We start from the raw sequence: 93,220 nt of genomic DNA, 5'->3' as shown, positions 1-93,220 counted from the left end.
TGTGGTGGGTGGGTTTTTGTTTATCTTTGAGGGGTTTTTGGGGGGGGGGGGGGGGGGGTTGCTCGCGCAGTTCCCCGCGCCCCTTTCAGGGGCGCGGGGAACTGCGCAATCTTTTAGCGGGGGTTCGGGGGCGCAGCCCCTGAGTAAGGGACGGGAATGGGTAGGGGCGGCGGGGGCGAAAAAACCCCGCGCCTCAGCCGGCCGTACCGCTGAGCGACACGCCCCCCTTGCCCCCCACCCCCGTGGCCCCGAGGCTGAACCGGCGAACCCAGGTCCCCGTCCCCACGAGGAGCCAACGATGGGCCCCCGCCCCGCCCCCGCCCTGCTCGACATCCTGCGCGGCGAGGGCGTGGACCGCGTCTTCGGCAACCCCGGCACCACCGAACTGCCCTTCCTGGCAGCCCTGGTGGACACCGAGGAGGCACCCGAGTACATCCTGGGCGTCCACGAGGGCGCGGTCGTCTCCATGGCCGACGGATACGCCCGAGCCACCGGCAGGCCCGCCTTCGTCAGCCTCCACATCGCCGCGGGCCTCGCCAACGGACTCCTCGGCCTGCTCAACGCCCGCCGCTCGCGCACCCCGCTGGTGGTCATGGCGGGCCAGCAGGACCGCCGCCACCTCCAACAGGACCCCATGCTCTCCGCGGACCTCGTCGCCCTCGCCGCGCCCGCCGTGAAGGCGACGTACGACATCCAGCACGCCCGCGACCTCCCGCTCGCGCTGCGCCGCGCCTTCGCACTCGCCGTACGGCCGCCCGCCGGGCCCGTGTTCCTGTCCGTACCCATGGACCTGCTGGCCGAGGACACGGAGGTCGACGTCCCCGCCCGCACGCCGCCGCCCAGGCCCACCCCCGCCGGGGGTCTCGACCGGGCCGCAGTCCTGCTCGGCGCCGCCGCCCGGCCCGTGATCGTCGCCGGGGACGGGGTGGGCCGCGAGGACGCGATGGCCGCGCTCGTCCGGACCGCCGAGACCTGCGGCGCGCCCGTGCACCACCAACCCATGGCGGACCACCTCGACTTCCCGACCACCCACCCCCTCTACGCCGGGATGCTGCCACCGCGCCACGACGCCATCCGCACCGCACTCGCCCCCTACGACACCGTGCTGATCGCCGGAGCACACGCGTTCACGCCCCACCACTACAGCCCAGGTCCCGCGCTGCCGCCCGGCATCACGGTCGTACAGCTCGACTCCGACCCGGACGAGATCGGCCGCAACTTCCCGGCCGACCACGGGGTCGTGGGCGCGCTCCGTCCCTCCCTGGACCGGCTCGCCGACCTGCTGCGCGAGCGGGTTCCCGAACGCACGGCGAAGATCCGGGTGTTGCGTGCCTACGACCGGCACACGGTCGAGCGGGAGCGTGCCGAGGCCGCCGCCCGGGCCGCCTACTCGCCGGCGCCCCTCGCCCCCTGGGCCGCCGCCCACGCCGTCGCCCGCGGGCTGCCACCGGGCGCCGCGGTCGTCGAAGAGGCCATCACCGTGGGCCTGTTGCTGCGCCGGCTCGTACACCTCGACCGGCCCGGCAGCTACACGCACACCGTCGGCGGCGGGCTCGGCTGGGGCGTCGGCGCCGCCGTCGGCCGGGTCCTCGCCGAGCCGGGGCGGCCCGTCGTCGCGGTGCTGGGCGACGGCTGCGCGCTGTTCGGCCTGCAGGGCCTGTGGAGCGCGGCCCGGTACGCGGCTCCGGTGCTGTTCGTGGTGATGAGCAACGGCGCGTACCGCACGCTCCAGAACACCTACGAGGCGATGGGCGGCAACGGGCCCTGCCCCGGTACCGAGTTGGGACGACTGGACTTCACCCAGGCGGCCCGCTTCTTCGGAATCGACGCGGTGCGCGCGGAGAGCGCGGATCACCTACGTGAACTGGTGGGCGGATCCGGTGAGTTGGCGCGGCCAATGCTGGTCGACGTGCCGCTTCGGTAGGGGAGGGCTCGGTGGGGTGACGCTTCGGGAGGGAAGAGCCCGGTGGGGTGTCGCTTCGACAGGGGTGGGCGGGTTGATCTGGCGGCCGTGTGACGACGTACGAATTCCCTCGCCCCGCGTACGAGTTCTCGGGCGGCCGGTGACTCACAGGGACCCGCACCTTGTCTCCTGCCTGCCTGGGCCGGACCATCGGTCCATGACGGACGGTCAGGTGCCTCAGGTTCCCCAGGTGCCGAAGTCGGTGCTCGCGCGCGGGGCGGCGCTGCTGCGTGCCTGCGGCGAGTCCGAGGGCGCGCAGAGCCTGGCCGAACTCGCGCTGCGCACGGGGCTGCCCAAGCCGACCGCGCACCGGCTGCTGGGCGAGCTGGTCCGGCTGGGGCTCGTGGAGCGGGGACCCGACGGCCGCTACGGCATCGGGCTCGCCCTCTTCGTGCTCGGTCAGTCGGCGCCCTCGGCTCGCGAACTGCGGGACATCGCCCTGCCGTTCCTCGGCGACCTGTACGCGGCGACCGGCGAGAACGTGCACCTGGCCGTGCCCGACGGCCCCGACACCCTCTTCCTGGCGAAGCTCACCGGCCGCCGCGCCACACCGATCGTCTCGCGCACGGGCGGCCGCCTGCCTGCCCACTGCACCGCCACGGGGAAGGTCTTCCTGGCCCACGACCCCCGGCCGCCGTACGTCTCCCTGCCCAGACTCACCCCGCGCACGCTCGTCCTGCCCGGCCAGCTCGCCCGCGACCTCGCCCGGACCCGTGCCCGCGGCTTCGGCGTCAACCTGGAGGAGGCCGAGATCGGCATTTCGGCCGTCGCGGCCCCGGTCTACGCCCACGAACGCCGTCCGGTCGCCGCCATCTCCGTGACGGGCGGGACCCGCCGCCTCGACATGGAACGCGTCGGCGCGCGGGTGTGCGCGGCGGCACGTGCGCTGACGCGGGCGCTGTCGGCGTGAGCGGTACGCGGGGCGGGGCGCCTTCGGGACCGGTCACTGCCCTGTCCCGGCCCTGCCCCCCGCCTGCATCGCCACCGCCAGCTCGTGCTCGGTCAGTCGGGTGCCACTCAACTCCTCCACGGTCCGGCCCCGTACGAAGACCATCACCCGGTCGCAGACCTCGGTGAGTTCGGCCAGGTCGGTCGAGGCGATGAGCACGGCGGCGCCGCCTGCCGCCAACTCGCCCACGATGCGGTGCATCTCGGACCGTACGCCGACGTCGACGCCACGCGTGGGGTCGTCCAGGACGACGATGCGGGGCTCGGTGGCCAGCCACTTCGCGAAGACGACCTTCTGCTGGTTGCCGCCGGAGAGGCGGGCCACGACGTCGTGCGGGTCGCCGCGCAACCGCAGACGCTCCGTCAAGTCACCTGTACGGCGGACCAGTTCGGCGCGTGAGGGCATGAAACCGCCGCGCCCCAGCGCCAGCCAGCTCACCGCCGTGGTGTTCTCCCACACCGTGCGGTCGGTCATCAGCCCGTACCGTTTGCGGTCGCTCGGCACGAAGGCCACGCCCGCCCGGACCGCGTCCCGCAGGGACCGTGGCAGCCCCCGGCCACCGATGTCGACCCGGCCGACGGAAACGGCCGTACGCCCGCACACCACTGCCAACGCGTCGAGATGGCCCGCCCCTTGGAGCCCGGCGACGCCCACCACCTCGCCCGCGCGCACGGTGAACGTCACGTCCGCGAGGCGGCCCGGGACGCACACCCCGGAGAGCACCACCGGAGGCGGCCCGTCGGCCACGGCACGCGTCCGCCGTACCGGCTGCTGCGGTGTCCCGCCGAGCATCGCCGTCACGAGATCCGGCACGCCGACGTCCTCCCGCCGTACGCCGGCCAGCGTGACCCGCCCGTCGCGCAGTACCGTCACGCGCTGCGCGAGGCGCATCACCTCCTCCAGGAAGTGGGTGACGTACAGGATGGCGATGCCCCGCCCGGTGAGCGTCCGCAGGACCCGTTCGAGACGGTCCACGGCGGCGGCAGGCAGCGCGGACGTCGGCTCGTCGAGCACCAGCAGACGCGGCCTGCACAGCAGTGCCCGCGCGATCTCCGTCAACTGCTGGTCGGCCAGGGGGAGTTCACCGACAAGAGTCCCGGGCTCGACGTCGAGTCCCAACTCGGCCAGTACGGGGCGCGCGGCGCGGTCCATCGCGCTCCGGTCGAGCAGCCCGAAGCGACGTGGTGGACGGTAGGGGAAGAGGTTCTCCCGTACCGACAGATCGGGGAAGAGGCTCAACTCCTGGGAGACGACGGCGATCCCGCCCGACCGCGCCTCCGGAGCAAGTTGCAGAGTCCCGTCGTCCGGCCGCAGCGTGCCCGACAGGATCCGCACGAGCGTCGACTTGCCCGCCCCGTTCTCACCGACCAGCGCATGGACCTCCCCGCCCCGAAGCCGGATGCCCGCTCCGTCCAGGGCCCTGACCCCGCCGTACGACTTGACCAGGCCCTGCGCGGCCAGCATGTCGCCGTACGTCATCTCAGCGCGCGTCCTTCAACGGCTTGAGCTGTGCCTTCTGGTCACCGAGGAGCTTGTCGATCACGGGCTTGTACCAGTCGTAGGCCGCCTTCGCGGACTTCTGCCGCGTGATGATCTCGTCGATGTTGGAGGAGTCGACGACTCCGCCGGGGGAGAGGAACCAGCCGTCGGGCAGCTTGCCGTCGTTGTCCCGCACCGACTCGATGAGCATCGCTGTCGAGAGGTAGCCCTTGAGGAAGTGCTGCGGGTCGATGGTGACGAAGTTGGAGCCGTCCTCGACCGCGTCCAGGGTCTTCGGGTCGACGTCGAAGCCCGCCGTCAGCCACTTGCCGTTCTTCTCCTTCTTGATCTTCGCGAGGTTGTAGCTGTCGGCGTCGCCGACTCCCAGGAAGGCGAGGGCCTTCGGGTGCGCGCCCACCTGCGACGACCAGGAGCTGTGGTTCTGCCCGGGATCGCTGTACGTCTGGAAGGGGCCGAGCACCTTCACACCCGGAGCCTCCTTCTCGAATGTGTCGGCGATGCCCTTGGCCCGGTTGTCCAGCACGGGCGTCCCGGGGTTGGGCACCCCGACGACGATCTCCCCCTTCGGGTCGTCGCCGAGCCGCTTCAGCGCCTCCTTCGCCATCAACTCGCCCAGCGCGTAGTTGTCGTTGCCCACATAGAAGGTCACCTTGCTGCCGTCGGTGGGGGAGGTGTCCAGGGCCACGATCGGGATGCCCTGGTCGACGGCTCGCGCGGCGGGCCGGGTGAAGATCGGCGGATCGAGGTTCTCCAGGACGATGCCGTCCTTGGCGCGGGCGGTGAGGTTCTGGAAGAGCTGCACCTCGGCGGGCCCGTCCGTGTTGGGCGGCCCGACGGCCTTGAAGTTCACGTCCCCCGCGTGGTCGGCGGCGCTCTCGGCTCCCAGCACCATCTCGTGGGCGAAGTTCAGGCTGATGTTGGCCACCGCGATGCCCATGTCGAGCTTTCCGCCGCCCGAGCCGCCGGGGCCGTCGTCATCGCCGCAGCCGGTGGCGGAGAGGAGGACCAGCGCGCCGAGCGCGGCGGACAGCGTACGCAATCGGGAGTGCATGACGGCCTCCAAAAAGGCTCTGAACAAACTCCGAACAAGGTTCCGTACAAGGCTCAGAACGGGACTCCGGGCGATCCCAACAGGGCTCAGGACAAGGGGACTTCAATGTCGGCGGCGTCCGCCGCGCCGCAGCGCGCTGTCCGCCGCGACCGCGACGAGGATCACCCCGCCGGTCGCGAACGACGTCCAGTTGATGGGTACTTCGAAGAACACGAGCCCGGAGGCGACGACGGACAGGATCATCGCGCCGGCCACCGCCCCGACCACCGAGCCACGGCCGCCCGCGAGCGGAGTGCCGCCGATGATGCACGCGGCGATGGCCTGCAACTCGTAGCCCTGGCCGAGTGTGGGATCACCGGCGCCGTAGTACGCGAGCGCGAGGACCGCCGCGCAGGCCGTGGTGAGACCGGACAGCGCGAGGGCCTGAACGCGCGTACGGACGACGGGGATTCCGCTGAACGCGGCGGCATCGGGATTGGACCCGATCGCCCGCACCCGAGCCCCGAACCGGGTGCGGGCGAGCAGCACCGCGAGAGCGACCACGACCGCGAGCAACACCCAGAGTGCGAAGGGCACTCCGGCCGCGTCACCGCCCGCGAGCGTGAAGAACGAGTCGCCCAGCGGCAGATCGGTGATCTGCTTCCCGTCGGCGAGGGCCAGCCCGACACCCCGGAACAGCATCAGCGTGCCGAGCGTCACGATGAACGACGGCAGCGCGAGCAGCGTCGTGACCAGCGCGTTGAACACCCCGAGCGCGATCCCGGTGAGCAGCACCGCCGGGACCGCCAGCCAGGGCGCGACGCCCTCCCGTACGAGCAGGGCGCCGACGACCAGGCACATCGCGTAGCTGCCGCCCACCGACAGGTCGACCTCGCGCATGGCGAGCGCGAAGACCATGCCGCACGCCATCAGTGAGATGTAGACGGAGTTGTGCGCCGTGGAGAGCAGGTTGTCGCTGTCGAGGAAGTCCGGGTAGGGGATGCCGATGCCGGCGACGAGCAGTGCGAGGACGACCAGGACGCCGAGTTCGTCGGGCAGCAGCCGCCGCCCGTTCCCGAGGCGGCCCGCCGACAGCCGACCTGGCGACAGCCTGAACCACCGTCCGCCGCCGCCCTGTTCGCGGGCGCGCTCGGCGTCGTCCACGGCACGGTCGGTCTCGGTCATCGGGCACGGCTCCCGAACGCTGGCGGCTGGGGGTCGCCCCGCAGCGTCGGGCCGCCGGGCGCGCGCGGCAACATGGCCGTTCCAGCGAATGGAACAGGGCCCGGTGGTGATCGGGCCGAGTCGGGCAACCGCCGGTCGAAGGAGCCGCCGCCTGAGACGACCACCGCGTTCCGAAGACCGGAAACGCCCCCTTGCCCACTGCCTGACGGGTCATCACACTCACCGCATGGAGACGCGGACCGCGCTGGTGACCGGAGCGGCACAGGGCCTCGGGCAGGAGTTCGCCGTCGCGCTCGCCGGACGAGGCTACCGAGTCGCCGGGATCGACCTCGTTCCGCAGACCCGGACGGCCGAACGCGTTCTGGACTATGTGGAGTTGATTGCCGACGTCACCGACGAGGCGCAGGTCGACGCGGCTCTTGAGCGGGTGCTGGAACAGTTCGGCACGCTGCACGTCCTGGTCAACAACGCGGGCGTGTACCCGGAGTCGCCCTTCGAGGACACCACGCCCGAGGAGTGGCGGCGTGTCATGCGCGTCAACCTGGAAGCGCCGTTCCTGATGACCCGGGCCGTCCTGCCGTACCTGAAGGCGGCGGGCTGGGGGCGCATCGTGAACATCGCCTCCGCCGCCGTCCTCACCGCACCGCCCACGATGGTGGCGTACACCGCCTCCAAGGCAGGCCTGATCGGCTTCACCCGGGCACTCGCCTCGGCGCTCGGACCGTACGACATCACGGTCAACGCGATCGCGCCGAGCATGGTCCGCACCGCGACCGCCGAGCGCACGGTCGGCGCCGGCGGCGGCTTCGAGCACGTCCGCGCCCAACAGGCAGTCCCCAGAACCCAGGAGCCGTCCGACCTCGTCTCCACACTGCTGTACGTCGTCGACGAGGGCAGCGGCTTCCTCACGGGCCAGACGCTCAACGTGGCAGGGGGATCGGCGTACTTGTGAGGGCCGTAGGCGTATGTATGAGTGTCAGCAGCGGGCGGTGGCTCAGGACCCCTCGGTGAGCCACTCCCGCAGCTCCTCCTTCAAGGACCGCTGAAAGGTCGTCAGCAGCGCCTGCACCACGAGCGGTTGCATGTGTGCGGACAGGTCCTTGACCGCCTCGACGGACTCGCGCTCGGACACCTCGTCGCGGAACAGCAGGGACAGTTCGTGGGCCGCGGCGCGGGTGTGCTTCAGCAGGACCGTGCGCGCGGCGAGGATCGTCTCGTGGGCGATCGGTACGTCGAGCAGCTGGACACCGAGCCGCAGCAGCCCCAGGTCCACGCGGTACGTGTCCGGGGCCGCCGCCTCCCGGACGACGCTCATCGCGACGAGCCGGTCCAGGTCCTCCGCGCTCAGCGTCCGCCCCGCCCGGCGCTCCAGCTCCGCGCGGCTCACCTCCTCCGCCGAGTCCGGCGCCCAGGAGGCCACCACGGCCCGGTGGATGGCCAGGTCATGGGCGCTGAGCCCCTCCGGCAGCTGCTGCAGATAGCGCTCGATCGCGGCCAGCGTCATCCCCTGGTGCTGCAACTCCTCGATGAGCGCGAGCCGGGACAGATGCTCCTGGCCGTAGTGCCCCACCCGGCGCGGCCCGATCACGGGCGGCGGCAGCAGCCCCTTCGTGCCGTAGAACCGCACGGTCCGCACGGTGACCCCGGCCCGCGCGGCCAGCTCATCGACCGTGAGCGTCGGCTCCTCGACGTCCGTCGCCATGACCGCTCCTTCGACTACCACATCTGCCACACGGGTGCGGTGCAACAGTATTGCTGTCTCACCCACGTTGTGAAAGCTCCCACAGCCGGCCGGCGCTCCTGCATACCGAGGCCGATTGTCAGTGCCGGTCCGTACGGTTGGCGACATGTCGGAGATCACGTACGTCAGGGGCGACGCCACCACCCCACTGGGCAAGGGCGCCAAGCTGATCGCCCATGTCTGCAACGACACCGGGGGCTGGGGCAAGGGCTTCGTCCTCGCCCTGTCGAACCGCTGGCCGACAAGGCCCTAGAACTCGGCGCATCCGTCCACATGCCCCGCGGTGTACGACCACGGAGACTGAGCGAGCCCTCCTGAGCGGGGCCGGGCCCCGTAAGGGGCGCGGGGCTCTGACATTTGCGGCTCCGCCGCGGGGCGCGACCAGCCCAATGCAACCCGCACCAGGCCACCCACATCAACGCACCCGCACCCCTACCCGCCCCCCACGGAGTGCTACCGCTCGTGAACGGAGTTCGTCGCCGCGATCTTCTTCCACGACTTCGGCCGCACCAGCTCCCCCTGAGCCCCAGGAGCGATGGAAACAGCCCGCGCCGCCGGCGCCCCCGGCTTCGACGCCTGGTACAGCCACGTGTCGAACAGCGAGGCGAGTGGCCGCCCCGACACCTCCTCCGCGTACTTCACGAAGTCACCGACCGTCGCGTTCCCGTACGAGTACTTCTTCGGCCACCCCTTCAGAATGGCGAAGAACGCCTCGTCCCCGATCTCGTTGCGCAGCGCCTGCAACGCCAGCGCCCCGCGGTCGTACACGGCGATGTGGAACTGGTTCTCCGGCCCCGGATCCCCGGGCTTGACGGTCCAGAACGGATCGTCGGCAGCCCGCGACGCGTACACGTAGTCCGCGATCTCCTGCGCCGTCCCCTCGCCCTCGTGCTCCGACCAGAGCCACTGCGCATACCGGGCGAAGCCCTCGTTGATCCAGATGTCCTTCCACCCGGTGACGGACACGGAGTCGCCGTACCACTGGTGGGCCAGTTCGTGCACGACCACGGACACGTTCGTCCCGCTCGCGAACTGCCGCGGGCTGTAGAACGGCCGGGTCTGCGTCTCCAGCGCGTACCCGGTGTTGGTGTTGGGGACATAGCCACCCAGAGCGTTGAACGGGTAACGCCCGAAGTACTCGGACAGCCAGTCCGCGACCTCCCCGGTCCGCTCGATACTCGCCCGTGCTGCCCCGTAGTTGTCGCCCAGATCCTTGCTGTAGGCGTTGACGATCGGGATGCCGCTCTCCGACGTGCCGGTCGTGAGGTCGAACTTCCCGACGGCCAGCGTGGCGAGATACGTGGCCTGCGGCTTGTTCGAGCGCCAGCTGTAGCGCGTCCAGCCGGCCCGTGAACTCACCGACTGGAGCGTGCCGTTGGAGATCGCCTGCGAACCGTCGGGAACGGCGACCGACACGTCGTACGTGGCCTTGTCCAGCGGATGGTCGTTGCTGGGGAACCACCACCAGGCCGCCTCGGGCTCGTTCGCCCCGACCCCGCCGTCCGGAGTGCGGTGCCAACTGGTGAACCCGTACGCCTTCTTCGAGGACGGCACCCCGCTGTAGCGCACCACGACCGTGACGGCCGTGCCCTTGGGCAGCGGGTTCTTCGGCGTGATCTCCAGCTCGTGCTCGCCCGAGGTGGTGAACGAGGCCTTCGTGCCGTTGATCCGCACCTCGCTCACATCGAGCAGGAAGTCCAGATTGAAGCGCGAGAGATCCTGCGTCGTCCTCGCCAGGAGGGTCGCGGTTCCCTCCAACTTGTCCGTCTCCGGCTGGTATTGGAGCCGGAGGTCGTAGTGGGAGACGTCGTATCCGCCGTTGCCGTAGGCCGGGTAGTAGGGGTCGCCGATGCCCGGAGCTCCAGGTGAGTAACCGGCCGCCGATGCCGGGATCGCCAGCAGCAGGGAGGCCGCGAGTGCGCCCGGGGCGATGAGTCTGCGGTGCACGTCAAGCTCCAAGTCGTAGGGGCACGAAGTCTGTTCGGAGCCTATTCAGTCCCTGTGGGCCCAACCCTGTCCATGGCCGCTCCTGTCACACGATCGCCATTCGGCCGACATGAGCGACTCCGCCCCACGCACCTTTCAAGCCACACCACCGGCCGAACCTCCGCACACCCCAATCGGCCCTCTTTTGCACAGGAGTTGACCGGAGTACCTTCCGCGCATGCGGACACCTGCGCGCTACAAGCGCTTCACCAACTGGAGATCGCTCGCGACGGCGGCCACAGCCGCCCTGATGGCCACGCTCCTCACCCCGGTCGCCGCCCACAGCGCCCCGCGGGAGAGCGCCCCCGTCCACTCGTACGAGAACGCGATCCGCGAATCCGTCTGGGTGGACACGAAACTGGACGGCGACGGTGACGGGAAGACCGACCGCGTCGCCGTCGACATAGTCCGCCCGCGCGAACCCGCCCAACAGGGCCGCAAGGTACCCGTGATCATGGATGCCAGCCCGTACTACTCCTGCTGCGGGCGCGGCAACGAGAGCCAGAAGAAGACGTACGACGCCAATGGCAACGTCGTGCAGATGCCCCTCTACTACGACAACTACTTCGTGCCGCGCGGCTACGCCTTCGTCGCCGTCGACCTGGCCGGGACCAACCGCTCCGACGGCTGCGTCGACGTCGGCGGACGCTCCGACGTCCAGTCCGCGAAGGCCGTCGTCGACTGGCTGAACGGCCGGGCCAAGGGCTACACCTCCCGCACCGGGACCACGAAGGCCAAGGCCGGCTGGACCAACGGCAAGACGGGCATGATCGGCAAGAGTTACGACGGCACCATCGCCAACGGCGTGGCCGCCACTGGAGTCGAGGGCCTGGAGACGATCGTCCCCATCGCCGCCATCTCCTCCTGGTACGACTACTACTTCGCCAAGGGCGCCCCCCTCTACGACTCCGGCCCCGAGTGGCTGTCCAACTACGTCGAGAGCCCCGACGCCCGCGCCAGGTGCGCCGCCGTCCAGCAGAAACTCGTCGACGGCGCCCCGCGCACCGGCGACTGGACGAAGCTGTGGACCGAGCGCGACTACGTGAAGGACGTCCGCAAGGTCGACGCCAGCGTCTTCGTCATCCACGGCATGCAGGACCTCAACGTCCGCCCCAAGCACTTCGGCCAGTGGTGGGACGGCCTCGCCGAGAACGGCGTCGACCGCAAGATCTGGCTGTCCCAGACCGGTCACGTCGACCCCTTCGACTTCCGCCGCGCCGCATGGGCCGACACCCTGCACCGCTGGTTCGACCACGAACTCCTCGGCTACGACAACGGCATCGACGACGAACCGATGGCCGACATCGAGCGCGCCCCCGACCAGTGGGTCACCTCGAACGTCTGGTCCCCGCGCGCCACCGACACCGTGAGCCTGCGCCCGGACAAGGGCGCGCAGGCCGGCGTCGGCACCCTCGGACTGCGTACCGGATCGGGCACCGAGACCTTCACCGACGACCCGCAGCTGGACGAGACGGACTGGGCCGCACAGATCGACCGGTCGACGTCCGCCAAGGCCGGCTTCACCACCAAGCCGCTGACGCGTGACGTCCGCCTGTCCGGCTCCGCCAAGGTGACCGTCACCGCCACCCCGACCACGTCGAGCGCCCATCTCTCCGCGGTCCTGGTCGACCTCGGCCCGGACACGATCCGCGACTACTCCACCTCGGGCGAGGGCATTACCACGCTCACCGACCGCACCTGCTGGGGCCCGAGCACCACCGGCGACAGCTCCTGCTTCAAGGAGACGCAGGCCAAGACCGCGGACGTCGACTACACGGTGTTCAGCCGCGGTTGGGCCGACCTCGGCAACCACCGCTCGGACGCCAAGGGAGAACCGCTCACCCCGGGCAAGCGCTACACCATCACCCTCGACCTGCACGCGAGCGACCACGTCGTCCCGGCCGGACACCGCCTCGCGCTGATCGTCGCCGGCACCGACGAGGGCCTCATCGACCCGCCGTCCAGCACGCCGACCCTCGCCCTCGACCTCGCGCGCACGAAGGCCAGTGTGCCGCTCGTCGGAGGCACCGCCGCCTTCGCGCGCGCCACCTCGGGATCCTCGTACGTCACCCCCGACGCCACGCTCGACGGCATCGGCGAGCCGCGCGCCACGCACCGCGTACCCGGAGGCACCCACTGATGACACCCCGCCGCACAGGAATACTCGCCCTGACGGTGGCGGTGCTCACCGCACCCCTCCTGACGGTGCCCGCCCACGCCGCCCCGGCCCCGCCCCGTACCGGATTCGAGCAGACCGACGGCGCACGCTGGACCACCCAGCCCGAGGAGCAGGACTTCCTCGCCGCCGTCGACAGGTCGAGCAACCGGGTGTCCATCAGCCGGATCGGCACGACGAAACAGGACCGCCCGCTCCGGCTCGTACGCATCGGCAACAGCCACGCGGCCAACACCGTCCTGCTGGTGTGCAGCCAGCACGGCGACGAACCGTCCGGGCGCGAGGCCTGTCTCACGACGGTCCGTGACCTCGCGTACGCGAAGGACTCCGCCACACGGAAGTTCCTCGACCGCACCACGCTGCTCGTCGTGCCCACCGCCAACCCGGACGGCCGGGCCGCCGACACCCGCGGCAACAGCGACGGCGTCGACATCAACCGCGACCACCTCGCGCTCCAGACGGCCGAGGGCCGCGCCATGGCCGCCCTCGTCCGCGACCGCAAGCCCGACGTGATCTACGACCTGCACGAGTACGGGGCCACACCCCCGTACTACGACAAGGACCTCTTCGACCTCTGGCCGCGCAACCTCAACACCGACGCGGCCGTGCACGACGAGGGGCAGACCCTGTCAGCGGCGTACGTACGCCCCGCCGCCCAGGCGGAGGGCTACTCGACCGGCACGTACGGAATCTGGACCGACCCCGTGACCGGCGACCCGATCCGGCAGGTCGCGGGCGACGGACAGGAGCGGATCCTGCGGAACATGTCCGGCGTCAAACACGGCGTCGGGCTGCTCATCGAGAGCCGTGTCGACCCCCTCACGGACGCCGAGAAGGCCGACGAGGCACTCAACAACCGGCGCCGCGTTCACTCCCAACTGGCAGCTCTGGAAGGGCTGTTCGAGTTCACCGGCGAACGGCGTACCCGCATCGAGGCGGCCACGACGGCGGCCCGGCTGGCCGGCTACCGGGACACCGGGCCGGTCTATGTCGGCGGCGCCGACAACGACCCGGCCGAGCCGTCCGAGATCATCGCGGACCCGCCCTGCGCCTACCGGCTGACGCCCGACCAGTACACGGACGTCAAGGACGAACTCGCCCTGCACGGGGTCAGCACACGGCAGGACGCCGAAGGCACCTACGTCCCGCTGCGCCAGTCCCTGCGCGCTCTCGTCCCGCTGCTCCTCGACGAGCGCGCCCCTTACCGCCTCACGGTCGGGGAGCCCGACACCGACTGCTGAGGCGGGTGAGATCTGTAGCACCTGTGGTAGGTCGTAGGGCATAGCGAGGAAATGGCTTACCCACGGTTTCCAGGGGAAGGTGCCGCAGATGACTGAAGACCTGTACAAGAGGGGAGGCCGGGAAGGTCCCTCGGACATTCCCGGCGGCCCCGGTCAGCACACCGACTGGGTTGTGTTCGGTGTCACCGCCGCCATCACCCTGGCCTTCGTGATCTGGGGATCGGCCGGCACCGACTCCCTGAAGAGCGCCTCCGACAAGATGCTCAGGGGCCTGATCCACAACGGCGGCTGGGCTTTCATGCTGGCCGCCTCTGGCTTCGTGGTCTTCGCACTGTGGCTCGCGATCAGCCGGTACGGCAGGATCCACCTCGGCGCGGAGGGCGAGGAGCCCGAGTTCAAGACCGTGTCCTGGGTCGCGATGATGTTCAGCGCCGGTATGGGCATCGGCCTGATGTTCTACGGCGTGAGCGAGCCGCTCTCCCATTACACGACCCCGCCGCCGGGAACCGATCCCGCGGACTCCGCGGAACGCATGCAGACGGCGATGGCCACCACCCTCTTCCACTGGACGCTGCACCCCTGGGCGATCTACGCGGTGGTCGGCCTCGCCATCGCCTACAGCACCTTCCGCAAGCGCCGCCGCCAGACGATCAGCGCGGTCTTCACCCCGCTCATCGGGGAGAAGCACGCCAACGGCGGCGTCGGCCGGGCCATCGACGTCCTCGCGATCATCGCCACGGTCTTCGGCTCCGCTGCCTCGCTGGGCCTCGGCGCCCTCCAGATCGGCTCCGGATTCACCGAGCTGGACTGGATGGACAAGGTGAGCGACGGCCTGCTCGTCGCGATCATCGCCGTCCTGACGGTGGCGTTCGTCGCCTCGGCCATCTCCGGCATCGAGAAGGGCATCCAGTGGCTGTCCAACACCAACATGGTGCTCGCCCTGGTACTCGCCGTCTTCGTGTTCATCGCGGGCCCGACGGTCATCGTCCTCGACCTGCTGCCCACCTCGATCTTCTCCTACCTCGGTGACCTGCCACAGCTGGCCGGCCGCACCGAGGCCAGCACCGGCGAGGGCGTCGCGGACTGGCTCGGCAGCTGGACCGTCTTCTACTGGGCGTGGTGGATCTCCTGGACGCCCTTCGTCGGCATGTTCATCGCGCGCATCAGCCGCGGCCGCACCATCCGGCAGTTCGTCGGCGGCGTCATCCTCGTGCCCAGCACCGTCAGCCTCGTCTGGTTCGCGATCTTCGGCGGTACGGCGATGAAGCTGAAGGAGGGCGGCGCGCTCGGCGGCGAGTCGACCCCCGAGGGCCAACTCTTCGGCGTCCTGCAGGAGTTCCCCATCGCGACCGCGACCAGCCTGCTCGTGATGATCCTCGTCGGCATCTTCTTCGTCTCCGGCGCCGACGCCGCGTCCATCGTGATGGGCACGCTCTCCCAGAAGGGCGCCCTCGAACCCGGCCGCTTCGTCGTGGTGTTCTGGGGCGTGGTCACCGGAGCCGTCGCCGCCATCATGCTGCTCGTCGGCACCGAGGGCAACGCGCTCCAAGGCCTGCAGAACCTCACGATCCTGGCCGCCGCACCCTTCGTCCTCGTGATGATCGGCATGTGCATCTCCCTCATGCGCGACCTGCGCAGGGACCCCGTCATCGTCCGCCACGAAATGGGCTCCGAGGCCGTCTCGCTCGCCGTGATCGAGGGCCACAAGAAGTACGACGGCGAATTCGAGATCAGGGTAGGCCCGGGCGCAGGCACAGAAACGGAGGGCGACCCCCTGGGCCACGACCACGGCTGACCAACCGAAACTCCGACCACGGCCGAGCGGCCGGAATTCCGACCATGGCCGAGCGCCGGGTTGGGCCAGTCTTGGCTGAGGGCTGAGGGCTGAGGGCTGAGGGCTGAGGGCTGAGGGCTGAGGGCTGAGGGCCGAGTCGGGCTCAGCCTCAGGTTCGGCTCAGGGTTCAGGGCTCAGGGCGGGGCTGAGGGCTGGGGCTTGGGTCTTCGGGCTGAGGCTCGGCGAGGTTGACCGGGAGGCGAGGGCGAGGCCTTCGTCTTTCAGGGGCGCGGGGAACTGCGCGACCAGCCACGTCCGGCCCGCAGCCAAAATGCGACCGTTCCTGTGGGGTGCCCCGCAAAGGGCACCCCACACGGCGCTCAGCCAAAGGCAAGCCCGGCAGCCACCCGCGCACACCCCCAAGCCACAGTCACCCCCGCCCCACCATGCCCATAGTTGTGCACCAACACCCCACCCCCACCCCCACCCCGAACTTCCCGCTCCAACCGCACCGCCGACCGCACCGGCCGCAACCCGACCCGATGCTCCAACACCCGCGCCCGCGCCACCGCGGGCCAAAACCCCGCACACCGCTCAACAATCCGCGCAGCCACCGCCGGATCAGGCGTCAGCGACCACTCGCCCTCCTCGGTCGTCCCACCCAGCACCAACCGGTCGGGCTGAGGAAAGAGATAGGTGGTCGTCCCGGCGACGGCATCCGTCGAGACGAGCCAACTGCGCACACCGGGGTTCTCCACGATCACAAGCTGCCCCCGCACGGGCCGAACCGCGGCATCCGGTACGAGCTCCCGGGCGCCAAGCCCCGTGCAGTTGACGACCACCGGCGCTTCCGCCTCCGCCTCGGCGAGATCGGTCACGGCCCGCACCTCGACCGCCCCGCCCGCCCGCAGGAACCGCTCACGCAGCCACCCCAACTGCACCGGCATGTCGATCAACGGCAGCCGGGCCCACAGCCCGGTCCCCGCGTACTCCTCGGGCGTGGACGCCCGAAGCCCCGGCAGCCGAGCGGCCGCCCACGGCCCCTGCTCGTCCAGCCGCGACCCACCCAGTACGCCCTCGACCATGCGTACGCCCGTCTCGTCGGGCCGCGCCGCCAACTCCTCGTACACGGAAAGTGACTCCAGGGCCCACGCGCGGGCGAGTTCAAGCGGTTCGACGCTGTACGGCCACCACAGTGCGCCCGCAACCGCCGAGGTGGTTCCCTCGGCGGGCTCCCGAGTCCAGACCCGCACCCGCCTGCCGCTCTCGGCCAGAACGACGGCCGTCGTGAGCCCTATGACCCCGCTGCCGACCACGATTACGTCACCGCTTCGATCCCTCGTCACGCGGGGACGGTAGCGGAATGTGTCATGCCGTGCTCAGACAGCGCTCACTCTGGGGATACTCACACCATGTCTGCCGAGTACGCGACCTTCGGCCTGGCACCGGCGATGCGTGCCGGTGGAGTCCTTGCCAACGGTGACTACCAAGCGCACCGGGATTTCGTCGACTTCATCGTCGACGGACGCCCGCTGCTTTACCAGCTCTCCGACCTCGACGCCGTGTCCCCCCTCGCCTCCGACGTACCACCCGCGATCTTCACCGCACAGGTACGCAGTCTCCTCCTGGAAGCCGACGCCCCGCTGGAGGGCGGCCGGTACGTCATCTACGGCTGCCCCGAGTGCGAGGACCTCGGGTGCGGCGCCGTGACCGCCGCGATCGAACGGCACGGCGACGACTACGTATGGCGCGACTTCGCCTGGCAGACCGACGAACACGCGGATCTGGAGCGGAACGGCTATCACGGCATCGGCCCGTTCCTCTTCCACGGCGAGGAGTACCGCGCCGCCCTGGGCTCGCTGCTCACCGGCACCGCCGGCGAGCGCCGCAGGGTCCTGCTCATCGGCGCCAGGGCCGCCGTCCTGGCCAAGCTCGCCGCCGCCCTGCGCATCATCGGCATCGGAGCCGAGACCGCCCAGGACGCCACCGACATCTCCGCCGACGAACTGCGCACGTACGGTGCCGTCGCCTTCGGCCGCGCGGTCACCGAGCAGGAACGTGCCGCCGTACGGCAGTCCTTCGAGCACGCGGGCGCCGAGGTCGCGTACGTCGAGGGCCTGGCCCCGATCGTCCCGCTCCTGGTCGCCCAGATAGAGAACGCCCTGGACCGCAGCCCCCGGGAACAGCGCCGTCTGACCCGGCTGGTCGCCGCCGACGGCGAGGCGGGCGTCGAGGTCACCTCCACCTGCCGGGTCCAGCTGACCGCGTACCGCCTGGACCGCCTCTACCGCACGCACATGTACGAGGTCTTCGACGGCGTCCTGGAAGCGGGCCGCCACCGGCTCGCCCTGGACGCGAAGGCCACGAAGGGAGACTCGTTCATCGTGGCGCGCACATCGGGAGGCGTGCTGGTGGAGGCGATGGTGCGCTGACCTCCCGGGGCGCGCAGGGAGCCCCCCCCGATATTGGTGTGCGCGAAAGGCGTGCGCCAAAACCGTTGGCGGACGCGCGTGGCCGGGCGATTAGGATCGCCCTCTGATGACTGCCACCCTCGTCGCCAAGAACCTCGCCGCCGGCCACGGCGACCGCTCGCTCTTCTCCGGGCTCGACCTCGTCGTCGCGCCCGGTGACGTGATCGGTCTCGTCGGTGCCAACGGCGCGGGCAAGTCCACCCTCCTGCGGATGCTCGCCGGGCTGCTCACACCCGAGGAGGGCGAGCTGCGGCTCTCCCCGCCGGCCGCGACCGTCGGCCATCTTCCGCAGGAGCCGGAGCGCAGGCCCGGCGAGACCGTCCGGGACTTCCTGGCGCGCCGCACGGGCGTCACCGAGGCCCAGCGGCTGATGGACGAGGCCACACAGGCACTCGTCGACGGGGCACCGGGTTCGGACGACGCGTACTCGACGAGCCTGGAGCGCTGGCTCGACCTCGGCGGTGCCGACCTCGACGAGCGGGCCGAGGAGGTCGCCGACTCGCTGGGCCTCGCCGTCGGCCTGGACCACCCGATGACCGCCCTCTCCGGCGGCCAGGCCGCCCGCGCCGGACTCGCCTCCCTCCTCCTCTCCCGCTACGACGTGTTCCTGCTCGACGAGCCGACCAACGACCTCGACCTGGACGGCCTGGAGCGCCTCGAACGCTTCGTCTCCGGCCTGCGCGCCGGCACGGTCGTCGTCAGCCACGACCGCGAGTTCCTCACCCGCACGGTCACCAAGGTCCTCGAACTCGACCTCGTCCAGCAGCAGATCAAGCTGTACGGCGGCGGCTACGAGGCCTATCTGGAGGAGCGGGACGTCGCCCGTCGGCACGCCCGTGACGACTTCGAGGAGTACGCCGACAAGCGGACCGCGCTCGAAGGGCGGGCCCAGATGCAGCGCTCCTGGATGGACAAGGGCGTCAAGAACGCCCGGCGCAAGGCGAACAACGACAACGACAAGATCGGCCGCAAGTTCCGCAGCGAGGCCAGCGAGAAGCAGGCCGCGAAGGCCCGGCAGACCCAGCGCATGATCGAGCGGCTCGACGTGGTGGAGGAGCCGCGCAAGGAGTGGGAACTGCGGATGGAGATCGCGGCCGCCCCGCGGTCCGGCGCAGTGGTCGCCACCCTGCGGGACGCCGAGGTCAGGCGGGGCGACTTCAGCTTCGGCCCGGCCACGCTCCAGATCGACTGGGCGGACCGGGTCGCCGTCACCGGCGCGAACGGCGCGGGCAAGTCGACCCTGCTCGGGGCGCTGCTCGGCCGGGTGCCCCTGGACTCCGGCCACGCCACCCTCGGCTCCGGCGTGATCGTCGGCGAGGTCGACCAGGCCCGCAAGCTGTTCCATGGCCCGGAGGCGCTGATCGACGCGTTCGCCGCGGCCGTGCCCGACACCGAGCCCGCCGAACTCCGCACCCTGCTGGCCAAGTTCGGCCTCAAGGCGGAGCACGTCCTGCGCCCGGCCGCCACGCTCTCCCCGGGCGAACGCACCCGCTCGGCCCTGGCCCTCCTCCAGGGCCGGGGCGTCAACCTCCTCGTCCTCGACGAGCCGACCAACCACCTCGACCTGCCGGCCATCGAACAACTGGAGTCGGCCCTCGACTCGTACGAGGGCACGCTGCTCCTGGTCACCCACGACCGCCGCATGCTGGACGCGGTCCACACGACCCGCCGCCTGGAGGTGGCGTCGGGCAAGGTGACGGAGCGCTAGTGGGGGCCGCGCAGGCGCGCCCCGAAAGGGGCGCGGGGAACTGCGCGACCAGCCCCCACTCACCCGCAGCCAGAACTCAACGCTTCCCCTTCTTGGAATCACCAAGCCCCGCCCGCCGCAAGGCATCCGCCATCGCACTGTTGGCGGGCGGAGGCGCCTGACGGGACCCCCCGCCACCGCCACCACCGGCACGGCCGCCCTGCCGCTGAGGCGCCCGCTGAGGCGGCCGCCCACCCCGCTGAGCCCGGTCCTGCCGCCCCTCGCCGGAGGCCACCGCCTCGTCGTCCAGCCGCAGCGTCAGCGAGATCCGCTTGCGCGGGATGTCGACCTCAAGGACCTTCACCTTGACGATGTCACCGGACTTCACCACGTCCCGCGGGTCCTTGACGAACGTCTTGGACATCGCGGAGACGTGCACCAGACCGTCCTGGTGGACGCCGACGTCGACGAAGGCACCGAAGGCGGCCACGTTCGTCACGACGCCTTCGAGGACCATCCCGGGGGCCAGGTCGGAGATCTTCTCCACGCCGTCCTTGAAGGTGGCCGTCTTGAAGGCGGGCCTCGGGTCGCGCCCCGGCTTCTCCAGCTCCTTCAGGATGTCGGTCACGGTCGGCAGACCGAACGTCTCGTCCACGAAGTCGTCCGGCCTCAGGGACCGCAGCACACCCGTGTTCCCGACCAGCGAGGCGACCTCGCTGCCCGCCGTCTTCACCATCCGCCGCACCACGGGATACGCCTCGGGGTGCACGCTGGACGCGTCCAGCGGGTCGTCACCGCCACGGATCCGCAGGAAGCCCGCGCACTGCTCGTACGCCTTGGGGCCGAGCCGTGCCACGTTCTTCAGCGCCGTACGCGAGGTGAAGGGGCCGTTCGTGTCGCGGTGCGCCACGATGTTCTCGGCGAGTCCGGAGGTGATGCCGGAGACCCGGGAGAGCAGCGGGGCCGAGGCGGTGTTCACGTCCACGCCCACGCCGTTCACACAGTCCTCCACGACCGCGTCCAGGGAGCGGGAGAGCTTCACCTCGGACAGGTCGTGCTGGTACTGGCCGACGCCGATCGACTTCGGGTCGATCTTGACCAGCTCGGCGAGCGGGTCCTGGAGGCGGCGGGCGATGGAGACGGCGCCGCGCAGCGACACATCCATGCCGGGCAGCTCCGCCGAGGCGAACGCCGACGCCGAGTACACGGACGCGCCCGCCTCGGACACCATCACCTTCGTGAGGTTCAACTCCGGGTGCTTGGCGATGAGTTCACCGGCGAGCTTGTCGGTCTCGCGGGACGCCGTGCCGTTGCCGATGGAGATCAGCTCGACCGCGTGCTCCTTGGAGAGGCGGGCGAGCTTGGCGACGGCCTCGTCCCACTTGTTCGCCGGGACGTGCGGGTAGATGACGTCCGTGGCGACGACCTTGCCGGTGGCGTCGACCACGGCCACCTTCACACCCGTACGGAAACCCGGGTCGAGGCCCAGGGTGGAGCGTGTGCCCGCCGGGGCGGCGAGCAGCAGGTCGCGGAGGTTCGCCGCGAAGACGTTGACCGCCTCGTCCTCGGCGGCCGTCCGCAGCCGCATCCGCATGTCGATGCCGAGGTGCACGAGCAGCCGGGTGCGCCAGGCCCAACGGACCGTGTCCGTCAGCCACTTGTCGGCGGGACGGCCGCGCTCGGCGATCCCGAAACGGTGGGCGACGATCCCCTCGTACGACGACGGGCCGGGCTGTTCGGAAGGCTCCTCGGGCTCCAGGACGAGGTCCAGAACCTCCTCCTTCTCGCCGCGCAGCATGGCGAGGATCCGGTGCGAGGGCAGATCGGTGAAGGGCTCGGCGAAGTCGAAGTAGTCGGCGAACTTGGCGCCCGCCTCCTCCTTGCCGTCCTTCACCTTGGCGGCCAGCCGGCCCCGCACCCACATGCGCTCGCGCAGCTCGCCGATCAGGTCGGCGTCCTCCGAGAACCGCTCGGTGAGGATCGCGCGGGCGCCGTCCAGGGCGGCCTGCGGGTCGGCGACGCCCTTGTCGGCGTCCACGAAGGCCGTGGCCGCGGCGACCGGGTCGACGGACGGGTCGCCGAGCAGCCCCTCGGCCAGCGGCTCCAGGCCCGCCTCACGGGCGATCTGCGCCTTCGTGCGCCGCTTCGGCTTGAACGGCAGGTAGATGTCCTCCAGCCGCGCCTTGGTCTCGGCGCCACGGATCTGCGCCTCCAGCTCGTCGGTGAGCTTGCCCTGCTCGCGCACCGAGTCGAGGATCGCCGTGCGCCGCTCCTCCAGCTCCCGCAGATAGCGCAGCCGTTCCTCGAGCGTGCGCAGCTGCGCGTCGTCGAGCATCTCGGTCGCTTCCTTGCGGTAGCGGGCGATGAAGGGCACCGTCGATCCGCCGTCGAGCAAGTCGACGGCGGCCTTGACCTGCCGCTCCCGTACGCCGAGTTCCTCGGCGATCCTGCCTTCGATGGACCCTACGAGGGGTGTCGTCACGATCCCGTACCGCCTTCTTGACTGAGGTTGCGCGGCAATTGTGGCAGGTGGCACCGACAACGGGGGATCAGGGCGGCGAACAGGGTCTCGACGCGGCGGCGGACATGCCGGGAGCCGGACACGCCCGTGGCGTCTCCGGCTCCGGTGGCAGTCGGTTGTCAGGCCCTGCGACCCCGCCCGCCGCGCGTCGACTGGGAGGCGCCGCCGAACAGCCGGGCCAGGGCCCGGAACGGCAGCGTCACCACCGTGGCGATGGCTCCACCGATCTGCCGCAGCACGTCTGCGATGGCACGGAACACGTTTTTCCCCTTTCGTCTCCCGGCCGGCACGGCCGGAAGACGTACGAGTACCTCGAACAGGGGATCCGAACCATGGCCGCGCGAGCGCCACCTGCAAACCACGCGCGCGTGCCCGACGACAGCGGCCCTCTGCCGCTGCCCGCCATGCTCAGTGCTTGCCGATCATGCCCTCCGGGAACGCCCCCGCGGCCATCGCCGCCATGAGCAGCCCCGTGGCCAGCTCGGTGAGGCGTTCGACGCCCGAGGAGCCCAGGTGCTCGTACGGAGCCGCGTCGAGGCGGTCCGTCCGCGACTCGATCTCCTTGCGGAGGGCGACCCCGGCCTCCGTCAACTCGCCCTCGGCGTTCAGCAGTCCACGTCCCCGGAGCCGGACCACCGCCGCGTCCCAGTCCTCGCGGGCCCAGCCGCGCGTGGCGAGGACCCACCTGGGGGCCATCCCCTTGCCGGTCGCGGTGTGGCTCACCAGCGCCTCCAGGGGGTCGAGCTCCGCGTCGAGCAGCACCGCGAGATGCCCGTCGCCGCGGTGCTCGCGCAGCAGCGTGGCAGCGTGCCACAGCGCGAGGTGCGGCTCGCCGGGGACCGGCAGATCGGCGTGCGCGGCGTACAGCGGGCGGGCGGTACGGGTGCACGCCTCGGCCGCGCGCAGCGCGAGCTCCGCCGCCTCGGCGACCTCCTTGGACGCGATCATCTCGTCCCCGAGCAGCCGCCGCAGTGTCGCGTCCACGGCACGCGCGCGTGCCGCGAGCACCACCTCCGGAGAGGCGCTCCGCCACACCTCGGGCACGTGCCGCGCGACGAGGTCGTGGCGGAAGTTGTAGAACGTCGCCGTCACCGTGCCCGCGCCCACCGACCCCATGGCCGCCGCACGCACCGCGAAGTACGCGGCCCTGGGATCCGTGACACCGACCCCGGCCAGCTGCTCCTCGAGATCGGGCGAGAAGTAGTGGGCCGAGTGCAGGGGATTGAGGACGTTGTGACATCGGCGTCCGGCGCGGTCCGGCAGGGCAGTGGTCATACCGGGCACGTTACCGACTGGTTGGTACGTACGGAATGGCGGGGCGACGATAGGGGCGGCCGTTCAGCCCTCTGCATGGCTCTGCATGGGCCTCGATGGCAGGAAAGGTGGGATGTTCGTCATTGCGGCCACCCCGCCGCCCACGAAGAATCGACACATGGCGTACCGAACCGTCCTCGTACTCCTCTTCGACGGCGTCCAGAGCCTCGACGTCACGGGCCCCGTGGAGGTATTCACCGGCGCCGACACCTACGCCGGCGAGCCCGGAGAGACGTACCGCATCCGCACCGCCTCCCTGGACGGCGCTCCCGTACGCACCTCCAGCGGCCTGACCCTCGTCCCGGACCACACCCTGACCGAGGCCCCGGCGCCGCACACCCTGCTCGTTCCCGGAGGCAGGGGCACGCGCGGTCCCGATCCGCGCGTGGTCGACTGGCTGCGGGAGCACGGCCCGCGCGCCGACCGTCTGGTCTCCGTCTGCACCGGCGCGATCCTGCTCGCCGAGGCGGGCCTCCTGGACGGCCGCCGCGTGACGACCCACTGGGCGTACTGCGACCGGCTCGCCCGCGACCACCCGGCCATCGAGGTCGACCCGGACCCCATCTACGTACGCGACGGCCAGGTGGCCACCTCGGCCGGTGTCACCGCCGGGATCGACCTCGCCCTCGCACTGGTCGAGGAGGACCTCGGCCGGGACGCCGCGCTCAGCGTCGCCCGGTACCTCGTCGTCTTCCTCCGGCGCCCCGGGAACCAGGCCCAGTTCAGCGCCCAGCTCTCCGCGCAGACGGCCGGCCGCGAACCGCTCCGCGAGGTCCAGCACTGGATCACCGAGCACCCGGGCGACGACTTGTGCGTCGAGTCGCTCGCGGCCCGCGCCCGCCTTTCGCCCCGCCACTTCGCCCGCGCCTTCCAGTCCGAGACGGGCATGACCCCCGGCCGCTACGTCGACACCGTCCGCCTCGAACACGCCCGCCGCCTCCTGGAGGACACCACGGACGGCATCGAACAGATAGCCCGGGCAAGCGGCTACGGCACCCCGGAGGCAATGCGCCGAGCCTTCATCAGAACCCTGGGCGCACCTCCGGCGGAATACCGCCGCCGCTTCCGACCGGCGCCGGCTCGGGAGGTGGGCACCGGCCCACACCCGCCCCGATAGGGGCGCGGGGAACTGCGCGACCAGCCCACGACGACCCGCAGATCACCCACCAACGCCCGCCCCCCAAACGGAAAGGCACCCTTGCAAATCGCCATCGTCCTCTTCGACCGCTTCACAGCCCTCGACGCGGTAGGCCCCTACGAAACCCTCGGCCGCCTCCCAGGCTCAGAAACGGTCTTCGTCGCCGAGCACCGGGGACCCGTCCGCACGGACACCGGCAACCTGGCCATCACCGCCGACAAGACCCTCGCAGAGGTCCCGACCCCGGACATCGTCGTGGTCTCAGGCGGCCCCGGCCAGACCCCGCAGATGGAGAACGAGGTGCTCCTCGACTGGCTGCGCGCGGCGGACAGGACGAGCACCTGGACGACATCCGTGTGCACCGGTTCACTGCTGCTCGCGGCGGCCGGGCTCCTGGAGGGCCGCCGCGCGACCTCCCACTGGCTGGCCCTCGACCACCTGAAGAACTTCGGTGCCGAGCCGACCGGGGAGCGGGTCGTGACCGACGGCAAGTACGTCACGGCGGCCGGCGTCTCGTCCGGCATCGACATGGGGCTCACACTGCTCGGCAGGATCGCGGGCGACGAACAGGCCCAGGCGGTACAGCTGTTGACGGAGTACGACCCGCAGCCGCCCTATGACGCGGGCTCACCGCAGAAGGCCCCGGCCCACCTCGTCGAGCGGTACCGCTCGGACAGCCGGTTCAGCGTGGCGTAGACGGGGGCCCGGACTCGGGCGTGGTCCAGGTGAAGACGGGCAGCCGGCGCTCCAGGAAGGCGGCGACCCCTTCCGCGGTGTCGCCGCCCTCGCGCGCCTGCCGCGCCCAGTGGGCGTCCCGGTCCATGCGCCCGTCGGCGAACTCCTTCGCCGCGGCCTGCGTCAACTGAGAACGCGAGACGAGGATCCGGCTGAACTCCGCGACCCGCTTGTCGAGTTCGTCGCCGGGCAGCACCTCGTCAACGAGCCCGGTGCGCAGCGCACGCTCCGCACCGATCAACTCACCCGAGAACAACAGGTACTTGGCGGTGGCGGGCCCCACGAGGGACACCAACCGCCGGGTGGAGGAGGCCGCGTAGACGATGCCGAGCTTCGCCGGGGTGATCCCGAACGACGCCTCCTCGTCCGCGAACCGCAGATCGCACGCCGCCGCGAGCTGACACCCACCGCCCACGCAGTAGCCGCGTACGGCGGCGAGCGTCGGCTTCGGAAACGCGGCGAGCGCATCCTCGGCCCGCACCGCCAGCCCCTGTGCCTCGCCCGACGAACCCCGCAGCGAGGAGATGTCGGCCCCCGCACAGAACGTCCCGCCCTCACCGGTCAGCACGAGCACGCGTACGGCGGGGTCGGCGGCCAGTGTGCCGAGCAGGGGCGGCAGAGCCCGCCACATGTCCGCCGTCATGGCGTTGCGCTTCGCCGGATGGTGGATGACGACGGTGGCGACCCCGTCGGCGACGCTGTGCAGCAGCTGCGGCTCCATACGCCGGATGCTATCCGCCCTGGTCGAACGCACGATCAAGCAGGCCCAGAGGTGATAGCGACCGGGTGCGGCGGGCGGCGCGTCATGAGTCGCGTCCCGGAGCAAACCCGTACAACCCGAAGAGTTCCGGATTCGGCACAAGACGGACAGGACCGGTCCCACAGCTGACGGTGTCACGCATCGGCGATCAGAAATCGCCGATACTCGCTGACTTCTGTTCAGTTATCCGGTACGGACCAGCGCGTTACCAACACTCGACGTGTGGTGACAATCGAGCGCAAGGGCGGCGACCGGACGATGGACGACCAGGGGCGGGGGTCCGGCCCACGCCCTGAAGGCGGCGGGGAGATGCCTCCCGACGTCAGACCGCCGGGCCCGCTGCCGTACGAGGGGGTCTGGCGGTTCACCGCTCCCGCCGTCGACGCCTCGGTACCTCAGGCGCGGCACGCCGTCCGTGACCTGCTGGCCCGCCAGGGCGTACCCGTCTCGGACGAGCTGGTCCAGGGGCTCCTGCTGATCGTCTCGGAGCTGGTCACCAACGCCGTCCGGCACGCGGCACTGCTCTCCCCGATGCTCGCAGTGGAGATCGCCGTCGGTGCCGAGTGGGTGCGCGTCTCGGTCGAGGACAACCACCCCTACCGCCCGACCGCCCTGGAGGCCGACCACGGCCAGACCGGCGGCCGGGGCCTCCTCCTGGTCCGCGAGGTCACGAGGGAGGCGGGCGGAGTCTGCGACGTGGAGCACACGGCGACGGGCGGCAAGGTGATCTGGTCGGCACTGCCTCTCACACCCGCGCCCCTCTAGGGGCGCGGGGAACTGCGCGACAAGCCACAACGGGCCTGCAGCCATATCGGATACGGGCGGTCACCAGCCGGCAGCGGCCCCGGTCAACTCCCGAATCGCCGGCCGAGCCGAATCCAGCACAGTCATGAACCACGCGGAGAACGGATCCTCCGCATGCCGCTCCACAAGCTCCCCCGCGGTCACGAACGCCGTGGACCCCACTTCCTCCGGATCCGGCCGCACAGCAGACTGCACCATCCCAACGAACAGGTGATTGAACTCCTGCTCCACCAGCCCCGACTTCGGATCGGGGTGGTTGTACCGCACGGTCCCCGCCTCGGCGAGCAGCGACGGCGAGACCCCCAGCTCCTCGTACGTCCGCCGCGCGGCCGCCGCGAAGGGCGCCTCGCCGGGGTACGGATGACCGCAGCACGTGTTGGACCAGACACCGGGGGAGTGGTACTTGCCGAGAGCCCGCTGCTGGAGCAGCAGCCGCCCCCGCTCGTCGAAGAGGAAGACGGAGAACGCCCGGTGCAGCTGCCCGGGCGGCTGATGGGCCGTGAGCTTCTCCGCCGTGCCGATCGTGGTGCCGTCCTCGTCGACCAGTTCGAGCAAGATGGTTTCGGCGGTGCCGTTCGACGAACTGTGCGTCGCGGTGGCAGGTGTGATCGGCATACCCATCCTTCGCATCGGTCTTCAAGCCCCAAGTCTGCCGTACGAAACCGGCACTCCCGGCATCACGCGGAGTCCCGCATGTCCGGTTCCGCCCCTCGGCCGAACCGGGCATCGCGGCCGGCGCCGGTCGGACGCCGAAAGCGGCCGGATACCTGATCGTGCCCGGTGCCACCCGGCCGGAACCGTCCGGTCAGGTGCCGTCGCCACCGCCTCCGGCACCCGGAATCCGGGCCGGATGCCGTAACCCGAAGTCGGTACGCCGCTCCCCCCGACCGCCCTCACGCGCGCGTGTCGCCTCCGTCACCGGACGTATGCCCCGCCCGTCCCCGCAGCTCAGTGGCAGAGACGCATCTCGTGCGCCGCATGCCCTTCGGGCTCCAGCTGGAAGGTGCAGTGCTCCACATCGAAGTGGTCGCCGAGGCACGCCCGCAGCTCGTGCAGCATCTTCTCGTGGCCGATGGTGTCGAGGGCCTCGGCTCCGACGACCACGTGCGCGGAGAGCACCGGCAGCCCCGAGGTGATCGTCCAGGCATGCAGATCGTGGACGTCCTCCACACCCGGCAGCGCACGGATGTGCGACCGCACCGCAGCCATGTCGACGTCCTCGGGCGCCGCCTCCAGGAGCACGTTCAGCGTCTCCCGCAGCAGCTTCCACGTACGAGGAACGATCATCAGGCCGATGACGATCGAGGCGACCGGGTCGGCGGCCTGCCAGCCCGTGGTCAGGACGAGAAGCGCGGAGACCAGCACCGCCAGCGAGCCCAGCGCGTCCGCGGCGACCTCCAGGAACGCGCCGCGCACGTTCAGGCTCTCCTTCTGCCCACGCATCAGCAGTGACAGCGAGACCATGTTCGCGACCAGACCGATCAGGCCGAACACGGCGGTCAGCCCGCCCTCGGTCTCCGCCGGGGTCACGAAGCGCTGGATCGCCTCATACAGGACGTACCCGCCCACACCGAGCAGCAGCAGACAGTTCGCGAGCGCGGCGAGTATCTCGGCGCGCGCGTACCCGAAGGTGCGGTTTCCGCTCGGCGGGCGGCTCGCGAAGTGGATCGCGAGCAGCGCCATGGCGAGGCCGAGCGCGTCCGTCGCCATGTGTGCCGCGTCCGCGACGAGCGCGAGCGAGTTCGCGACGATTCCGCCGACGATCTCGACCACCATGACGGTGAGCGTGATCCACAGCGCGACGCGCAGCCTCCCGCGGTACGCCGCTGCCGCCGTGCCCCCGCCGGCGGCGCCGTGCGCATGCCCGTGACTGTGACCGGCCCCCATGAGAACCACCCTCCGAAATCGCCCCGACGCCCTGTCGGCGATCTCCAGTGAACTACGGGTGGGGGGTATGTGCAACGCGGTACTGAACACCGTTGTCATAGCTCTGACCTGCGGAAACGCTCCGCAGGTCAGAGCGGCGACCAGATCGTCCGGCCAGTCGTCCGGCGGGTCATCCGGAGTGGTGCAGCCGCCAGCCCTCCCAGGCCGACTCGACCATCTCGCGCACCCCGCGGCGCGCGGTCCACTCCAGCTTCTCGGCGGCCAGGGCGGCCGAGGCGACCGCGCGCGGGGCGTCGCCAGGCCGGCGCGGCTCGACGATCGCCGGACGGCTGTCACCGCTGACCTCGCCGATGAGCGTCACGAGCTCGCGGACCGAAACTCCTTCGCCGCGGCCGATGTTGACCGTCAGGTCGCCCGGACCGTCTGGACGGCCCGGATCGCCCCCGCCGCCCGCCGAGGTCAGCCGCCGGGCCGCCGCGAGATGTGCCTCGGCGAGGTCGGCGACGTGGATGTAGTCGCGTACGCAGGTGCCGTCCGGCGTCGGATAGTCGTCGCCGAAGATCCGCGGGGCCTCGTCGCGGGTGAGCCGGTCGAAGACCATCGGGACCACGTTGAAGACGCCGGTGTCCGCCAGCTCGGGCGTGGCCGCGCCCGCCACGTTGAAGTAGCGCAGGCACACCGTCGAGATGCCGTGCGCGCGGCCCGCCGCCCGCACCAGCCACTCACCGGTGAGCTTTGTCTCGCCGTAGGGGTTCACCGGGACGCAGGGGGTGTCCTCCGTGATGAGATCCACATCCGGGTTGCCGTAGACGGCGGCGGAGGAGGAGAAGAGGAAGCGCTCGATGCCCGCCCCGGCGACCGCCTCCAGGAGTGTGGCGAGTCCTCCGACGTTCTCCTGGTAGTAGCGCGTGGGCTGGGCCACGGACTCGCCGACCTGCTTGCGCGCGGCCAGATGCACCACACCCGTCACCGCGTGCTCGGCGAGCACCCGCTTCAGCAGCTCCCCGTCCAGCGACGAGCCCTGGACCAGAGGAATGTCGTCGGGCAGCCGCGCGGGGACGCCGGCCGAGAGGTCGTCCAGCGCGACCACGCGCTCCCCGGCCCCGGTCATGGCACGCACCACGTGTGCCCCGATGTATCCAGCTCCGCCTGTGATCAGCCATGTCATGGACGCCAACCCTATGCCGGTACGCGCACGGCCGGTTCGGTGTGCGGGTCACGAGGCGGGGTACGCGACCACGTGGACCGGCACGAGAGCTATGCCGTGAATTGCGGTGGAATCCGCCGTGGTTTGTGGGCCGGGGCCCGGATCCCTGATGATGATCGCGGCGGACGCGGCACAGCAGACTCTGTTGATCGGGCCGTGAACGGCCGGTGAACGGTCCGTTCCCATCATCCGATAGCCTCTGCCGACACGCTGCCCGGCCGTCCCCGGCCTGGGGCGCCCCCCACCACGCACATGCCCGGCGTCGGCGTACGCCGGAACCCAGAGGAGTGAGTTCGTCTGTCGACCGCCATCCTCACCGGTCAGCCGGTTCCCGGGTCGTCGCTCGAGAACGATCTCCGGTCGCTCGGCTTCGACGTGCGGGTCGCCACTGACGCGGCCGACGCCGAGACGCTCCTCGCCGCCGTCCCCGCGAACCAGCGGGTCGCCGTCGTCGACGCCCGCTTCGTCGGGCACGTCCACGCGCTGCGGCTCGGCCTGACCGACCCGCGCTTCGACGCCGCCGCGATCCCCGGCGCCGTCACCGCCCGGCCCGCGGCCCGTCCGGCCCTGACCCGCGCGCTGCGCACCGCCTCCGAGGACGCCTCGAACGGCTCGGTGGTCGTCGGCATCCTCGCCGAGCGGATCGCGGAGGTCCTCGACACCGACCTGTACCGCCCCGAGCTGGGCGAACTCGTCGCCGAGGTTCCGAGGGACCCGCAGGCCCGCAACGAGGCCCGGCAGGCCGTCACCGTCGTGGACGACGAGGCGATCAGGCTGCGTACGGCCGTGAAGTCCCGCGACGGCTTCTTCACGACGTACTGCATCAGCCCGTACTCCCGCTACCTCGCCCGCTGGTGCGCCCGCCGCGGCTTCACGCCGAACCAGGTCACCACGGCCTCGCTGATCACAGCGCTGATCGCGGCCGGCTGCGCGGCGACCGGCACCCGCGCCGGCTTCGTCGCCGCCGGACTGCTGCTCCTCTTCTCCTTCGTCCTCGACTGCACGGACGGCCAGCTCGCCCGCTACTCCCTGCAGTACTCCACGCTCGGCGCCTGGCTCGACGCGACCTTCGACCGCGCCAAGGAGTACGCCTACTACGCGGGCCTCGCCCTCGGCGCGGCCCGCGGCGGCGACGACGTATGGGCGCTCGCCCTCGGCGCGATGGTCCTGCAGACCTGCCGGCACGTCGTCGACTTCTCCTTCAACGAGGCGAACCACGACGCCACCGCCAACACCAGCCCCACCGCGGCCCTTTCCGGCAGGCTCGACAGCGTCGGCTGGACGGTCTGGGTCCGCCGGATGATCGTCCTGCCCATCGGCGAGCGCTGGGCGATGATCGCCGTGCTCACGGCGGTCACGACGCCCCGCATCACCTTCTACGTACTGCTGATCGGCTGCGCCTTCGCCGCGACGTACACGACCGCGGGCCGGGTGCTCAGGTCCCTGACCCGCAAGGCACAGCGCACCGACCGGGCCGCCCAGGCGCTGGCGGACCTCGCGGACAGCGGGCCCCTGGCCGAGTTGCTCGTGCGCATCCTGCCGAGCGGTCCCCGTGTCGTGGCACAGCTCCTCGCCGTGGCCGGTGCCGTCGTCCTGGTGCTCGCGGCCTGGATCGACGGACCGGGATGGTCGGTGGTCCTGTGCGCCGCCGTGTACGTCCTGGTGTCGGCGGAAGTCGTCGCACGCCCCCTCAAGGGCGCTCTCGACTGGCTGGTTCCCCCGCTGTTCCGGGCGGCCGAATACGGGACCGTTCTGGTACTGGCGGCCAAAGCCGATGTGAACGGAGCCCTTCCTGCGGCTTTCGGGCTGGTGGCGGCCGTCGCCTACCATCACTACGACACGGTGTACCGCATCCGCGGCAACGCCGGCGCGCCGCCGCACTGGCTGGTGCGGGCGATCGGCGGGCACGAAGGCAGGACGCTGCTGGTCACCGTCCTGGCCGCGCTGCTCACCGCCACAGATTTCAAGGTCGCGCTCACGGCTCTCGCCGTGGCCGTGGCGCTCGTGGTGCTCGTCGAGAGCATCCGCTTCTGGGTGACCGCCCACAAACTCGGCGCACCCGCCGTACACGATGAAGGAGAACCCGCATGATCGGCCTCGTGCTGGCTGCCGGCGCCGGACGGCGTCTGCGCCCCTACACCGACACCCTGCCCAAGGCGCTGGTGCCGGTGGGACCCGAGGGCAACGAGGACAGCATCACCGTGCTCGACCTCACGCTCGGCAACTTCGCCGAGATCGGCCTGACCGAGGTCGCGATCATCGTCGGTTACCGCAAGGAAGCCGTCTACGAGCGTCGCGAGGCGCTGGAGAAGAAGTACGGCGTCAAGATCACCCTGATCGACAACGACAAGGCCGAGGAGTGGAACAACGCCTACTCCCTGTGGTGCGGCCGTGACGCCATCAAGCACTCGGTGATCCTCGCCAACGGCGACACCGTGCACCCGGTCTCCGTCGAGAAGACCCTGCTCGCCGCCCGCGGCGACGGCAAGAAGATCATCCTCGCCCTCGACACGGTGAAGTCCCTCGCCGACGAGGAGATGAAGGTCGTCGTCGGCCCCGAGGGCGGCATGACCAAGATCACCAAGCTGATGGACCCGGCCGAGGCGACCGGTGAGTACATCGGCGTGACCCTCATCGAGGGCGACGCGGCCGACGAACTGGCCGACGCGCTCAAGACGGTCTTCGAGACCGACCCGCAGCAGTTCTACGAGCACGGCTACCAGGAGCTCGTGAACCGCGGCTTCCGTATCGACGTGGCCCCCATCGGCGACGTCAAGTGGGTCGAGATCGACAACCACGACGACCTCGCCAAGGGACGCGTGATCGCGTGCCAGTACTGACGAGGCTCATCCCCTCGCCGGTCGTCGTGGACATTCGGCCGGGAGCGCTCGACGATCTGGCGACGATCCTGACCGACCAGCGCATCGCGCCCTCCGGCCGACTGGCCTTCGCCATCAGCGGCGGCTCCGGCCGGGTCCTGCGTGAGCGGTTCGCCCCTGCGTTTCCCGAGGCGGACTGGTTCTGCGACGCCGACGGCACCATCGACGGAGCGGTCCGTCTCGCCGACTCGATCAAGAAGGCCGGCCGTTACGACGCCGTCGTCGGACTCGGTGGCGGCAAGGTCATCGACTGCGCGAAGTACGCCGCGGCTCGCGTGGGCCTGCCGCTCGTCGCGGTGGCCACGAACCTGGCGAACGACGGTCTCTGCTCGCCGGTCGCCACGCTCGACAACGACGCGGGCCGAGGCTCGTACGGTGTGCCCAACCCGATCGCCATCGTCATCGACCTCGATGTCATCCGCGAGGCTCCGGTGCGATTCGTACGGGCCGGTATCGGCGATGTGATCTGCAAGATCTCCGCCGTGGCCGACTGGGAGCTGTCGCACCGGGAGAACGGCGAGCAGGTCGACGGCCTGGCCGCCGCCATGGCCCGTCAGGCCGCGGAAGCGGTGCTGCGCCACCCGGGAGGTGTCGGTGACGACCCCTTCCTGACGACGCTCTCGGAGGCGCTGGTCCTGTGCGGCATCTCGATGTCGGTGGCCGGTGACAGCCGACCGGCATCCGGCGCCTGCCACGAGATCAGCCACGCGTTCGACCTCAGCTTCCCCAAGCGCAGCGCCCTCCACGGCGAGCAGTGCGGCCTCGGCGGAGCGTTCGCCACGTTCCTGCGGGGCGACCACGAGACGGCCGGGTACATGACGGAGGTCCTCCACCGCCACGGCCTCCCCGTTCTCCCGGAGGAGATCGGCTTCACCGTGGACGAGTTCGTCCAGGTCGTGGAGTTCGCTCCGTCGACCAGGCCGGGCCGCTACACGATCCTCGAACACCTCGACCTGTCCACCGACCAGATCAGGGACGCATACGCCGACTATGCAAAAGCCATCGGTAGCTGAGCTCCGCCCGGTCGTCCACCCCCCGGGTGTGAAGGACCGGCGGAGCGGCGAGCACTGGGGAGGCCGGCTCTACATGCGCGAGATCTCGCTGCGCATCGACCGGCACCTGGTGAACACCCGGGTCACGCCCAACCAGCTGACCTACGTGATGACCGTCTTCGGCGTGCTCGCCGCCCCGGCCCTGCTGGTGCCGGGCATCCCGGGCGCCCTGCTCGGCGTACTGATGGTCCAGCTGTACCTGCTGTTCGACTGCGTCGACGGCGAGATCGCCCGCTGGCGCAAGCAGTACTCGATGACCGGGGTGTACGTCGACCGTGTCGCCGCCTACCTGTGCGACGCCGCGGTGCTGGTCGGCTTCGGCCTGCGCGCCGCGGACCTGTGGGGCACCGGGCGGATCGACTGGCTGTGGGCCTTCCTCGGCACCCTGGCCGCCCTCGGCGCCGTTCTGATCAAGTCCGAGACGGACCTCGTCGGGGTCGCCAGGCACCAGACCGGCAAGGAGCCGGTCCAGGAGTCTGCGTCCGAGCCGCGCTCCTCCGGCATGGCGCTGGCCCGCCGGGCCGCGGGCGCGCTCAAGTTCCACCGGCTCGTCCTCGGTATCGAGGCCTCCCTGCTGATTCTGGTCCTCGCGGTCCTGGACACGGTCCGGGACGACCTGTTCTTCTCGCGGCTCGGCGTCGCGGTCCTGGCCGGCATCGCGATGCTGCAGACCGTGCTGCACCTGGTGTCCATCCTGGCTTCGAGCAGGCTGAAGTGAGCACGTCCATGAAGGTCGGCGCGGTGATCATCACCATGGGCAACCGCCCTGACGAACTCCGCGCCCTCCTCGACTCGGTCGCCAAGCAGGACGGCGACCCGGTCGAGGTGGTCGTGGTCGGCAACGGCTCGCCCGTACCGGACGTCCCCGCGGGCGTACGGACGGTCGAGCTGGCCGAGAACCTCGGTATCCCCGGCGGCCGCAACGTCGGCATCGAGGCGTTCGGCCCCGGCGGCACCGACGTGGACGTCCTTCTCTTCCTGGACGACGACGGCCTCCTCGCCAACCACGACACCGCGGAGCTCTGCCGGCAGGCCTTCGACGCCGACCCGGAGCTCGGCATCATCAGCTTCCGCATCGCCGACCCCGAGACCGGCATCACCCAGCGCCGCCACGTGCCCCGGCTGCGCGCCTCCGACCCGATGCGCAACTCACGCGTCACCACCTTCCTCGGCGGCGCCAACGCCGTCCGTACGAAGGTGCTCGGCCAGGTCGGCGGACTGCCCGACGAGTTCTTCTACGCCCATGAGGAGACCGACCTCGCCTGGCGTGCCCTCGACGCGGGCTGGATGATCGACTACCGCTCGGACATGGTGCTGTACCACCCCACGACCGCCCCGTCACGGCATGCGATCTACCACCGGATGGTCGCCCGGAACCGTGTCTGGCTGGCCCGTCGCAATCTGCCCGCGCCGCTGGTTCCCGTGTACCTCGGCGTGTGGATGCTGCTGACCCTCGCCCGACGCCCCTCCCGCCCCGCGCTGAGAGCCTGGTTCGGTGGTTTCAAGGAGGGCTGGACCAGTCCGTGCGGCCCCCGGCGCCCCATGAAGTGGCGTACGGTATGGCGCCTGACCAGACTGGGCCGGCCACCCGTCATCTGACAAGCTCGAAATCTGAGAGCATTCGGGCCGTACCCCGGTCCCTGGCTTTGGCCTACGCCCGACCAGGCTGCGTATCTTGAGGACGAAAGTTTCCACTTGTGAGTGAGACAACGCATGACGGTGGTGTCGCGGTGAGCGCTCCTCCGTCGCCCGATGAAGGGCTCTCCGCGGCGGACCTCGCCGCCAAGTACGGGCTTGCCGTCAGCGGCGCCCGGCCCGGACTCGTCGAGTACGTCCGCCAGCTCTGGGGACGGCGTCACTTCATCCTTGCCTTCTCGCAGGCGAAGCTGACCGCCCAGTACAGCCAGGCCAAGCTCGGCCAGCTCTGGCAGGTGGCCACACCGCTGCTGAACGCACTCGTGTACTTCCTGATCTTCGGCCTGATCCTGGGTGCCGACCGCGGCATGCCGCAGGAGGTCTACATCCCGTTCCTGGTGACGGGGGTCTTCGTCTTCACCTTCACCCAGAGCTCGGTGATGGCGGGCGTCCGCGCGATCTCCGGGAACCTCGGCCTGGTCAGGGCGCTGCACTTCCCGCGCGCCGCGCTGCCGATCTCGTTCTCGCTGCAGCAGCTCCAGCAGCTGCTCTTCTCGATGATCGTGCTGTTCGTCGTGGCGGTCGGCTTCGGCAGCTACCCGGGCCTGTCCTGGCTCCTGATCGTCCCGGTGCTCGCCCTGCAGTTCCTCTTCAACACCGGCCTGGCCATGATCATGGCCAGGATGGGCGCCAAGACCCCGGACCTCGCCCAGCTCATGCCGTTCGTGATGCGTACGTGGATGTACGCGTCCGGCGTGATGTTCTCGATCCCCGTGATGCTGGAGAAGCACCCCGCCTGGATCGCCGACATCCTCCAGTGGAACCCGGCCGCCATCTACATGGACCTGATGCGCTTCGCGCTGATCGACGGCTACGGTTCCGAGAACCTGCCCCCGCACGTGTGGGCGGTCTCGGCCGGCTGGGCCCTCCTCGTCGCCGTCGGCGGATTCGTGTACTTCTGGAAGGCTGAGGAGCGCTACGGCCGTGGCTGAGGAAAACACCGGGGGCCATATCCCCACCGTCATCGCGGACGAGTTGCACATCGTCTACCGGGTCAACGGCGCCAAGACCGGCAAGGGCAGCGCCACCGCGGCCCTCAGCCGCATAATCAAGCGCGGCGAGGACCGTGGCGTCCGCAAGGTGCACGCCGTCCGGGGCGTCTCCTTCAAGGCGTTCCGCGGCGAGGCCATCGGCCTGATCGGCTCCAACGGCTCCGGCAAGTCCACCCTGCTGCGGGCCATCGCGGGACTGCTCCCCGCTGAGAAGGGGCACGTCTACACCGACGGCCAGCCCTCGCTCCTCGGCGTCAACGCGGCCCTGATGAACGACCTCACGGGCGAGCGCAACGTCATCCTCGGCGGGCTCGCCATGGGTATGTCCCGCGAGCAGGTCAGGGAGCGCTACCAGGACATCGTCGACTTCTCGGGCATCAACGAGAAGGGCGACTTCATCACCCTGCCGATGCGCACCTACTCCTCCGGCATGGCCGCCCGTCTGCGTTTCTCCATCGCGGCGGCCAAGGACCACGACGTCCTGATGATCGACGAGGCCCTGGCGACCGGCGACCGCTCCTTCCAGAAGCGCTCCGAGGCCCGCATCCGCGAGCTGCGCAAGAGCGCGGGCACGGTCTTCCTCGTCAGCCACAACAACAAGTCGATCCGTGACACGTGCGACCGAGTGCTGTGGCTGGAGCGCGGCGAGCTGCGCCTGGACGGCCCGACCGACGAGGTCATCAAGGAGTACGAGAAGTTCACGGGCAAGTAGCCCGAATCGCTCAGGGCCCCGTCGGAACGTTCCGGCGGGGCCCTGCGTCTGCAAAGGAAACGCCAACTCTGGGCGTCCTTAGGAATCTTGACGCCAATCGGTGTGTTGTTGTGATGTGCAGGACACCCCGACGAGGCATGGCGGGTTGTACAACGTAAGCTGTACCGGTGCTGATTCGCGGCAAGTAGGGCGATAATGCGCGACACCCGGCATAGGGTCTGCTGCGCGGACGTCCGGGCGGCGTGTCCGAAATAGTCTGTATTGGGTCGGCAGTGTAGAACGGGAGATGTGACGGCAATGGCTACGGAAACTCTCCAGCTCAGCTGTGCGCGTGCCGTCTTCGCTTGTGCCGTTCCCGGCCCGGGCAGTGAGCGGTGACGCCAGCCGGGACGGCGCGCGCCGGTGACCCGGAGCGCAGCACCCTGGACAAGGCCACGGACGAGAACTTCCCCGTGGCACCGTTCTTCCTGCCCAGGGCCTGGCGCGCCGACCTGATGGCCGTGTACGGCTTCGCCCGCCTGGTGGATGACATCGGTGACGGCGACCTGGCCCCCGGCGGTGCCGACGCCCGCCTCCTGGGCGTTTCCCCCGAGGAGGCCGAGGACCGGCTGCTCCTCCTCGACGCCTTCGAGGCCGACCTCCACAGGGTCTTCGACGCGACGCCGCGCCACCCGCTCCTGCGCCGCCTCCAGCCGACGGTCCGCCGCACCGGGCTCACCCCCGAGCCCTTCCTCGGCCTGATCGCGGCGAACCGCCAGGACCAGCTCGTCAAGCGGTACGAGACCTACGACGACCTCGTGGCCTACTGCGAACTGTCCGCGAACCCCGTCGGCCGTCTGGTCCTCTCGGTGACCGGCACCTCGACCCCCGAGCGGGTCCGCCGCTCCGACGCCGTCTGCACGGCACTGCAGATCGTCGAGCACCTCCAGGACGTGGCCGAGGACCTGGGCCGCGACCGTATCTATCTGCCCGCCGAGGACATGAAGCGCTTTCATGTCCAGGAGGCGGATCTGGCCCCGGCCACGGCAGGCGCATCGGTGCGCGCACTGGTTGCATACGAAGCAGAACGCGCCCGGAACCTCCTGAATGAAGGCACCCCCCTCGTGGGTAGCGTCCACGGCAGGCTGAGGCTGCTGCTCGCGGGCTTCGTTGCAGGAGGAAGGGCGGCAATCCGTGCGATTGCCGCCGCCGAATACGACGTACTTTCCGGCCCGCCCAAGCCCGGCAAGATCCAGTTGCTGCGCGAGGTGGGAGTGACTCTGCGAGGAGAGGGGTGATCCGGACCGTGGAGGCTCCGCCGCACATGTCCGCACCGGTACTCGCCGCATACAGCTACTGCGAGGCGATCACCGGGCAGCAGGCCCGCAATTTCGCGTACGGCATCAGACTGCTGCCGACGCCCAAGCGCCGCGCCATGTCGGCGCTGTACGCGTTCTCGCGCCGCGTCGACGACATCGGGGACGGCACGCTCGCCCCCGACGTCAAGGCCGCGCGGCTCGAAGACACCCGGGCGCTGCTCGCCCGGGTCCGCGACCGCTCCGTGGACGAGGACGACACCGACCCGGTCGCGGTCGCCCTCAGCCACACGGCGGACCACTTCCCGGTCCCGCTCGACGGCCTCGACGAGCTGATCGACGGCGTCCTCATGGACGTCCGCGGGGAGACCTACGAGACCTGGGACGACCTCAGGGTCTACTGCCGCTGCGTGGCAGGGGCCATCGGCCGGCTCTCGCTCGGCGTGTTCGGTACGGAACCGGGGGCGCGCGGCGCCGAGCGGGCGCCCGAGTACGCCGACACGCTCGGGCTCGCGCTGCAACTCACCAACATCCTCAGGGACGTTCGCGAGGACGCCGAGGACGGGCGTACCTATCTGCCCGCGGACGACCTGGCGAAATTCGGCTGCTCGGCCGGCTTCGACGGAGCGTATCCACCGGCCGGCTCCGACTTCGCGGGCCTCGTCCACTTCGAAGTGCGACGGGCCCGCGCGCTTTTCGCGGAGGGTTACCGGCTGCTGCCCATGCTGGACCGCCGCAGCGGCGCCTGTGTCGCCGCCATGGCCGGCATCTACCGCCGCCTCCTCGACCGCATCGAGCGCGAGCCGGAGGCCGTCCTGCGCGGCCGCGTCTCACTGCCCGGCCGCGAGAAGGCGTACGTCGCCGTGCGGGGCCTTTCCGGCCTCGACGCCCGGCATGTCTCGCGCCGAACCATCAGGAGGCGCGCTTGATGGACACTTTGGCCCAAGATGACGCAAGTCCAGGGAAACGGCGCGCAACCCTCCGGTCGGGGACGGCGTCCCTGACTTCAACGGCCGACCGTGCACTGTTCGATCAGCACGGCCCGGCCTCGGGGGAAGGTGCACGATGAACGACACGACGCAGGACGAGGGGCACGACGCGGATCAGCGGAGCCGCCCGGCGACGGCCGTGGTGGTCGGCGGGGGGCTCGCCGGAATCACCACCGCGCTCGCGCTCGCCGACTCCGGAGTGCGTGTGACGCTGGTGGAGGGCAGGCCGCGCCTCGGCGGGCTGGCCTTCTCCTTCCAGCGCGGCGCCCTCACCGTGGACAACGGCCAGCATGTGTATCTGCGCTGCTGCACCGCGTACCGCTGGTTCCTCGACCGCGTCGACGGAGCCGAGCTGGCTCCCCTGCAGGATCGTCTCGACGTGCCCGTTCTCGACGCCGAGGCGAAACCCGGACGCAGACTCGGCAGAATCGGCCGCACGGCGCTGCCCGTACCACTGCATCTGGCGAAAAGCCTCGCGACCTATCCCCATCTGTCGCTCGCCGAGCGCGCCAAAGTGGGACGTGCCGCGCTGGCCCTGAAGGGCCTCGACCTCGCGGATCCGGTGCTCGACGCGCAGAACTTCGGCACCTGGCTGGCCGCGCACGGTCAGTCGGAGCGTGCCATCGAGGCACTGTGGGACCTGGTGGGGGTCGCCACCCTCAACGCGGTGGCCGACGATGCTTCGCTCGGGCTCGCCGCGATGGTGTTCAAGACCGGTCTGCTGTCCGATCCGGGCGCGGCCGACATCGGCTGGGCACGCGTCCCGCTGGGTGAACTGCACGACCGGCTGGCCCGCAAGGCGCTCGACTCCGCGGGCGTCCGTACCGAACTCCGGACACGGGTCACCTCCATCTCCCAACACGGGAACGGCCGTTGGAGCGTTCAGGTTCCCGGCGAGACGCTCGACGCCGACGCGGTCGTACTCGCCGTACCGCAGCGCGGGGCCCACGATCTGCTGCCCGAAGGCGCCCTCGACGCCCCTGAACAGCTCCTCCGCATCGGTACGGCGCCGATCCTCAATATCCACGTCGTCTACGACCGCAAGGTGCTCAGCCGGCCGTTCTTCGCCGCGCTCGGCTCGCCGGTGCAGTGGGTCTTCGACCGGACCGAGGCCTCCGGGCTCTCGGACGGCCAGTACCTCGCGCTGTCGCAGTCGGCCGCGCAGGACGAGATCGACGCACCCGTCTCGGCACTGCGCGAGCGGTATCTGCCGGAGCTGGAGCGGCTGCTGCCCGGAACCCGCGAGGCCGAGGTCCGGGACTTCTTCGTGACCAGGGAGCGTACGGCGACGTTCGCTCCGACCCCCGGCGTCGGGCGGCTGCGGCCCGGCGCCCGCACCAAGGCACCCGGCCTCTACCTGGCCGGCGCGTGGACCGCCACAGGGTGGCCCGCGACCATGGAGAGTGCGGTCCGCAGTGGCGTGAGTGCGGCGGACGCCGCGCTGAGCGCCCTGGGCCGGCCCCGCGACCACCTCTTCGAGCTCTTCGAGGAGGCGGCGTGACGCTCGAACTGAGCGCGGCGGGCCCCCGCACCCCCCGTATCACCACAAGAGGAGAGACTGTGCCCACTGTGCCCCCGGCATCGACGGCCGCCCGAGGGACCTCGGTGGACGTGACCGCGCTCCTGGAGCGCGGCCGGACCCTGGCCACTCCGGTACTGAGGGCGGCCATCAATCGCCTCGCCCCTCCCATGGACACCGTCGCCGCCTACCACTTCGGCTGGATCGACGCCGAAGGCAACCCCGCGGAGGGGGACGGCGGCAAGGCCGTACGTCCCGCCCTCGCCGTCATGTCCGCCGAAGCCGCGGGCGCGGCCCCCGAGGTGGGCGTGCCGGGCGCGGTCGCCGTTGAACTGGTGCACAACTTCTCGCTCCTGCACGACGACCTGATGGACGGCGACGAGCAGCGCCGCCACCGTGACACCGTCTGGAAGGTGCACGGCCCCGCCCAGGCCATCCTCGTCGGCGACGCCCTGTTCGCGCTGGCCAACGAGCTGCTCCTGGAGCTCGGCACGGTCGAGGCGGGCCGTGCCACGCGCCGACTGACCACCGCCACCCGCGCCCTGATCGACGGCCAGGCGCAGGACATCTCCTACGAGCACCGCGACCGGGTCAGCGTCGAGGAGTGCCTGGAGATGGAGGGCAACAAGACGGGCGCCCTGCTCGCCTGCGCCTGCTCCATCGGCGCGGTACTCGGCGGCGCCGACGACGTCACCGCCGACACGCTGGAGAAGTACGGCTACCACCTCGGCCTCGCCTTCCAGGCCGTCGACGACCTGCTCGGCATCTGGGGCGACCCGGTGGCCACCGGCAAGCAGACCTGGAGCGACCTGCGCCAGCGCAAGAAGTCCCTGCCGGTCGTGGCCGCGCTCGCGGCGGGCGGCCCGGCCTCCGACCGCCTCGGGGAACTGCTCGCCGAGGACGCCAAGAGCAGCGACTTCGAGAACTTCTCCGAGGAGGAGTTCGCCGTACGTGCCGCGCTCATCGAGGAGGCGGGCGGCCGCGAGTGGACCGCCCAGGAGGCGCGCCGCCAGCACACCATCGCCATCGAGGCGCTCGACACGATCCTCATGCCGGACCACGTACGGGCCCAGTTCGTGGAGCTCGCCGACTTCGTCGTCGTACGAAAGAGATGATCACTATCGGTCGAATAAGCCTCGCGTAGTCGCCGGCCGGTGCCGCGGGAGAACGAGCACCGGCCGACGGCGGACCCACAGCAGAGACATGCCACTGCACGAAGGGGAAGCCATGACAGCGACGACCGACGGAAGCACCGGGGCCCTGCCGCCCCGAGCAGCCGCGGCCAGCGAAACCACAGAAGTCACGACTCCCGAGGCGGCCGGGACAGTCGACCCCCGAGACGCCGCCGAGCGCGCGATACTGCGCGCCACCGACTTCCTGCTCTCCACGCAGGACGCCCAGGGCTGGTGGAAGGGCGACCTCGAGACCAACGTCACGATGGACGCCGAAGACCTGCTGCTGCGCCAGTTCCTGGGCATCCGCGACGAGGCGACCACCCGCGCGGCCGGCCTCTTCATCCGCGGCGAGCAGCGCGAGGACGGCACCTGGGCCGGCTTCTACGGCGGACCGGGCGAACTCTCCACCACCATCGAGGCGTACGTCGCGCTGCGGCTGGCCGGTGACGCGCCGGACGAGCCGCACATGGCGAGGGCGTCCGCGTGGATCCGTGAGCGGGGCGGCATCGCCTCGGCCCGGGTCTTCACCCGGATCTGGCTCGCCCTGTTCGGCTGGTGGAAGTGGGACGACCTGCCCGAACTCCCGCCGGAGCTCATCTACTTCCCCAAATGGGTGCCGCTCAACATCTACGACTTCGGCTGCTGGGCGCGCCAGACGATCGTGCCGCTCACCGTCGTCTCGGCGAAGCGTCCGGTGCGGCCCGCGCCGTTCCCGCTCGACGAGCTGCACACCGACGCGAACAACCCGAACCCGGTCAAGCCCCTTGCTCCCGTGGGGAGTTGGGACGGGGTCTTCCAGCGGCTCGACAAGGCCCTGCACACCTACCGCAAGGTCGCGCCGCGCAGACTCCGCAGAGCCGCGATGAACACCGCCGCCCGCTGGATCATCGAGCGGCAGGAGAACGACGGCTGCTGGGGAGGCATCCAGCCCCCCGCCGTGTACTCGATCATCGCGCTTCACCTGCTGGGCTACGACCTCGAACACCCCGTGGTGCGCGAGGGGTTGGCATCCCTCGACCGGTTCACCGTCTGGCGCGAGGACGGGGCCCGGATGATCGAGGCCTGCCAGTCGCCGGTGTGGGACACCTGCCTCGCGACCATCGCGCTCGCCGACGCGGGCGTGCCCGCCGACCATCCGCAGCTGGTGAAGGCCGCGGACTGGATGCTCGGAGAGGAGATCGTCCGCCCGGGGGACTGGGCGGTCAAGCGGCCCCATCTGCCGCCGGGCGGCTGGGCGTTCGAGTTCCACAACGACAACTACCCCGACATCGACGACACCGCCGAGGTCGTCCTCGCGCTGCGCCGCGTCAAGCACCACGACCCGGAGCGCGTCGACAAGGCCATCGGACGCGGGGTGCGCTGGAACCTCGGCATGCAGTCGAGGAACGGCGCTTGGGGCGCCTTCGACGTCGACAACACGAGTCCCTTCCCCAACCGGCTGCCGTTCTGCGACTTCGGGGAGGTCATCGACCCGCCGTCCGCCGACGTCACCGCACACGTCGTGGAGATGCTCGCCGTCGAGGGACTGTCCCACGACCCGCGCACCCGCCGCGGCATCGAGTGGCTGCTCGCCGAACAGGAGGCGAACGGCTCCTGGTTCGGCCGCTGGGGCGTCAACTACGTATACGGAACGGGGTCGGTGGTGCCCGCGCTGGTCGCCGCCGGACTGCCCGGGTCGCATCCCGCGATCCGCCGGGCCGTGGCGTGGCTGGAGACCGTGCAGAACGACGACGGCGGCTGGGGCGAGGACCTGCGCTCCTACCACGACGTCGCCGAGTGGAGCGGGCGCGGCGCCTCGACCGCCTCCCAGACCGGGTGGGCGCTGCTGGCGCTGCTCGCGGCCGGGGAGCGCGACTCCAAGGCCGCCGAGCGCGGTGTCGCGTGGCTCGCGGAGACCCAGCTGGCGGACGGCTCCTGGGACGAGCCGTACTTCACCGGTACGGGGTTCCCGTGGGACTTCTCGATCAACTACCACCTCTACCGGCAGGTCTTCCCGCTCACCGCGCTCGGCCGGTACGTCAACGGCGAACCGTTCGCCGACCGGCAGGGCTCCTTCGGCAGGGCGAGCTGATGAGCACGACACCGGCCGCCGCCCCGCTGCTGATCGCCTGCGCGCTCGGCATCGAGCAGCTGGCCCTGCGCACCGGCGGCGACCGGGGCAGCGCCGACGGCCCGGTCACCGTGCTGCGTACGGGCATGGGTCCTGAGGCCGCCGAGCGGGCGGTCACCCGGGCCCTGGCCGGCCCCGCGCTGAGCGGGGCGGCCGTCCTGGCCACGGGCTTCTGTGCCGGGCTCGCCCCCGGTATGCACCCGGGGGACCTGGTCGTCGCCGACGAGACCCGGGACCCGCGCGGCACCACGCCCTGCGTGGGCACCGATCTGCTCGTCAAGGAACTGGCACGCGCCCTGCCCGGGCGCACCGTCCACACGGGGCCGCTCACCGGCTCCGATCACGTGGTGCGCGGTCAGGAACGGTCGGAACTGCTCACGACCGGCGCAATCGCGGTCGACATGGAGTCGGCGGCCACACTCCACAGCGCCGTCCGCGCGGGCATGCGCCCGGTTGCGGCCGTCCGGGTGGTCGTGGACGCTCCAGAACATGAACTCGTCCGGATCGGCACGGTGCGCGGTGGAATATCAGCCTTCCGCGTTCTTCGTGCCGTTCTTCCAGCTTTCTTCGAATGGCACCGTTCTTTGCTGCTCCCCAGGAGGTGAGCCAGATGGCCATGCCGCTCCGCCAGACCATCAAGGTCGCGACGTATCTCTTTGAACAGAAACTGCGCAAGCGGGACAAGTTTCCGCTGATCGTCGAGCTTGAACCGCTCTACGCCTGCAATCTGGCATGCGAGGGCTGCGGCAAGATCCAGCACCCGGCCGGAGTGCTCAAGCAGCGCATGCCGGTGGCCCAGGCCGTCGGGGCGGTGCTGGAGTCCGGGGCGCCGATGGTGTCCATCGCCGGCGGCGAACCCCTGATGCACCCGAAGATCGACGAGATCGTGCGGCAGCTGGTGGCCAGGAAGAAGTACGTCTTCCTGTGCACCAACGCCATGCTGATGCGCAAGAAGATGGACAAGTTCACGCCCTCGCCGTACTTCGCGTTCGCCGTGCACATCGACGGCCTGCGTGAGCGGCACGACGAGTCCGTCGCCAAGGAGGGAGTGTTCGACGAGGCCGTGGAGGCCATCAAGGAGGCCAAGAAGCGCGGCTTCCGGGTCACCACCAACTCGACCTTCTTCAACACCGACACCCCGCAGACGATCATCGAGGTCCTCAACTTCCTCAATGACGACCTGAAGGTGGACGAGATGATGATCTCGCCCGCCTACGCCTACGAGAAGGCGCCCGACCAGGAGCACTTCCTGGGCGTGGAGCAGACCCGCGAACTGTTCAAGAAGGCCTTCGCGGGCGGCAACCGGCGGCGCTGGCGGCTCAACCACTCCCCGCTCTTCCTGGACTTCCTGGAGGGCAAGGTCGACTTTCCGTGCACGGCGTGGGCGATCCCCAACTACTCGCTCTTCGGCTGGCAGAAGCCCTGCTACCTGATGAGCGACGGGTACGTCACCACGTACCGCGAACTCATCGAGGACACCGACTGGGACTCGTACGGCCGCGGCAAGGACCCGCGCTGCGCCAACTGCATGGCGCACTGCGGCTACGAGCCGACGGCGGTCCTGGCCACCATGGGCTCCCTCAAGGAGTCCCTGCGGGCCGCCCGCGACACCGTCTCCGGAAACCGCGGGTGACGTCATGACCGCCATCTCCTTGGGCCTCCCCGAGGTGCCGGTCCGGCCGATCGCGGAGCGCCGCGTGTCGCGGCAGATCCAGGTCGGACCGGTGGCGGTCGGGGGCGGGGCACCCGTGTCCGTCCAGTCGATGACGACGACGCGTACGTCGGACATCGGCGCCACCCTGCAGCAGATCGCCGAACTCACCGCGTCCGGCTGCCAGATCGTCCGTGTCGCCTGTCCCACACAGGACGACGCGGACGCCCTGGCGACCATCGCGCGCAAGTCGCAGATCCCGGTGATCGCGGACATCCACTTCCAGCCGAAGTACGTGTTCGCCGCGATCGAGGCGGGCTGTGCGGCGGTCCGGGTGAACCCGGGGAACATCAAGCAGTTCGACGACAAGGTGAAGGAGATCGCGCGCGCCGCGAAGGACCACGGCACCCCGATCCGGATCGGGGTCAACGCCGGTTCGCTGGACCGGCGGCTGCTCCAGAAGTACGGCAAGGCCACTCCCGAGGCGCTCGTCGAGTCGGCGCTCTGGGAGGCGTCGCTCTTCGAGGAGCACGGGTTCCGGGACATCAAGATCTCGGTCAAGCACAACGACCCGGTCGTGATGGTCAACGCCTACCGGCAGCTGGCGGCCCAGTGCGACTACCCGCTGCACCTCGGCGTGACCGAGGCGGGTCCCGCCTTCCAGGGGACCATCAAGTCCGCGGTGGCCTTCGGGGCGCTGCTCGCCGAGGGCATCGGGGACACCATCCGGGTCTCCCTGAGCGCGCCGCCCGCCGAGGAGTGCAAGGTCGGCATCCAGATCCTCGAGTCGCTGAATCTCAGGCAGCGGCGGCTGGAGATCGTGTCCTGTCCCTCCTGCGGACGGGCCCAGGTCGACGTCTACAAGCTGGCCGACGAGGTCACGGCCGGCCTGGAGGGCATGGAAGTGCCGCTGCGCGTCGCGGTCATGGGCTGCGTCGTCAACGGACCGGGAGAGGCCAGGGAGGCGGACCTGGGGGTCGCCTCCGGCAACGGCAAGGGCCAGATCTTCGTCAAGGGCGAAGTCATCAAGACCGTGCCCGAGTCGAAGATCGTGGAGACCCTCATCGACGAGGCGATGAAGATCGCCGAGCAGATGGAGGCGGACGGCGTCGCGTCAGGCGAGCCGGAGGTCACGGTGCCGGGGCAACCCGCCGTCACCGCGAGTTAGCTGCAGCACGGACCGAGAGGGGGCCGAGCGTGACGATTCTGGAGAGCATCCGGGGACCACGCGACCTGAAGGCGCTGTCCGAGGCCGAGATAGGTCGACTGGGCGACGAGATCCGGGAGTTCCTGGTGCACGCGGTCGCCAGGACCGGCGGTCATCTGGGACCCAACCTGGGGGTGGTGGAACTCTCCATCGCGCTCCACCGGGTCTTCGAGTCGCCGGTCGACCGCATTCTGTGGGACACCGGCCATCAGAGCTACGTACACAAGCTGCTGACAGGGCGTCAGGACTTCTCGAAGCTGCGCGGCAAGGGCGGCCTGTCCGGCTACCCCTCGCGCGAGGAGTCCGAGCACGACATCATCGAGAACAGCCACGCGTCCACCGCGCTCGGCTGGGCCGACGGGCTCGCCAAGGCCCGCCAGGTGCAGGGGGAGAAGGGCCACGTCGTCGCGGTCATCGGCGACGGCGCCCTCACCGGCGGTATGGCGTGGGAGGCGCTGAACAACATCGCGGCCGCCAAGGACCGGCCGCTGATCATCGTCGTCAACGACAACGAACGCTCGTACTCGCCGACCATCGGCGGCCTCGCGAACCATCTGGCGACCCTGCGGACCACCGACAGCTACGAGAAGGTCCTGGCCTGGGGCAAGGACGTACTGCTGCGCACGCCCGTCATCGGCGGCACCCTCTACGAGTCGCTGCACGGCGCGAAGAAGGGGTTCAAGGACGCGTTCGCGCCGCAGGGCATGTTCGAGGACCTGGGGCTGAAGTACGTCGGGCCGATCGACGGGCACGACGTGGGCGCGGTGGAGTCGGCGCTGCGGCGCGCGAAACGCTTCCACGGGCCCGTGCTCATCCACTGTCTGACCGAGAAGGGGCGCGGCTACGAGCCCGCGATCGCCCACGAGGAGGACCACTTCCACACGGTCGGTGTGATGGACCCGCTCACCTGCGAGCCCCTCGCGCCGTCCAACGGCCCTTCCTGGACCTCGGTGTTCGGCGACGAGATCGTCCGGATCGGTGAGGCGCGCCAGGACGTCGTGGCGATCACGGCGGCCATGCTGCACCCGGTGGGACTCGCGAAGTTCGCGGAGAGGTTCCCCGACCGGGTGTGGGACGTCGGCATCGCCGAGCAGCACGCGGCGGTGTCCGCGGCCGGGCTCGCGACGGGCGGACTGCATCCGGTCGTCGCGGTGTACGCGACCTTCCTGAACCGTGCCTTCGACCAGCTGCTGATGGATGTCGCACTGCATCGCTGCGGAGTGACCTTCGTGCTGGACCGCGCCGGGGTCACGGGTGCTGACGGAGCGTCACACAACGGCATGTGGGACATGTCCATCCTCCAGGTCGTGCCGGGGCTCAGGATCGCCGCGCCGCGCGACGCCGACCAACTGTGCGCCCAGCTGCGCGAGGCGGTCGCGGTGGACGACGCCCCGACCCTGATCCGGTTCCCCAAGGAGTCGGTGGGACCGGTCGTTCCGGCGGTCGACCGGGTGGGCGGCGTGGACGTCCTGCACCGCGGCGAGCGGCCCGAAGTGCTCCTCGTGGCCGTCGGGGTGATGGCGCCGGTGTGCCTCCAGGCGGCCGAGCTGCTGGCGGCGCGGGGCCTCAACTGCACGGTCGTGGACCCGCGTTGGGTCAAGCCCGTCGATCCCGTGCTGCCCGGCCTCGCCGCCGAGCACCGCCTGGTCGCCGTCGTCGAGGACAACAGCCGGGCGGCCGGCGTGGGCGCGGCGGTCGCGCTCGCCCTCGGGGACGCCGAAGTCGACGTTCCCGTACGGCGGTTCGGGATCCCCGAGCAGTTCCTCGCGCACGCCAAGCGCGGCGAAGTGCTCGCCGACATCGGTCTCACGCCGGTCGAGATCGCGGGGCGGATCAGTGCGAGCCTGGCCGTCCGGGAGGCAGCCGGGGGCGCCACCCCGGACGCCGGTGCGGACATCGGCCGGGACGCCCGTCCGAGTGTCACGGAGGCCGGCTTCGCGGACGCGGCGCACGCCCCCGACGGGCAGGCCGCCGCGAAGCGTGCCCGGAACGTGCCCGCCGCGCGGCAGCGCGCCGGCAAGCAGGGAGTCGACGGGGCGCGCGAGGCCAACGGGAAGCGGGGGTCCGCAGGACAGCAGGGGGGCGCCGAGACACGGGCGGACGCCGAGAAACAGGGGGTCGCCGGGAAGCCGGCCGCGAAGACGCACGCGTCCAAGGAGAAACAGGAATGACCACCAGCAAGCCCCAGGAGTTCGACCTCGCAGGCCTCCTCGCCGAGCGCGGAGCCGAGCGCTACGAGCTGCACGCGAAGCATTTGAACCACCAGCTGCCGCGCATGCTGCACACCATCGGCTTCGACAAGGTCTACGAGCGCGCCGAGGGCGCGTACTTCTGGGACGCGGACGGCAACGAGTACCTGGACATGCTGGCCGGGTTCGGGGTGATGGGCCTGGGCCGCCATCACCCCGTCGTCCGCAAGGCGCTGCACGACGTCCTCGACGCCCAGCTCGCCGACCTCACCCGCTTCGACTGCCAGCCGCTGCCCGGGCTGCTGGCGGAGAAGCTGCTCACGCACAGTCCGCATCTGGACCGGGTGTTCTTCGGCAACAGCGGTACGGAGGCCGTCGAGACCGCGCTGAAGTTCGCCCGGTACGCGACCGGAAAGCCGCGCGTTCTGTACTGCACGCACGCCTTCCACGGTCTGACCACCGGGTCCCTGTCCGTGAACGGCGAGGACGGCTTCCGGGACGGCTTCGCCCCGCTGCTGCCCGACACGGCCGTCCCGCTCGGCGATCTCGACGCGCTGGCAAGGGAGTTGAAGAAGGGCGACGTCGCCGCGCTGATCGTCGAGCCGATCCAGGGCAAGGGCGTGCATGAATCGCCGCCCGGATATCTGCGCGGCGCACAGGAGTTGCTGCGCAAGCACAAGGCACTGCTCATCGCCGACGAGGTGCAGACGGGCCTCGGGCGGACCGGGGACTTCTACGCCTACCAGCACGAGGAGGGTGTGGAGCCGGATCTGGTCTGTGTGGCCAAGGCGCTGTCCGGCGGCTATGTCCCGGTCGGGGCGACGCTCGGCAAGGACTGGATCTTCAAGAAGGTCTACTCGACCATGGACCGCGTCCTCGTGCACTCCGCGAGCTTCGGGGCCAACGCGCAGGCCATGGCGGCCGGACTCGCCGTCCTTTCGGTCATGGAGAACGAGCAGATCGTCGCCAACGCCCGGGCCACGGGGGAGCAGTTGAAGTCCCGGCTCGCGGCGCTCGTCGACAAGTACGAGCTGCTGAGCGATGTGCGCGGCCGTGGGCTGATGATCGGCATCGAGTTCGGGCGGCCCAAGTCGCTGAAGCTGCGCAGCCGTTGGACGATGCTGCAGGCCGCGCGGAAGGGGCTGTTCGCCCAGATGGTGGTCGTGCCGCTGCTGCAACGGCACCGGATCCTCACCCAGGTCTCCGGCGACCATCTGGAGGTGATCAAGCTGATCCCGCCACTGGTCGTCGGGGAGCGGGACGTGGACCGGTTCGTGGAGGCCTTCACCGCGGTGATGGACGACGCGCACAGCGGGGGCGGGCTGATGTGGGACTTCGGGAAGACGCTGGTGAAACAGGCGGTCGCCAACCGTTAGGTTCCTCTGCCGCGGACCGGTCTTGTCGCCCCGGAACCGGTCGCTTTTGCCTCTGAGGTAAGAAATTTGCCTCAGAGGTAAGTCTCCGGCTCAATGGAGGACATGAACCCTGTCGAGGGTACGAGCCCTTCCGAGCCGGGGGCGGCCGACGAGCTGCCCGCGGTCGCGCCCCAGCTGCGTGCACTGCGGCGCCGTGCCTCCCTCACCCTGGAGTCCGCGGCCCGCACCGCAGGGCTCTCGCCCGCGCATCTGTCCCGTCTGGAGACCGGACAGCGCCAGCCCTCGCTGCCGATGCTGCTCGCACTGGCCCGCATCTACGGTACGACCGTCTCCGAGCTGCTCGGCGAGACGGTCGCCGAGCGGGACGCCGTCGTGCGCGCCGCCGACATGGAGCCCACCCAGGCCGCCGGCTGGACGTACTGGCAGGCCGGTGCGGCCGGCCGTGGCATGCAGTCCCTGCGGGTGCACGTCCCGTACGGGGCGCAGGGAGACATCGTGCGGGTCCACCCCGGCGAGGAGTGGCTGTACGTCCTGGAGGGGCGGCTGCGGCTGCGCCTCGGGGACACCGCACACGTCCTCGCGCCCGGCGACAGCGCGCACTTCGACTCGCTGACCCCGCACCGGATCGCCGCCGCGGACCGGGACGGGGCCGAGCTCCTCTTCGTACACACCCTGCTGCAGAGCCCCACGGCCACCCTGTGCCTCGGGCCGACGACCCCCGGAGAGACGTCATGAAGGACATGGAGGAGAAGTTCCCGCGCGCTCTGTGGGTGCGGCTCATCATCTACGTGGCGGTCGGACACATCTTCGCCGCCTTCATCTACCTGCTGTTCTCGCTCGGAGCGCAGGGGCAGTAGCAGCAGCCGTCTCTGAGGAGCGGGAGACGGGGGCGGTCCGCGGTGCCGGGTCGGTCGGCGGGAGCCGGTCAGTCGAGGAACCGCTCCCGCAGGCGCTCCCGGATCTCGGGGGTCACGCCCAGGCCCTGCTCCAGATACGCGTCCACGCCGCCCCACTTCTCCTCGATCGTGTCGAACGCCGCCTCCAGGTACTCGGCGCGCGCGTCGAAGAGGGGGCTGAGCAGCTCCATCACCTCGGGGGAGTACGCCGAGGCGGAGGACTTGCTGCGGTGCACCTTGTAGCGGCGGTGCGTCGCGTTCGACTCCAGGTAGTCCGCGACGATGGCCTCGCGCTCGACGCCGAGGGCGAGGAGCGTCACGGCGATGGAGATGCCGGCGCGGTCCTTGCCCGCCGCGCAGTGCATCAGGGCGGGGACGCTGTCCTCGGCCATCGAGTGCAGCACCTGGCGGTGCTCGGCCGTGCGCTCCTTGATTATCGCGCGGTAGGAACCGATCATCCGGTCCGCCGCCTTGCCGTCCCCGAGGATCGAGCGCAGCTGGTCCAGATCGCCGTCGCGGACCATCGTCCAGAACTCCGCGCCGTGCGCCGGGTCGGTCAGCGGAAGGTTCACGTTCCGCACGCCGGGCAGCTCGATGTCCGGACCCTCCAGCTTCTGGTCGGCGGCATTGCGGAAGTCGAAGATCGTGTGCAGGCCCAGGGACGCGAGGAACTCGGCGTCCGACTCCGTCGCATGCGCGAGATGGCCGCTGCGGAACAGCCGTCCGTACGCCACCCGTCGGCCGTCCACCGTCGGCAGGCCGCCCACATCACGGAAGTTGCGCACTCCAGCCAGCTCGGGCTCGGTCGACGGGACCTGCTGCGTCACGGGGGCTCCTCCCATTCGGCTGCCGACGCGGCTCGTCGACGAAGTGCGTTCTCGACGATACGACATCGATTCGTACGCCAATGAGTTGTCCACAGGCGTTGCCGGGGAGGTACGCGGCACATAATGATGTTGATGATTGAGCGTGCCTGTTCGGATCTGTGAGGGTTTGATGTTGGAGATCGGCGAAGACGGTCGTACGTGGCTTCTTTCGGGCCCGGCGAGCAGTTATGCCCTGCGGCTCGGCGAGGACGACGCGCTGCTGCATCTGCACTGGGGTCCGCGTATCGCGCTCGCCGACGCCGAGGCACTCGCCGCCGGCCCGGGACCGGAGTACTGGGCCTTCGAGGCCACCCTCGACGGGCACGAGGAGTATCCGGTGGAGGGCGGCCCCCGTTTCGTACGGCCCGCCCTCTCCGTGCGGACGGACGAGCGGCGCGGCACGGAATGGCGCTTCGAGACGTACGAGGCGGACGGTGACGAGCTGCGGCTGCGGTTCTCCGACTCCGGGCTCGGGATCACGCTGCACTACCGGATGCGGGCCGGGACCGACGTCGTCGAGCGGTGGGTGACCCTCGCCAACGAAGGGCCCGCACTGGAGGTGCTGCGCGCCGACTCCGCGGCCTGGACGCTGCCGCAGCGCGACGGCTGGCGGCTGTCCCAGCTGCACGGGCGGTGGGCGGCGGAGTCCCGGCTCGTACGCTCCGAACTCACCTACGGTGAGAAGGTCATCGGCAGCCGCCGCGGGCACACCTCGCACCAGCACCTGCCCTGGGTCGCCCTGGACGCCGACGGAGCGGCCACCGAGGAGCGGGGCGAGGTCTACGGCTGCGCCCTCGCCTGGTCGGGCACCTGGCGGATCGCCGTGGCCCAACTCCCGGACGCGCGCGTGCAGATCACCGGCGGGGTCGGGTACGACGACTCGGGGCTGCTGCGGCTGGAGCCGGGGGAGAGCTTCGTCACACCCGTCTTCGCGGGGCTGTGGAGCGACGGCGGATTCGGCGGCGCGAGCCGCGCCTGGCACGCCTACCAGCACGCGTACGTGATCCCGGACGCGGACCAGCACCGACCGGTGCTCTACAACTCCTGGGAGGCCACGGAGTTCGACATCTCCGAGGAGCAGCAGGGCGTGCTGGCGCGGCGGGCCGCCGAGATGGGGGTCGAGCTGTTCGTGGTCGACGACGGCTGGTTCGGGGCGCGCACCAGCGACCGGGCCGGGCTCGGCGACTGGACGCCCAACCCCGACCGCTTCCCGGCCGGCCTCAAGCCCCTCGCCGACGAGGTGCACGCGCTGGGGATGCAGTTCGGGATCTGGGTCGAGCCCGAAATGGTCAATCCGGACAGCGAGCTGTACCGCGCGCACCCCGACTGGGTGCAGTTCCAACCGGGACGAAAGAGGACGGAGCTACGCAATCAGCTCGTTCTGAACCTCGCCCGCGAGGACGTCCAGGAGTACCTGTGGGAGCAGCTCGACACGCTGCTCTCCAGCGCGCCGATCGACTATGTGAAGTGGGACTTCAACCGCTGCTTCACGGATGCGGGATGGCCCGGCGAGGCCTACCCGCAGCGGCTCTGGGTGGACCATGTGCACGCCCTGTACCGCCTCCTGGACCGGCTGCGGGAGGCCCACCCGGGCGTCGCCTTCGAGTCCTGCTCGGGCGGCGGCGGCCGTATCGACCTGGGGATCATGGCGCGTACGGACCAGGTGTGGACCTCGGACAACACCGACCCGCTCGACCGGCTCGCCATCCAGCACGGTTTCAGCCAGGTGCATCCCGCGCGGACCATGGCCGCCTGGGTCACCGACAGCCCGAACACCCAGCTCAACGGCCGGGTCAGCTCGTTGCGCTTCCGCTTCGTGAGCGCGATGGCCGGAGTGCTCGGTGTCGGCGGCGACCTGACCCGGTGGAGCGACGAGGAGCTGGCCGAGGCGCGGACGTGGGTGGAGCTCTACAAGGAGATCCGGCCCGTCGTGCAGGGCGGGGACCTCTACCGGCTGCGGGCGCCGGAGGGTGGCCTGAGCGCCGTGCAGTACACGCGTGACGGCGAGGTCGTCGTCCTCGCGTGGCTCCAGGCCCAGCACTACGGCGAGCCGGTCGCTCCGGTGCGGCTGCGCGGACTCGACCCGGCAGCGGCGTACGAATGCCTCGAAACGGGCGAAGTCCACCGCGGGGCGGTGCTGTTGCATCACGGGTTGCGGACGGGGCTGCACGGTGACCTTGATGCGGCAGTTTTCCGGCTGCGTCGCATGTGACTGTTGTGTCCGTAATGGAGCCTTAAATCCAACTCGCTCTGGAATAAAGGCTCCTGGAACGGCACTCCGTGAGCAGCGTCATATTCGTGACGGTCCGCTGTTGCCATGTTCACGTAATTCAGCTGCGTTTTCAGGGATTTAACAAACGGGGGAGATCCCTGCTTTACGCAGCGTGACCGTCATTTCGGTCAGGGATCAAGAGAACGGGGCACACAGGAAACCCCAAAGGTTGTTACTGCGTCTTCATGTCGCTTACGTTCGCCACCAATCCGGACGGACGCCCAATCCTGCCGCCGCCCGGAATCCGCTCACCCACCCGTACACGGCAGGAGCGGGGGACCCACAGGTAGAACGCCTGTTCCGGTCTCCGGAACGGCTAGGGGTTAAGTCGTGCGCAAACACGGCCGGGCATCTCCAGCTCGCACCCGACAGCTCACCTCGCAGGCGCCGGAGAGGAATTCGCCATGCCCGCGAAGGGTAAGCACCGCCGTCCCAAGTCCCAGCGTTTCACCCGCTCCATAGCCGTCGCCGGAACCGGCGGCGCGGCGCTCGCCCTTCCGCTGCTCGGCGCGACCGGAGCGCAGGCCGCGACTTCGCAGTCCGCCGCCGATTCCGTGGCGAGCGTCTCGAATGTCGCGAGCAAGGCCGCCGAATCGGCGCCCGCCGCCGCCGACAAGAAGGCCGAGGCGAAGAAGGCCGCGGCCAAGACCTATTCCGTGCGAGCGGGCGACTCCCTGTCGAAGATCGCCGGCACGCAGAACGTCAGCGGTGGCTGGAAGAAGCTGTACGAGGACAACCGCAAGGCGATCGGCGGTGACCCGGCGCTCATCCACCCGGGCCTGAAGCTCTCGATCGGCAAGGCCGCCGCCACTTCGAGCTCCGACTCCGGCGCCTCCAAGGCCACCCAGTCCTCCGCGAAGAAGGCGGCCCCCAAGGCTGCCGCTCCCAAGGCTGCCGCCGCTCCCAAGGCCGCGGACGACGCCGGTGCCGCCGGCTTCACGCTGCCGGTCGCGGGCGCGAGCGTCGGCACCCCGTACAAGATGTCGGGCAGCATGTGGTCCAGCGGGTACCACACCGGCGTCGACTTCGTGGTCCCGACCGGCACGTCCCTCAAGTCCGTCGGCGCGGGCACGGTCGTCTCGGCCGGCTGGGGCGGCGCGTACGGCAACCAGGTCGTCATCCAGCTCGAAGACGGCCGCTATGCCCAGTACGCCCACCTGTCCTCCCTCTCCGTCTCGGCCGGACAGGCCGTGACCGGGGGCCAGCAGGTCGGCCTCTCCGGCGCGACGGGCAACGTCACCGGCCCGCACCTGCACTTCGAGATCCGCACCACCCCGGACTACGGCTCGGACGTGGACCCGCTGGCCTACCTGCGCGGCAAGGGCGTCTCCATCTGACCCGACGCCGGGCACGCCCACGCGGCGTACCACTCCGCTCGTCTCCGAAGGCCGGACCCTGTGATCCCCGGGGTCCGGCCTTCGGTGTTTCGGTTCTGTGGCATGGCCGGGCGATGTGTCGACAGGGTGCGAGAGCTGCGACAACATCCCTGATCGAGCGCCTTATTCCGGGATTGACCAACACTTGACGAGTGGCTTATCTCACCGCGCGTCAACCCCTTCCTACGGTCGCGTAGCTCACACCCGAAGGTGAATCATGGCCCGATGTGGCAGACGATTCGAAGAATGACAACAGATCAGTGATCGGGTCGTACGTGGCGGTGGGGGACAGCTTCACCGAGGGCGTCGGCGACCTTGGCCCGGACGGGGCGTTCGTCGGCTGGGCCGACCGGTTCGCGGTGCTTCTCGCGGACCGCCGGCCCGAGGGCGACTTCGACTACACCAACCTCGCCGTCCGCGGGAAACTCCTCGACCAGATCGTCGAGGACCAGTTGACGCGCGCGAAGCAACTCGCGCCCGACCTGGTCTCCTTCTGCGCGGGCGGCAACGACATCATCCGGCCGGGCACCGATCCCGACGAGGTCGCGGAGCGCTTCGAGCGCGCCGTCGCGGACCTCACGTCGGCCGTCGGCACGGTCCTCGTGACCACCGGCTTCGACACCCGTGGCGTACCCGTGCTCAAGCACATGCGCGGCAAGATCGCCACGTACAACCTCCATATCCGGTCCATCGCCGACCGGTACGGCTGTCCCGTGCTCGACCTGTGGTCCCTCAAGACCATCCAGGACCGGCGGGCCTGGGACGGCGACCGGCTCCATCTGTCGCCCGAGGGACACACGCGGGTCGCCCTGCGCGCCGGCCAGGTCCTCGGCCTGGAAGTGCCCGCGGATCCCGACCAGCCGTGGCCCCCGCTGCCGCCGCGCGGCACGCTCGAAATGCGGCGCGACAACATCCACTGGGCGCGCGAGTACCTGGTCCCGTGGATCGGGCGGCGACTGCGCGGGGAGTCCTCCGGGGACCGCGTGGTGGCGAAGGGGAGCTTGTCGCCCGGCGACATCAAGATGCGGATCGAGCCGGTGGCTTGAAGGTCCGAGGGCTTAAGGGCCTTCGGTGGCGGGCCGCGGTTCCACCGACGGTCTCGACCGGTGGCCCGAATGTCCGTGGAGGAGTGGGGCTTCCCTGACGGGTGACGTCGGGGGAGCCCCGCCGCTTCTTTGTGGGTGAGGCCGAACCGTCTCGCGGCCGGGTGATCGCGGGGAAGCCCCCTTGCCCCTCGGCGGTACGCCGTCTCAGGCGCCCGGAGTCGTCAGCGCCGCGCGTTCCAGGCCCAGCTCCCGGGCCAGTGCCTCGTCCACCCACTCCTGGGTGCGGGCGCGTGACACCGCGCCGGGGTAGGCCGTCATCTGGACGGCGAGTCCGTCCAGCAGGGCGGTCAGGCGCAGCGCCGTACTCGTGGGGTCCGGGCAGTGGAACTCGCCGGAGGCCACGCCCTCCGCGATGACCTCGGTGATAGCGGCCTTCCACTGCCGGTCGAGGTCACGCGTGACGTCCCGGAGCGCGGGCTCGCGCAGCGCCACCGCCCAGCCCTCGATCCACAGCCGCCAGCCCTTGGCCTGCCCGGTCGGCGCGTACCAGCGGACCGCCGCGCGCAGCCGCCGCAGCGCGGTCGTCCGGCGGCCGAGCAGCTTGCGCAGATGGGCGAGATCGTCCTCGGCGGCGTACGTGAACGCGGCGGCGACCAGTTTCTCCTTGGTCGAGAAGTGATAGAGCACCAGCGCGTTGCTCACCCCGAGAGAGGTCGCCACATCGGCGATCCGCACCGCGGACACGCCCCGCTCCTCGATCTGCTGGATGGCGGCCCGCAGCAGTTCCTCACGCCGCTCCGCCACGCTCAACCGCACTCTTGCCACCGGGCAACCCTATTGCGTCGCCCCGGGGCGTGCCGGTGGAGGGTCGGTTACCGGCCGCGGCCGGGCCGTCACCGATCCCGCCGGCCGTGCCCACGGCGTCAGCGGTACCAGCCGAACCGCTCCGCGATCACCGGCAGCCGGTCCGCGACGATCGCGTGCGCGGCCGCCCGGGGGGTCGTCCCGTCGGCTTCCGCGCGCGCGAGCGTCTGGTCGATCAGGGCACGCATCGAGCGCCGTGTGTACGCGAACGCCTCGTCCGCGTCGGCCCCGATGTCGCCGAACAGCGTCCACCACCACCAGGCGTTGGTCCCGGAGTTGACCACGACGTCCGGCAGGACGGTGACACCGCGGCCTGCGAGCAGCTGCTCAGCGCCCGGCAGGACGGGCATGTTGGCGGCCTCGACGATCCAACGGGCCGTGATCCGCCCCTGGTTGGTGGCGTCGATCGCGTACGAGACCGCCGCCGGCACCAGTACGTCGGCATCGGCGGACAGCCAGGCGTCGCCGGGCAGTTCGCGGTCGCCCGGACGCAGCACCGCGCGGTCGATCGTCCCGTACGTGTCCCTGGCGGCGAGCAGCGCGTCGACGTCCAGCCCTCCGGGGTTGGCGATCGTGCCCTTCACGTCGGCGACGGCCACGATCCTGAGCCCCGCGCGCGTGAGGAAGCGGGCCGTGGCCCCGCCCATCGTGCCCAGGCCCTGCACAGCGACCCGGGTCCCCTCGTACGCCACTCCGGCCCGGTCCAGGGCCGCGAGGACCGACTCGGCCACCCCGCAGCCGCCGACCAGCTCGTCGAGGCCGATGCCGTCCACCTCGACCGCGAACGCGTCCGCCAGCCGCCGCCGGGCCGCCGCCTCGTCGTCGAGCAGCGGATACACGGCCTGGATCGACGACACGAGACCCGCCTCCGCCGCGGCCCGGTCGACGAGGTCCTGGGTGAGGCCGAGATCCTCCCCGGTGGTCCAGAGGCTCTCGATGTACGGGCGCATGGCTCGCAGATAGCGCACGAGCAGGCCGTACGCCTCCGGAGCCTGGGGATCGCAGTCGATGCCGCCCTTGGCGCCGCCCAGCGGCACGTAGCGGCCCTCGGGGTTGTAGTGCAGGGCCTCCTTCATGGTCATTCCACGGGCGAGCCCGGCGACCTCGTCCAGCGTGCAGCCCGCCCGCATGCGCAGCCCGCCGCTGGAGACACCGCGTACCAGCCGGTCAACGACCAGGTGCCCCTGGCGGCCGGTGACGTGGTCGGTCCAGGTGAGCGTCATCAACGGGCTGCTGTCCTGGGCGGTCATGGGGCTCCTCGGGAACGGGGATCTGGGAAACGGGGATCTGGGAAACGGGGAATCGGGGAACAACAAGCGGGATCAGGGGAACAAGGTGACAGGTTCGGAGCGTTTGACCGGCGTGAGGCCGGGAGCGCAGTGTGCCCCGGCGCTGGTACCGGCTCGCCTTTACTGAATGGTCGGTCAGTATCGAAAGTGCTGCATGTATCTGTCAACACACTGAATGGATCTTCAGTAGAACGTGATCTCGTACTCGATGGATCCCGCCATGGCCCGCGCGGAAACCGCTCTGCCACACGCCCGACCCGGCGCTGTCAGAGGCGGCGACCATAATGGAAAGTCAGACCGACTCCACCTGGAGGTGCCGTGACCGGTTCCCGTTCCCTGAGCTCCGGGCTCCGTGCGCTGCGGCCCGCCGCGTTCGGCGCGGATCCGAGCGGTGAGCGCATGGAGCGCATCCGCAGATCGCCGAACTACGCGGACGGCGTCTTCCGGAATCCCGAGGGCGCACCCCGGCCCGACGGCGCCATGCTCGAGTTCGCGCGGTCGTTCTTCCGCAAGGAGGAGCGTGTCCGCCGCGCCCCTGCGGGCACGGTGCCGGTGCATGCCACGACCCTCGCCGACCTGGCCAGGCCACCGGCCGACGGGCTGCGGCTGACGTGGATGGGCCACTCCAGCGTCCTCGCCGAGATCGACGGGTACCGGGTGCTCTTCGACCCCGTCTGGGGTGAGCGCTGCTCCCCGTTCGCCTTCGCCGGTCCCAAGCGGCTGCACCCCGTGCCCCTCCCGCTGGAGGCGCTCGGCCCGGTGGACGTGGTCGTGATCTCGCACGACCACTACGACCACCTGGACCTGCCCACGATCAAGGCCCTGGCCGGTACGGACACGGTGTTCGCGGTGCCCCTCGGCGTCGGCGCCCACCTGGAGCACTGGGGCGTCTCCGCGGACAGGCTGCGCGAGCTCGACTGGCACGAGACGACCAAGGTCGGCGGAATCTCCCTGACCGCCACACCCGCCCGCCATTTCTGCGGCCGCGGCCTGCGCAACACGCAGCACACCCTGTGGGCCTCCTGGGCCGTGGCCGGGGACGAGCACCGGATCTATCACAGCGGCGACACGGGATACTTCGCCGGTTTCGCGGACATCGGCGCCGAGCACGGCCCCTTCGATGCCACGATGATCCAGATCGGCGCGTACAGCGAGTTCTGGCCCGACATCCACATGACGCCCGAGGAGGGCATGCGGGCCCACCTGGACCTCCAGGGCGGCCGGCCCAGCGGCGTGATGATGCCGATCCACTGGGCGACGTTCAACCTCGCGGCGCACCCCTGGGCGGAGCCCGGCGAGGGCACCGTCACCGCCGCCCGCGCGGTCGGCGCCCGGATCGCGCTGCCCCGGCCCGGAGAGCCCTTCGAGCCGACGGCGGAGACCGTCCCGTCCGAGCCCTGGTGGCGCGGTGTGGCCGTCGTCCCGGAAGGCGGCTGGCCCGCCGCCGAGGAGACGGTGCGTGACACACCGCGTGACACCAAGGAGGACACCGGAGACCCGGAGACCGTCCCCGCGGGGTGACGCAGAAGGCGCGCGGAGGCATTCGAAGGCAATCGGCGAGGGCCGAGGAGCATCCTGCTCCTCGGCCCTCGCCGATTTTTGCTGACCGCTTCTGACCAGCTCTGATCGGTTCGCTGGCGCACGGGAACGGGAGTGCGAGGGGTTTATCGGCCTGTCGTACGAACCCTCATACCAGAGCGGGACGCAGGCCGCCGGACTTTGTCAACTGCCCATCGCACATGATGCGGTGGCGACTACTGTGAGTGGCCGCTGAGCGACACAGGGCCGAATTCTCGACTCTCTCGACCGGCGCAGCGATGGCGCGTGTCCCAGTCGGCGCATGCCTCGGTCGCAGAACCCGCGGGAGCCCCCACGGCCCCGACACACCAGTACGAGGACGTCGATGTCTCACCTTCGCGCACCGGCCGCACGCGCAGACCGCCGCGAGGGCGGGCGGCACGGGCGGCCGGTCGCCCGCACCACCCCCACGCTGCCCGAGACGCACATACGGCCCCAGCTCCTCCGCCTCGCGGTCCTGCCGCCCATCGCGGTGGCCCTCAGCGCCAGCGCCGCCGTGCTCTTCATCGTCCGCTCGCCCGCCGCACGGCCCGGCGCCACCCTGTGGATCGTGCTCGGCGGCGCCGTCGCGGTCGCCCTCGCGGGCATCGTGATCGCCGCCGTGGCCGCCGACCGCGCCGCCAGGTCCGTACAGGAGCGTGTCGGCATCCTGCGCCGCACCAGCGCCCGCGGCCAGGCCGATCTGCGTGCCCTCGTCGAGACGCTGCGCCGGGGCGAGGGGCCGCCCGAGCCTCGTCCGCGCAGCCGGCCCGCCTCGGACGCCGACGAGTTCGACCTGCTGGAGGACGACCTGGCGCGCGCGCACGACGGCGCCGTGAGCGCCGTCGTCCAGGCCGCCCAGCTCTCCAGCCAGGCCGGCAGCGAGCAGAAGGTCGAGGTCTTCGTCAATCTGGCACGGCGCCTGCAGTCGCTGGTGCACCGCGAGATCTCGATCCTCGACGAGCTGGAGAACGAGATCGAGGACCCGGACCTGCTCAAGGGTCTGTTCCACGTCGACCATCTCGCCACCCGTATCCGGCGGCACGCCGAGAACCTCGCCGTGCTCGGCGGGGCCGTGTCGCGCCGGCAGTGGAGCAACCCGGTCTCCATGACCGAGGTGCTGCGTTCCGCGATCGCCGAGGTCGAGCAGTACTCGCGGGTGAAGCTCGTCCCGCCGATCGACGGCACCGTGCGCGGGCACGCCGTCGCCGACGTGATCCATCTGCTGGCCGAACTCGTCGAGAACGCCACGGTGTTCTCGGCGCCGCACACCCAAGTGCTGCTGCGCGCCAACGTGGTCACCTCCGGGCTCGCCGTCGAGGTCGAGGACCGCGGGCTCGGGATGCCGCTCGCCGAGCAGCACAAGATGAACGCGTTGCTGGCCGATCCGGATCAGGTCAACGTCGCGAGTCTGCTGCAGGACGGTCGCATCGGGCTGTTCGTGGTCTCGCAGCTCGCGCGCCGGCACGGGATCGTGGTGCGGCTGCAGACCAATATCTACGGTGGCGTACAGGCCGTACTGGTCGTGCCGCAGGCGTTGTTGGGGGCGGAGGGGGAGCGGTCGGCGGGGGGTGGGGCCGATGTGGGGGCCAGTTCAGGGGGTGGGGTTGCGGCTGGCGCTGGGGCTGGGGCTGGTTCCGGGGGTGGGTCTCCTCGGGAGGTCACGGGGGGAGGTGCGGGTGCCGGTGCCGGTACGGGTGCCGGGGCTGGGGTGTTGGGAGGGGGTGCCTCCGGGCGTGAGGGGGCGATTGGGCGTGGTGGTCCCGCACATGGGGATCCCGCACATGGTGCTCAGGCACACGCCGGTTCGGCACAAGGGGTTTCGGCGCATGGTGCTTCGGCACAGGGGGCACCGGCGCGTGGTGCTTCGGTACCCGAGGCTCCAGCACATGCCGCTCCGACTCAGGCTGCTCCGACACATGCCGCTCCGGTATACGCCGCTCCGGTACATGGGACTGCGGCACACAGCTCTTCAACACATGGGGTCGCGGTTTCCCATGGCATGTCGGCACAGGAGCCGCCGCTGAGGAGCGGGCCTCGCCACGGCACGCCGGGGCAGGACACGCCGGGCCATGGCACGCCACCACATGGCACGCCCGCACATGGGAGCCCGGTTCAGGGGACCCCGGCTCACGGGGCGCCTGCCTATGCGACACCCGCCCATGGCACTCCCGTCCACGGCGGCAGCTCGGCTCCTGCGACTCCCGCCCATGGGACGTCCGCCCAGGGCAGCCCGGCTCACGGGACTTCCGCTCATGGGACTCCCGCCCACAGCGGCCCCGCTCATGGGACTCCCGCCCACGGGACGCCGATCCCCGTGCCGGGCGTGGTTCCGGGTGCCCCCGTGGACGTACCGCGGGCGGCGTTTCACGAAGTCGCGTCGTATGCGTCCGATGACGCTCGCGGCGTGAGGGCCGCCGTGCCTGCGCAGGCGCGGCGGGAGGGGGTGCCGGGCGGGCTGTCGGTCGTGAACGGTGGTGCTCCGGCTCCGCTCCCGGTGCGCGGTGCCGAGACGCGGGCCAACCCGGCGGAGGCCGTGCCCGGTATCCGTCCCGGTGATCGGCGGTTCGTCACCGAGAACACGGTCACGCCCCCGACCCCGCGCGGCGGCGTGGTGCGCGGCACCATGAGCAAGCCGCAACTGCCCAGGCGGCGGGCCCAGGAGCACCTCGTGCCCGAGCTGCGCGACGGACCCGCACCCCGGCCGGACACCGAGCTCCACGTCGGTCACGACCCCGGTCTGATGGCGGCGTTCCAGCGCGGCATCGGGCTCGCCGAGGCCCAGTTCCGGGACTCGGCCCACATGGATGAAACGCACATAGGGGAAGCGCACCCAGCGCACGAGACGGCGCCCGCGCCAGGTCATGACCTCACCGCCCGGCACGACGGGAGCACACCAGCCGGATGAACCACGCGACCCCCACCCCCACCCACACTTCCGCTCCCGCAGACCTTCGTACTTCAAGGAGTCGATCCCCCATGGCGAGCGATGTGCCGACCGGGCACGCATCCGACCTCGACTGGCTGATGAGCGGCCTGGTGCAGCGCGTACCGCACACCAGGAGCGCCGTGCTGCTCTCCTGTGACGGCCTCGTGAAGTCGGTGCACGGGCTCGACCCCGACAGCGCCGACCACATGGCGGCCCTGGCCTCCGGGCTCTACTCCCTGGGCCGCAGCGCGGGCGTCCGTTTCGGCGACGGCGGTGACGTACGCCAGGTCGTCGTCGAACTGGACTCCACCCTGCTGTTCGTGTCCACCGCGGGTTCCGGTACCTGTCTTGCCGTGCTCGCCGGACGCGACGCCGACGCGGCCGTGCTCGGCTATGAGATGGCGATGCTGGTCAAGAGCGTCCGCCCGTACCTGATGACCGCGCCGAGGCAGCACACCGTCGAACCGTCGGCGATGAGGCCTTGAGCGTGACCTCGGCCGGCGACGGGCCCTGGCTCGATGATGCGGCCGGACGCCTTGTGCGCCCCTACCAGGTCAGCAACGGCCGGACCCGGCCGAGCACCGCGCTCGACCTTCTGTCGCAGGTGATGGCCACCGGCGTCACCCCTCTCGGCTACCTCGGCCCCGAGCACGCCCAGGCACTCGAACTGTGCCGGGACCCCGTCTCGGTCGCCGAGGTCGCCGCGCATCTGAGACTGCCCGCCGCGGTGACCAAGGTGCTGCTGTCCGATCTCGTCGACTGCGGGGCGCTGTCCATGAAGCCCCCGACGTTCCACCACAACCCCACTGACCGGTCTCTTCTGGAGGCAGTGCTCGATGGACTACGACGACAGCTCTGACCCCTTTCCCACCGCCTTGAAGATCCTGGTGGCGGGAGGGTTCGGAGTAGGAAAGACCACCTTTGTCGGCGCGGTGAGCGAGATCGCGCCGCTCAGCACGGAGGAACTGCTGACCACGGTCAGCGCCGCGACCGACAACCTCGACGGCATCGAGAACAAGGTCGAGACGACCGTCGCGATGGACTTCGGCCGCATCACCCTCGATCCGGAACACGTGCTCTACCTGTTCGGCACGCCCGGGCAGGAGCGGTTCTGGTTCATGTGGGACGAGCTCTCCGAAGGCGCGCTCGGCGCGGTCGTCCTCGCCGACACCCGCCGTCTGGAGGACTGCTTCGCCGCCGTCGACTTCTTCGAACAGCGCGGCCTGGGATTCATCGTCGCCGTCAACGAGTTCGACGGAGGCTTCCGCTACGACCCGGAGGAGGTGCGGGCGGCCATCGACCTCGACCCGGAGGTGCCCGTCGTGTGCTGCGACGCCCGGATCTCCAGTTCAGGAGTGCAGACCCTGCTCACCCTCGTCCGCCACCTTCTCGCCCACGCCCCCTCTCACGCCCCCAGCCACGGAGCCCACACATGACGTACGACCCGCCGCGCCCGGCCGGTCGGCTGCTGCTCACCCCCGACGACAAGGAGGCCCCCGCCAGAACCCGGCGGCTGCGGGTGCTCGGTCTGGGGCAGCACACGGAGCCGGCCCTCGACGCGTTCGCGGACCGGCTCGCCGAGCTCGCCGGGGCGCCGTACGCGATGGTCAACTTCATCGACGAGGAGCGGCAGTTCTTCGCGGGCCTGCACATCCCAGACGGCCCCGTGCCGGCCGGGCCGTCGGCCGACGCCCGTACGGATCACGCGGACGCCGCGAAACCGAGGATCGGCCGCTATATGGCCCGGGACCATGGCTTCTGCCCACATGTGGTCGTCCGCCACAAGGCGCTGGTCCTGGAGGACGTCCGCGACTATCCCCGCTTCGCCGGCAACCCGGTCGTCGACGAGTTCGGCATCCACTCCTATCTCGGTGCCCCGCTCATCGACCGCACGGGCATCGCGCTCGGCACGGTGTGCGTCAGCGATGTCGAGCCCCGGCCGTGGGGGCGGGCGGGGCTCGACACCATCAAGTCGATGGCGGCGGAGCTGGTGGAGCGGATCGAGCTGCGGGAAGGCGGGTTCTGATCCGTGCGCCCTTCGCCACCCCATGGAGACGACCGCTCTCACACACCGGCACTACCTCACACCGGGACGACGTCCTTCTCACACCGAGACGGTGTCCCCTTCGGGGAACGTGATCCGGACCTCGTGCCCCTCGACCTCGCAGGACACCGACTCCCGTAACGCCTGCGGGTGTACGGAGTCCCGCGTCAGCGCGAGCAGCGTGACGTACACGCCGGAGCCGCCCGGACGGCCCGCCGCGCACCGCAGGTACGGCGTCGCGGAGTGGGGGCCGAAGGCGTTGGCCTCGACCTCGCGCGCGATGCCCGTGTCCTCGTCCCAGCCATGCAGCGCGACGACGACACTGGTCAGCCCGTTGTCCGTGCGGGCCAGTGCCCAGCCGTGGCCCCGCTCGGCGGTGGGCCGGGTTTCGGCGGCGACCGCGTAGCCGCCCTCCCGGACGGTCAGGCCGGTCGGCGCGAGCACCCGGTGCACGCGTATCTCCCAGGGACCGCGCAGCACGCTCGTCGTCTCGATCGGGAACTCCTCCTCGCTGCCGGGCAGTCGGGCGCTGTAGCGGGACGCGGCCGTCCGCCCGGAGCAGTGCAGCGGGACGATGCTGCGCCGGCGGGACGCGGTGCCGTCCGCGGCCACCAGCGCGATGTGCCCGTCCACGGTCCGCTCCCAGGCGTGGGGAGCCGCCTCGGGCGCGGTCGCCGTCGAGTAGCCGAACTTCGCGTAGTGCGGATCGTCCTCGGCGGGCCCGGACGGGGAGTTGTGGCCGCTGCCGTGGTTGACCAGGCGGACGATGCCGTCGTGCTTCGTGCCGTGCAACAGCCAGCCGGGCGCCGGGAGCGCGGTGTACTGGTCCGACTCCTCGACAGGGAGCGGCAGTTCGCGTGCCGTCCACACCGGGTGCTCCGGAGGCAGCAGCAGCCCGAGGAAGCCCATGCTCGCCCAGTACGGGGACGCGGGCCCCGAGTACGGCTGGGTCATCGGCAGGAACGTTTCGTACCAGCCGAGCGACAGCAGCCCCCGCTCGTCGGGCACCCCGCGCTCCACGAAGTGCCGCACCGTGCCGGACGCCAGCCGTCGGGTGAGGCCCGGCTCCAGCGGCGTACAGCCGGCGAGGGCGCCCATCCACACCGGGGCGGTGGTGGCGAAACGGTACGTCAGGGAGCGGCCGTGGTGCACGGGGGCACCGTCCGCGCCGAAGAACCGCGGGTGGTCGGCGAGGAACCGGGCGAGCCGCTCACGGTAGACCTGGCCACGGCCACCGCCGTCGCCGCCGGTCATCCGGCACCACAGCAGCGGGTACAGGTGCATGATCCAGCCGTTGTGGTAGTCGAAGGTCCCGCCGTCGCCGTCGCTGTACCAGCCGTCGCCCACGTACCAGTCGTCGAGGCGGTCGAGTCCGGCGTCGATGTCGTCCTGGCGGTGGGGTGCGCCGACCGAGGCCAGGAACTGCTCGGCCACCACCTGGTAGAGCCGCCAGTGGTTGTCCCAGGTGCGGCGGCCCACAAAACCCCACAGCCAGTCCACGACCCGCTCCTGCGCCTCGGAGTGCAGCCGGTCCCAGATCCAGGGGCGGGTCTCGTGCAGCGCCACGGCGACCGAGGCGGCCTCCGCCATCTGCTGCGAGCAGTCCGTGAGTTCGGGCCAGGCCTCGCCGCTGTCGCGGTCGGTGCCCGTTGTCAGACCCCGCGCGTAGCGTTCTGTGAGACGGGGATCCACGTCGCCCCGCGCCCCGGCGATCCGGAAGGAGGCCAGCAGGAATGACCGCGCGAACCCTTCGAGGCCGTCCGACACCACACCCGACCACGAGGTCCGCCCCGGCAGCCGGTACTGCGCGAGGCCCGGCGTCGCGTACGGGACCAGGGCTTCGAGCTGCCGGTCGGCGAGCGTCTCCCAGTGCGCCCGCGTCCAGCCGGTGTGCGGCGACAGGACGTGGTCGATGGGCGGCAGGGACACGTGCGGTGCGGGCATGGCGGGGTTCCGACTCCTCTGTTCCCGGGCGCGATTCCAGGTTCCGGAGAGGGATACGGCTGGTGGGGGCCGACAGATCAATTGTGCTGTGTGCGTATGCCATGGGTCCTGTGCGCACAGCGTGGGACCTGTTCGCATGTGGTCGGCCCTGTTCGTATGTGCGGCCCCGTGCGGCCCCCGTGCGCTCTCCCGGAGCGCGTCGCCCGATGGGAAGTTGACTCCGGCGCAGGTGGGCACGGCTTCCTCGGAGGAACACGGCCGGACCCCCTGCCGCCGGACCCGACTCCTCGTCACCGAACGGGAAGGCATCTCATGACCGACCTGCGTCTCGGCGCCCTCGGCTTCGGCCTGCGCGGTTCGCTCGCGCGCATCGCCCACCGGCCCGGCCGGGGCTCGCGCGTGACCGTCGTCGCCGAACACGATCCGGCACTGCGGGACCGCGCCGCCGACCGCATCCCCGGCGTCAGGACCGTGGAGGACCACCGCAAGGTCGTCGACGACCCGGACGTCGACGCCGTGCTCGTCCTCACCCCGGACCACACCCATGCCGACATCGCCTGCGAGGCCCTGCGCGCGGGCAAGCCCGTCTTCGTCGAGAAGCCCCTGGACATCACGATCGAGCGGTGCGACCTCATCCTGCGCACGGCCTTCGAGACCGGCACGCGGCTGTACGTGGGCCACAACATGCGCCACATGCCGGTGATCCGTCTGATGCGCGACCTCGTCCTGCGCGGCGACATCGGCACGGTCAAAACGGTGTGGGTACGTCACTTCATCGGCTACGGAGGCGACTGGTACTTCAAGGACTGGCACGCCGAACGCCGGTGCACCACCGGCCTGTTGCTGCAGAAGGGCGCCCACGACCTCGACATACTGCACTGGCTCGCGGGCGGATACACCCGGCAGGTACAGGCGTTCGGCGACCTGATGGTGTACGGCGGCAATCCGCACCGCCGTTCGCCGGGCGAGCCGAAGTCCGACGACTGGTACACGGAGGACGGACACTGGCCGCCGCACACCCAGCGGGCGCTCAACCCCGTCATCGACGTCGAGGACGTGTCGATCGTCAACATGCGCCTGGACAACGGGGTGTTGGCCACCTACCAGCAGTGCCACTTCACCCCCGACTACTGGCGCAACTACACGGTCATCGGCGACGCGGGCCGCCTGGAGAACTTCGGGGACGGCCCCGGAGGAGTGGTGAAGGTGTGGAACTCCCGCCGCTCCGGATACCGGGCCGAGGCGGACGCCGAGTACGCGGTGCCCGACGTGGAGCAGGACGCCGAGCACGGGGGCGCGGACCCGCTGCTGATCGACGAGTTCCTGCGGTTCGCACGCGAGGGAGGGCGCACCGACACGTCTCCCGTTGCGGCACGGATGGCGGTGGCGGCGGGATTCCGGGCCACCGAGTCGCTGCGCGGGGGCGGCATTCCGTACGAGGTGCCGTCGCTGGACGCGGAACTGGTCGCGTACTTCGAGAGGGGGCAGACACGCTGACGGGGGCGGGAGCGGGGGTGAGCGGGTGGGGAGCGGATCGGTGGGAGGAGAGCGAGGCGTGAAGGAAAGCTGCGGCGGAGCTTAAGAAAACCTCGATGGACCGCAGAGCCCGAGTACGGCAGATTTCTCCACGTCGGCAGTGGAGCGCCGCAGCCGCTGAGAGGCGCTCCCGCATGGCCCACCCGCCATGCCCCCTGCCGTGACGCCACCCCTCACTCCGGGCCAGGGCCTGCCTCGGCATGCCCCGGCCCGGAACCCTCGTACACGGGAGCCGTGTTGAAGGCGCTGGTCAAGGAGAAGGCTGAGCCGGGACTCCGGCTCATGGACGTACCGGAGCCGGTCGTCGGACCCGGTGACGTGCTGATCAAGGTCCTCAGGACCGGGATCTGCGGCACCGACCTGCACATCCGCAGCTGGGACGGCTGGGCACAGCAGTCGATCAGGACCCCGCTCGTGATCGGCCACGAGTTCGTGGGAGAGGTCGTCGAGACGGGCCGTGACGTCGGTGAGATCGCCGTGGGCGACCGGGTCAGCGGCGAGGGCCATCTCGTGTGCGGCAAGTGCCGCAACTGCCAGGCCGGGCGGCGCCATCTGTGCCGCGCCACCGTGGGGCTCGGCGTCGGCCGCGACGGCGCGTTCGCCGAGTACGTCGCGCTGCCCGCGTCCAACGTGTGGGTGCACCGCGTCCCCGTCGACCTCGACGTCGCCGCGATCTTCGACCCCTTCGGCAACGCCGTGCACACCGCGCTGTCGTTCCCGCTGGTCGGAGAGGACGTACTGATCACCGGCGCGGGACCCATCGGTCTGATGGCCGCCGCCGTCGCCAAGCACGCCGGCGCCCGGCATGTCGTGGTCACCGACGTCGGCGAGGAGCGTCTGGAGCTCGCCCGGAAGATCGGCGTCAGCCTCGCGCTGAATGTCGCCGAGTCGACCATCGGCGACGGGCAGCGCACGCTCGGCCTGCGCGAGGGCTTCGACGTCGGCCTGGAGATGTCCGGCAACCCCGTCGCGATGCGCGACATGCTCGCCAACATGACGCACGGCGGAAAGATCGCCATGCTCGGACTTCCGTCCGAGGAGTTCGCCGTCGACTGGTCCCGGATCGTCACCTCCATGATCACGATCAAGGGCATCTACGGCCGCGAGATGTTCGAGACCTGGTACGCGATGTCGGTGCTCCTCGAAGGAGGCCTCGACCTCGCCCCCGTGATCACCGGCCGCTACGGCTACCGCGACTACGAGGCGGCGTTCGCCGACGCGGCGAGCGGCCGCGGCGGCAAGGTCATCCTCGACTGGACCCACTAAGGACTGATGATGTTCGACTCCGTACGCGACGACCTCCGGGCCACCCTCGACGAGATCCGTGCCGCCGGACTGCACAAGCCCGAGCGGGTCATCGGCAGCCCGCAGTCCGCGACCGTGAACGTCACCGCGGGCGGCCGCCCCGGTGAGGTCCTCAACTTCTGCGCGAACAACTATCTCGGCCTCGCCGACCACCCCGAGGTCATCGCCGCCGCCCACGAGGCCCTCGACCGCTGGGGCTACGGCATGGCGTCCGTGCGCTTCATCTGCGGTACGCAGGAGGTGCACAAGGAGCTCGAAGAGCGCCTCTCCGCCTTCCTCGGCCAGGAGGACACGATCCTCTACTCCTCCTGCTTCGACGCCAACGGAGGAGTCTTCGAAACCCTCCTCGGCGAGGAGGACGCGGTGATCTCCGACGCCCTCAACCACGCGTCGATCATCGACGGCATCCGCCTCTCGAAGGCCCGCCGCCTCCGCTACGCCAACCGCGATCTCGCGGACCTGGAACAGCAGTTGAAGGAGGCCGCGGGCGCCCGCCGCAGGCTGATCGTCACCGACGGCGTCTTCTCCATGGACGGGTACGTGGCCCCGCTGCGCGAGATCTGCGACCTCGCCGACCGCTACGACGCCATGGTCATGGTCGACGACTCGCACGCCGTCGGCTTCGTCGGCCCCGGCGGCCGCGGCACCCCCGAGCTGCACGGCGTCATGGACCGCGTCGACATCATCACCGGCACCCTCGGCAAGGCACTCGGCGGCGCGTCGGGCGGTTACGTGGCAGCCCGCGCCGAGATCGTCGCCCTGCTGCGCCAGCGCTCGCGCCCTTACCTCTTCTCGAACACGCTCGCCCCGGTGATTGCCGCCGCCTCGCTCAAGGTCCTCGACCTGCTGGAGTCGGCGGGCGACCTGCGCGAGCACCTCGCCGCGAACACCGCGCTGTTCCGCTCCCGGATGACCGAGGAGGGCTTCGACATCCTCCCCGGCGACCACGCCATCGCCCCGGTCATGATCGGCGACGCGGCCGTCGCCGGACGCATGGCGGAGCTGCTCCTCGACCGCGGGGTGTACGTGATCGGCTTCTCGTACCCGGTGGTCCCGCAGGGCCGGGCCCGGATCCGCGTACAGCTGTCCGCCGCGCACTCGACGGAGGACGTGAACCGTGCCGTGGACGCCTTCGTGGCGGCGCGGGCGGAGCTGGCGGCGGAAGAGGCAGCGACCAAGGCCTGAGCACGGAGGAACGGGGAGGGCGTCCGAGCGCGGACGGGGCTGACGATCGAGCAGGGTGAGCGTGAACCTCTGAGAGAATCGGTCACATGATCGAAGCGCGGCGGCTCCACATCCTCCGTGCGGTGGCGGACCATCGCACGGTGACGGCCGCTGCCGCCGCGCTCTACCTCACGCCCTCCGCCGTCTCGCAGCAGCTGACGGCCCTGGAGCAGGAGACGGGCCACCGCCTGGTGGAGCGCAGCGCCAGGGGCGTACGCCTGACTCCGGCCGGCGAGATCCTGCTCAGCCACACCAACGCGGTCCTCGCCCAGCTGGAGAAGGCCGAGGCGGAGCTCGCCGCGTACGACTCGGGTTCGGCGGGCACGGTCACGGTCGCCTCCTTCGCGACCGGTATCGGCCTGGTCGTCGCGCCGGCCGTCGCCCGACTCGCGCGGACCGCGCCCGGCATCCGCATCCGCGTTCAGGACGCCGAGGGCGACGCCAGCCTGCCGATGGTGCTCGACCGGCAGGTCGACGTGGCGGTCGCCGTCGAGTACCGAGGTGCCCCGGACGCCGACGACCCCCGCCTCGCCCACATCCCGCTGTACGCCGAGCCGTTCGACGCCGTCGTCCCGGTGAGCCACCGCCTCGCCGACCGTACGGAGGTGCCGCTCGCCGAGCTGGCCAAGGACCCGTGGATCGGCCCGTACCCCGGAAACCCCTGCCACGACGTGGTGGTCCTGGCCTGTGAGCACGCGGGATTCCAGCCCCGTCTGGAGCACTCCTCGGACGACTTCCGGGCCGTCGTCGCGCTCGCTTCGGCGGATGCGGGGGTCGCCCTGGTGCCGCGCTCGGCCCTGAGCGGCATGGATCTCGCGGGTGTGGTCGTGCGCCCCGTCGACGGGGTCGCACCCACGCGCCGGGTCTTCGCCGCCGTGCGCCGGGGAGCCGAGGAGCACCCGCTGATCCGGCCGGTGCTGGAGGCGCTGAGGGAGGCTGCACCGGTGAGATGAGCGTCGGGAGCGGCCGCCCGTTTCGATACGTCTCTCATTTGGGATAGCATCCCGAATATGAGACGCGACGAAGGTGCTGAAGCGGTCGGCGCTGGACCGGACCCCGTCGATGCCCGGCTCGGTGTGCGACTGGCCGAGCTGCGGGCCGAACGAGGCTGGTCCCTGGGCGAGTTGGCGGAGCGCAGCGGGGTGAGCCGGTCGACCCTGTCCCGGGCCGAGCGCGCGGAGATCAGCCCCACGGCTTCGCTGCTGAACCGGCTCTGCGGGGTCTACGGCCGCACGATGTCGCAGCTGCTCAGCGAGGTCGAGGCGGAGCCGGCCCTGCTGGTACGGGCCGCCGACCAGGCCGTATGGGAGGACAGGGCGTCCGGATTCGTACGCCGCTCCGTGTCCCCGCCGCATGCAGGGTTGCGCGGCGAACTCGTCGAGGGGCGGCTCGCTGCCGGCGCGGACATCGCGTACGACCGGCCGCCCGTACCCGGCCTCGAACAGCACATCTGGGTGCTTGAAGGGCAGCTGGAGGTCACGGCTCAGGACACCGGGCACCGGCTCGACCCGGGCGACTGCCTGCGGTTGCGGGTGTGGGGGCCGACGCGCTTCCGGTGCACCGGTCCCGAGGACGCGCGCTATGTGCTGGCGGTGGTGCTGCCATGAGCACGGTGGTCCGGCTGGCGGCCGACCAACTGCTTCGATCCGTCGACGAGTTGGCCGATCTTCTGACCGACACTGTCAATGGGGGAGCGTCGGTCGGCTTCCTCGCTCCGCTCGACCGCGCCGCCGCCGTCGAGTGGTGGCGGGGTCGGGCGGTCGTGCTCGCGGAAGGAGGGCTCGCCGTGTGGGCCGCGTACGCGAGGGGCCGGATCGTCGGCACCGTCAGCCTGGCCTTCCCGGACAAGCCCAACAGCAGCCATCGCGCCGAGGTGGTGAAGCTGATGGTGCACCGGGAGGGCCGAGGCAAGGGGCTCGGACGTTCGCTGCTCGCGACGGCCGAACGCGCCGCTGCCGAGGCAGGCGTGACCCTGCTCAACCTCGACACCGAGACGGACAGCCCGGCCGAGTCCCTCTACCGGTCGGCGGGTTGGACCCGGGCGGGTGTCATACCCGACTACGCGCGGGCGCCCGACGGGGTGCTTCGTCCGACGACGATCTTCTACAAGTACGTGGTGGCGGCCGAGGGTTCGGAGTCTGCTGTGAGTCGCTGACTGCTCCGTTCGCAGCGGGTGGCCGCACCGGCTCTCGGTGGTGCCTGTACCGGCTCTCAGCAGGTGGTTGTCAGTGGCATTGGCTACGGTGCTGTCCATGCAGGATGCCGAAGACGTACGCCGAATCTGCCTCTCTCTGCCGGACACGACGGAGAAGATCGCCTGGAGCATGCCCACCTTCAGGGTCGCGGGGAAGATGTTCGCCACGCTGCCCGAGGAGGAGACCTCCATCGCCGTGCGCTGCCCGAAGGTGGAGCGTGACGAGCTGGTGCTGGCCGAGCCCGGGAAGTTCTGGATCGCCGACCACGAGGCGGGTTTCGCCTGGGTGCGTGTGCGGCTCGCGGCCCTTGAGGACTCGGGCGAGCTGCGTGACATCCTCGCGGACTCCTGGCGGCAGGCGGCGCCGACCCGACTGCTGGAGTCGTACCCGGAATTGGGGCTTCCGGCTGATGGGTGACGGGCGACGGGTGACGGATGACGGCTGAGGGGCGTTGTCAGTGCCGCGTGGCATGATCCGAAGGCGGGTGGGGAGTTCGGCGCGGAGGGGTGCGGGGGTCCCGTCGAGGGGTCGGTCGGTGGGGGAGGGGTGTGAGGGGGATGGCTGGGGGCGGGTTGTCCTCGGGCGGGGTGCCGTCGTCGGGGGAGGACGTGGGTGCCGGTGGCTGTGACGTGGGTGCCGGCGGGCGTGGTCCGGGCGCGGGTCGCCTTGACGTCGGCGCCGGTCACCGTGGCGAGGGTGGCAGTCACCTTGGCGTGGGCGGCGGGCAGCGTGGCGCGGGCGGCGGGACCGGTCGGCGTGATGTGAGTGACGGCGCCGGGCCCCGGAAGGTCTGGTCGCGGGATTTCGGGCTCTTCTTCACCGCGCGGGCCGTCGCCAAGCTGGGCGACACGATGTTGCCGGTGGCGCTGGCGGCGGGACTGCTGCAGCACGGCTACGGGGTGGGAGCCGTCGGCCTGGCCATGGCCGCGTCGGCCGCCTGCTTCGCGGGTCTGGTGATCTTCGGCGGGGTCTTCGCCGACCGGTTCAGCACCCGTCTGCTGATGATCGGCGCCGATGTGGTGCGGCTGGGCAGCCAGTCGGTCGCCGCCACTTTGTTTTTCACCGGCCACGTGGTGCTCTGGCAGATCTGTGCGATCGGCGCGGTCAACGGCGCGGCGGCCGCGATCTTTGAGCCCGGTGTCGCCAGCACGGTGCCTCGGCTCGCCACCGACGTCCAGGCGGCCAACGGCGCCATACGGGTCGCGGAGTCCACGGCCCAGCTGGCAGGCCCCGCGCTCGCCGGCCTGCTGGTCGCCTTCGCCTCACCCGGCGGAGTCTTCGCGGCCCACGCCACGACATACGCCCTGAGCGCCCTGTGCCTCCTGCTGCTCCGGCTGCCTTCGGCCGACCCCGACCACCGGGCCCGCACGAACGGCTTCGGTGCCGATCTCGTCCAGGGCTGGCGGGAGTTCAGATCACGGACGTGGCTCTGGGGAGTCATCGTCATCTGGTGTGTCCTGATGATCTCCGTCTGGGGTCCGACGGTCCCGCTGGTCGCGACGGAGGTCGTTCAGGAGCACGGGCCGCGCGCCTACGGCCTGGTCAACTCCGCCCTCGGCGCGGGCACGGTCATAGGCGGCCTGATCGCACTCCGCCTGCGTCCTCGGCACATGCTTCGCGCGGGTTCGCTCGCCCTCTTCTCCTTCGCCTGTTTCCCGGCCGCCGTCGGGGCGGGCTTCGGAGTGGCGGCGATGGCGGCCGGTGCGGCGACAGCGGGCGCGGGCCTGTCGTTCTGGGGCGTCATGTGGGCGACCAGCGTGCAGACCCAGGTCCCGCCCGATGCCCTCAACCGCATCCACGCCTACGACATAGCCGGCTCCCTGGCCATGATGCCGGTCGGCCAGGCCCTCGCCGGCCCGGCCGCGGCGGCCCTCGGCGCGGACAACGTCCTCCTCGTGGCCGGCGCCATGACCCTCGTCGTGGCGACGGCGCTGCTCTCGGTGCCCGCGATACGAGGGCTGGTGCGGGCCGAGGTGCCGACGGCGCGGTCGCTGTCGCACGGGTCGGCGGGGACAGCCCGCCCCGCGCGTACCGGCGGAGGACACAAACAAGGGGGCAGACAACACGGGGACAGACAAGGAGACGGCCAAGGAAAGAGACAGACGTGCACCGACGGAAAGAGCTGAAGCTCGGACGCTGAGCCAGGCCTACGCACTGACCCGCGGCGCCGTCGCCCCCAGGAACCCGCCGATCCGCTGCCGCAACGACCCGGCGTCCAGCCCGTGCGCGGCCACGTGCTCCTCGATCTGCCCGTAGCGGCGCAGTTCGCGGCGGCCGACGCCGAGCCCGAGGACACGGTGCGGCAGGTACGCGAGGGCGTCGTTCGCGGCCGCCGTCGACGTACCGGCCAGGTACGGCTCGACGAGGACGACATCGGGCCCCGCCGCCTCCGTGGCCCGGCGCAGCGCGGCCGAGTCGAAGGGGCGCACGGTCGTGCCGTACAGCACGGTGACATCGAGCCCCTCGGTGGCATCGAGCACGGTGTCGAGCATCGGCCCGACCGCGACGACCACACCGGCCCGCCCCTCGCGGACGGTGCGGAACCGGGCTCCGTCGACGGCCAGGGCCTCGGCGTTCGACTGCACGGACAGCCGTACGTACACCTTGTCCTCGCCCGCCGCGACGGCGTGCCGCAGGAGCGTCTCGGCCTCGTCCGGGTGACCCGGGACGTGAACCGTCCAGCCGTCGAGCGTGTCCAGCAGGGCGATGTCGCCGGGTGCCATGTGGGTGTAACCGCCCGAGGGCCAGTCGAAGGACGCGGAGGCGCTGACCAGCACCGCGCCCACGTCCTGGTGCCCGAGGTCCAGCTTGACCTGCTCGAAGGGCCGCTCGACGAGGAAGCTGGCGAAGGTGTGCACCACGGGCCGCAGCCCGGTCAGTGCAAGGCCCGCGCCTGCTCCGACCAGCAGCTGCTCCCGGATGCCGACGTTGATCACGCGGTCCGGATGCCGGTGCCGCGCCTCCTCGAACCCGGCCAGACCGATCTCGGCGAGAACGACCGCGACGCGCGGATCCTCGTCGAGCAGCCGTGAGACGACTGGGGCGAAGCGGTCACGCATGGTGTCCATGGGGAAGTCCTCCGTTGCGGGCGTGCGGGCGTGCGTGGGTGTGTGGGTGACCGGCTCAGGCGGTCTTCGGCTCCACCTGGGCGACGACCACGCGCGGCCGTCCCGGGTGAGGGGCGGTGAAGGCGGCGTACAGGGCGTCGTGGTCCCGTCCGTCGACGGTCTCGGCGGACCAGCCCGCGGCCTCGAAGCGCGCGGCGATCCCGCCGGGGAGCGCGTAACTGGCGGAGGAGTTGTCGATCACGAGGGTGTGCAGCTGGTCGAGCCCGGCCGGACCGGCGTACGCGATGGCCTCGTGGTTGCTGCCCTCGTCCAGTTCGGCGTCTCCGACCAGCACCCACACGCGAGGGTCGCTCAGTCCTTGGGCGCGCAGACCCAGCGCCGTACCGACCGCGATCGGCAGCCCGTGTCCGAGCGAACCGCTGCCGATCTCGGCTCCCGGGACGAGCACGCGGTCCGGATGGTGACCGAGCGGCGACTCGTACGAGCCGAACCCCGGCAGCCAGTCGACCGGCACGAAGCCCTTCGCGGCGAGTACCGCGTAGTAGGCCATCGGCCCGTGCCCCTTGGACAGCAGGAACCGGTCCCGTTCCGGATCGTCGGCCTGCTCCGGCGTCACCCGCAGCACCCGGTCGTAGAGCACCCAGAGCGCGTCGAGCGTGGACGTCGCCGCCGGTCCGTGCTTCTCGTCCCCGCTCATCAGCTCCATCAGGCCGGGCAGGTCCGCGTACTCGTAGCCGCTTTTCAGCGTTGTCGTCGTCATATGGACGATCGTGCGACCTCAATCATGGTTGAGGTCAAGTGGCGATCACCGGGACAAAAGGAGTGCGCGACCATCGACCCGAGTGCGGTATTGTTTCCGTGCGCGTTCAGCCAGGGGAAACCCCAGGTCACAACGGGCAACGGGACGTGGCGCAGCTTGGTAGCGCACTTGACTGGGGGTCAAGGGGTCGCAGGTTCAAATCCTGTCGTCCCGACCAGCTTTTTGCAGGTCGGAGGCCGTTCTCTCACTTATGGGAGGGCGGCTTCTCGCGTTCCTGGAGGGCGGGGTGGGGAGCGGCCCGGACGCCTACCGGCGTGCCAGCCCGTGGCGGTCTGCCCAGGCGTTGATCGCTGCGGCCAGCTCCTCGGGGCGGTCCTCCGGGGTGTGGTGGCCGGCGAGGCCGTGGCGGGAGACCTCCAGGCCGGCGATGTTCTTCTCGCACCAGGCCACGGCTCCTTGGTCGGTCATCGCGCCCGGGCCGGGCTCGAACGCGGCGAGCAGCTTGGGGACTTCGGGGCTGGCGGCCAGCCAGGCGTCGTAGTGCTCGACGCGGGCCACCATGTCGGCGGGCTCGCCGTCCAGCGGCATCATGCGCGTCCACGCCAGCATCGGGCGGCGGCTGTGCGGTGTCGGGAACGGGCGGCGGTAGACCTCCAGGTCGGCGGGGTCGAGCGGGGTGGTGAGCGTGTCCGGGAGCATTTCGATGAACATGGACTTCTCCAGGATCATCTCCTCGCCCACTCCGGGGGTGCGCAGGAGGACGAACAACTCCCGCCCGGCCGACGGGAATTCGTCTCCGACCAGCGGCTTGACGATCGTCTCGGTGAACGCGAGGCCGCGGACGCGGCCCGGGAGGCGGGCGGCGCGGTCGAAGGCGAGCGCGCCGCCCCAGTCGTGGCCGACGAGTACGGCCTCGGCAAGGCCGAGGGCGTCGAACCAGGCGTCGAGGTGGCGGGCGTGGTCGTCGAAGGAGTAGTCGAGGTCGGGTTTGCCGGAGTCGCCCATGCCGATGAGATCGGGGGCGAGAAGGCGGCGGCCGGGCGCGGCCACACCCGGCAGGACGTTCCGCCACAGGTGGGACGAGGTGGGGTTGCCGTGGAGGAAGACGAACGGCAGACCGTCGGGGTCGCCGGACTCGCGGTAGTGGAGAGTGGAGCCGAGGACGGGGAGGTGAGGCATGGCGGTGTCACTTCGCTTTCTTCGAGGGGTACTCAGAGGTTGAGGCTCAGGACTCGGTCGACGGCGATCTCGACGACGACCAGGTCCGGCGGGGCGGGCGGGGCCGTCCGGTAGCGGACGGTGTAGCGGCGGACCGCGTCGGCCAGGCGTGCGGGGTCGTCGGTGACGGTGGCCCGGCCTTCGAGGGTGACCCAGCGGAAGCCGTCCGCCTGGCAGAGCGCGGCACGGGGCGTCGGGCCGCCCGTCGCCACGTTCTGGGCCTTGCGTGCTCCCGCCCGGGTGGTCACTCGGACCAGGCTGTTGACCGCGTCGAAGGTGAAGCGGACAGGGGTGACATGCGGGGTGCCGTCGGGGCGGAGGGTGGTGAGGGTGGCCGTGTCGGGGCGAGTGAGGAACAACCTTGTGGCGGGCGGGAGTTCGACGGTCACCCGGCTCACCTCTTCTTCACGCCCTCGTTCCAGATCAGCTTGGCGATGTTCGGTTTCACGGCCGTGGTGATGACACCCATGGCCGTACGGACGTACCGCCGCTCCTCCAACTCGCGCAGCATGCTCGAAGCGAGGTCGGCACGGGCGGTGAAGACGCCGTCGGCACTGGTCTCGGCGGTGTGGTAGTCCGTGACGACGGGGTGCTCGAAGAGGCCTGATGGCCGGACGAAGGTCCAGTCGAGGTCCGTCCGACGGATCACGGCCTCCATGCGGCGCATGTCCTCGTGGAGGGTGCGGCCGAGGCGTCGGTTCACCAGCGGGTCGAGCACATGATTGAAGAAGCGCGCGCCCGTGGGACGCCAGTGCGGGTCGGCGATGCTGGAGCTCACGGCGAGCAGCCGTCTGATGCCGTGGCGGGCCATGGCCCCGGTGATGGCCGTGGCGCTCGCCGAGTACGTGCTGATGGTCTGCTTGCTGAAACGCGCGCCCAATACGGACAGGACGGCGTCCGTCCCCTCGATCGCGGCGTCGACAGCCGCCGGGTCGGTGGCGTCGGCGACGGCCACAGCGAGACCGGGCCGCGTGGGGAGGGAGCCGGGGCGGCGAGTCACGGCGACGACCTCGTGGCCGGCGGCGAGGGCCTGGCCGGTGAGGTGGCGGCCGGTCGGTCCATTGGCGCCGAAGACTGCGATGCGCATGACGTCGGGTCATCCCTTCATGTGGTTCCCGGAACGCCCTTGACTGTGCCGATCACGAAAAGCAGGCTCAACGCTGATGAATAACTCCGCCCCTGCCGCCGCCCGCACCCGAGGCCGCCCCCGCGGCAATCCGCCGACCCGCGAGTCGATCGTCTCGGCGGCCCGGGCGCTCTTCCTGGAGCGCGGCTACCGGGGCACCACTCTGCGCGCGGTGGCCGGAGCCGCCGGTGTCGACCCGGCGCTGATCGCGTACCACTTCGGCTCGAAGAAAGGCCTGTTCGCGGACGTGATGCAGTTCCAGTGCGCCAACGCGCTGGCGGTGGACGCCGTCCTCGGCGGCGACCCGGCCACCCTCCCCGACCGCCTGATCGACGCGGTGACGAACCTGTGGGAGGACGCTGACTTCGTTCAGCTCACCACCCAGGGCGAGGAGGCTGCCGAGGTGATCCGCGAATACCTGGAACGCGAGCTGCTGGCCCGGCTTGTTGAATTTCTCGGTGGCCGGGACGCAACGGCCCGCGCCACGGCCGTGGTCACGATCCTCGGCGGCCTCATCTACACCCGCTACCTCAACCCCCTCCCGACCCCCGCCGCCCTCACCCCCTCCGAGACCCGCCACATCCTCACCCCTGCGCTGCGCGCGGCACTGACCCCGAGGCCGCGCCCCGCGGCGACCACCGGAGCGGGCCGCCGGGGCTCGCCGGCCTCCGGTGGAGGAGCCGTCCGGCCCTGACCAGCTCAGTGCCATTGGCGCCGGCCCGGGCATGATGCGGTCATGGAGGAATCGGATGGCCGCGCAGGCGATCCGGACGCCGACGTGGCCGCCGCGCAACCATCTTCGTCCCTCCGGTCAGTCCCCGATCCGCGGCAGAAGGGAGACGATCCTGCTGCCGTTCCGGGCGACCAGGACGTCCTCGTAGAGCAGGAGTTGGGGCGGATTCCCGAAGGAAGGCCCCGGCTTCTCGTTGCCGGTGTCGGCGTGGCCGCGCCAGACCTGCTTGCCCGTGCGCACGTCGAGGCCGGACAGGTCTCCGGTCGGGCCCACGAAGTACACGACCCACTGGCTCGCCGACAGGACGGGAGCCGCGAGGCCCGTCATCGTGTCCTTGTCGGGCAGCTTGACGCCCACCGGGACGGTCCACAGTTTCTTTCCCGTGGTCACCGAGTAGGCAGAGGCCTTGCCCTGCCAGGACACGGAGATCAGAAGATCACCGACGATGTCCGAGCCGGCCGGCTCTCCCTCGATCCGGTAGGAGTGCGAGACCTGGTCCCCGGAGTCGCTGAGCGTGGTCAGCCTCAGGTCCTTGCCGCCCGCACTCTTCGCCGCGATCAGGACCATCCGGTCGCCCGAGGTCCCGACGAGCTGCTGCCTGCCGGGCATGGTCACGATCTTCTCGGCGCCTCCCGTGGCGGGATCGAGACGGAAGATGTCGGTGTCGTCCGGCTCCTCGGTGTCCTGATTGCACAGGAGATAGGGCACCCCGCTCAGCGCCGTGCGTTGACACACGATGCCCTTGTCCCAGGTGTGGCGCCACTTCTCCTCACCGGTCCGCGGATCGAGGGCCGACATCGTGCGGAGCGACGGGGTGTTGGCGAGTACCGCGCCGTCGATGAGCATGGCGGCCTGGTCGGTGCGGTCGTCCTGCGGCATCTCCGCCGTCCACAGCACCTTGCCGTTGTCGGCGTCCACGGCCATCAGATCCGTACCGCCGATGTAGTCCCCGTTCGGCTTCTTGTCCGCGGTGTGATTGCGGTAGGCGTAGACCACGCCGTCACGCGCGGCGAACGCGTGGTCGGGCCCGTTGCCCTCGCGATTGACCTTGACGGTCCACAGCCGCTTACCGGTGTTGGCGTCGAACTTCGCGACGTCGTACTTGGACCCGCTGCAGTACAGCGCGGAACCCTCCACCAGGCAGCCCCGCTCGCCGGCGCCCCGGATGTCGCTCTGCCACGGCTTCCAGCCCTTCGGTGTCGCCGCCGGCCGGTCAGGGTGGTCCCGCTCGGCCGTACCGCCGCCTCCGAAGCCGAGCACTGCTCCCACGGTGATCGCCGCAACGGCCACCACCGTCCCCGCGGCCTGCGAGAAACGGCGCCGACTGCGCCGTCGCACCACCGTTTCGGCCAGGTCCCCGGGCGCGCGCACCCGGTCCAGGGCGACCGCGCGCAGTGTCTCGCGAACCTTCTCCTCCACCTGCTCCGTCGTCATCCCTGGACCTCCTTCGGCGTGTAACTGAGCGACTGCACCTGTTCCGCGGGATTTTCGGGCCCGAGCTCCGGTACGAGCAGCCGGAGCTTGGCGAGCGACCGGTACGCCGTACTGCGCACCGTGCCGACCGGGCATCTCAGCAGCGCCGCGACCTCGGCCTCCGGCAGGTCCTCGAAATAGCGCAGTACGACGACGGCCCGCTGCCGTTTCGTCAGTTTTCCGAGCGCCGCCCACAGAGCGATCCGCAGCTCGGAGTCCGCCTCGGTGCCGGCGTCGCCGCCTGACTCGGGCAGTACGGGCACCGTCGTCTCGGCGCGGTGCCTGCGCAGCCGCCAGCGGTTGACCTGCTGGCGGTACATCACCTGACGGACGTACGCCTCGGGCTGCTCGATGTGAGCCCAGCGCCCGTAGGCCTTCATCAGCGCGATCTGCAGCAGATCCTCCGCGGCATGCCGGTCCCCTCCGGTGAGCAGCACCGCGAGCTGCAGCAGCGCTGTGGAGCGCATCGCTACGAACTCCCGGAACTCGTCGTGACTTGTGGCCTCCATCGACCCTCCCCTTCTCGCAACCACCACGACGCGATGGGCCGCCCGTCGCTATCCCTCAGCGAGCGAGATTGTGTGTTCGCACATGCCGTCGTCCCCCGCCGGAATCCCCGCCGGAACCCCTGCCGTCACTCCAGCCTTCGCCCAGGGCAAGATCGCACGTACCGTCACTGGCGAACCGAAGACCCCCGGGAATGGAGCCGCAAGCGTGACCGACCCGTTGCAGGACCCGCGGTTCTTCGCCGACCCATACCCGACTTACGCCCGGCTGCGAGACGCGGCGCCGGTGCAGAAGGTGCCCACCGGATCAGGAGGGCGCGAAAGCTACCTGGTCACGGGCTACGCGGAGGCCCGGGAGGCATTCGCCGATCCTCGGCTCTCGAAGGACACCACGCGGTTCTTCGCCGGCCGGCCTTCACAGCGCGATCTCCATCCGGCCGTCTCCCGGAACATGCTGGCCACCGACCCTCCGCAGCACGCACGGCTGCGGGCTCTGGTGACGAAGGCGTTCACCACCGGGGCCGTCGCACGGTTGCGCCCGTACATCGCTGCCCTGGTCGACGAGTTGCTCGACGCCTGGCCGGACCGCGGACCGGTGGACCTCGTCGCGAGCCTCGCCGTCCCTCTGCCGGTCACCGTCATCTGCGAGATGCTGGGGGTACCCGAGTCCGACCGTCCGCTCGTGCGGACCTGGTCGAGCGATCTGTTCGCCGCCGGAGACCCCCTACGGATCGACGCCGCCTCGCACGCCATCGGCGGCTACATGACCGACCTCGTCGCCTCCAGACGCAGTTCGCCCGGCGAGAGTCTGCTCGACGACCTCATCGCCGTACGCGACGGCCAGGACCGGTTGACCGAGGACGAACTCGTCTCGCTCGCCGTGCTCCTGCTCGTGGCCGGCCACGAGACCACCACCAACTTCATCGGCAACGCGGCCCTGGCCCTTCTCCAACACCCGGAGTCCCTCGCGCGGTTGAGGGCCGAGCCGCAGCTCCTCGGGAGTGCCCTGGACGAGTTGCTGCGCTTCGACTCGCCTGTCGGGATCGCCACGTTCCGCTACAGCACCGAAGCGTTCACGCTCGGCGGGACGGCGATCCCCGAAGGCGTTCCGGTACTCATCGCTCCCGGCGCCGCCAACCGCGACCCGAACCGATTCCCCGGTCCGGACCAGCTCGATTTCGACCGCGGTGCCACCGGACACCTGGCCTTCGGCCACGGAATCCACCGATGCCTGGGAGCACCGCTCGCGAGAGCCGAGGGCGAACTCGCGCTCCGGGCGGTCATTTCCCGCTTCGCCGACATTCGGCTCGCGGTTCCCGCAGAGGAACTGGAATGGCGGCACACGCGGTTGATGCGGGGCCTCAGCGCTCTGCCCCTCACATGGTCGCGAGGGACACCTCGGTCGACTTGATCAGGGCGGTGACGGCGGTACCGGTCCCCAGGCCGAGGTCGGTGACGGCGTCCTTCGTGATCGCCGACGTCAGGTCGCCGCCGTCGACGCTCACCTTGACAGAGGCCATGGCGCCGCCCGTGGCGATGTCGGTCACCGTGCCCGGGAGCCGGTTGCGGATGGACAGGCCGTCCACCGGGCCGGTGGCCAGCGAGATCTCGGTGGACTTCACCAGGGCGCGGACGGCGGAACCCTCGGCGAGACCGAGTTCCCTCACGGCCTCCAGGGTGATCGCCGCGGTGAGGTCCTGCCCGCCGTCGAGACGCACCTTGACGGTCGCCATGGCCTCGCCCGGGGTGATGGCGGTGACGGTGCCGGGGAGCTGGTTGCGGATGCTCAGACTCATGACGGGATGCCTCACAGACTGCTTGGTGAATATGCCCCACTTTGGGATGGCTGTGGGTTTCACCGTAGCCGGATGGGGCGACGGATGCCGTGCGATGTCGTGCCGTGCCGCCTCAGGCCGGGTACGCGTGGGTCTGGGCCGCCTTGACCGTGGCCCAGACGGTGGCCCCGGGGTGGAGGTCGAGTTCGGCGGCGGCGACGGTGGTGAGGTCGGCGGCGAGGGGGAGTTCGCCGGTGAGGTCGGCCCGGATCTGGTCGCCGTGGGTCTCCAGGCCGGCGACCTCGCACTGCCAGAGGTTACGGGCGCTGGACCCGGTGGGGCGGTCCCGGTAGAGGGTGACCGCGCTCGGCGGGAAGGCGACGAAGACCGGGCCCGTCAGCTCCTCCGTGGTGGTGATCGACGGGCCGTCGTCCACGCGGACCGTGTGGCCTTCGGCCCGCCCCTTGTAGAGGTTCAGGCCGACCAGGTGCGCGATGTAGTCCGTGCGCGGGTGGCGTGCGATGTCGGCGGGGGTGCCCTCCTGGACGATGCGGCCGTCCTCGATGACGACGAGACGGTCGGCCAGGACCATGGCGTCGAGCGGGTCGTGGGTGACGAGTACGGCGACGGCCTCGAACTCGGCCAGGTGGCGGCGGAGTTGGGTCCGTACCTCCAGGCGGGTGCGGGCGTCGAGGGCCGCGAGGGGCTCGTCGAGGAGGAGCAGCCGGGGGTTGGTGGCGAGGGCGCGGGCGAGGGCGACGCGCTGGGCCTGACCGCCGGAGAGGCGGCGGGGCTTGGCACCGGCATGCTCGGCGAGGCCCATCCGCTCCAGCCACTCGGCTGCCTGGGCGCGGGCCTCCGCCTTGGTCGCACCGTGGCAGCGCGGGCCGAAGGCCACGTTGTCCAGAGCCGTGAGGTGCGGGAAGAGCAGGTAGTCCTGGAAGACGACACCGACCGGGCGCGACTCGGGCGCCGTACGGTCCAACACCGCGCCGTCCAGGCGCAGTCGGCCGCCGGTGAGTGGTGTCAGGCCGGCCAGGGCGCGCAGCGCGGTGGTCTTTCCGGCGCCGTTGGGGCCCAGCAGCGCGACGACATCGCCGGGCGCGGCGGTCAGCGCCACATCGAGCCGGAACGAGCCGCGGTCGACGACCAGATGGGCGTCCAGCCCTGTCGGATCCGGGCCGGGGACGCCCGTGGCCTCGTAGGCGGACTGCTCGGCCTTCTCGGCTTTCTCAGCCTCCTGGGTCTTCTGGGTCTTCCAGGTATGGGTCATGAGGCCGTCATCCAGCGATCGCGCAGCCCGGCCAGGACGGCGACGGACACGGCCAGCAGCACGAGGCTGAGGGCGATGGCCGCCTCGGGGTCGCTCTGCAGGGCCAGGTAGACGGCCAGCGGCATGGTCTGCGTGCGGCCGGGGAAGTTGCCGGCGAAAGTGATCGTCGCGCCGAACTCGCCGAGCGCCCGTGCCCAGGCCAGGACCGCGCCCGCCGCGATGCCGGGCGCGATCAGCGGGAGCGTCACGCGGCGGAAGGCGGTGAAGCGGGAGGCGCCCAGCGTGGCGGCCGCCTCCTCGTAGCGGGGGTCGGCGGCGCGCAGGGTGCCCTCGACGCTGATGACCAGGAACGGCATCGCCACGAACGCCTCGGCGACGACGACACCGGTGGTGGTGAACGGCAGCGTGATCCCGAACCACGCGTCCAGCCACTGCCCGACGATGCCGTTGCGGCCGAGCGCCATCAGCAGTGCCACCCCGCCCACCACCGGGGGCAGGACGAGCGGCAGCGTGACCAGGGCCCGTACGAGGCCGCGCCCAGGGAACTCGACCCGGGCCAGCAGCCAGGCCAGCGGCACCCCGATCACCAGGCTCACGGCGGTCGCCGCGGTGGCGCACAGCAGGGACAGCTTCAGCGCCTGCCAGACCTCGGGGCTGGTCAGCTGGTCCGGCAGGCTGTGCCAGGGGGTGCGGACCAGCAGGGCGATCAGCGGCAGCACCAGGAACGCCAGACCGAGCAGTGCGGGCACCAGCAGGGGCAGCGGTACGCCCCGGCCGAAGCCCGTCCGGACGCGCCCGCGCCGCGGCCCACCCCGGAGGGTGTCGGCCGCGGCGGCGGACTTGTCGGGTGCGTCGGTGGGGGAGGTCACGGCTTGAGGAACCCGGCCTCGGTCAGGACCTTCTGGCCGTCGGCGGACTGCACGAGCGCGATGAACGCCTTGGCCGCCTCGGCGTTGGGGGCGTCCTTGAGCCGGACGATCGGGTAGTCGTTGATGGCGTCGGCCGACTCGGGGAAGTCCACGCCCTCCACCTTGTCACCGGCGGCGTTCACATCGGTCTTGTAGACGACGGCCGCGTCGGCCTCCTTGAGCTCGACCTTGGTCAGGGCGGCCTTCACGTCCTGCTCGTACGAGACCGGTGTGAGCTCGAGCTTGCTGGCGTCCAGCGCCTTCTGGGCGGCGGCGCCGCACGGCACGGTCTTGTCGCAGAGCACGACCTTCAGGCCCGACTTGGTGAGGTCCTCGAGAGAGGCGATCTTGTCCGGGTTGCCGGGCAGGGTGGCGATCTCGAGCTGGTTGCGGACGAAGGTGGCGGGCGTCCCCGACGCGTCGCCCTTGTCCGTGACGATGGCCATCGTCTTGGGGCTGGCGGAGGCGAACACGTCGGCCGGGGCGCCGCCGGTGATGCTCGCGGCGAGGGAGTCGCTGCCGCCGAAGCTGAAGGTGACCTTGGTGCCGGGGTGCTCCTGCTCGAACTCCTTGCCCAGCGCGGTGAAGCTCTCCTTCAGGGAGGCCGCGGCGAACACGGTCACCGTGCCGGACAGCTTCGGGGACGAGGAGGCCGACGCGGAGGAGTCGGACTCCGTCGACGAGTCGTCGGAGGAGGAGCAGGCGCTCAGGGCCAGCAACGTGGCGGCTCCCGCACCGGCCACCTTCAGGGTCCGGCGGGTCCGGCGCGCGGAACGAGTCATCACGGAACTACTCCCTCTGTCACATGGCGAAGAATCCACCGCGGGACTCTTCTACGGTCTCTCGACGACCACGTTGGTCGACTTGATCACGGCAACCGCCGGAACACCGGGCTCCAGCTTCAGCTCCTCGGCCGACTCGCGGCTGACCAGGGACACCACCCGGAACGGCCCCGCCTGGATCTCCACCTGCGCGGACACGTCTCCGAGGATCACGTCCGTGACGATGCCGGAGAGGCGGTTGCGGGCCGAGGAGCCGGCGTTCTCCCGCTCCGTACGGTGCGACTGCCGGGCATAGGCGGCGAGGACAGGACCGGGGATGATCCGGCGGCCCGTCCCGTCGCGTTCGGCGGCGAGTTTCCCACCGTCGACCAGGCGCCTCACGGTGTCGGCGCTGACACCGAGCAAGGCCGCGGCGTCCCCGATCCGGTAGGTGTGCATGCGCCGATGATACTGCCGCAAATGCAAGGTGAAAGCCTACTGTCTCATTGCATGAGCCGGATCATTGATTCAGAGGGCTGGAATGTGCGTTTGTACGAGACGACTGCCCGGGTACGGTCGTCCGGGAGGTGGTAGCCCGTGAGTCAGCCCCTCGCAGCTGCCCGCACAGCCGCCGGTCCGACGCGGCAGTCGGATGGCCGGCGACCCGGTGCCGGACACCCTCGCCGGAGCGGTGGCGCTGGTGGTGAGGGGCGGGCCGGCGGCGGCCTACGAGGAGTTCACCGGCCGCGCGGCCGAACTCGCGTTGCCGCGTGCCGCGCTGGCCGCCGAGGTGCCGGTGCCCGCGGTGTGTCTGGGGGCACAACTCCTGGCGATCGCGGCCGGTGGCAGGGCTCGTCCGGGGGAGGCGGGAGCGCAGATCGGCTGGGGCGAGGTACGGACCGGGCAGCACGCGCGCACCGACGCCCTGTTCGCCGACGTTCCCGAACGGCTCCGGGTCCTGCACTGGCACGGCGACACCATGGACCTCCCGGCCGGGGCGACGCTGCTCGCCTCCTGCGACCGCTACCCCGTACAGGCGTTCCGGATCGCGGTGCGGCCTGGGGGCTCCAGTTCCATCTGGAGGTGGACAAGGCCGCCGTCGACGCCTTCGCCGCGGCCTTTCCCGAGGAGGCGGCCAGCGCGCCACGCCTGCGCGAGTCCGCCGCCGCGGAACTGACCGAGCCGGCCCCGCACCGCGACCGCGTGTTCGACCGCTTCGCCGCCCTGGTGGCCGCCCGGGTGACGCGCACCGCGAACCGAGCCTTCTTCACGCCGATGGCCGGCACGTGGGAGGAGCGCTTCGCCGCCGACGGCCCCGTCTACGAGTCGGCCGTCGCCCGGTTGGGACTCCGCCCAGGGCAGACCGCGCTCGACCTGGGCTGCGGAACGGGACGGGTGCTGCCCGCACTGCGGGCCGCGGTCGGGGACGAGGGCGTGGTCCTGGGCGTGGACGTCACCCCGGCGATGCTCGATGCCGCTGCCCGGCACGGGCGTACGGGCCACGCCGGACTGCTGCCGGCCGACGCCTGTCGCCTGCCCCTGCCGTCCGCGACGGTGGACGGCATCTTCAGCGCCGGACTGATCAACCACCTCCCCGAACCGGCACCGGGCTGCGCGAGTGGGCCCGCGTGACGGCCCCCGGCGGTGTCCTGGTCCTCTTCCACCCCTCCTGCCGCGCGGAAGGGGCCGCCCGCCACGGCCGCCCCCTCGACCCCGCCGACCCGCTGGCCGAGACCAACCTGCGGCCCGCCCTGCACGCGGCCGGCTGGCAACTCGCCGGCTACGAGGACGCCACGCGTCACCTGAACCCCCCGGCTCGGCGTGGCAGCCCCTCGACCGGGACCGCGGCCGCGATGAATCCGGTTGCCGGATCAAGATTCACCCGCCTACGGTCGTTCGCATGGCGGATGACGAACCCACGCGCGCGGCACGGCTGCTGGACGCTCAGGCCAAGGCCGAGCGGCTCTTCGCGGAGATGGAGGAGCGCGGGCTCGTCGCGCCGGGGGAGGGGGAGCGGGCGGTCAGTGACCGGGTCCGGGATCTGGCGAACGAACTGTTCGGCACGACCCGCCACTGGCACAAGCGGATCGTGCGCTCCGGCCCGAACACACTGAAGCCCTACCGGGAGAATCCGCCGGACCGTCGGATCGGCGCGGACGACATCGTGTTCGCCGACTTCGGACCGATCTTCGAGGAGTACGAGGCCGACTTCGGGCGCACCTTCGTGCTGGGCGACGATCCGGTCAAGCGGCGGCTGAGGGACGATCTGCCGAAGGTCTTCGCGGCCGGGCGGCGGTTCTTCGAGAGCGAGCCCGACATCACCGGCAAGCGGCTGTACGCCGAGGTCGAGCGGCTCGCCACCGACGCCGGGTGGGAGCTGGGCGGCTGGCACGCCGGGCACCTGGTCGGGGAGTTCCCGCACGAGTGGATCGACGGCGCGGACGTGGAGTCGTACATCGCGCCGGACAACGACACCCCGATGCGGCGCACCGACAAGGCAGGGCGCCGCTGCCACTGGATCCTGGAGATCCATCTCGTCGACCAGGAGCGCGGGTTCGGCGGATTCTACGAGGAACTGCTCGACCTGGGCTGATCCGTCACGCCGCCGACGCCGCGGGATCCCTGCGCCTCGGCCCGCCGAATCCTGTCGCGGAGCGGTGTCAGCCGCCGCCGTCGAGGTCGGCGCGTCGGCGGAGCACGCGCAGCTCGTGGCCGAGGAGTTCCATCTCGTACAGCTTGCCCCGTGCGTTGTCGAAGGGGCGGTGGAGGACCATCATCAGGCGGCCGTCGAAGGTGTGGAAGAGCATGCCGTGACCGCTGTCGTCGCGTACCAGCGGCCGGTGCTGCTGCCACGGCCCCCTGATGGCGCCGGACCTGGAGGTGGCGTAGGTCTGCACATAGCCGCCGCTGATGCTCCCGTCCTGGCCGACCATGTTCTTCTCGTACGTCGACCACAGCATGAGCAGCGAGTCGTCAGGGGTGCGGTGGAGCTGGGGGCCGTCGGTGACGTAGGGCGGGAGCTGGTTCGGCAGGCCGGCGGGGAGCTGCTCGGTGATCCAGGACGCGTCCGAGGCCTTGAACAGGAGGACCGGGTCGCCGATCGACCGGGACAGGTCCGGGGCCAGCCGGATCGCCTCCATGGTTCCGTCGATGGTCTGCAGCCACTCGTGCGCGTACACCATCCAGGGCTGTCCGGACGGGTCGACGTGGAGCGTGCCGTCGAGGGTCATGAGGTTCTCGGGCGGGGTGGGGCGTACGGGGTCGACGACCGTGAAGGGGCCCAGCAGCGAGTCGGAGACGGCCGTGATCGTGCCGCGCATGTAGGCGGGTATCTGGAACGGCACGCCCCACCGGTTGGGCGGGGGAACCGGAATCGGCCTGTCCTGGTTGTGCAGCGTGGTGAACAGGTAGTACCTGCCGCCCCATTCGTGGACTTCCGGCGCCCATCCGCCGTCGGTCGCCCAGAGTTCCTTCTGCTCGGCGGCCAGGAAGACCACGACGGGGCGCGTCCAGTCGCGCAGGTCGTCGCTGCGGTAGACCATCGTGCCGGTGCCGTCCACGCCCGAAACTGAAGGGTCGTTGGACGTGTAGAGGTGATAGGCGCGCGTCCTCGTGTCCGCGACGACGAACGGATCGTGCAGCGGCATGTCGGGAAGGCGCATCAGTTCGCTCTCGGCCACGGCCGAAGACTACGTCGGCGGGAGCCGGGCGCGGCCGGGTCGCCGGGCGAGGCCGACGCCGTCAGCCGAGGCACACCACGAGCAGGCAGATCTGCGACGGCGAGGTCGCGGTCGGCGCGGGGCTCGTCGTCTGCGGCGGCTGCGAACTCGGCTCGGTGGCGGAGGGCGTGGGCGTCTGACCGGTCTGCGCCTCGTTGCGGTCGGAGGCCGTGTCCTCGGGGCTGGCCGAGGTCGGGGACGTCGTCTGCGGCTGAGGGGTCGACTCCGTCGTCGTACGCGGCGGGGCGGCCGAGTCCGGTTGCAGGTTCGAGGGCGTGCTCTGGGGCGGGGCGGCGGTGCGCTGCCGGCTGGGGCGCTCGGGCGCGGAGGACGTGGCAGAGGAGGGGGAGGAGGCGCCGGTGTCGGGCCGTGTCCTGCTCGGCCGCGTGTAAGGCGTCGACGGTTCGTCCGCGGTGTCCGTGTCCGCGCCGGCGGACTCCGGTGCCGTGGCCGCCTGCGCCCGGTCGCCGGACTGCTGGTTCATCGCGGACACCGTCAGGCCGCCACCGACGAGTGCCACGGCGGTCGCCACCACGGCCCGGCGCTGGTTCTTCTTCCAGCGGGCCCGCTGGCGACGCCGTGCCGCCCGTCCCAACGGGGCGGACGGCACGGGCACGAGGTCGTCACCCGGGTCGGTCCCCGGGTCCTCCCAAGCGGGCGCCGTGCCCGTCGTCGCCGAGATGGCCGGGGCCGGAACGGTGTACCCGTCGGCGGTGACCGGAGCGATGTCCGGGGCGTAGGCACCGCACCCGGGACACACCAGGGCGCCATTGAGATGCCGGCGGCAGGAGGAGCAGTAGTCCATCGGGGGTCTTCCTGGGTTGACGCACCGTCGACCCTCCGGGCCGCGGCCCGGGCACGTTCGTACGTGGGATCGAGCGGCCTGCCACGCTAACGAGGCTTTCGAGGGACTGTGTGCAGTCTGTGTGAGACTCCTGCGCGGGTTCTCCGGGGGCTCTGTGGGTTACCGCGGTGTGCTCCGCCCGGCCGGAGCGGGTTCACCGGGGACCGGGCTCCGGCTGAACCGCCTCGTGTCCGTTGAGTGCTTCGGTCATCTGGCGCTGCGTCTGCTCGGCCACCGCACGAGCTTCCTCCACGACGTCACCGCGCTCACGCACCAGGCTCTCGTAGACCGGGAGGTGATCGTTTCGAGTTGAGCTGGATATCACAGGGCTGGTCCTTCTTTGTTTTCGTACCCGGATGAACGAGCGGTGTCGACAGAGCCGTTCAACCGGCCGGGCTGAGATCCGCACACAATCATGCCCGGCCGATCGCAAGACAATCCCGTGGCCGACATCCGGGTAAACCACGGCAGGCAGAATGCAATTGAGGAGAATTCGAATTCATTCTGTGCCCGCGGTGAAAACATCCTGCGATGGTCCGGTCACCTCGTTCGTGCCGGCGCGCACGACGGGGCGTACCGGTACGCGGCGGGCCGGCGGCCGAGAAAACGCTTGGACTCCGGGGGTGCCGTCGCGGGACGATTTGGTTCCAGTCGGCACACAACACCACAGGGTTGGAATGGGATCGCCCGAATCGCGAGAGGTTCCGCGGAGCAAGGGCTCGGTGCTCCTTGCCCTCCGATACTACGGACGGGAGTTGGCGCGGCTCAGATGGCTGACGCTACCCGCGATGCTGCTGCCCGCA

At 70.7% G+C, this 93,220-nt stretch carries 83 protein-coding genes, 1 tRNA gene, 3 pseudogenes and 1 riboswitch (1 of these 88 cut by a window edge); of the genes and pseudogenes, 56 read left to right on the top strand and 31 right to left on the bottom strand.

Translation table 11 applies throughout. The features are described 5' to 3' along the window. The first annotated feature begins 298 nt into the window (after positions 1-298). Both ACFWXQ_RS04485 and ACFWXQ_RS04480 read left to right on the top strand, forming a co-directional pair. A complete protein-coding gene (locus ACFWXQ_RS04485) occupies positions 299-1,924 on the top strand; it encodes a thiamine pyrophosphate-binding protein (RefSeq protein WP_383951628.1) in 1,626 nt (541 codons plus the stop codon). 196 nt (positions 1,925-2,120) lie between these two features. Further along, the gene (locus ACFWXQ_RS04480; RefSeq protein WP_383951626.1) at positions 2,121-2,873 is read left to right on the top strand and encodes an IclR family transcriptional regulator; all 753 of its coding nucleotides are present in this window, start codon (positions 2,121-2,123) and stop codon (positions 2,871-2,873) included. Between the two features lie 33 nt (positions 2,874-2,906). Here ACFWXQ_RS04480 and ACFWXQ_RS04475 read toward each other — a convergent pair whose 3' ends face one another. The 3 genes from ACFWXQ_RS04475 to ACFWXQ_RS04465 all read right to left on the bottom strand — a co-directional run bounded on the left by ACFWXQ_RS04475 (position 2,907) and on the right by ACFWXQ_RS04465 (position 6,627). Continuing rightward, a complete protein-coding gene (locus tag ACFWXQ_RS04475; protein WP_383951623.1) occupies positions 2,907-4,391 on the bottom strand; it encodes a sugar ABC transporter ATP-binding protein in 1,485 nt (494 codons plus the stop codon). 1 nt (position 4,392) lies between these two features. After that, positions 4,393-5,463 (bottom strand): sugar ABC transporter substrate-binding protein, encoded by a 1,071-nt coding sequence (locus tag ACFWXQ_RS04470; RefSeq protein ID WP_383951620.1) that lies wholly within the window; start codon positions 5,461-5,463, stop codon positions 4,393-4,395. Between the two features lie 102 nt (positions 5,464-5,565). Beyond that, entirely contained in the window at positions 5,566-6,627 is a 1,062-nt protein-coding gene (locus tag ACFWXQ_RS04465) for an ABC transporter permease (protein WP_383951617.1), read from the bottom strand. 226 nt (positions 6,628-6,853) lie between these two features. Between ACFWXQ_RS04465 and ACFWXQ_RS04460 the strand changes: the two genes are divergently transcribed. Further along, positions 6,854-7,579, top strand: coding sequence for an SDR family NAD(P)-dependent oxidoreductase (locus ACFWXQ_RS04460; RefSeq protein ID WP_200394710.1), 726 nt, complete (start codon positions 6,854-6,856; stop codon positions 7,577-7,579). 42 nt (positions 7,580-7,621) lie between these two features. On the opposite strand, the gene ACFWXQ_RS04455 is transcribed toward ACFWXQ_RS04460, so the two are convergent. Continuing rightward, a complete protein-coding gene (locus ACFWXQ_RS04455) occupies positions 7,622-8,329 on the bottom strand; it encodes a MerR family transcriptional regulator (RefSeq protein WP_383951614.1) in 708 nt (235 codons plus the stop codon). Between the two features lie 145 nt (positions 8,330-8,474). On the opposite strand from ACFWXQ_RS04455, the pseudogene ACFWXQ_RS04450 reads away from it, so the two are divergent. Next, a pseudogene (locus tag ACFWXQ_RS04450) lies at positions 8,475-8,609 on the top strand (Appr-1-p processing protein); the annotation flags it as partial. 212 nt (positions 8,610-8,821) lie between these two features. Here ACFWXQ_RS04450 and ACFWXQ_RS04445 read toward each other — a convergent pair. Next, positions 8,822-10,315 carry a M1 family metallopeptidase gene (locus tag ACFWXQ_RS04445; RefSeq protein WP_383951611.1) on the bottom strand — a complete coding sequence of 498 codons (1,494 nt, stop codon included), beginning with the start codon at positions 10,313-10,315 and terminating at the stop codon, positions 8,822-8,824. A gap of 217 nt (positions 10,316-10,532) precedes the next feature. Here ACFWXQ_RS04445 and ACFWXQ_RS04440 point away from each other — a divergent pair, with 217 nt between their 5' ends. From ACFWXQ_RS04440 to ACFWXQ_RS04430, 3 genes are all read left to right on the top strand, one after another. Then, the gene (locus tag ACFWXQ_RS04440; RefSeq protein WP_383951608.1) at positions 10,533-12,494 is read left to right on the top strand and encodes a Xaa-Pro dipeptidyl-peptidase; all 1,962 of its coding nucleotides are present in this window, start codon (positions 10,533-10,535) and stop codon (positions 12,492-12,494) included. Beyond that, complete coding sequence (locus tag ACFWXQ_RS04435) at positions 12,494-13,771, top strand: M14 family metallocarboxypeptidase (protein ID WP_383951606.1); 1,278 nt, start codon at positions 12,494-12,496, stop codon at positions 13,769-13,771. Before ACFWXQ_RS04440 ends, ACFWXQ_RS04435 begins: the two co-directional genes overlap by 1 nt. Before the next feature lie 88 nt (positions 13,772-13,859). Beyond that, positions 13,860-15,566, top strand: a complete 1,707-nt coding sequence (locus tag ACFWXQ_RS04430; RefSeq protein ID WP_383951603.1) for a BCCT family transporter — start codon at positions 13,860-13,862, stop codon at positions 15,564-15,566. Positions 15,567-15,925: 359 nt separating this feature from the next. Here the strand turns inward: ACFWXQ_RS04430 and ACFWXQ_RS04425 are convergent, their stop codons facing one another. Further along, positions 15,926-16,891 carry an FAD-dependent oxidoreductase gene (locus ACFWXQ_RS04425; RefSeq protein ID WP_383951600.1) on the bottom strand — a complete coding sequence of 322 codons (966 nt, stop codon included), beginning with the start codon at positions 16,889-16,891 and terminating at the stop codon, positions 15,926-15,928. A 66-nt stretch (positions 16,892-16,957) separates the two neighbouring features. Between ACFWXQ_RS04425 and ACFWXQ_RS04420 the strand changes: the two genes are divergently transcribed. Together ACFWXQ_RS04420 and ACFWXQ_RS04415 are read left to right on the top strand one after the other, a co-directional pair. After that, on the top strand, positions 16,958-17,977 hold the full coding sequence (locus ACFWXQ_RS04420) for an oxidoreductase (RefSeq protein ID WP_383951597.1): 1,020 nt from the start codon (positions 16,958-16,960) through the stop codon (positions 17,975-17,977). Between the two features lie 106 nt (positions 17,978-18,083). Further along, positions 18,084-19,724, top strand: coding sequence for an ABC-F family ATP-binding cassette domain-containing protein (locus ACFWXQ_RS04415; RefSeq protein ID WP_384090577.1), 1,641 nt, complete (start codon positions 18,084-18,086; stop codon positions 19,722-19,724). Between the two features lie 76 nt (positions 19,725-19,800). On the opposite strand, the gene ACFWXQ_RS04410 is transcribed toward ACFWXQ_RS04415, so the two are convergent. From ACFWXQ_RS04410 to ACFWXQ_RS04400, 3 genes are all read right to left on the bottom strand, one after another. After that, complete coding sequence (locus tag ACFWXQ_RS04410) at positions 19,801-22,185, bottom strand: Tex family protein (protein WP_386267481.1); 2,385 nt, start codon at positions 22,183-22,185, stop codon at positions 19,801-19,803. Positions 22,186-22,343: 158 nt separating this feature from the next. Continuing rightward, complete coding sequence (locus ACFWXQ_RS04405) at positions 22,344-22,484, bottom strand: LPFR motif small protein (protein WP_189839553.1); 141 nt, start codon at positions 22,482-22,484, stop codon at positions 22,344-22,346. Between the two features lie 148 nt (positions 22,485-22,632). Further along, entirely contained in the window at positions 22,633-23,499 is an 867-nt protein-coding gene (locus tag ACFWXQ_RS04400; RefSeq protein WP_383952277.1) for a hypothetical protein, read from the bottom strand. A 157-nt stretch (positions 23,500-23,656) separates the two neighbouring features. Between ACFWXQ_RS04400 and ACFWXQ_RS04395 the strand changes: the two genes are divergently transcribed. Further along, entirely contained in the window at positions 23,657-24,655 is a 999-nt protein-coding gene (locus ACFWXQ_RS04395) for a GlxA family transcriptional regulator (protein WP_383952279.1), read from the top strand. A gap of 81 nt (positions 24,656-24,736) precedes the next feature. Continuing rightward, entirely contained in the window at positions 24,737-25,372 is a 636-nt protein-coding gene (locus ACFWXQ_RS04390) for a DJ-1/PfpI family protein (protein WP_383952281.1), read from the top strand. Here the strand turns inward: ACFWXQ_RS04390 and ACFWXQ_RS04385 are convergent. Then, positions 25,359-26,132, bottom strand: a complete 774-nt coding sequence (locus ACFWXQ_RS04385) for an enoyl-CoA hydratase/isomerase family protein (RefSeq protein WP_383952283.1) — start codon at positions 26,130-26,132, stop codon at positions 25,359-25,361. The two genes, ACFWXQ_RS04390 and ACFWXQ_RS04385, sit on opposite strands and share 14 nt — an antisense overlap. 297 nt (positions 26,133-26,429) lie before the next feature. On the opposite strand from ACFWXQ_RS04385, the gene ACFWXQ_RS04380 reads away from it, so the two are divergent. Continuing rightward, positions 26,430-26,936 (top strand): ATP-binding protein, encoded by a 507-nt coding sequence (locus ACFWXQ_RS04380; protein WP_383952302.1) that lies wholly within the window; start codon positions 26,430-26,432, stop codon positions 26,934-26,936. A 60-nt stretch (positions 26,937-26,996) separates the two neighbouring features. Here the strand turns inward: ACFWXQ_RS04380 and idi are convergent, their stop codons facing one another. The 3 genes from idi to galE form a co-directional block, all read right to left on the bottom strand. Further along, positions 26,997-27,590, bottom strand: a complete 594-nt coding sequence (idi, locus tag ACFWXQ_RS04375; protein WP_383952285.1) for an isopentenyl-diphosphate Delta-isomerase — start codon at positions 27,588-27,590, stop codon at positions 26,997-26,999. Between the two features lie 333 nt (positions 27,591-27,923). Next, positions 27,924-28,862 (bottom strand): cation diffusion facilitator family transporter, encoded by a 939-nt coding sequence (locus ACFWXQ_RS04370; protein WP_383952288.1) that lies wholly within the window; start codon positions 28,860-28,862, stop codon positions 27,924-27,926. A gap of 169 nt (positions 28,863-29,031) precedes the next feature. Then, positions 29,032-30,030, bottom strand: a complete 999-nt coding sequence (gene galE, locus ACFWXQ_RS04365; protein WP_383952290.1) for a UDP-glucose 4-epimerase GalE — start codon at positions 30,028-30,030, stop codon at positions 29,032-29,034. 336 nt (positions 30,031-30,366) lie between these two features. On the opposite strand from galE, the gene ACFWXQ_RS04360 reads away from it, so the two are divergent. From ACFWXQ_RS04360 to ACFWXQ_RS04265, 20 genes and pseudogenes are all read left to right on the top strand, one after another. Further along, positions 30,367-32,160: a DUF5941 domain-containing protein gene (locus ACFWXQ_RS04360; RefSeq protein ID WP_386267516.1), complete on the top strand. Its 1,794-nt coding sequence runs from the start codon at positions 30,367-30,369 to the stop codon at positions 32,158-32,160. Continuing rightward, entirely contained in the window at positions 32,157-32,909 is a 753-nt protein-coding gene (locus tag ACFWXQ_RS04355) for a sugar phosphate nucleotidyltransferase (RefSeq protein ID WP_383952292.1), read from the top strand. The genes ACFWXQ_RS04360 and ACFWXQ_RS04355 overlap by 4 nt, the downstream gene beginning before the upstream one ends. Continuing rightward, positions 32,897-33,961 carry an iron-containing alcohol dehydrogenase family protein gene (locus ACFWXQ_RS04350; RefSeq protein WP_383952294.1) on the top strand — a complete coding sequence of 355 codons (1,065 nt, stop codon included), beginning with the start codon at positions 32,897-32,899 and terminating at the stop codon, positions 33,959-33,961. Before ACFWXQ_RS04355 ends, ACFWXQ_RS04350 begins: the two co-directional genes overlap by 13 nt. Next, entirely contained in the window at positions 33,939-34,718 is a 780-nt protein-coding gene (locus ACFWXQ_RS04345; RefSeq protein WP_359938524.1) for a CDP-alcohol phosphatidyltransferase family protein, read from the top strand. Before ACFWXQ_RS04350 ends, ACFWXQ_RS04345 begins: the two co-directional genes overlap by 23 nt. Further along, entirely contained in the window at positions 34,715-35,599 is an 885-nt protein-coding gene (locus ACFWXQ_RS04340) for a glycosyltransferase family 2 protein (RefSeq protein ID WP_383952296.1), read from the top strand. The genes ACFWXQ_RS04345 and ACFWXQ_RS04340 overlap by 4 nt, the downstream gene beginning before the upstream one ends. Positions 35,600-35,697: 98 nt before the next feature. Then, on the top strand, positions 35,698-36,627 hold the full coding sequence (locus ACFWXQ_RS04335) for an ABC transporter permease (protein ID WP_190227418.1): 930 nt from the start codon (positions 35,698-35,700) through the stop codon (positions 36,625-36,627). Next, complete coding sequence (locus tag ACFWXQ_RS04330; protein ID WP_383952298.1) at positions 36,620-37,399, top strand: ABC transporter ATP-binding protein; 780 nt, start codon at positions 36,620-36,622, stop codon at positions 37,397-37,399. The genes ACFWXQ_RS04335 and ACFWXQ_RS04330 overlap by 8 nt, the downstream gene beginning before the upstream one ends. Positions 37,400-37,773: 374 nt before the next feature. Next, the gene (gene hpnC / locus ACFWXQ_RS04325) at positions 37,774-38,676 is read left to right on the top strand and encodes a squalene synthase HpnC (protein WP_386267476.1); all 903 of its coding nucleotides are present in this window, start codon (positions 37,774-37,776) and stop codon (positions 38,674-38,676) included. A gap of 26 nt (positions 38,677-38,702) precedes the next feature. Continuing rightward, entirely contained in the window at positions 38,703-39,623 is a 921-nt protein-coding gene (hpnD, locus tag ACFWXQ_RS04320) for a presqualene diphosphate synthase HpnD (RefSeq protein WP_384090545.1), read from the top strand. Further along, positions 39,623-39,763 (top strand): DUF6380 family protein, encoded by a 141-nt coding sequence (locus ACFWXQ_RS04315; RefSeq protein ID WP_383951466.1) that lies wholly within the window; start codon positions 39,623-39,625, stop codon positions 39,761-39,763. The genes hpnD and ACFWXQ_RS04315 overlap by 1 nt, the downstream gene beginning before the upstream one ends. Continuing rightward, complete coding sequence (gene hpnE, locus ACFWXQ_RS04310; protein WP_383951463.1) at positions 39,760-41,184, top strand: hydroxysqualene dehydroxylase HpnE; 1,425 nt, start codon at positions 39,760-39,762, stop codon at positions 41,182-41,184. Before ACFWXQ_RS04315 ends, hpnE begins: the two co-directional genes overlap by 4 nt. Continuing rightward, the gene (locus tag ACFWXQ_RS04305; protein WP_383951460.1) at positions 41,181-42,317 is read left to right on the top strand and encodes a polyprenyl synthetase family protein; all 1,137 of its coding nucleotides are present in this window, start codon (positions 41,181-41,183) and stop codon (positions 42,315-42,317) included. Before hpnE ends, ACFWXQ_RS04305 begins: the two co-directional genes overlap by 4 nt. 112 nt (positions 42,318-42,429) lie before the next feature. Next, positions 42,430-44,448, top strand: a complete 2,019-nt coding sequence (gene shc, locus ACFWXQ_RS04300) for a squalene--hopene cyclase (protein WP_383951458.1) — start codon at positions 42,430-42,432, stop codon at positions 44,446-44,448. Continuing rightward, the gene (locus tag ACFWXQ_RS04295) at positions 44,448-45,092 is read left to right on the top strand and encodes a 1-hydroxy-2-methyl-2-butenyl 4-diphosphate reductase (RefSeq protein ID WP_383951455.1); all 645 of its coding nucleotides are present in this window, start codon (positions 44,448-44,450) and stop codon (positions 45,090-45,092) included. The genes shc and ACFWXQ_RS04295 overlap by 1 nt, the downstream gene beginning before the upstream one ends. Before the next feature lie 5 nt (positions 45,093-45,097). Further along, positions 45,098-46,120 (top strand): adenosyl-hopene transferase HpnH, encoded by a 1,023-nt coding sequence (gene hpnH, locus ACFWXQ_RS04290; protein WP_359843720.1) that lies wholly within the window; start codon positions 45,098-45,100, stop codon positions 46,118-46,120. A 4-nt stretch (positions 46,121-46,124) separates the two neighbouring features. Beyond that, on the top strand, positions 46,125-47,306 hold the full coding sequence (gene ispG, locus ACFWXQ_RS04285) for a flavodoxin-dependent (E)-4-hydroxy-3-methylbut-2-enyl-diphosphate synthase (RefSeq protein WP_383951451.1): 1,182 nt from the start codon (positions 46,125-46,127) through the stop codon (positions 47,304-47,306). Positions 47,307-47,335: 29 nt separating this feature from the next. Beyond that, a pseudogene (dxs, locus tag ACFWXQ_RS04280) lies at positions 47,336-49,213 on the top strand (1-deoxy-D-xylulose-5-phosphate synthase); the annotation flags it as partial. A 299-nt stretch (positions 49,214-49,512) separates the two neighbouring features. Beyond that, complete coding sequence (locus ACFWXQ_RS04275) at positions 49,513-50,910, top strand: aspartate aminotransferase family protein (protein WP_383386781.1); 1,398 nt, start codon at positions 49,513-49,515, stop codon at positions 50,908-50,910. Positions 50,911-51,012: 102 nt separating this feature from the next. Next, a complete protein-coding gene (locus ACFWXQ_RS04270; protein ID WP_383951448.1) occupies positions 51,013-51,645 on the top strand; it encodes a helix-turn-helix domain-containing protein in 633 nt (210 codons plus the stop codon). Then, positions 51,642-51,767, top strand: coding sequence for a DUF6126 family protein (locus ACFWXQ_RS04265; protein WP_055616152.1), 126 nt, complete (start codon positions 51,642-51,644; stop codon positions 51,765-51,767). Before ACFWXQ_RS04270 ends, ACFWXQ_RS04265 begins: the two co-directional genes overlap by 4 nt. Before the next feature lie 68 nt (positions 51,768-51,835). Here ACFWXQ_RS04265 and ACFWXQ_RS04260 read toward each other — a convergent pair whose 3' ends face one another. After that, positions 51,836-52,633 carry a tyrosine-protein phosphatase gene (locus ACFWXQ_RS04260; RefSeq protein WP_383951444.1) on the bottom strand — a complete coding sequence of 266 codons (798 nt, stop codon included), beginning with the start codon at positions 52,631-52,633 and terminating at the stop codon, positions 51,836-51,838. A 169-nt stretch (positions 52,634-52,802) separates the two neighbouring features. Here ACFWXQ_RS04260 and ACFWXQ_RS04255 point away from each other — a divergent pair, with 169 nt between their 5' ends. From ACFWXQ_RS04255 to ACFWXQ_RS04245, 3 genes are all read left to right on the top strand, one after another. Beyond that, a complete protein-coding gene (locus ACFWXQ_RS04255) occupies positions 52,803-54,884 on the top strand; it encodes an alpha-galactosidase (RefSeq protein WP_383951441.1) in 2,082 nt (693 codons plus the stop codon). Between the two features lie 295 nt (positions 54,885-55,179). Continuing rightward, a riboswitch (cyclic di-AMP (ydaO/yuaA leader) is annotated at positions 55,180-55,344 on the top strand. A gap of 4 nt (positions 55,345-55,348) precedes the next feature. Further along, positions 55,349-56,281 carry a peptidoglycan DD-metalloendopeptidase family protein gene (locus tag ACFWXQ_RS04250; RefSeq protein WP_383951439.1) on the top strand — a complete coding sequence of 311 codons (933 nt, stop codon included), beginning with the start codon at positions 55,349-55,351 and terminating at the stop codon, positions 56,279-56,281. A gap of 299 nt (positions 56,282-56,580) precedes the next feature. After that, complete coding sequence (locus tag ACFWXQ_RS04245; protein WP_383951472.1) at positions 56,581-57,366, top strand: SGNH/GDSL hydrolase family protein; 786 nt, start codon at positions 56,581-56,583, stop codon at positions 57,364-57,366. Between the two features lie 204 nt (positions 57,367-57,570). On the opposite strand, the gene ACFWXQ_RS04240 is transcribed toward ACFWXQ_RS04245, so the two are convergent. Together ACFWXQ_RS04240 and ACFWXQ_RS04235 are read right to left on the bottom strand one after the other, a co-directional pair. Next, a complete protein-coding gene (locus ACFWXQ_RS04240) occupies positions 57,571-58,191 on the bottom strand; it encodes a TetR/AcrR family transcriptional regulator (RefSeq protein ID WP_386267469.1) in 621 nt (206 codons plus the stop codon). Between the two features lie 98 nt (positions 58,192-58,289). Further along, complete coding sequence (locus tag ACFWXQ_RS04235; protein ID WP_383957231.1) at positions 58,290-59,480, bottom strand: Glu/Leu/Phe/Val dehydrogenase dimerization domain-containing protein; 1,191 nt, start codon at positions 59,478-59,480, stop codon at positions 58,290-58,292. A 357-nt stretch (positions 59,481-59,837) separates the two neighbouring features. Between ACFWXQ_RS04235 and ACFWXQ_RS04230 the strand changes: the two genes are divergently transcribed. The 6 genes from ACFWXQ_RS04230 (at position 59,838) to ACFWXQ_RS04205 (ending at position 66,031) form a co-directional block, all read left to right on the top strand. Next, positions 59,838-61,040 carry an MBL fold metallo-hydrolase gene (locus ACFWXQ_RS04230; RefSeq protein ID WP_386267467.1) on the top strand — a complete coding sequence of 401 codons (1,203 nt, stop codon included), beginning with the start codon at positions 59,838-59,840 and terminating at the stop codon, positions 61,038-61,040. Positions 61,041-61,422: 382 nt separating this feature from the next. Then, on the top strand, positions 61,423-63,984 hold the full coding sequence (locus tag ACFWXQ_RS04225) for an ATP-binding protein (protein ID WP_386267466.1): 2,562 nt from the start codon (positions 61,423-61,425) through the stop codon (positions 63,982-63,984). A 71-nt stretch (positions 63,985-64,055) separates the two neighbouring features. Continuing rightward, the gene (locus ACFWXQ_RS04220) at positions 64,056-64,490 is read left to right on the top strand and encodes a roadblock/LC7 domain-containing protein (RefSeq protein WP_143634356.1); all 435 of its coding nucleotides are present in this window, start codon (positions 64,056-64,058) and stop codon (positions 64,488-64,490) included. 2 nt (positions 64,491-64,492) lie between these two features. Then, positions 64,493-64,864, top strand: a complete 372-nt coding sequence (locus ACFWXQ_RS04215) for a DUF742 domain-containing protein (protein ID WP_143635063.1) — start codon at positions 64,493-64,495, stop codon at positions 64,862-64,864. After that, positions 64,842-65,441, top strand: coding sequence for an ATP/GTP-binding protein (locus ACFWXQ_RS04210; RefSeq protein ID WP_383944090.1), 600 nt, complete (start codon positions 64,842-64,844; stop codon positions 65,439-65,441). The genes ACFWXQ_RS04215 and ACFWXQ_RS04210 overlap by 23 nt, the downstream gene beginning before the upstream one ends. Continuing rightward, on the top strand, positions 65,438-66,031 hold the full coding sequence (locus ACFWXQ_RS04205) for a GAF domain-containing protein (protein ID WP_383944087.1): 594 nt from the start codon (positions 65,438-65,440) through the stop codon (positions 66,029-66,031). Before ACFWXQ_RS04210 ends, ACFWXQ_RS04205 begins: the two co-directional genes overlap by 4 nt. 78 nt (positions 66,032-66,109) lie before the next feature. On the opposite strand, the gene ACFWXQ_RS04200 is transcribed toward ACFWXQ_RS04205, so the two are convergent. Beyond that, a complete protein-coding gene (locus ACFWXQ_RS04200) occupies positions 66,110-67,993 on the bottom strand; it encodes a DUF2264 domain-containing protein (RefSeq protein ID WP_383944084.1) in 1,884 nt (627 codons plus the stop codon). 312 nt (positions 67,994-68,305) lie between these two features. Between ACFWXQ_RS04200 and ACFWXQ_RS04195 the strand changes: the two genes are divergently transcribed. The 8 genes from ACFWXQ_RS04195 (at position 68,306) to ACFWXQ_RS04160 (ending at position 76,379) form a co-directional block, all read left to right on the top strand. Beyond that, on the top strand, positions 68,306-69,490 hold the full coding sequence (locus tag ACFWXQ_RS04195) for a Gfo/Idh/MocA family protein (protein ID WP_383944081.1): 1,185 nt from the start codon (positions 68,306-68,308) through the stop codon (positions 69,488-69,490). Between the two features lie 276 nt (positions 69,491-69,766). Then, positions 69,767-70,795, top strand: coding sequence for an L-threonine 3-dehydrogenase (gene tdh, locus ACFWXQ_RS04190; RefSeq protein WP_383944103.1), 1,029 nt, complete (start codon positions 69,767-69,769; stop codon positions 70,793-70,795). A gap of 9 nt (positions 70,796-70,804) precedes the next feature. Then, positions 70,805-72,019, top strand: a complete 1,215-nt coding sequence (locus ACFWXQ_RS04185; RefSeq protein ID WP_383944100.1) for a glycine C-acetyltransferase — start codon at positions 70,805-70,807, stop codon at positions 72,017-72,019. Positions 72,020-72,105: 86 nt separating this feature from the next. After that, on the top strand, positions 72,106-73,011 hold the full coding sequence (locus ACFWXQ_RS04180; RefSeq protein WP_383944078.1) for a LysR family transcriptional regulator: 906 nt from the start codon (positions 72,106-72,108) through the stop codon (positions 73,009-73,011). Positions 73,012-73,068: 57 nt separating this feature from the next. Then, the gene (locus ACFWXQ_RS04175; RefSeq protein WP_383944075.1) at positions 73,069-73,665 is read left to right on the top strand and encodes a helix-turn-helix domain-containing protein; all 597 of its coding nucleotides are present in this window, start codon (positions 73,069-73,071) and stop codon (positions 73,663-73,665) included. After that, entirely contained in the window at positions 73,662-74,213 is a 552-nt protein-coding gene (locus ACFWXQ_RS04170) for a GNAT family N-acetyltransferase (protein WP_383944072.1), read from the top strand. Before ACFWXQ_RS04175 ends, ACFWXQ_RS04170 begins: the two co-directional genes overlap by 4 nt. A gap of 97 nt (positions 74,214-74,310) precedes the next feature. Further along, on the top strand, positions 74,311-74,670 hold the full coding sequence (locus tag ACFWXQ_RS04165; RefSeq protein WP_383944069.1) for an MmcQ/YjbR family DNA-binding protein: 360 nt from the start codon (positions 74,311-74,313) through the stop codon (positions 74,668-74,670). Positions 74,671-75,014: 344 nt separating this feature from the next. Further along, entirely contained in the window at positions 75,015-76,379 is a 1,365-nt protein-coding gene (locus ACFWXQ_RS04160) for an MFS transporter (RefSeq protein WP_383944066.1), read from the top strand. A gap of 21 nt (positions 76,380-76,400) precedes the next feature. Here ACFWXQ_RS04160 and ACFWXQ_RS04155 read toward each other — a convergent pair whose 3' ends face one another. Both ACFWXQ_RS04155 and ACFWXQ_RS04150 read right to left on the bottom strand, forming a co-directional pair. Beyond that, entirely contained in the window at positions 76,401-77,321 is a 921-nt protein-coding gene (locus tag ACFWXQ_RS04155; RefSeq protein WP_383944064.1) for a transketolase family protein, read from the bottom strand. Positions 77,322-77,376: 55 nt separating this feature from the next. Beyond that, positions 77,377-78,081 carry a transketolase gene (locus ACFWXQ_RS04150; protein ID WP_383944061.1) on the bottom strand — a complete coding sequence of 235 codons (705 nt, stop codon included), beginning with the start codon at positions 78,079-78,081 and terminating at the stop codon, positions 77,377-77,379. A gap of 140 nt (positions 78,082-78,221) precedes the next feature. Between ACFWXQ_RS04150 and ACFWXQ_RS04145 the strand changes: the two genes are divergently transcribed. Continuing rightward, positions 78,222-78,298: transfer RNA gene (locus tag ACFWXQ_RS04145), tRNA-Pro, on the top strand. An 89-nt stretch (positions 78,299-78,387) separates the two neighbouring features. On the opposite strand, the gene ACFWXQ_RS04140 is transcribed toward ACFWXQ_RS04145, so the two are convergent. Genes ACFWXQ_RS04140 through ACFWXQ_RS04130 form a run of 3 tightly spaced genes read right to left on the bottom strand, consistent with a single transcriptional unit; the run spans position 78,388 to position 80,386 of the window. Continuing rightward, positions 78,388-79,296, bottom strand: coding sequence for a haloalkane dehalogenase (locus ACFWXQ_RS04140; RefSeq protein ID WP_383944097.1), 909 nt, complete (start codon positions 79,294-79,296; stop codon positions 78,388-78,390). Then, positions 79,293-79,688 carry a pyridoxamine 5'-phosphate oxidase family protein gene (locus tag ACFWXQ_RS04135; protein ID WP_383944058.1) on the bottom strand — a complete coding sequence of 132 codons (396 nt, stop codon included), beginning with the start codon at positions 79,686-79,688 and terminating at the stop codon, positions 79,293-79,295. The genes ACFWXQ_RS04140 and ACFWXQ_RS04135 overlap by 4 nt, the downstream gene beginning before the upstream one ends. Before the next feature lie 5 nt (positions 79,689-79,693). Then, positions 79,694-80,386 carry an NAD(P)-dependent oxidoreductase gene (locus ACFWXQ_RS04130; protein ID WP_383944055.1) on the bottom strand — a complete coding sequence of 231 codons (693 nt, stop codon included), beginning with the start codon at positions 80,384-80,386 and terminating at the stop codon, positions 79,694-79,696. A 76-nt stretch (positions 80,387-80,462) separates the two neighbouring features. Here ACFWXQ_RS04130 and ACFWXQ_RS04125 point away from each other — a divergent pair, with 76 nt between their 5' ends. Further along, positions 80,463-81,119 (top strand): TetR/AcrR family transcriptional regulator, encoded by a 657-nt coding sequence (locus tag ACFWXQ_RS04125; protein WP_383944052.1) that lies wholly within the window; start codon positions 80,463-80,465, stop codon positions 81,117-81,119. A gap of 117 nt (positions 81,120-81,236) precedes the next feature. Here ACFWXQ_RS04125 and ACFWXQ_RS04120 read toward each other — a convergent pair whose 3' ends face one another. Together ACFWXQ_RS04120 and ACFWXQ_RS04115 are read right to left on the bottom strand one after the other, a co-directional pair. Further along, positions 81,237-82,592: a PQQ-binding-like beta-propeller repeat protein gene (locus tag ACFWXQ_RS04120; RefSeq protein WP_383944048.1), complete on the bottom strand. Its 1,356-nt coding sequence runs from the start codon at positions 82,590-82,592 to the stop codon at positions 81,237-81,239. Then, on the bottom strand, positions 82,589-83,140 hold the full coding sequence (locus tag ACFWXQ_RS04115; RefSeq protein WP_383944045.1) for a SigE family RNA polymerase sigma factor: 552 nt from the start codon (positions 83,138-83,140) through the stop codon (positions 82,589-82,591). Before ACFWXQ_RS04115 ends, ACFWXQ_RS04120 begins: the two co-directional genes overlap by 4 nt. A gap of 205 nt (positions 83,141-83,345) precedes the next feature. Between ACFWXQ_RS04115 and ACFWXQ_RS04110 the strand changes: the two genes are divergently transcribed. Further along, positions 83,346-84,548: a cytochrome P450 gene (locus ACFWXQ_RS04110; protein WP_383944042.1), complete on the top strand. Its 1,203-nt coding sequence runs from the start codon at positions 83,346-83,348 to the stop codon at positions 84,546-84,548. On the opposite strand, the gene ACFWXQ_RS04105 is transcribed toward ACFWXQ_RS04110, so the two are convergent. From ACFWXQ_RS04105 to ACFWXQ_RS04085, 5 genes are all read right to left on the bottom strand, one after another. Next, the gene (locus ACFWXQ_RS04105) at positions 84,514-84,933 is read right to left on the bottom strand and encodes a molybdopterin-binding protein (RefSeq protein ID WP_383944039.1); all 420 of its coding nucleotides are present in this window, start codon (positions 84,931-84,933) and stop codon (positions 84,514-84,516) included. The two genes, ACFWXQ_RS04110 and ACFWXQ_RS04105, sit on opposite strands and share 35 nt — an antisense overlap. 112 nt (positions 84,934-85,045) lie before the next feature. Further along, a complete protein-coding gene (locus tag ACFWXQ_RS04100) occupies positions 85,046-86,185 on the bottom strand; it encodes an ABC transporter ATP-binding protein (RefSeq protein ID WP_383944036.1) in 1,140 nt (379 codons plus the stop codon). Beyond that, positions 86,182-87,054 (bottom strand): ABC transporter permease, encoded by an 873-nt coding sequence (locus ACFWXQ_RS04095; protein WP_362072931.1) that lies wholly within the window; start codon positions 87,052-87,054, stop codon positions 86,182-86,184. Before ACFWXQ_RS04095 ends, ACFWXQ_RS04100 begins: the two co-directional genes overlap by 4 nt. Then, the gene (gene modA / locus ACFWXQ_RS04090) at positions 87,051-87,875 is read right to left on the bottom strand and encodes a molybdate ABC transporter substrate-binding protein (RefSeq protein ID WP_383944032.1); all 825 of its coding nucleotides are present in this window, start codon (positions 87,873-87,875) and stop codon (positions 87,051-87,053) included. The genes ACFWXQ_RS04095 and modA overlap by 4 nt, the downstream gene beginning before the upstream one ends. A 51-nt stretch (positions 87,876-87,926) precedes the next feature. After that, the gene (locus tag ACFWXQ_RS04085; protein WP_383944029.1) at positions 87,927-88,313 is read right to left on the bottom strand and encodes a molybdopterin-binding protein; all 387 of its coding nucleotides are present in this window, start codon (positions 88,311-88,313) and stop codon (positions 87,927-87,929) included. A gap of 193 nt (positions 88,314-88,506) precedes the next feature. On the opposite strand from ACFWXQ_RS04085, the gene ACFWXQ_RS04080 reads away from it, so the two are divergent. The 3 genes and pseudogenes from ACFWXQ_RS04080 to ACFWXQ_RS04070 all read left to right on the top strand — a co-directional run bounded on the left by ACFWXQ_RS04080 (position 88,507) and on the right by ACFWXQ_RS04070 (position 90,447). Beyond that, entirely contained in the window at positions 88,507-89,031 is a 525-nt protein-coding gene (locus ACFWXQ_RS04080) for a type 1 glutamine amidotransferase (RefSeq protein WP_383944026.1), read from the top strand. A gap of 98 nt (positions 89,032-89,129) precedes the next feature. After that, a pseudogene (locus ACFWXQ_RS04075) lies at positions 89,130-89,644 on the top strand (class I SAM-dependent methyltransferase); the annotation flags it as partial. 110 nt (positions 89,645-89,754) lie between these two features. Next, the gene (locus ACFWXQ_RS04070) at positions 89,755-90,447 is read left to right on the top strand and encodes a M24 family metallopeptidase (protein ID WP_383944023.1); all 693 of its coding nucleotides are present in this window, start codon (positions 89,755-89,757) and stop codon (positions 90,445-90,447) included. 67 nt (positions 90,448-90,514) lie between these two features. Here ACFWXQ_RS04070 and ACFWXQ_RS04065 read toward each other — a convergent pair whose 3' ends face one another. Beyond that, positions 90,515-91,516: a glycoside hydrolase family 43 protein gene (locus tag ACFWXQ_RS04065; RefSeq protein ID WP_383944094.1), complete on the bottom strand. Its 1,002-nt coding sequence runs from the start codon at positions 91,514-91,516 to the stop codon at positions 90,515-90,517. 79 nt (positions 91,517-91,595) lie between these two features. Further along, positions 91,596-92,378, bottom strand: coding sequence for a hypothetical protein (locus tag ACFWXQ_RS04060; protein ID WP_383944020.1), 783 nt, complete (start codon positions 92,376-92,378; stop codon positions 91,596-91,598). A gap of 716 nt (positions 92,379-93,094) precedes the next feature. On the opposite strand from ACFWXQ_RS04060, the gene ACFWXQ_RS04055 reads away from it, so the two are divergent. Continuing rightward, positions 93,095-93,220, top strand: partial view of an ABC transporter ATP-binding protein gene (locus ACFWXQ_RS04055; RefSeq protein ID WP_383944014.1) — the start only. 1,713 nt of this gene lie beyond the right edge of the window; 126 of the gene's 1,839 nt are visible here — the first part of the coding sequence; its start codon is at positions 93,095-93,097; its stop codon lies off the right edge, out of view.

Origin of the sequence: Streptomyces sp. NPDC058697, from assembly GCF_042715345.1 — a bacterium.
Taxonomy (GTDB): Bacteria; Actinomycetota; Actinomycetes; order Streptomycetales; family Streptomycetaceae; genus Streptomyces; species Streptomyces liliifuscus.
The sequence above is the reverse complement of the archived record's forward strand: the minus strand, read 5'-3'. Positions and strand labels throughout refer to the sequence as shown.

What these genes read in the sequence shown, in the direction of transcription:
- ACFWXQ_RS04485 (WP_383951628.1), top strand. Translation starts at nt 299, where the DNA reads ATGGGCCCCCGCCCCGCCCCCGCCCTGCTCGACATCCTGCGCGGCGAG.
- ACFWXQ_RS04480 (WP_383951626.1), top strand. Translation starts at nt 2,121, where the DNA reads ATGACGGACGGTCAGGTGCCTCAGGTTCCCCAGGTGCCGAAGTCGGTG.
- ACFWXQ_RS04475 (WP_383951623.1), bottom strand. Translation starts at nt 4,391, where the DNA reads ATGACGTACGGCGACATGCTGGCCGCGCAGGGCCTGGTCAAGTCGTAC.
- ACFWXQ_RS04470 (WP_383951620.1), bottom strand. Translation starts at nt 5,463, where the DNA reads ATGCACTCCCGATTGCGTACGCTGTCCGCCGCGCTCGGCGCGCTGGTC.
- ACFWXQ_RS04465 (WP_383951617.1), bottom strand. Translation starts at nt 6,627, where the DNA reads ATGACCGAGACCGACCGTGCCGTGGACGACGCCGAGCGCGCCCGCGAA.
- ACFWXQ_RS04460 (WP_200394710.1), top strand. Translation starts at nt 6,854, where the DNA reads ATGGAGACGCGGACCGCGCTGGTGACCGGAGCGGCACAGGGCCTCGGG.
- ACFWXQ_RS04455 (WP_383951614.1), bottom strand. Translation starts at nt 8,329, where the DNA reads ATGGCGACGGACGTCGAGGAGCCGACGCTCACGGTCGATGAGCTGGCC.
- ACFWXQ_RS04440 (WP_383951608.1), top strand. Translation starts at nt 10,533, where the DNA reads ATGCGGACACCTGCGCGCTACAAGCGCTTCACCAACTGGAGATCGCTC.
- ACFWXQ_RS04435 (WP_383951606.1), top strand. Translation starts at nt 12,494, where the DNA reads ATGACACCCCGCCGCACAGGAATACTCGCCCTGACGGTGGCGGTGCTC.
- ACFWXQ_RS04430 (WP_383951603.1), top strand. Translation starts at nt 13,860, where the DNA reads ATGACTGAAGACCTGTACAAGAGGGGAGGCCGGGAAGGTCCCTCGGAC.
- ACFWXQ_RS04420 (WP_383951597.1), top strand. Translation starts at nt 16,958, where the DNA reads ATGTCTGCCGAGTACGCGACCTTCGGCCTGGCACCGGCGATGCGTGCC.
- ACFWXQ_RS04415 (WP_384090577.1), top strand. Translation starts at nt 18,084, where the DNA reads ATGACTGCCACCCTCGTCGCCAAGAACCTCGCCGCCGGCCACGGCGAC.
- ACFWXQ_RS04400 (WP_383952277.1), bottom strand. Translation starts at nt 23,499, where the DNA reads ATGACCACTGCCCTGCCGGACCGCGCCGGACGCCGATGTCACAACGTC.
- ACFWXQ_RS04395 (WP_383952279.1), top strand. Translation starts at nt 23,657, where the DNA reads ATGGCGTACCGAACCGTCCTCGTACTCCTCTTCGACGGCGTCCAGAGC.
- ACFWXQ_RS04385 (WP_383952283.1), bottom strand. Translation starts at nt 26,132, where the DNA reads ATGGAGCCGCAGCTGCTGCACAGCGTCGCCGACGGGGTCGCCACCGTC.
- ACFWXQ_RS04380 (WP_383952302.1), top strand. Translation starts at nt 26,430, where the DNA reads ATGGACGACCAGGGGCGGGGGTCCGGCCCACGCCCTGAAGGCGGCGGG.
- idi (WP_383952285.1), bottom strand. Translation starts at nt 27,590, where the DNA reads ATGCCGATCACACCTGCCACCGCGACGCACAGTTCGTCGAACGGCACC.
- ACFWXQ_RS04370 (WP_383952288.1), bottom strand. Translation starts at nt 28,862, where the DNA reads ATGGGGGCCGGTCACAGTCACGGGCATGCGCACGGCGCCGCCGGCGGG.
- galE (WP_383952290.1), bottom strand. Translation starts at nt 30,030, where the DNA reads ATGACATGGCTGATCACAGGCGGAGCTGGATACATCGGGGCACACGTG.
- ACFWXQ_RS04355 (WP_383952292.1), top strand. Translation starts at nt 32,157, where the DNA reads ATGATCGGCCTCGTGCTGGCTGCCGGCGCCGGACGGCGTCTGCGCCCC.
- ACFWXQ_RS04345 (WP_359938524.1), top strand. Translation starts at nt 33,939, where the DNA reads ATGCAAAAGCCATCGGTAGCTGAGCTCCGCCCGGTCGTCCACCCCCCG.
- hpnD (WP_384090545.1), top strand. Translation starts at nt 38,703, where the DNA reads ATGTCCGCACCGGTACTCGCCGCATACAGCTACTGCGAGGCGATCACC.
- ACFWXQ_RS04315 (WP_383951466.1), top strand. Translation starts at nt 39,623, where the DNA reads ATGGACACTTTGGCCCAAGATGACGCAAGTCCAGGGAAACGGCGCGCA.
- hpnE (WP_383951463.1), top strand. Translation starts at nt 39,760, where the DNA reads ATGAACGACACGACGCAGGACGAGGGGCACGACGCGGATCAGCGGAGC.
- shc (WP_383951458.1), top strand. Translation starts at nt 42,430, where the DNA reads ATGACAGCGACGACCGACGGAAGCACCGGGGCCCTGCCGCCCCGAGCA.
- ACFWXQ_RS04295 (WP_383951455.1), top strand. Translation starts at nt 44,448, where the DNA reads ATGAGCACGACACCGGCCGCCGCCCCGCTGCTGATCGCCTGCGCGCTC.
- hpnH (WP_359843720.1), top strand. Translation starts at nt 45,098, where the DNA reads ATGGCCATGCCGCTCCGCCAGACCATCAAGGTCGCGACGTATCTCTTT.
- ispG (WP_383951451.1), top strand. Translation starts at nt 46,125, where the DNA reads ATGACCGCCATCTCCTTGGGCCTCCCCGAGGTGCCGGTCCGGCCGATC.
- ACFWXQ_RS04275 (WP_383386781.1), top strand. Translation starts at nt 49,513, where the DNA reads ATGACCACCAGCAAGCCCCAGGAGTTCGACCTCGCAGGCCTCCTCGCC.
- ACFWXQ_RS04270 (WP_383951448.1), top strand. Translation starts at nt 51,013, where the DNA reads ATGAACCCTGTCGAGGGTACGAGCCCTTCCGAGCCGGGGGCGGCCGAC.
- ACFWXQ_RS04265 (WP_055616152.1), top strand. Translation starts at nt 51,642, where the DNA reads ATGAAGGACATGGAGGAGAAGTTCCCGCGCGCTCTGTGGGTGCGGCTC.
- ACFWXQ_RS04255 (WP_383951441.1), top strand. Translation starts at nt 52,803, where the DNA reads ATGTTGGAGATCGGCGAAGACGGTCGTACGTGGCTTCTTTCGGGCCCG.
- ACFWXQ_RS04250 (WP_383951439.1), top strand. Translation starts at nt 55,349, where the DNA reads ATGCCCGCGAAGGGTAAGCACCGCCGTCCCAAGTCCCAGCGTTTCACC.
- ACFWXQ_RS04235 (WP_383957231.1), bottom strand. Translation starts at nt 59,480, where the DNA reads ATGACCGCCCAGGACAGCAGCCCGTTGATGACGCTCACCTGGACCGAC.
- ACFWXQ_RS04225 (WP_386267466.1), top strand. Translation starts at nt 61,423, where the DNA reads ATGTCTCACCTTCGCGCACCGGCCGCACGCGCAGACCGCCGCGAGGGC.
- ACFWXQ_RS04220 (WP_143634356.1), top strand. Translation starts at nt 64,056, where the DNA reads ATGGCGAGCGATGTGCCGACCGGGCACGCATCCGACCTCGACTGGCTG.
- ACFWXQ_RS04210 (WP_383944090.1), top strand. Translation starts at nt 64,842, where the DNA reads ATGGACTACGACGACAGCTCTGACCCCTTTCCCACCGCCTTGAAGATC.
- ACFWXQ_RS04205 (WP_383944087.1), top strand. Translation starts at nt 65,438, where the DNA reads ATGACGTACGACCCGCCGCGCCCGGCCGGTCGGCTGCTGCTCACCCCC.
- ACFWXQ_RS04200 (WP_383944084.1), bottom strand. Translation starts at nt 67,993, where the DNA reads ATGCCCGCACCGCACGTGTCCCTGCCGCCCATCGACCACGTCCTGTCG.
- ACFWXQ_RS04195 (WP_383944081.1), top strand. Translation starts at nt 68,306, where the DNA reads ATGACCGACCTGCGTCTCGGCGCCCTCGGCTTCGGCCTGCGCGGTTCG.
- ACFWXQ_RS04185 (WP_383944100.1), top strand. Translation starts at nt 70,805, where the DNA reads ATGTTCGACTCCGTACGCGACGACCTCCGGGCCACCCTCGACGAGATC.
- ACFWXQ_RS04180 (WP_383944078.1), top strand. Translation starts at nt 72,106, where the DNA reads ATGATCGAAGCGCGGCGGCTCCACATCCTCCGTGCGGTGGCGGACCAT.
- ACFWXQ_RS04175 (WP_383944075.1), top strand. Translation starts at nt 73,069, where the DNA reads ATGAGACGCGACGAAGGTGCTGAAGCGGTCGGCGCTGGACCGGACCCC.
- ACFWXQ_RS04170 (WP_383944072.1), top strand. Translation starts at nt 73,662, where the DNA reads ATGAGCACGGTGGTCCGGCTGGCGGCCGACCAACTGCTTCGATCCGTC.
- ACFWXQ_RS04165 (WP_383944069.1), top strand. Translation starts at nt 74,311, where the DNA reads ATGCAGGATGCCGAAGACGTACGCCGAATCTGCCTCTCTCTGCCGGAC.
- ACFWXQ_RS04155 (WP_383944064.1), bottom strand. Translation starts at nt 77,321, where the DNA reads ATGGACACCATGCGTGACCGCTTCGCCCCAGTCGTCTCACGGCTGCTC.
- ACFWXQ_RS04150 (WP_383944061.1), bottom strand. Translation starts at nt 78,081, where the DNA reads ATGACGACGACAACGCTGAAAAGCGGCTACGAGTACGCGGACCTGCCC.
- ACFWXQ_RS04130 (WP_383944055.1), bottom strand. Translation starts at nt 80,386, where the DNA reads ATGCGCATCGCAGTCTTCGGCGCCAATGGACCGACCGGCCGCCACCTC.
- ACFWXQ_RS04125 (WP_383944052.1), top strand. Translation starts at nt 80,463, where the DNA reads ATGAATAACTCCGCCCCTGCCGCCGCCCGCACCCGAGGCCGCCCCCGC.
- ACFWXQ_RS04120 (WP_383944048.1), bottom strand. Translation starts at nt 82,592, where the DNA reads ATGACGACGGAGCAGGTGGAGGAGAAGGTTCGCGAGACACTGCGCGCG.
- ACFWXQ_RS04115 (WP_383944045.1), bottom strand. Translation starts at nt 83,140, where the DNA reads ATGGAGGCCACAAGTCACGACGAGTTCCGGGAGTTCGTAGCGATGCGC.
- ACFWXQ_RS04105 (WP_383944039.1), bottom strand. Translation starts at nt 84,933, where the DNA reads ATGAGTCTGAGCATCCGCAACCAGCTCCCCGGCACCGTCACCGCCATC.
- ACFWXQ_RS04100 (WP_383944036.1), bottom strand. Translation starts at nt 86,185, where the DNA reads ATGACCCATACCTGGAAGACCCAGAAGACCCAGGAGGCTGAGAAAGCC.
- modA (WP_383944032.1), bottom strand. Translation starts at nt 87,875, where the DNA reads ATGACTCGTTCCGCGCGCCGGACCCGCCGGACCCTGAAGGTGGCCGGT.
- ACFWXQ_RS04085 (WP_383944029.1), bottom strand. Translation starts at nt 88,313, where the DNA reads ATGCACACCTACCGGATCGGGGACGCCGCGGCCTTGCTCGGTGTCAGC.
- ACFWXQ_RS04080 (WP_383944026.1), top strand. Translation starts at nt 88,507, where the DNA reads ATGGCCGGCGACCCGGTGCCGGACACCCTCGCCGGAGCGGTGGCGCTG.
- ACFWXQ_RS04070 (WP_383944023.1), top strand. Translation starts at nt 89,755, where the DNA reads ATGGCGGATGACGAACCCACGCGCGCGGCACGGCTGCTGGACGCTCAG.
- ACFWXQ_RS04065 (WP_383944094.1), bottom strand. Translation starts at nt 91,516, where the DNA reads ATGCGCCTTCCCGACATGCCGCTGCACGATCCGTTCGTCGTCGCGGAC.
- ACFWXQ_RS04060 (WP_383944020.1), bottom strand. Translation starts at nt 92,378, where the DNA reads ATGGACTACTGCTCCTCCTGCCGCCGGCATCTCAATGGCGCCCTGGTG.